Annotated in this window: 101 protein-coding genes, 3 tRNA genes and 2 pseudogenes (2 of these 106 only partly in view); 55 read left to right on the top strand and 51 right to left on the bottom strand. The window is 62.0% G+C overall.

The features are described from left to right. Together I2H38_RS12370 and I2H38_RS12365 are read right to left on the bottom strand one after the other, a co-directional pair. A protein-coding gene (locus I2H38_RS12370; protein WP_196272162.1) for an efflux RND transporter permease subunit crosses the window boundary here: on the bottom strand, positions 1-1,110 show its 5' portion. It extends 2,058 nt beyond the left edge of the window; 1,110 of the gene's 3,168 nt are visible here — the first part of the coding sequence; it begins with the start codon at positions 1,108-1,110; the stop codon falls past the left edge of the window. Between the two features lie 3 nt (positions 1,111-1,113). Beyond that, entirely contained in the window at positions 1,114-2,217 is a 1,104-nt protein-coding gene (locus I2H38_RS12365; RefSeq protein ID WP_196272161.1) for an efflux RND transporter periplasmic adaptor subunit, read from the bottom strand. 234 nt (positions 2,218-2,451) lie between these two features. On the opposite strand from I2H38_RS12365, the gene I2H38_RS12360 reads away from it, so the two are divergent. Both I2H38_RS12360 and I2H38_RS12355 read left to right on the top strand, forming a co-directional pair. Further along, the gene (locus I2H38_RS12360; protein ID WP_196272160.1) at positions 2,452-2,730 is read left to right on the top strand and encodes a hypothetical protein; all 279 of its coding nucleotides are present in this window, start codon (positions 2,452-2,454) and stop codon (positions 2,728-2,730) included. A gap of 194 nt (positions 2,731-2,924) precedes the next feature. After that, positions 2,925-4,262, top strand: a complete 1,338-nt coding sequence (locus tag I2H38_RS12355) for a porin (RefSeq protein ID WP_196272159.1) — start codon at positions 2,925-2,927, stop codon at positions 4,260-4,262. Positions 4,263-4,298: 36 nt separating this feature from the next. Here I2H38_RS12355 and I2H38_RS12350 read toward each other — a convergent pair whose 3' ends face one another. Next, positions 4,299-4,592 (bottom strand): porin, encoded by a 294-nt coding sequence (locus I2H38_RS12350; protein ID WP_196272158.1) that lies wholly within the window; start codon positions 4,590-4,592, stop codon positions 4,299-4,301. Between the two features lie 261 nt (positions 4,593-4,853). Here I2H38_RS12350 and I2H38_RS12345 point away from each other — a divergent pair, with 261 nt between their 5' ends. Continuing rightward, positions 4,854-5,207 (top strand): cell envelope integrity protein TolA, encoded by a 354-nt coding sequence (locus I2H38_RS12345; protein ID WP_196272157.1) that lies wholly within the window; start codon positions 4,854-4,856, stop codon positions 5,205-5,207. 223 nt (positions 5,208-5,430) lie between these two features. Here the strand turns inward: I2H38_RS12345 and I2H38_RS12340 are convergent, their stop codons facing one another. Next, positions 5,431-5,916 carry a hypothetical protein gene (locus I2H38_RS12340; protein ID WP_196272156.1) on the bottom strand — a complete coding sequence of 162 codons (486 nt, stop codon included), beginning with the start codon at positions 5,914-5,916 and terminating at the stop codon, positions 5,431-5,433. Between the two features lie 510 nt (positions 5,917-6,426). Between I2H38_RS12340 and I2H38_RS12335 the strand changes: the two genes are divergently transcribed. Beyond that, on the top strand, positions 6,427-6,963 hold the full coding sequence (locus I2H38_RS12335) for a cytochrome b (RefSeq protein WP_196272155.1): 537 nt from the start codon (positions 6,427-6,429) through the stop codon (positions 6,961-6,963). A gap of 214 nt (positions 6,964-7,177) precedes the next feature. Here the strand turns inward: I2H38_RS12335 and I2H38_RS12330 are convergent, their stop codons facing one another. Both I2H38_RS12330 and uvrA read right to left on the bottom strand, forming a co-directional pair. After that, a complete protein-coding gene (locus I2H38_RS12330) occupies positions 7,178-7,987 on the bottom strand; it encodes a class I SAM-dependent methyltransferase (RefSeq protein ID WP_196272154.1) in 810 nt (269 codons plus the stop codon). 374 nt (positions 7,988-8,361) lie between these two features. Next, a complete protein-coding gene (uvrA, locus tag I2H38_RS12325; RefSeq protein ID WP_196272153.1) occupies positions 8,362-11,298 on the bottom strand; it encodes an excinuclease ABC subunit UvrA in 2,937 nt (978 codons plus the stop codon). 274 nt (positions 11,299-11,572) lie between these two features. Between uvrA and I2H38_RS12320 the strand changes: the two genes are divergently transcribed. After that, a complete protein-coding gene (locus I2H38_RS12320; protein WP_229426674.1) occupies positions 11,573-11,923 on the top strand; it encodes a hypothetical protein in 351 nt (116 codons plus the stop codon). Positions 11,924-11,961: 38 nt separating this feature from the next. Here I2H38_RS12320 and I2H38_RS12315 read toward each other — a convergent pair whose 3' ends face one another. Beyond that, complete coding sequence (locus I2H38_RS12315; protein ID WP_196272152.1) at positions 11,962-13,440, bottom strand: DUF1254 domain-containing protein; 1,479 nt, start codon at positions 13,438-13,440, stop codon at positions 11,962-11,964. Positions 13,441-13,872: 432 nt separating this feature from the next. Between I2H38_RS12315 and I2H38_RS12310 the strand changes: the two genes are divergently transcribed. Continuing rightward, complete coding sequence (locus I2H38_RS12310; protein WP_196272151.1) at positions 13,873-14,400, top strand: single-stranded DNA-binding protein; 528 nt, start codon at positions 13,873-13,875, stop codon at positions 14,398-14,400. Positions 14,401-14,506: 106 nt separating this feature from the next. On the opposite strand, the gene I2H38_RS12305 is transcribed toward I2H38_RS12310, so the two are convergent. Further along, a complete protein-coding gene (locus tag I2H38_RS12305) occupies positions 14,507-15,658 on the bottom strand; it encodes a calcium-binding protein (RefSeq protein WP_196272150.1) in 1,152 nt (383 codons plus the stop codon). 576 nt (positions 15,659-16,234) lie between these two features. Between I2H38_RS12305 and I2H38_RS12300 the strand changes: the two genes are divergently transcribed. The 3 genes from I2H38_RS12300 (at position 16,235) to I2H38_RS12290 (ending at position 18,375) form a co-directional block, all read left to right on the top strand. Next, positions 16,235-17,350, top strand: a complete 1,116-nt coding sequence (locus I2H38_RS12300; RefSeq protein ID WP_196272243.1) for a M20 family metallopeptidase — start codon at positions 16,235-16,237, stop codon at positions 17,348-17,350. 62 nt (positions 17,351-17,412) lie between these two features. After that, a complete protein-coding gene (locus tag I2H38_RS12295) occupies positions 17,413-17,814 on the top strand; it encodes a GNAT family N-acetyltransferase (protein WP_324617389.1) in 402 nt (133 codons plus the stop codon). A 9-nt stretch (positions 17,815-17,823) separates the two neighbouring features. Further along, positions 17,824-18,375 carry a GNAT family N-acetyltransferase gene (locus I2H38_RS12290; RefSeq protein ID WP_196272149.1) on the top strand — a complete coding sequence of 184 codons (552 nt, stop codon included), beginning with the start codon at positions 17,824-17,826 and terminating at the stop codon, positions 18,373-18,375. Here the strand turns inward: I2H38_RS12290 and I2H38_RS12285 are convergent. After that, on the bottom strand, positions 18,372-19,010 hold the full coding sequence (locus tag I2H38_RS12285) for a MarC family protein (protein WP_196272148.1): 639 nt from the start codon (positions 19,008-19,010) through the stop codon (positions 18,372-18,374). The two genes, I2H38_RS12290 and I2H38_RS12285, sit on opposite strands and share 4 nt — an antisense overlap. Before the next feature lie 130 nt (positions 19,011-19,140). Between I2H38_RS12285 and I2H38_RS12280 the strand changes: the two genes are divergently transcribed. After that, positions 19,141-19,989, top strand: coding sequence for a SpoIIE family protein phosphatase (locus I2H38_RS12280; RefSeq protein ID WP_196272147.1), 849 nt, complete (start codon positions 19,141-19,143; stop codon positions 19,987-19,989). An 11-nt stretch (positions 19,990-20,000) separates the two neighbouring features. Here the strand turns inward: I2H38_RS12280 and I2H38_RS20990 are convergent, their stop codons facing one another. Together I2H38_RS20990 and I2H38_RS12270 are read right to left on the bottom strand one after the other, a co-directional pair. After that, positions 20,001-20,993 (bottom strand): M48 family metallopeptidase, encoded by a 993-nt coding sequence (locus I2H38_RS20990; RefSeq protein WP_196272146.1) that lies wholly within the window; start codon positions 20,991-20,993, stop codon positions 20,001-20,003. Between the two features lie 9 nt (positions 20,994-21,002). After that, on the bottom strand, positions 21,003-21,566 hold the full coding sequence (locus I2H38_RS12270; RefSeq protein ID WP_196272241.1) for a LemA family protein: 564 nt from the start codon (positions 21,564-21,566) through the stop codon (positions 21,003-21,005). 352 nt (positions 21,567-21,918) lie between these two features. Between I2H38_RS12270 and gyrA the strand changes: the two genes are divergently transcribed. Continuing rightward, complete coding sequence (gene gyrA, locus I2H38_RS12265) at positions 21,919-24,702, top strand: DNA gyrase subunit A (protein WP_267875964.1); 2,784 nt, start codon at positions 21,919-21,921, stop codon at positions 24,700-24,702. Positions 24,703-24,844: 142 nt separating this feature from the next. On the opposite strand, the gene I2H38_RS12260 is transcribed toward gyrA, so the two are convergent. Beyond that, positions 24,845-25,405: a hypothetical protein gene (locus I2H38_RS12260; protein WP_196272145.1), complete on the bottom strand. Its 561-nt coding sequence runs from the start codon at positions 25,403-25,405 to the stop codon at positions 24,845-24,847. Between the two features lie 390 nt (positions 25,406-25,795). On the opposite strand from I2H38_RS12260, the gene coaD reads away from it, so the two are divergent. The 5 genes from coaD (at position 25,796) to queA (ending at position 29,100) form a co-directional block, all read left to right on the top strand. After that, a complete protein-coding gene (coaD, locus tag I2H38_RS12255) occupies positions 25,796-26,296 on the top strand; it encodes a pantetheine-phosphate adenylyltransferase (RefSeq protein WP_196272239.1) in 501 nt (166 codons plus the stop codon). Between the two features lie 30 nt (positions 26,297-26,326). Next, positions 26,327-26,875, top strand: coding sequence for a peptidylprolyl isomerase (locus I2H38_RS12250; protein WP_196272144.1), 549 nt, complete (start codon positions 26,327-26,329; stop codon positions 26,873-26,875). Then, on the top strand, positions 26,875-27,327 hold the full coding sequence (locus I2H38_RS12245; protein WP_196272143.1) for a hypothetical protein: 453 nt from the start codon (positions 26,875-26,877) through the stop codon (positions 27,325-27,327). The genes I2H38_RS12250 and I2H38_RS12245 overlap by 1 nt, the downstream gene beginning before the upstream one ends. Before the next feature lie 54 nt (positions 27,328-27,381). Then, the gene (locus tag I2H38_RS12240) at positions 27,382-27,849 is read left to right on the top strand and encodes a peptidylprolyl isomerase (protein ID WP_196272142.1); all 468 of its coding nucleotides are present in this window, start codon (positions 27,382-27,384) and stop codon (positions 27,847-27,849) included. Positions 27,850-28,020: 171 nt separating this feature from the next. After that, a complete protein-coding gene (gene queA / locus I2H38_RS12235; RefSeq protein WP_196272141.1) occupies positions 28,021-29,100 on the top strand; it encodes a tRNA preQ1(34) S-adenosylmethionine ribosyltransferase-isomerase QueA in 1,080 nt (359 codons plus the stop codon). Positions 29,101-29,106: 6 nt separating this feature from the next. Here the strand turns inward: queA and I2H38_RS12230 are convergent, their stop codons facing one another. Continuing rightward, entirely contained in the window at positions 29,107-30,261 is a 1,155-nt protein-coding gene (locus tag I2H38_RS12230; protein ID WP_324617393.1) for a GGDEF domain-containing protein, read from the bottom strand. 433 nt (positions 30,262-30,694) lie between these two features. Here I2H38_RS12230 and tgt point away from each other — a divergent pair, with 433 nt between their 5' ends. Continuing rightward, on the top strand, positions 30,695-31,864 hold the full coding sequence (gene tgt, locus I2H38_RS12225) for a tRNA guanosine(34) transglycosylase Tgt (RefSeq protein WP_196272139.1): 1,170 nt from the start codon (positions 30,695-30,697) through the stop codon (positions 31,862-31,864). 111 nt (positions 31,865-31,975) lie between these two features. On the opposite strand, the gene I2H38_RS12220 is transcribed toward tgt, so the two are convergent. After that, positions 31,976-32,923: a methyltransferase domain-containing protein gene (locus I2H38_RS12220; protein WP_196272138.1), complete on the bottom strand. Its 948-nt coding sequence runs from the start codon at positions 32,921-32,923 to the stop codon at positions 31,976-31,978. A gap of 104 nt (positions 32,924-33,027) precedes the next feature. On the opposite strand from I2H38_RS12220, the gene I2H38_RS12215 reads away from it, so the two are divergent. Continuing rightward, a complete protein-coding gene (locus I2H38_RS12215; RefSeq protein WP_196272137.1) occupies positions 33,028-34,410 on the top strand; it encodes a calcium-binding protein in 1,383 nt (460 codons plus the stop codon). A gap of 79 nt (positions 34,411-34,489) precedes the next feature. On the opposite strand, the gene I2H38_RS12210 is transcribed toward I2H38_RS12215, so the two are convergent. The 3 genes from I2H38_RS12210 to I2H38_RS12200 form a co-directional block, all read right to left on the bottom strand. Then, positions 34,490-36,883, bottom strand: a complete 2,394-nt coding sequence (locus I2H38_RS12210; protein ID WP_196272136.1) for a transketolase — start codon at positions 36,881-36,883, stop codon at positions 34,490-34,492. Between the two features lie 97 nt (positions 36,884-36,980). Next, a complete protein-coding gene (gene mctP, locus I2H38_RS12205) occupies positions 36,981-38,519 on the bottom strand; it encodes a monocarboxylate uptake permease MctP (protein WP_196272135.1) in 1,539 nt (512 codons plus the stop codon). Between the two features lie 41 nt (positions 38,520-38,560). Continuing rightward, entirely contained in the window at positions 38,561-38,767 is a 207-nt protein-coding gene (locus I2H38_RS12200; protein WP_196272134.1) for a DUF3311 domain-containing protein, read from the bottom strand. Positions 38,768-39,021: 254 nt separating this feature from the next. Between I2H38_RS12200 and I2H38_RS12195 the strand changes: the two genes are divergently transcribed. The 4 genes from I2H38_RS12195 (at position 39,022) to I2H38_RS12180 (ending at position 44,310) form a co-directional block, all read left to right on the top strand. Next, positions 39,022-39,097, top strand: a tRNA-Lys gene (locus tag I2H38_RS12195). A gap of 617 nt (positions 39,098-39,714) precedes the next feature. Next, positions 39,715-39,864 (top strand): hypothetical protein, encoded by a 150-nt coding sequence (locus tag I2H38_RS12190; RefSeq protein WP_196272133.1) that lies wholly within the window; start codon positions 39,715-39,717, stop codon positions 39,862-39,864. A gap of 227 nt (positions 39,865-40,091) precedes the next feature. Continuing rightward, positions 40,092-40,832 (top strand): DUF4386 family protein, encoded by a 741-nt coding sequence (locus tag I2H38_RS12185; protein ID WP_196272132.1) that lies wholly within the window; start codon positions 40,092-40,094, stop codon positions 40,830-40,832. Positions 40,833-41,214: 382 nt separating this feature from the next. Then, positions 41,215-44,310, top strand: a complete 3,096-nt coding sequence (locus tag I2H38_RS12180; RefSeq protein WP_196272131.1) for an autotransporter outer membrane beta-barrel domain-containing protein — start codon at positions 41,215-41,217, stop codon at positions 44,308-44,310. Positions 44,311-44,641: 331 nt separating this feature from the next. Here the strand turns inward: I2H38_RS12180 and I2H38_RS12175 are convergent, their stop codons facing one another. Next, positions 44,642-45,532: a LysR substrate-binding domain-containing protein gene (locus I2H38_RS12175; protein ID WP_196272130.1), complete on the bottom strand. Its 891-nt coding sequence runs from the start codon at positions 45,530-45,532 to the stop codon at positions 44,642-44,644. 245 nt (positions 45,533-45,777) lie between these two features. Here I2H38_RS12175 and I2H38_RS12170 point away from each other — a divergent pair, with 245 nt between their 5' ends. The 4 genes from I2H38_RS12170 to I2H38_RS12155 all read left to right on the top strand — a co-directional run bounded on the left by I2H38_RS12170 (position 45,778) and on the right by I2H38_RS12155 (position 50,246). Next, a complete protein-coding gene (locus I2H38_RS12170) occupies positions 45,778-47,388 on the top strand; it encodes an ABC transporter substrate-binding protein (RefSeq protein WP_196272129.1) in 1,611 nt (536 codons plus the stop codon). Positions 47,389-47,511: 123 nt separating this feature from the next. Further along, on the top strand, positions 47,512-48,618 hold the full coding sequence (locus tag I2H38_RS12165) for an NAD(P)/FAD-dependent oxidoreductase (RefSeq protein WP_196272128.1): 1,107 nt from the start codon (positions 47,512-47,514) through the stop codon (positions 48,616-48,618). 36 nt (positions 48,619-48,654) lie between these two features. Next, positions 48,655-49,008: a RidA family protein gene (locus tag I2H38_RS12160; protein ID WP_196272127.1), complete on the top strand. Its 354-nt coding sequence runs from the start codon at positions 48,655-48,657 to the stop codon at positions 49,006-49,008. Positions 49,009-49,133: 125 nt separating this feature from the next. Then, positions 49,134-50,246 carry an alpha-hydroxy acid oxidase gene (locus I2H38_RS12155; protein ID WP_196272126.1) on the top strand — a complete coding sequence of 371 codons (1,113 nt, stop codon included), beginning with the start codon at positions 49,134-49,136 and terminating at the stop codon, positions 50,244-50,246. A gap of 126 nt (positions 50,247-50,372) precedes the next feature. Here the strand turns inward: I2H38_RS12155 and I2H38_RS12150 are convergent, their stop codons facing one another. The 13 genes and pseudogenes from I2H38_RS12150 to I2H38_RS21560 form a co-directional block, all read right to left on the bottom strand. After that, the gene (locus I2H38_RS12150; RefSeq protein ID WP_196272125.1) at positions 50,373-51,023 is read right to left on the bottom strand and encodes a ThuA domain-containing protein; all 651 of its coding nucleotides are present in this window, start codon (positions 51,021-51,023) and stop codon (positions 50,373-50,375) included. A 39-nt stretch (positions 51,024-51,062) separates the two neighbouring features. Continuing rightward, complete coding sequence (locus I2H38_RS12145) at positions 51,063-52,238, bottom strand: Gfo/Idh/MocA family protein (protein WP_196272124.1); 1,176 nt, start codon at positions 52,236-52,238, stop codon at positions 51,063-51,065. A 5-nt stretch (positions 52,239-52,243) separates the two neighbouring features. Further along, a complete protein-coding gene (locus tag I2H38_RS12140; RefSeq protein ID WP_196272123.1) occupies positions 52,244-53,011 on the bottom strand; it encodes a sugar phosphate isomerase/epimerase family protein in 768 nt (255 codons plus the stop codon). A gap of 59 nt (positions 53,012-53,070) precedes the next feature. Beyond that, positions 53,071-54,150 carry an ABC transporter ATP-binding protein gene (locus I2H38_RS12135; protein WP_196272122.1) on the bottom strand — a complete coding sequence of 360 codons (1,080 nt, stop codon included), beginning with the start codon at positions 54,148-54,150 and terminating at the stop codon, positions 53,071-53,073. Positions 54,151-54,153: 3 nt separating this feature from the next. Further along, positions 54,154-55,038, bottom strand: a complete 885-nt coding sequence (locus I2H38_RS12130) for a carbohydrate ABC transporter permease (RefSeq protein WP_196272121.1) — start codon at positions 55,036-55,038, stop codon at positions 54,154-54,156. Then, the gene (locus I2H38_RS12125) at positions 55,035-55,970 is read right to left on the bottom strand and encodes a carbohydrate ABC transporter permease (protein WP_196272120.1); all 936 of its coding nucleotides are present in this window, start codon (positions 55,968-55,970) and stop codon (positions 55,035-55,037) included. Before I2H38_RS12125 ends, I2H38_RS12130 begins: the two co-directional genes overlap by 4 nt. A gap of 68 nt (positions 55,971-56,038) precedes the next feature. Beyond that, positions 56,039-57,286, bottom strand: a complete 1,248-nt coding sequence (locus tag I2H38_RS12120; protein ID WP_196272119.1) for an ABC transporter substrate-binding protein — start codon at positions 57,284-57,286, stop codon at positions 56,039-56,041. Positions 57,287-57,639: 353 nt separating this feature from the next. Then, positions 57,640-58,815 carry a Gfo/Idh/MocA family protein gene (locus tag I2H38_RS12115; protein WP_196272118.1) on the bottom strand — a complete coding sequence of 392 codons (1,176 nt, stop codon included), beginning with the start codon at positions 58,813-58,815 and terminating at the stop codon, positions 57,640-57,642. Between the two features lie 6 nt (positions 58,816-58,821). Next, positions 58,822-59,898 (bottom strand): sugar phosphate isomerase/epimerase family protein, encoded by a 1,077-nt coding sequence (locus I2H38_RS12110; RefSeq protein ID WP_196272117.1) that lies wholly within the window; start codon positions 59,896-59,898, stop codon positions 58,822-58,824. A 98-nt stretch (positions 59,899-59,996) separates the two neighbouring features. Further along, positions 59,997-60,944 carry a substrate-binding domain-containing protein gene (locus I2H38_RS12105; protein WP_196272116.1) on the bottom strand — a complete coding sequence of 316 codons (948 nt, stop codon included), beginning with the start codon at positions 60,942-60,944 and terminating at the stop codon, positions 59,997-59,999. 60 nt (positions 60,945-61,004) lie between these two features. Then, entirely contained in the window at positions 61,005-62,003 is a 999-nt protein-coding gene (locus I2H38_RS12100; protein ID WP_196272115.1) for an ABC transporter permease, read from the bottom strand. Next, positions 62,000-62,701, bottom strand: a pseudogene (locus I2H38_RS21565) (ATP-binding cassette domain-containing protein); the annotation flags it as partial. The pseudogene I2H38_RS21565 and the gene I2H38_RS12100, both read right to left, overlap by 4 nt. A 324-nt stretch (positions 62,702-63,025) precedes the next feature. Then, a pseudogene (locus tag I2H38_RS21560) lies at positions 63,026-63,451 on the bottom strand (ATP-binding cassette domain-containing protein); the annotation flags it as partial. A 316-nt stretch (positions 63,452-63,767) separates the two neighbouring features. Here I2H38_RS21560 and I2H38_RS12090 point away from each other — a divergent pair. Continuing rightward, positions 63,768-64,832, top strand: coding sequence for a LacI family DNA-binding transcriptional regulator (locus I2H38_RS12090; RefSeq protein WP_196272113.1), 1,065 nt, complete (start codon positions 63,768-63,770; stop codon positions 64,830-64,832). 233 nt (positions 64,833-65,065) lie between these two features. Here the strand turns inward: I2H38_RS12090 and I2H38_RS12085 are convergent, their stop codons facing one another. Together I2H38_RS12085 and I2H38_RS12080 are read right to left on the bottom strand one after the other, a co-directional pair. Next, positions 65,066-65,731 (bottom strand): dihydrofolate reductase family protein, encoded by a 666-nt coding sequence (locus tag I2H38_RS12085; RefSeq protein ID WP_196272112.1) that lies wholly within the window; start codon positions 65,729-65,731, stop codon positions 65,066-65,068. A gap of 148 nt (positions 65,732-65,879) precedes the next feature. Further along, positions 65,880-66,242 carry a hypothetical protein gene (locus I2H38_RS12080; protein ID WP_196272111.1) on the bottom strand — a complete coding sequence of 121 codons (363 nt, stop codon included), beginning with the start codon at positions 66,240-66,242 and terminating at the stop codon, positions 65,880-65,882. Between the two features lie 314 nt (positions 66,243-66,556). Here I2H38_RS12080 and I2H38_RS12075 point away from each other — a divergent pair, with 314 nt between their 5' ends. The 4 genes from I2H38_RS12075 (at position 66,557) to I2H38_RS12060 (ending at position 70,159) form a co-directional block, all read left to right on the top strand. Continuing rightward, positions 66,557-67,054 (top strand): TRAP transporter small permease subunit, encoded by a 498-nt coding sequence (locus I2H38_RS12075; protein WP_196272110.1) that lies wholly within the window; start codon positions 66,557-66,559, stop codon positions 67,052-67,054. Continuing rightward, positions 67,055-68,494 (top strand): TRAP transporter large permease subunit, encoded by a 1,440-nt coding sequence (locus I2H38_RS12070; protein WP_196272109.1) that lies wholly within the window; start codon positions 67,055-67,057, stop codon positions 68,492-68,494. Positions 68,495-68,606: 112 nt separating this feature from the next. Beyond that, complete coding sequence (locus I2H38_RS12065; protein ID WP_196272108.1) at positions 68,607-69,656, top strand: type III polyketide synthase; 1,050 nt, start codon at positions 68,607-68,609, stop codon at positions 69,654-69,656. Further along, positions 69,653-70,159, top strand: a complete 507-nt coding sequence (locus tag I2H38_RS12060; RefSeq protein ID WP_196272107.1) for an isoprenylcysteine carboxyl methyltransferase family protein — start codon at positions 69,653-69,655, stop codon at positions 70,157-70,159. The genes I2H38_RS12065 and I2H38_RS12060 overlap by 4 nt, the downstream gene beginning before the upstream one ends. A 13-nt stretch (positions 70,160-70,172) precedes the next feature. Here I2H38_RS12060 and I2H38_RS12055 read toward each other — a convergent pair whose 3' ends face one another. Beyond that, entirely contained in the window at positions 70,173-70,877 is a 705-nt protein-coding gene (locus I2H38_RS12055; protein WP_196272106.1) for a carbonic anhydrase, read from the bottom strand. A gap of 227 nt (positions 70,878-71,104) precedes the next feature. Continuing rightward, the gene (locus tag I2H38_RS12050) at positions 71,105-73,819 is read right to left on the bottom strand and encodes an autotransporter outer membrane beta-barrel domain-containing protein (protein ID WP_196272105.1); all 2,715 of its coding nucleotides are present in this window, start codon (positions 73,817-73,819) and stop codon (positions 71,105-71,107) included. Positions 73,820-74,033: 214 nt separating this feature from the next. Between I2H38_RS12050 and I2H38_RS12045 the strand changes: the two genes are divergently transcribed. Genes I2H38_RS12045 through I2H38_RS12035 form a run of 3 tightly spaced genes read left to right on the top strand, consistent with a single transcriptional unit; the run spans position 74,034 to position 76,884 of the window. Beyond that, a complete protein-coding gene (locus I2H38_RS12045) occupies positions 74,034-75,743 on the top strand; it encodes an ArnT family glycosyltransferase (RefSeq protein WP_196272104.1) in 1,710 nt (569 codons plus the stop codon). A gap of 44 nt (positions 75,744-75,787) precedes the next feature. Continuing rightward, positions 75,788-76,519, top strand: a complete 732-nt coding sequence (locus I2H38_RS12040; protein WP_196272103.1) for a glycosyltransferase family 2 protein — start codon at positions 75,788-75,790, stop codon at positions 76,517-76,519. Beyond that, positions 76,519-76,884 carry a lipid-A-disaccharide synthase N-terminal domain-containing protein gene (locus I2H38_RS12035; protein WP_196272102.1) on the top strand — a complete coding sequence of 122 codons (366 nt, stop codon included), beginning with the start codon at positions 76,519-76,521 and terminating at the stop codon, positions 76,882-76,884. The genes I2H38_RS12040 and I2H38_RS12035 overlap by 1 nt, the downstream gene beginning before the upstream one ends. A 34-nt stretch (positions 76,885-76,918) precedes the next feature. Here I2H38_RS12035 and metC read toward each other — a convergent pair whose 3' ends face one another. Then, the gene (gene metC, locus I2H38_RS12030) at positions 76,919-78,115 is read right to left on the bottom strand and encodes a cystathionine beta-lyase (protein WP_196272101.1); all 1,197 of its coding nucleotides are present in this window, start codon (positions 78,113-78,115) and stop codon (positions 76,919-76,921) included. A 223-nt stretch (positions 78,116-78,338) separates the two neighbouring features. Here metC and I2H38_RS12025 point away from each other — a divergent pair, with 223 nt between their 5' ends. The 4 genes from I2H38_RS12025 (at position 78,339) to I2H38_RS12010 (ending at position 82,816) form a co-directional block, all read left to right on the top strand. After that, on the top strand, positions 78,339-79,361 hold the full coding sequence (locus tag I2H38_RS12025) for an amino acid ABC transporter substrate-binding protein (RefSeq protein ID WP_196272100.1): 1,023 nt from the start codon (positions 78,339-78,341) through the stop codon (positions 79,359-79,361). A 121-nt stretch (positions 79,362-79,482) separates the two neighbouring features. Continuing rightward, a complete protein-coding gene (locus tag I2H38_RS12020; protein WP_196272099.1) occupies positions 79,483-80,694 on the top strand; it encodes an amino acid ABC transporter permease in 1,212 nt (403 codons plus the stop codon). An 8-nt stretch (positions 80,695-80,702) separates the two neighbouring features. Further along, positions 80,703-82,022: an amino acid ABC transporter permease gene (locus tag I2H38_RS12015; protein ID WP_196272098.1), complete on the top strand. Its 1,320-nt coding sequence runs from the start codon at positions 80,703-80,705 to the stop codon at positions 82,020-82,022. A gap of 77 nt (positions 82,023-82,099) precedes the next feature. Next, positions 82,100-82,816 carry an amino acid ABC transporter ATP-binding protein gene (locus I2H38_RS12010; protein WP_196272238.1) on the top strand — a complete coding sequence of 239 codons (717 nt, stop codon included), beginning with the start codon at positions 82,100-82,102 and terminating at the stop codon, positions 82,814-82,816. Positions 82,817-82,895: 79 nt separating this feature from the next. Here I2H38_RS12010 and sseA read toward each other — a convergent pair whose 3' ends face one another. The 4 genes from sseA to I2H38_RS11990 all read right to left on the bottom strand — a co-directional run bounded on the left by sseA (position 82,896) and on the right by I2H38_RS11990 (position 86,295). Continuing rightward, positions 82,896-83,750, bottom strand: a complete 855-nt coding sequence (gene sseA / locus I2H38_RS12005) for a 3-mercaptopyruvate sulfurtransferase (protein WP_196272097.1) — start codon at positions 83,748-83,750, stop codon at positions 82,896-82,898. A 65-nt stretch (positions 83,751-83,815) separates the two neighbouring features. Further along, on the bottom strand, positions 83,816-84,538 hold the full coding sequence (locus I2H38_RS12000) for an alanyl-tRNA editing protein (protein ID WP_196272096.1): 723 nt from the start codon (positions 84,536-84,538) through the stop codon (positions 83,816-83,818). Between the two features lie 91 nt (positions 84,539-84,629). After that, positions 84,630-86,111, bottom strand: coding sequence for a cryptochrome/photolyase family protein (locus I2H38_RS11995; protein ID WP_196272095.1), 1,482 nt, complete (start codon positions 86,109-86,111; stop codon positions 84,630-84,632). Positions 86,112-86,220: 109 nt separating this feature from the next. After that, positions 86,221-86,295: transfer RNA gene (locus tag I2H38_RS11990), tRNA-Asn, on the bottom strand. A gap of 211 nt (positions 86,296-86,506) precedes the next feature. Between I2H38_RS11990 and I2H38_RS11985 the strand changes: the two genes are divergently transcribed. From I2H38_RS11985 to I2H38_RS11960, 6 genes are all read left to right on the top strand, one after another. After that, positions 86,507-86,580 (top strand) — tRNA-Cys (locus I2H38_RS11985). Between the two features lie 20 nt (positions 86,581-86,600). Continuing rightward, the gene (locus I2H38_RS11980; protein WP_196272094.1) at positions 86,601-87,263 is read left to right on the top strand and encodes a protein-L-isoaspartate O-methyltransferase family protein; all 663 of its coding nucleotides are present in this window, start codon (positions 86,601-86,603) and stop codon (positions 87,261-87,263) included. A 222-nt stretch (positions 87,264-87,485) separates the two neighbouring features. After that, entirely contained in the window at positions 87,486-88,823 is a 1,338-nt protein-coding gene (locus I2H38_RS11975) for a TolC family outer membrane protein (protein WP_196272237.1), read from the top strand. Positions 88,824-88,979: 156 nt separating this feature from the next. Continuing rightward, positions 88,980-89,540 carry a PopZ family protein gene (locus I2H38_RS11970; RefSeq protein ID WP_196272093.1) on the top strand — a complete coding sequence of 187 codons (561 nt, stop codon included), beginning with the start codon at positions 88,980-88,982 and terminating at the stop codon, positions 89,538-89,540. A gap of 177 nt (positions 89,541-89,717) precedes the next feature. Further along, positions 89,718-92,426 carry a valine--tRNA ligase gene (locus I2H38_RS11965; protein WP_196272092.1) on the top strand — a complete coding sequence of 903 codons (2,709 nt, stop codon included), beginning with the start codon at positions 89,718-89,720 and terminating at the stop codon, positions 92,424-92,426. A 20-nt stretch (positions 92,427-92,446) separates the two neighbouring features. After that, positions 92,447-92,770, top strand: coding sequence for a DUF2459 domain-containing protein (locus I2H38_RS11960; RefSeq protein ID WP_196272091.1), 324 nt, complete (start codon positions 92,447-92,449; stop codon positions 92,768-92,770). Positions 92,771-92,803: 33 nt separating this feature from the next. On the opposite strand, the gene I2H38_RS11955 is transcribed toward I2H38_RS11960, so the two are convergent. Next, on the bottom strand, positions 92,804-94,150 hold the full coding sequence (locus tag I2H38_RS11955) for an Nramp family divalent metal transporter (RefSeq protein ID WP_196272090.1): 1,347 nt from the start codon (positions 94,148-94,150) through the stop codon (positions 92,804-92,806). Between the two features lie 258 nt (positions 94,151-94,408). On the opposite strand from I2H38_RS11955, the gene I2H38_RS11950 reads away from it, so the two are divergent. The 5 genes from I2H38_RS11950 (at position 94,409) to I2H38_RS21410 (ending at position 98,623) form a co-directional block, all read left to right on the top strand. After that, a complete protein-coding gene (locus I2H38_RS11950) occupies positions 94,409-96,412 on the top strand; it encodes an acetyl/propionyl/methylcrotonyl-CoA carboxylase subunit alpha (protein WP_196272089.1) in 2,004 nt (667 codons plus the stop codon). Positions 96,413-96,468: 56 nt separating this feature from the next. Next, positions 96,469-96,906 (top strand): DUF1489 family protein, encoded by a 438-nt coding sequence (locus tag I2H38_RS11945; protein WP_196272088.1) that lies wholly within the window; start codon positions 96,469-96,471, stop codon positions 96,904-96,906. A 26-nt stretch (positions 96,907-96,932) separates the two neighbouring features. After that, complete coding sequence (locus tag I2H38_RS11940; protein ID WP_196272087.1) at positions 96,933-97,187, top strand: hypothetical protein; 255 nt, start codon at positions 96,933-96,935, stop codon at positions 97,185-97,187. A gap of 155 nt (positions 97,188-97,342) precedes the next feature. Next, positions 97,343-97,711 (top strand): hypothetical protein, encoded by a 369-nt coding sequence (locus tag I2H38_RS11935; RefSeq protein ID WP_196272086.1) that lies wholly within the window; start codon positions 97,343-97,345, stop codon positions 97,709-97,711. 204 nt (positions 97,712-97,915) lie between these two features. Next, positions 97,916-98,623, top strand: a complete 708-nt coding sequence (locus I2H38_RS21410; protein WP_229426673.1) for a DnaJ domain-containing protein — start codon at positions 97,916-97,918, stop codon at positions 98,621-98,623. Between the two features lie 66 nt (positions 98,624-98,689). On the opposite strand, the gene I2H38_RS11925 is transcribed toward I2H38_RS21410, so the two are convergent. Beyond that, on the bottom strand, positions 98,690-100,285 hold the full coding sequence (locus I2H38_RS11925) for a serine hydrolase (protein WP_196272085.1): 1,596 nt from the start codon (positions 100,283-100,285) through the stop codon (positions 98,690-98,692). A gap of 258 nt (positions 100,286-100,543) precedes the next feature. On the opposite strand from I2H38_RS11925, the gene I2H38_RS11920 reads away from it, so the two are divergent. The 4 genes from I2H38_RS11920 to I2H38_RS11905 all read left to right on the top strand — a co-directional run bounded on the left by I2H38_RS11920 (position 100,544) and on the right by I2H38_RS11905 (position 104,267). Further along, positions 100,544-100,879 carry a phasin family protein gene (locus tag I2H38_RS11920; protein WP_196272084.1) on the top strand — a complete coding sequence of 112 codons (336 nt, stop codon included), beginning with the start codon at positions 100,544-100,546 and terminating at the stop codon, positions 100,877-100,879. A 253-nt stretch (positions 100,880-101,132) separates the two neighbouring features. After that, a complete protein-coding gene (gene clpS / locus I2H38_RS11915; RefSeq protein ID WP_196272083.1) occupies positions 101,133-101,519 on the top strand; it encodes an ATP-dependent Clp protease adapter ClpS in 387 nt (128 codons plus the stop codon). Between the two features lie 31 nt (positions 101,520-101,550). Then, complete coding sequence (gene clpA, locus I2H38_RS11910) at positions 101,551-104,019, top strand: ATP-dependent Clp protease ATP-binding subunit ClpA (protein ID WP_196272082.1); 2,469 nt, start codon at positions 101,551-101,553, stop codon at positions 104,017-104,019. Then, the gene (locus I2H38_RS11905; RefSeq protein WP_196272081.1) at positions 104,016-104,267 is read left to right on the top strand and encodes a hypothetical protein; all 252 of its coding nucleotides are present in this window, start codon (positions 104,016-104,018) and stop codon (positions 104,265-104,267) included. Before clpA ends, I2H38_RS11905 begins: the two co-directional genes overlap by 4 nt. 310 nt (positions 104,268-104,577) lie before the next feature. Here I2H38_RS11905 and I2H38_RS11900 read toward each other — a convergent pair whose 3' ends face one another. The 3 genes from I2H38_RS11900 to I2H38_RS11890 form a co-directional block, all read right to left on the bottom strand. After that, positions 104,578-105,765, bottom strand: a complete 1,188-nt coding sequence (locus I2H38_RS11900; RefSeq protein ID WP_196272080.1) for a GNAT family N-acetyltransferase — start codon at positions 105,763-105,765, stop codon at positions 104,578-104,580. A 177-nt stretch (positions 105,766-105,942) separates the two neighbouring features. Then, a complete protein-coding gene (locus I2H38_RS11895) occupies positions 105,943-106,695 on the bottom strand; it encodes a glycerophosphodiester phosphodiesterase family protein (protein WP_196272079.1) in 753 nt (250 codons plus the stop codon). Then, positions 106,692-107,162 carry a RidA family protein gene (locus I2H38_RS11890; RefSeq protein WP_196272078.1) on the bottom strand — a complete coding sequence of 157 codons (471 nt, stop codon included), beginning with the start codon at positions 107,160-107,162 and terminating at the stop codon, positions 106,692-106,694. Before I2H38_RS11890 ends, I2H38_RS11895 begins: the two co-directional genes overlap by 4 nt. Positions 107,163-107,284: 122 nt before the next feature. On the opposite strand from I2H38_RS11890, the gene I2H38_RS11885 reads away from it, so the two are divergent. After that, positions 107,285-108,106: a cell envelope integrity EipB family protein gene (locus tag I2H38_RS11885; protein WP_196272077.1), complete on the top strand. Its 822-nt coding sequence runs from the start codon at positions 107,285-107,287 to the stop codon at positions 108,104-108,106. Here I2H38_RS11885 and I2H38_RS11880 read toward each other — a convergent pair. Next, positions 108,097-109,371: a DNA polymerase IV gene (locus I2H38_RS11880; protein ID WP_196272076.1), complete on the bottom strand. Its 1,275-nt coding sequence runs from the start codon at positions 109,369-109,371 to the stop codon at positions 108,097-108,099. The genes I2H38_RS11885 and I2H38_RS11880 overlap by 10 nt on opposite strands. Positions 109,372-109,379: 8 nt before the next feature. After that, positions 109,380-109,670 (bottom strand): DUF3572 domain-containing protein, encoded by a 291-nt coding sequence (locus I2H38_RS11875; RefSeq protein ID WP_196272075.1) that lies wholly within the window; start codon positions 109,668-109,670, stop codon positions 109,380-109,382. A gap of 101 nt (positions 109,671-109,771) precedes the next feature. On the opposite strand from I2H38_RS11875, the gene I2H38_RS11870 reads away from it, so the two are divergent. Next, positions 109,772-110,155 carry a response regulator gene (locus tag I2H38_RS11870; protein ID WP_196272074.1) on the top strand — a complete coding sequence of 128 codons (384 nt, stop codon included), beginning with the start codon at positions 109,772-109,774 and terminating at the stop codon, positions 110,153-110,155. 364 nt (positions 110,156-110,519) lie between these two features. On the opposite strand, the gene rpmG is transcribed toward I2H38_RS11870, so the two are convergent. From rpmG to rnr, 4 genes are all read right to left on the bottom strand, one after another. Next, positions 110,520-110,687, bottom strand: coding sequence for a 50S ribosomal protein L33 (gene rpmG, locus I2H38_RS11865; RefSeq protein WP_114185399.1), 168 nt, complete (start codon positions 110,685-110,687; stop codon positions 110,520-110,522). A gap of 324 nt (positions 110,688-111,011) precedes the next feature. Then, on the bottom strand, positions 111,012-111,746 hold the full coding sequence (locus I2H38_RS11860; protein ID WP_196272235.1) for an NUDIX hydrolase: 735 nt from the start codon (positions 111,744-111,746) through the stop codon (positions 111,012-111,014). Between the two features lie 14 nt (positions 111,747-111,760). After that, positions 111,761-112,174: a DUF983 domain-containing protein gene (locus tag I2H38_RS11855; protein WP_229426672.1), complete on the bottom strand. Its 414-nt coding sequence runs from the start codon at positions 112,172-112,174 to the stop codon at positions 111,761-111,763. Positions 112,175-112,183: 9 nt separating this feature from the next. Further along, positions 112,184-113,901: the 3' portion of a ribonuclease R gene (gene rnr / locus I2H38_RS11850; protein WP_196272073.1), read on the bottom strand. 592 nt of this gene lie beyond the right edge of the window; only the last 1,718 of its 2,310 coding nucleotides appear in the window; the start codon falls outside the window, past its right edge; it ends in the stop codon at positions 112,184-112,186.

Raw genomic sequence — 113,901 nt, 5'->3', positions numbered from 1 at the left:
CGGGATGATCGTCGCCCGAACGCTGCCGAGGAAGAGAAACACCACGAGGACCACGAGCACGAAGGCCTCGACGAGGGTTCGAATGACCTGATGGATCGTGTCCGTCACGAAGACGGTGGTGTCGTAGGTGACCTTGTAGTCGACGCCCTCGGGGAAGCGGGTCTTCAGGTTTTCAAGGGTCGCGCGCACTTGCTTGGCCGCATTGACGGCGTTGGTGCCCGGAGCCTGGAAGATGCCGATATTTGCGGCAGGGCTGCCGTTGAGGCGTCCGACGGTGTCGCTCGATTGCGCCCCGAGTTCCACCTGCGCCACATCGCGCACCCGCACCACCGATCCATCCGGGTTCGAGCGGATGATGATGTTGCCGAATTCCTGGGGCGTGGCGAGGCGGCCTTGCGTCTGAAGCGTGAGCTGGAGCTGCTGATTATTCGGCATGGGCGGCCCGCCCAGCCGGCCCACGGCGGCTTGGACGTTCTGGGTCTGGATGGCGCGGATGACATCGCTCGGCGCGATGTTGAGGCTCGTCAGCGTGTCGGTCTCGAACCAGATCCGCATGCTGTAGTTCTGGGAGCCGTAAAGCAACGCCAGCCCGACGCCGGGAACGCGCGCAAGCGTGTCGATGATGTTGATGATGCCGTAATTGGCCAGGAACAGGGCGTCGCGTTCATGGTCCGGCGAATAGAGCGCGACCAACTGCAGGAGCGCGGGTGATTGCTTCTTGACGTTCAGGCCCTGCTGCCGGACCTCGTTCGGGATCTTGGGTTCGGCGAGGGCGACGCGGTTCTGCACATTGACGGTGTTGATGTCGGGATTGGTGCCGACCCGGAAATAGACGTTGAGGGTATAGCTGCCGTCATTGCCGCTGACGGAGCGCATGTAGAGCATGTTGTCGACGCCGTTGACCTGGGCCTCGATCGTCTGCGCGACGGTGGTTTCGACGACGTCAGCGCTCGCACCCGGATAGATCGTCGTGACGCTGACCTGCGGCGGCACAATATCCGGGAACTGGGCGATGGGGATGCGGGTGATGGCGATGAGGCCAGCAAGGGTGATGACGATCGAGATGACGATGGCGAGCCGTGGTCGATCGACGAAGAGGGCGGAGATCATCGCCTATCCCTTCGGGGGCGGGGCGACAGGGGCTGCATCCACCTCGACACCCGGCCTGATCTTTTGAATGCCATCGACCACGACGCGGTCCCCGACCTCAAGACCCGAGGTGACGACGACATCGCCCCCTTTCGAATCTCCGAGCTGAACGCGCTTGGTCAGGACCTTTGAATCGGGACCGACGACGAACACGTACGAGCCCGCCTGATCGTTCAGGAGCGCCCGTTGCGGGATGAGAATGGCCTGTTCGGGTATCTCATCCTCGACCCGGACCCGGACATATTGCCCGTCGACGAGAATGCGCTGCTTGTTCGGAAACACTGCACGGATCGTCAACGTGTCTGTCGACTGATCGACTGTTACATCCGTGAAATCGATGGTGCCCGTTTGCGGATAAGTCGATCCATCGGACAGTTGCAGCCGCACGACCGCCTTGAAGCCCTTCTCGCCGCGCTCCTCGATGCGACGGCGTACCTCGAGCATCAGTCTCTGACTGACCGGGAACAGCGCATAGATCGGATCCTGACTCACGATCGTGGCAAGCGGACCGGAATCGGGGCCCACGAGGGCTCCCCTTTGGAAGGCAGCACGCCCGATCCGCCCCTCGATGGGCGCCATGATCTTGGTGAAGCCGAGATTGATTTCGGCTTGCTGGAGCGCGGCTTGCGCTTGCAGGACATTGGCGTCCGCGATCCGCTTGTCTGCCTGTCTGTCGTCGTAGGTCGCCTGAGAAATAGTCTGACGGGGAAGAAGCTCTGCCGCGCGGGCAAGTTGCTCGCGCGCATTTTCGGCCTTGGCCTGGGCAGCGACGAGATCCGCTTTGCGCTGCTGGACCTGAGCTTCGTAGGTGTCCGGTTCGATGGTGAACAGAAGCTCGCCCGTCTTAACGTCCTGACCGTCTTTGAAGGCCTGATCCTGCAAGTAGCCTGAAACGCGGGCGCGTAAGTCGACTTTGTCGATTGCCGCGATGCGCCCGTTGAAAGTGACGCCAGAGGTGATCGGTTGCAACGCGACCGTCACGGTGGAGACGGCTGGTTTCGGTGCCGGTTGGGCCAGCGCGCTCACTGCGCCGATCAGAACAAAGACGAAAGCCAAACGCAGACTCATTCCGACGCTCCGTAGGAAGCGCGAAAAGAGTGCGCCCCGATCTTCGCCTCCCTCATGAAACTAGGTCGAGGCGGAGCATCGACAATCGGGAAACCGGCTGGGAAATAGGCGGTCTCCTCAATGTTTTCCTTCCTGTTTCGGGATAGCCATAGGGACCCTCAAGGCCACCTTGAGCGTTATGTGACAGGCCCGGACATCGGGCCGTCCGACCAATCGGTCTCTTCGAGGTGCGTCATGCGGCTTCTCATCCCCTCCGTCTCGTTCGCGACATTTCTCTTGATCCAGGTCACCGGCGCTTCCGCGCAAACGCAATCCACTCCACAGGGCGCATTCGAGTCGTTTTCCCCGGGTCTTCTGGGTAACGGCGGCGGTCTCCAGAGCGATTTCCAGTCGGTCCGGGAAGACATGGTTAAGAAGATGAGAGACGGCAGCTACGCGAAAATCTTGCAGCAGGGCCACGATAACTTCGACGCCTATGTCCGGCTTCGCGAGCGGGAAGGGATACCCCGATAGGCGAGGGACCTCGCCGCACGGGAAGGTCGGGCTTTGGCAGTATTCCGGGCGCGGGAGTCTCCGGAATGCAACATTCATGAACAAGTTGCTCTAAATTCTCCAAGAGAGGAATTGACTTATAGTTGAAAAATATTCCTGATCTGGCTTGCTGAGGCCTGCTCGTTGTATGGAATCAGGCCGATGGAGGCCAGTTCATGACGCGTTTCGGAAGCCTTCTGTTCTGCTCTGCGGCAGGCCTTGCCGTGATGAGCACTGCCCAAGCCGCCGACCTTCCCGCCAAGCCCGCGTTACCCGTCGAATACGTCCGCGTCTGCTCCGCATACGGGGCGGGATTCTTTTATCTGCCCGGCACCGAGACCTGTCTGCGGGTCGGCGGACGCGCCCGCGCCGAGATCGGGTATGCACAGCCTCTGGTCCGCGGTGATGACGCCATCGGCTACCGAACACGAGGCAGGATCCAGGTCGATGCGCGCACCGCCACGGCCTACGGGTTTCTGCGGGCCTTCATCCGCTTTGAGATCACGCGTGTCGGGGGGCTGCCCTACAACAGCCCCGGCACGGTCAACACGACCTTCGGCACGGGCCAGGCCTTCGTGCAATTTGGCGGGCTGACGGCGGGCCGCGTCACGTCGATGTTCTCGAGCCCCGACCTGCCCGTCACCCACATGGGCACCCTGCGCTATGACGATGCGCCGGACGTTGATTTGCTCGCGTACACCTATTCCTTTGGCAATGGTTTCTCCGCGACGGTGTCGCTTGAGGAAGGCTATGGCCGCCGCCAGAACAATTCCTTCACGCCCATCGTGGGTCAGGCCGTCCTCGCTTACGGCGGCGAAACCGTCCCCGATGTCATCGGCAACGTCCGCTATGTCGGCACCTGGGGCTCAGCGCAGATTTCCGCTGCGCTGCATCAGAACCGCAGCGCCAATCTCGTCACGAGCTTCGTTCCCGGTTTCGCGACGTTCCCGGATACGGAATATGGCTTTGCCGTGGGCTTCCAGGGCAGCGTGAACCTGCCGATGATCGCAGCCGGTGACGCCGCGTGGCTGTCGCTCGGCTACGCAGATGCGGCGCTCGGCTATATCGGCTTCGGCAGCGACCTGCTCAACGTGTGGGGGGCGGGTCTGATCAGCACGCCCGCTGTCGACGTCTATGTGGACACGGTTACGGGCGAGCTGAAGAGAGGGCGCGGCTTCTCCGTGGCCGGTGGCTACACGCATTACTGGACGCCGGAATGGCGCACGAGCATCTTCGGGTCCTATGCGCGCGTCGATTACTCCGGTCCCTCCACGACCATCGGGCCCTTCGGCAACGTGACCGGCGTGCCGGATTTCCGGGAATGGCGCCTGGGCACCAACACGTTCTGGTCGCCGGTCCCCGGCCTGAATATCGGCGCCGAGATCATCTATGTCATCGCGCAAACGCAAGGCCGCATCCTTGCCCTGAAAGCGGGAACGGGTGGTTCCCAGCCAACCCTGATCGATTCGGACACGGCGATTCAGGCCCGCTTCCGCATCCAGCGGGATTTCTGAGCGGATGGCTGTTTTTCGAGGGGAGGCGCGATCACCTTATCGCGCCTGGCCCTCGGCCCGGATGACGGCGCGCAAGGGGCCGTATTCCGTCTGCTTGCGCACATCGAGCTGAATGCGTCCGCTGCTGCGCATTTCGATGGCATTGGCGCCACGCGTGCTCGGAGATCCGACCAGGCCATCCGCCCGCACCCGGCCGCTGATGCGCACGCAGGTGCTCTTGTCCTGAAGCATGACGAAGCCGGGCGGGCAGGAGGAAGCCTGCGGCGCTGCCTCGGCCTGGCCGATCAGGGCGAGACTTGAGAGCGCGAAGGCAAGGACGGGGCGTTTCATCGGGGGCCTCACGATCAATCGCATCGCCGGAGGATAGCGCAAGGCAGACGCCTTTGCCCGCCTTTTGTCGGTGGTGCCATCTTCTCAGAGTGCGTTGCATCTCGAGTCATTCGCCGATGCATGAAGTATTTCAACGATGGGTTGTGCGAAATGAGGAGCCGACCATCCTCGCGCGGGCCGGTTCGAAAGCTCCCATCTGCTACCCGCATTGTACATTGCGTAGGGGAAGAATTATCAAGCGGAAGGAAAGGATTCCGGGAGATGAGATGCTTCGGCCTCACCATGCTCTTGCTCATGCTGGCCTCGGCGGCAACAGCCGATGCCATGACGAATGAGAAGCGCGATGCATTCTTCCGGCTATTTCGTGATCAAATCGTGCGCTGCTATACACTGCCTCCCGGCGCGCGATCGGCGGAGGTGCGCGTCGAGATCCGCCTCGCGCCCGACGGCTCGTTGCCTCAACCGCCGAAGGTTCTCGGCTCGCCGGCCGATTCAGAGGCGGCCCGAGCGGCTCTGCGCGCGATCAAACGCTGCGCTCCGTTTCACATCCCCGCGGCCTTCAAAAGCTCTTACGGTGAGTGGAAGCGCATCCAGATGATTTTTGGGTTTGATTAGACGCGCCGCGCTGGAGCGTTCTACCCCGCCGCTTGCGAGAAGCACCAAGGGTTTCAGGCCCCGACCAGACGCCGCGCTTATCCACGCCGACGCGAAGCAAGGGCGTGGATGGCCGCCAACGGGCGGTCATGACAAAAAACGGAATGGAGAGGCTTCAGGCTGCCGCGAGTGAGCGCGAGAAGCCCCTCCTATTCCGCATGGACGCGCTGCGCTGCACGGCGAATTACGGGATCGGCTTGACGCTGTTCATGATCGCGTCGATTGCGTTCTTGTGCTTGGCCCGCTCTTCGTCCGAGCCCCACAGCGTCAGCATGATCATCCGCTGCTTGCCGGCGGGAAGGAGGACGAACTCGACCTGGGTCGGTCCGTTCTCGTCGGTCGTGTTGAACTGGAAGACGGTGGCATCGATACCGTTCAGCGGGCCCTCGATCTTCTGGGGCTTCACCTTCTTGATCTTGTTCTGCTTCATCCATTGCTCGTTGTTGTCGAGCATGGCTTCGATGTCGCGCGCATTGGCGTACTCGACCGAAAAGAACACGTCCTTGCCGGGCGACTGGGCCGAGTAGCCATAGGTGATCTCTTCGACCTTCCACGTGTCGGGCACCGTAAGAGTGACCGACGGATCCTTGTCAGGAACAGCAAAGTTGCGCGCCTGCGCCGGCAGCGCGAGAAGGCCCGCCAGAACAGCGCCGATCAAAATTTTTTTCACTTGGAATGCCCCATATGCTTGACTTCATTGGTTCATGAAGTCGCGGATGCTTTGATTACTTTGCGGAAGACGTCAAGCTTGTGGCGAAGGAATACAGGGCAATCCGCAGTGACAAGGTCGGCGCTTGGGACGTCCGGACCACCGCGGCCCTAGTCTCCGGAAAATGCGCCGACCGAGTTGGGCGAGGCATTTGCGATTCAGGGAAAAAAGCCTCGCCTCTCAACATTCCGGGTGGCGTGCGATACCGCGTGTCCGATGTTGGCGCACGAGCCTGACCCGACAGTCAGGTCTGCGACAACCCATGAGAGGTCGCAATAGCGGTAGCAGGCTTGCGAGATCCGCGTTAGTGGGTACCTTGGAAGACTTCTAAATACCTAAAGCCCTATGCCACGGGTAGGGCTTCGCAATCCCATTGCTGATCCGGTGCGCCTTCCGCTCCCGGCAAATCGTCCTTTCCGGACGGTGAGGGGGAGCGCAGCCGGCCGCCGCGTCATGAAGGATGATTGTTCAATGCCTATCGACACAACGCACAATCGTTATGACCGGGTGACGATTGCCATGCACTGGGTCACCGCCGGGCTGGTCCCGCTGCTCTGGATCTTCGGTGAGACGGCCGATCTTTTTCCTCGTGGTCCCTGGCGCACAGGGATCTGGTCGCTGCATGTGACCCTCGGTTTCGCCCTGGCCCTGGTGCTCGTCGCGCGCATCCTGTGGCGCGCGGGCCCCGGCCGCAGTCTTCCGCCTGTCGATAACGGCGCGCTCCATCTCTTGGCCAAGGTGACCCATTACCTGCTGTATGTGTTGCTCGCGGCCGTCATTGGCCTCGGCATCGCCAATGCCTTCGTGCGCGGCTACAACCTGTTCGGTCTCTGGGCCTTGCCCCGGATAGGAGATTCGAGCCTGCGCCGGCCGATCCAGGGATGGCACGAACTTACCGCCAACGCGATCATGGTGGTGGCGCTCGCCCATGCGGGCGCGGCGCTCGCGCATCACTATTTCTGGAAAGACGGAGTGCTGCGGCGCATGATGTCCGCGCGCGGCGGTTAGTCCGCAAAGACGGCCGTCACTTTGGGATCGAGAGGCGTTTCGCGGTGCGCTTGCTCCGCCGCCTTCGCCTTCTTTTTTTTCAACGGCCGCCGCGCGAGCGCTTCCCTCAGGAACCGCGCGGGCCTCGGCTTGCAGGCCCTAGGCATGATCCACCCGTCACGCCCCCGGCGGAGGTCGATCCCGCAGGTCTCATGATCTCCCGGCTACACCGATCCTAGTGTCGCGCCGTCACGACGATCGCCCTCATGCAGTTCTCGAACGATGAGCGGCCGAAGCGGGCGGCAAGGGCCTCGGCTGCTTTGTCGGTGATCTCGTCGAGGCGGTCCGGGGCGCGGGCCTCGATTTCGCTGCGGAGCGGGGTTCCCTGGCAGAAGCCGATCGCGGCGTACCGGGGCGAAGGGATCCGGCTAACCTTCTCGACCGTCTCGATTTGGATCTGCCCGAAACCTGCTTGTTGGAGGTCTGCGCGGATCCGGTCGGGGTTGGAGTATCCGAAGGGGATCCGCTCGGCGAAACGCGGCGGGTCTTCGGGGAAGAGGTTCGCGACGGCCTCGGCAACAACGCGGCTGACCGGGTTCGCATCAAGCCGGTCCCAGACATTGAACACGAAAAATCCGTCGGGCTTCAGCACACGCAGCGCCTCACGATAAGCGGAGATCTTGTCGGGGAAAAACATGACGCCGAGCTGGCACACGACCGCATCGAAGGCGGCATTCTCAAACGGAAGGTTTTGCGCATCCGCTTGCCGCCATGTCACGCGGGGTGTCTCCGGCCGTGCGGCGGCGAGGTCCAGCATGGCCTGATTGAGGTCGATGGCGACGATCTCGACCGAGGGTGGCAATGACTTGACCATGGCTCGGGTGACGATCCCCGTTCCCGCTGCGGTCTCAAGTACTCTGCCCTGCGAGATCTGCCTCAGCCTTCCCGCGAGATCCTCGGCATACGGCTCGAGGAGAATGGGGCCGAGATATTTTTCGTAGATGGTGGGGATCGACCCCGCAAAAGTGACGTCGGTGACGCTCATGTTGGCCTCCACCGCGAATGGCGGATCATCGCGCTGGGGGCGGTGGGGGGCAAGCGTTACGGGGTGGGTCTTTCGGGTAGGGGGCGCGCGATGATGCTGCGAGGCATGATGCCGGGTGATCATCAGCCGTTTTGTCCATATGCCGGCGGAGGCTCAAAGTGGCGTCGTGGGGTTAACCCTACACACTGTCATAACGGGGCTGCGAAGGAGGGCCCGGGATCCAGAACCACTACGGTTCACGAACGGACGCGGCGGTAAACACGTCGATTCATGCGGATGCGTCGGCGCGTATGGGTTTCCCAGCTTCGCGTGGTCCTTCAGGTCGGCTTTTGCTACGTGGCCCCGGGAATGACCGTGTAGGCACCCGTCGCCCTCTACTCCGCCGCCTCTCGCTTCACCTTCCCCTTCTTCAGCGGCCTGCGTGCGAGCACCTCGCGCAAGAACCGGCCGGTGTGGCTGGCCTCGACTTTGCAGATGTCTTCCGGCGTCCCTTGAGCCACGATCTGGCCGCCGCCGTCGCCGCCTTCGGGGCCCATGTCGATGACCCAGTCGGCGGTCTTGATGACTTCCAGGTTGTGCTCGATCACGACGACGGAATTGCCCTGGTCGACGAGTTCATGCAGCACCTCCAGAAGCTTTGCCACGTCGTGGAAGTGGAGGCCGGTGGTCGGTTCGTCGAGGATGTAGAGAGTGCGGCCGGTGGCGCGCTTGGAGAGTTCCTTCGAGAGCTTGACGCGCTGCGCCTCGCCGCCTGAGAGCGTCGTCGCCTGCTGGCCCACATGGACGTAATCGAGGCCGACGCGGGCGAGCGTCTGCATCTTCTCGCGGATCGACGGCACGGCCTTGAACAGGTCGCGGGCTTCCTCCACCGTCATGTCGAGCACGTCGGCGATGGACTTTTCGCGGTATTTCACCTCCAACGTCTCGCGGTCGTAGCGCTTGCCCTTGCACACGTCGCAGGTGACGTAGACGTCGGGTAGGAAGTGCATCTCGATCTTGATGACGCCGTCGCCGGAGCAGGCTTCGCAGCGGCCGCCTTTGACGTTGAAGGAGAAACGGCCCGCCTGATAGCCGCGCGCCTTGGCTTCGGGCAGCCCCGCAAACCATTCGCGTATCGGGGTGAACGCGCCGATATAGGTCGCGGGGTTCGAGCGCGGCGTGCGGCCGATGGGGGATTGGTCGATGTCGATGACCTTGTCGAGATGGTCCAGCCCTTCAAGGCGCTCGAATGGTGCGGGATGCTCCAGCGCTCCGTTGAGCTTTTTGGCCACCGCCTTGTAGAGCGTGTCTATGACAAGGGTCGACTTGCCGCCGCCTGAGACGCCGGTGATGCAGGTGAACGTGCCGAGCGGGATCTCCGCCGTTACGTTCTTCAGATTGTTGCCCTTCGCGCCGACGACTTTGAGCATACGGCTCTTCGAGGGCTTGCGGCGCTTCTCGGGCACCTTCACGGACATTTCGCCGGTCAGGTATTTGCCGGTCAGCGATTTCGGGTTCGCCATGATCTGCTTCGGCGTGCCCTCGGCGACGATCTCGCCGCCGTGGATGCCGGCGCCGGGGCCGATGTCGAACACGTAATCGGCCTGCAGGATCGCGTCCTCGTCGTGCTCCACCACGATCACCGTGTTGCCGAGGTCGCGTAGGCGTTTGAGCGTCACGAGCAGGCGCTCGTTGTCGCGCTGATGCAGACCGATGGAGGGCTCGTCGAGGACGTAGAGAACGCCTGTCAAGCCGGAGCCGATCTGGGAGGCGAGGCGGATACGCTGGCTCTCGCCGCCGGAGAGCGTGCCCGAGGCGCGGGCGAGCGTCAGGTACTCCAGGCCCACATCGACCAGGAAGGTCAGGCGTTCGCGGATCTCTTTCAGGATGCGGCCGGCGATCTCGTTCTGCTTCTTGGTCAGCTTGTCGGTGAGCGCGCCGAACCAGAGATGAGCGTCGCGGACGGAAAGCGCAGTAGCGTCGCCGACATCGGACCCGGCGATTTTCACCGCCAGCGCTTCGGGTTTGAGCCGCTTGCCGCCGCAAGACGCGCAGGGCGTCTCGCTCATGAAGCGGCCGATCTCATCGCGCGCCCAGTCGCTGTCGGTTTCCTTGTAGCGGCGCTCCAGGTTTGTGATCACGCCCTCGAACGGCTTCTTGACCTCGTAGGCGCGCAAGCCGTCGTCATAGGCCATGCGGATGGCCTCATCCCCCGAGCCGTAGAGGATGACCTCGCGGACCTTCTCCGGCAGTTCCGACCAGGGTTTGGTCATGGAGGCCTTGTAGTGCCGGGTGATGGCCTCCAGCGTCTGGCCGTAATAGGGTGAGGTCGACTTCGCCCAGGGCGCGATGGCGCCGCGCTTCAGCGGGATGCCGTCATCCGGCACGATCAGGTCCGGGTTGATGCGCATCTCGTGGCCGATGCCGCCGCAGGTCGGGCACGCGCCGAAGGGGTTGTTGAACGAGAACAGGCGCGGCTCGATCTCGGGGATGGTGAATCCGGAGACGGGACAGGCGAATTTCGACGAGAAGACGATGCGCTTCGGCTGGCCCTTCTCGTCCTTCTCGTCGGCATATTCGATGACGGCGATGCCATCCGCCAGTTCCAGCGCCGTCTCGAAGGATTCCGACAGGCGCGCGGCGATGTCGGCGCGCACCACGATGCGGTCCACCACCACGTCGATGTCGTGCTTGAACTTCTTGTCGAGGGCAGGGGCCTCGTCGATGGCGTAGTATTCGCCGTCCACTTTGAGGCGCTGAAAGCCCTTCTTCTGAAACTCGGCGATTTCCTTGCGGTACTCGCCCTTCCGGCCACGCACCACGGGCGCGAGCAGGTAAAGCCGCGTCTTCTCCGGCAGAGCCAACACCCGGTCTACCATCTGGCTCACCGTCTGGCTTTCGATGGGAAGCCCCGTGGCGGGAGAATAGGGGATGCCGACGCGCGCCCAGAGCAGGCGCATGTAGTCATAGATCTCGGTAACGGTACCGACCGTCGAGCGCGGATTGCGCGAGGTGGTCTTCTGTTCAATCGAGATGGCGGGCGAGAGGCCGTCAATCTGGTCGACATCCGGCTTCTGCATCATCTCCAGAAACTGGCGCGCATAGGCCGACAGCGACTCCACATAGCGCCGCTGGCCCTCGGCGTAGATCGTATCGAAGGCAAGCGACGACTTACCCGAGCCCGACAAGCCGGTGAACACCACGAAGTGGTCGCGCGGCACCATCAGATCGACGTTCTTGAGGTTGTGCTCCCGCGCTCCGCGAACGGAGATTACCCGCGCATCCCGGTCGCCCGCCTTGGCGCGGTTGAACAGATCGTCGATTTTAGCCATTGCCGAATTCAAGCCTGTGATGGTGTCCGAGCCGCCAGAACGGAGTTCTGCATATGTGATGCAAACGCCATCCGCACAACCGGGCCGCCTTTGAGTCGCAAGGATGCTAGAACAAAAAGGGTACGGAGGGCAATGGGTGCGCTCTCGCCTCCCAAATCAGCCTAGCTGCCACCAAAGATGCGTGGACCTTGCATCCGTCTGCCCCGCCCATGCGTTGACAGGAGGTGGATAGCGGCGGCGTTCGCGCTGCCTCTCCGAGTTGGGAGGGCGAGTCATGTCCATTCGCGATACTTTGATGGCCAGCGCGGCGGCGCTCATTCTTTCGGGCGCGCCCTGCCTCGCCGGTCCGTGCACCAAAGCCATCGACACTGCGCAGGCGCAGGTCGATGCCCGGATCGAGGCGAGGGCCGCCGCCGGTCCTGCCGGGGTGGAGAGCACCGGGGCTCTGTTGCATCACCAGCCAACACCGGAATCCCTTGCCGCTGCCGAAGCGAAGCTCGGCGAGGGCAAGAAGATCGACGCTGCGTTGGACGCCCTGTCTCATGCCCGAAAAGCGGACCAAGCGGGCAACAGCGCAGCTTGCGAAAAGGCACTCACGGACGTGCAACACGCGCTTGGCCAATGAGGCGCGGACGCTTCGAGCATCGGCGCTTCAAATGAAAATCACTGCGCCGTCACGCTCGGAAGGTCCTGAACCTTTGTCACCGGGGGCGGATTCCATTTGCCGGTCAGCGCCTCGGACCGCGGCGCGTAAAGGCGCATGGTCAGGGTGAAGGGGCCCTTCGGCGCGGGCAGCCAGTTGGCGTCCTTGTCGGCTCCCGGGCTCTGGTTCTGGAAATAGAGCGTGAGCGAGCCGTCGCCGTTGGGCTTCAGCGGCATCCAGCTGCTCACAGCGTAGCGGTTGAGGCTGTTGGCCACCGGGAAACCATCGTTGTCGTAGAGGGTGATGGACCAGAAGGCTTGCGCCGGCGGCGTCATGCCCTTGTCGAATTGGATTGTGTATTTGCTCGCGCCGTCGAGCGGCCGGCCAGCCTCATCGGCGAGGTTAAAGGGATAAATGGCGTCCTCGGGCACGTTCGCGCCAAGGCCCTGCTGACTGATGATGGCGCGCTTGAGATAATAGTTGCCGTAAACGCCCATGGTGTCGGTGTTCATCGACCAGCTGTTGACGACCCGCGCGAGGGTGGGGACCTTCCAGGCCATCAATTGCTGCGCTGCCGCCGGAGCGCCGTCGAGCGCCTTGACGATGCCGGGATCGAGCTTTGTCGCATCGAAGCTCTTGCCGGGCTCTAGGCCGATCCGCTTCATCCGCGCGATGATCGGCTGGTCGGTGATATGCGGCGGATGCAGCTTCAGAAGCTCCGCCGCATAGGCGAAGAACTTGGCCGCCGGCATGGTATCGACCTGAACTTTCCGTGCGGTCTTCATGTCGATGCCAGGGTCGATCTTGACCTCCGGCACCTTCGGCGTCTTGCCCCATTCCGACAGCGGCGTGATCTTGTAGCCCGCCTGGATCTTGTGAACTGCGTCGTAATCCGGCGGCCCGTCCGTCTTGGTGCGGCCGATGATCCAGACATAGGGCGTGGGGGCGTCGATGCGTTGCGTGTCCTTCGGCAGCTTGAACTCATCGGCGAACCGCTCCCGCAGATCCGGTCGCCAGCCGGGCGGCGTGACGAGGAAGTTTCCGGCCTGCGTTCCCGTGGTGCGCCAGCCGGGCGAAGCGAAGACGTCGGTCCACATGTCGAGCATGGGCAGCAGGTAATATCGCCCATTGGTGTCGGGCGCGGAAACCACCATCGGCTCCTTCGTCAGGTCGAGCCACGCGCTCGAATACAGCGTGTCGAAATTGGGCCGCACCACCGACCTGAAATCGGCAGGCGGAAAAGTCTCCACGTTGACGAACATGTTCATGGGGCCGCCAAGCGCCGCGCTCTTGCCGGGCTCCACATTCGTGAGCTGCTTGCGCGTCAGGTCCATGATGACGAGCGGGTAGAGATAGGTGTAGGCCTCGACCCCGGTCGCCTGCGCCTCCGCTTCGGAGACCGGGTCGGCGAGAGCGGGGGATGACACCGCAAGCGCAAACGCAACGGCAAGCGTTGCCGCGCGGGCGCGGTTGGTCTGGCGACGAGCGTGCGAGGGCATTCGGGCCTCCTTCCGGGCGAGAGTGCGCAAATCGAACGACCGTCACGGCCACGGGGGGCCGGATGGCCTTGCGTCCCGCGAGAGACGCGGCGCTCCCCAGCGAATGTCTCCATCTCCCAAGTAGCGCCGGGGTGCCGATCGTCGATGCGGACATGGGGTTGGAAGCGGGACGGGAGGAGTACTCACAACGACGAAGCGGCGCTGGATCAGTCCGACCGATCCTGTCCTAGGCGTAATGTCCTTGCTTCAAGGATTGAATGCCGGAAAGGGCCTCACGGCACCCCGGCCTTGCGGATCGTCTGGAACAAATGTAGAACGCAGGCCGATGTCCCTTTTATTGGGGACAGGCATGTGATGGACTGATCCATGGCTTGTTCCTTCGGCCGTCCGGCCTCAGAACACTGCCTTGATCTGAACGTATGGAGAGGCTCGATGGCGGGCAGCGTGAACAAAGTCATCCTGGTGGGCAATCTGGGCCGCGACCCGGAGGTGCGTCGCCTGAACAATGGCGAGCCGGTGGTGAACCTGCGCATCGCCACCTCCGAGTCCTGGAAAGACAAGAATTCCGGCGAGCGTAAGGAAAAGACCGAGTGGCACTCGGTCGTGATCTTCAACGAGAACCTGGCCCGCGTGGCCGAGCAGTATCTCAAGAAGGGCTCGAAGGTTTACATCGAGGGCCAGCTCCAGACCCGCAAATGGCAGGACCAGAGCGGAGCCGAGAAGTACACGACGGAAATCGTGCTGCAGCGCTTCCGGGGTGAGCTGACAATCCTCGACAGCCGCGGCAGTGGCAGCGGCGGCGGCGAATATGCCGACGACGAGGGCGGTGGCGGCCAGATCAGCCGTGGCGGCGATTTCGGCCGCTCCTCGCCGATGGAGCGCCGTCCGGCTCCAGCCACCAGCGGCGGTGGCGGCGGCGGCTCGCGCTACAGCGATCTGGACGACGATATTCCGTTCTAGGATCGGCCATTCGCGCATCGCTATGAGCGCGAGTGTTGCGAGACCGTTATCAAACGAACAGAGCCCGCCTCCCGAAAGGTGGCTCTTTTTATGTTTGGAGATGGGATTAGAGATCGAAAATGAAGCTGGCGGCGCTCAGCTTTGCCTTGTTGGCCAGGGTCACGAGAAGGATGGCTTCCAGGGCCCCTGTCCCGTCCTGATCATAGAAAAGGCGGCCATCGTCGGTATCGTAGAGAAATTGACCCTTGGTCGAAGTCGCGACGGGTTCAGCGCCGGTGACGAGCGGGTTCTTCAGATCGAGGTCAAAAAAGCCGCTTGTGCCCTCGACCAAAATGAAATCCTTCTTCGACGTGAAGTCGAGGATCGTGGACTTTCTGTCATAGAGATCAAGCTGAAACAGATCAGATCCGGCTCCCCCGATCACAGTATTACCGTCCCCGGCACTAATCTTGTCGTCCCCAGCACCGCCATTAATCGTAATGCCCTGTGCCGAACCCACGACGCGGATGGCGTCATTTCCCTTCGTGCCCAGGACCAAGCTGCCGGGTGCCGCGTAGTAGATGCTTGCATCCGCCTTTTCGAACTGGGCCGCCTTTATTCCATGATATCCAATGCTCTTGGCGGAACTGCCGGTAATCTTCGACAGATTGACCGTGATCGGAACCGGAGGAGTCAGAACGGGATAGTCCATAATCGCGATGGCGAGAGTATCGACGCCAGTGCCGCCTTGCGCGATATCCAAATCATGGACGGTAATGACGTCGTCGCCGGCACCGCCAAACAGGTTATCTCTGAAGAGATCGACGCCGCCATCTAGCACGTCGTCGCCAGCGCCGCCGGATAGCAAGTCCGCTCCGTCGCCGCCATAAATGATGTCGTTTCCGTCGTCTCCATAAAGGCGATCATTGCCGGTGTCGCCGGAAAGGTAGTCATTGCCCTTGCCGCCGTCGAGACGATCATTGCCGGTCCCGCCTAAGAGACTATCGTCTCCCAGGTCGCCCCAAAGTTGATCGTTGCCGTCGTCACCAATAAGGTGGTCATCTCCATCGTCGCCGTACAATTTATCTTTTCCGGCTCCGCCATACAGGTCGTCATTTCCGAGGCCGCCATATAGCTTGTCGGCTCCATCGTTGCCGGAGAGCCGGTCATTGCCGTCACGCCCCTCGATCCGATCGCTGCCGAGAAGGCCATAGATCCAATCGTTGAAAAGCGTGCCTTTGATAAAATTGCCGGTGTTGGTTCCACGAAGAACGGCCATAAAGCTCCCCCTTTTGCTGCGACAAGATTGTCTGAAACTTTATTGCGTTCAATGGGCCAAATTGCAAGTTGTCGTGTACCTTTCAGGCTGCCTTGCAATCAAAAATATGGTGCTGGTTGGCTCCCCTCTGATCAAGTTCGATATGAAGTCGAACAAGGCAAAGAACCTGGACCGGATCACTGACTTCAACGTGCGGGACGAGACGCTTTGGACCGATAACGCCGTCTTCACAAAACTGGGGAAGGGACGGCCGAGAAACCCGGCAAGCTCAACAAGTAATTTTTAGTCATTGGTCCCCAAACCAAGGCCAAGAACGACTGCCTCATCTACGACAACGAGAAGGGCGTGCTTGATTACGATGTCGACGGCACGGGTAATACCAAAGCGGTCGAGATCGCCACCTTGTCCAAAAATCTTAAGATGACGGCGGCCGACTTCTTCGTGATGCTGCCGGGCTTGTTCCGATACAGAGGAGGTATGTGCTCCGAGCTCGTGACTCCTCCGCGCAAGACGACTATGAGAATCAACGGTGGCGCCCAGCCGCCTTTTTGTTTGGTTCACATTTCCAGCGCGCTCATGTCCTCCCCCTCTCTCGATACGCTTCTCACCTGGATCAAGACCGAAAGCCCCACGGACGACCCCGCCGGCGTCAACATGATGATGGACCTCGTGGTCGCGCAGATGGAAGGCGCGCCGGTGGCTGTGGAGCGGATCCCGGGAGAGCCGCACGGGCTCGGCGACGTGCTGATCCTTCGCGCGGGCCCGGAAACGGGCGAGAAACCCATCCTGTTGATGTCGCATCTCGACACGGTGCACCCCATCGGAACCGCGAAGAGTGATCTGCCCATCCGGATCGAAGGCGACCGCCTTTACGGGCCGGGAATCTACGACATGAAGGGCGGAGCCTGGTTCTCGCTGGAGGCCTTCAAGGAGGTCGCGCGCAACGGCAGTGCGGCCCGGCCGCTTGTGTTCCTTGTCACGCCCGATGAGGAGATCGGCAGCCCGCTGACGCGGCCCATGATCGAGGAGATCGGCCGCGGCGCGGCCTATGCGCTCGTCACGGAGCCCGCCCGCGACAACGGCCTGATCGTCACGGCCCGAAAAGGGGTGGGGCGTTTCGACGTGCATGTGGAAGGCCGCCCCGCCCATGCGGGCTCGCGCCACAAGGATGGCCGCAACGCCGTTCATGAAGCCGCCCGCCATGTGCTCGCCATCGAGGCGATGACGGATTATGCGCGCGGCATCACCACCACCGTCGGCATGATTTCCGGCGGTACGGCGGTCAACGTTATCCCGCAGCATTGCCGCTTCCCGGTCGATATCCGCGTCGAGACCGTCGCGGACGGCGAGGCGCTCAAAGCCGCGATCCTCGGATTGAAGCCCCACAATCCCGACATCAAGATCACCGTGACCGGCGACATGAACCGTCCGCCTTATGAGCGCACGGAAGGGGTCGAGAAGCTCTTCCAGCACGCCAAGGGGCTGGCCGCCGAGATCGGGTTTGAACTGATTTCCGCGCCCCGCGTCGGCGGCGGCTCGGACGGCAACTTCACCGCCGCCATCGGCACGCCGACCCTCGATGGCCTCGGCATCGACGGCGACGGCGCGCACACGCTGCAGGAATACGGCGTGATTTCCTCCATCGCTCCCCGGCAGGAGCTGATGAAGCGCCTCCTGGAGACCCTGCGCTGAGCGCGTTCACGATCAGCGATCTGCGCGCGCGGCCGGACTTTGTCGATGCGGTCGCGGATCGGGTGTGGTGTGCCTTCTGGAAGGATCACGGGCATCCGCTCAGCCTGCTCGCGGGGCTGGTCCGGCAGAGTTTAGGAGCCGAGCCGATTCCCACGGCACTGGTCGCGCATGAGGGGGATCGGTTTCTCGGCACAGCCTCGATCATCGCCTGCGACGAAGAGAGCCGCCCCCAATACACGCCTTGGGTTGCGGCGGTCTGGGTTGAGGAGGATCAGCGTCAGCGCGGCATTGGCGCCGCCCTTGTCGACAGGGCGGCTGAAACGGCGTTCAGGACAGGGGCAGCGCGCGCCTATCTGCTGGCACGCGCGCATCGACGCGTATTCTATGAAAATCTGGGATGGTCGATCCTCGAGGCAAACGCGCCTGAGGACGGCATGTTCATCCTCACACGCAGCTCCGTTTGAAGGAACACCATGTCCGGTTTGCGTCATCCCGTCGTGAGCGTTCCGGTTCTCGAAACCGAGCGTCTGACCTTACGCGGCCACCGACTCGACGATTTCAGCGCCTGCGCCGCCATGTGGGGCGATCCCGAGGTGACCCGGTTCATCAGCGGAAAGCCGTCCTCGAATGAAGAGGTCTGGGCGCGGTTGCTGCGCTATGTGGGGCATTGGGCGCTCTTGGGCTTCGGCTATTGGGCCATCGAGGAGAAGGCGACGGGCGCGTTCGCGGGCGAATTGGGGTTCGCGGATTACAAGCGCGACATCGAACCATCGCTCGCGGGGCTGCCGGAGCTCGGCTGGGTGCTCAGCCCCCGCGTCCACGGCAAGGGCTACGCGACCGAGGCTGCGCGCGCGGCAATCGCCTGGGGCGATGCCCATTTCGGAAACAGGCGGACGGCCTGCATCATCGCTCCCGAGAACCTCGCCTCGATCCGCGTGGCGGAAAAGTGCGGTTTCCGGGAGTTGCAGGCCACGACCTACAAGGGTCAGCCGACGATCATGTTCACACGCGAGCGCGGGGCTTAAAGCGGCGCCCCCCGGAACAGCGCCTCGACCCCGTTGATGATGAACTGAACCGCGAGGCCCGCCAGGATCACGCCGAGCAGGCGGCTCAGCACGATATTGCCGGTGACGCCGAGCATGCGCGAGACGCGTTCGGCCGCCATGAAGACGAGGAAGCAACTGATGACGCCGAGGGCGATCAGGATCAGCAGCGAAGACAGAAATAGCACATCACCGTTGGCGCGCCCGGCCAACAGAATCACCGCTGTGATCGCGCCGGGGCCCGCCATGAGCGGGATCGCGAGCGGGAAGGCGGCGACGTTGCGGATATGGTCCTCGGTGATCGCCACGTCCGCCGTGTGCTGCTTGCGCTCGTTGCGGCGTTCGAACACCATCTCGAACGCGATCCAGAACAGCAGCAGGCCGCCCGAGATGCGGAAAGCCGGAATGCCCACGCCGAGAAGCCGCAGCAGCAATTCTCCGCCCAACCCGAAGAAAGCGAGAATGCCGAAAGCGATGATCGCCGCCCGCAGCGCAACGCGCTTGCGCTCCGCCGCGTTCATGCCGCGCGTCAGCGAGATGAAGATCGGCGCGAGCGCCGGCGGATCGAGGGTCACGAGGAGCGTGACAAGCGCGGCGGAGATATAGTCGAAAAGCATGGTCTGGACCTTGTGGGGCAGTAAGTCTTTGTTTACCGCATTTTCTCGCGCAAAATCGGACCCACTTTTGCGGAAAATGCTCTAGGTTTATGGCCTTATCCGGCTGGTTTGGCGAGAGGCAGGTGAAACGATGTTCACGGTTTTGGATCGCATCAGTTGGCCCGGATCTCCTGAAAAGCCGAATGAGGATTCCTGCGGCGCATCCGGCGACTGGGCCTGGGTCATCGACACGTCGATCTTTCCTGGCACGCCCGCGATCATGAACAAGGGCAGCGACGCGACATGGCTGGCCCTGTTCGTGAGCGAGCGCCTGTCCGATCTCGCGCCGAACGCTGAGAACGGCGTCGATCTGATACGCCATGTCATGGAAGAGGCGCGCACCGCCTTCATGGCGGTGGCCCCGCAGGAGCGTCAGGACTTCGTCACCTGGCCAGTCGGGGCCATGACCCTGGTACGCCGCCGGAACCAGAGCCTCGACGTCTGGACCTTCGCTGACACCACGGCCTTCGTGCATCACCCCGATGGAACCTTGCTCACGGTGGGCGAGGCACCCGACCTGCGCAAGTTCGAGATGGCCAAGGCGCGCGAATTGCTCGACATCAGCGGCGCGACGCCGAAGAACATCTTCGAGACGCCCGCGTTCCAGGCCTGGCTCGCGGAACGCCGCCAGCGCCAAAAGCAGGGCAAGGGGCTGGCCCTTCTGGGCCTTGACCCCAGCGCCGCCGACCGCATGCGGCACGAGGCGGTGCCGTGCCCCGACGGCTCGACGATCCTCCTCACCAGTGACGGCTTCTCGGCGCTCGTCGATCTCTACGGGCAGATGGACGCCAAGGAATTGGTAGAGACCGCTCTCACCTTCGGCCTGGAGCGCCTCGCGGAGACCGCGCGGAAGATTGAAACCGAAGTCGACCCTAACGGGAAGCTCTATCCGCGCTTCAAGGTCAGCGACGACACGACGGCACTGCTTTTGCGGGCCTGAAGTACCGTCTTTCAGGTCATTGCGGGCATGTTCTGCGCTGCCGGCCGCCGGCCGCCCGCTCTGACCAGCGCCTCGATCCGCTTCTCGATGGAGGGGTGGGTCGCGAAGAGCTCTCCTAAGCCTCGGCGCGGATTGTCGAGGCACATTTCCATGATTCCGGAGGGCGCGCCCTCGAGGTCGCTGTGGCCATCGATTTTGAGGAGAGCGGAGATCATCGCATCGGGATTGCGGGTCAGTTCCACCGCTCCCGCATCGGCGAGATATTCCCGCTGACGGGAAAGGGTGAAGCGGATCACGCGGGAGAGCCCCCACGCGAGCACAATGCAGACCAGCGCCAGAATGACCGCCGCGGCCTGTCCGGAATTCTTGCTTTTCTCCGAGCCTTGGGGAAGGCGCGGGCCGTTTCCGATCCAGCGGAAGACCAATTCTCCGATAAAGGACATCACGCCGACCACGAACACCGCGATGATCATCAGGCGCACATCGCCATTGCGGATATGGGTCAGTTCGTGCGCCAGCACCGCTTCGATTTCCGCATCATCGAGGGTGTCGAGAAGGCCGCGCGTGACGGTGATCGTGTATTGTTCGGGCCGCACGCCGGCGGCGAAGGCATTGAGGGCCGAGGTCTCGGTGATCCGCAGCCGAGGGACAGCCATGCCCCGCGACAGGCAAAGGTTTTCGAGAAGGTTGTAGAGCCGCGCGTCCTGGGTCCGTGTCACGAGCTTCGCGCCCATGAGGAGGCCGAGGGCGACTTCATTGATGCGAAACCCGATCCAGACCCACAGGGCCACCGCTGCCGATGCGAAAGGGGCCAGCCAGAGCGAGTCATAGAGGGCGGAGCGGATCAGGTCGGCGAGGGCGCCGGCCTCGTCCACGCCGGCTCGCACCAGAAGCGCCAGGGCGAAGGCCAGCAGATAGAACAGCACGAAGAGGCCGCCGATGAGAAAGGTCGAGCGGCGGCGATTGGCTGCGATCTGCGTATAGAGGCCGAAAGCGGGGAGCACGGCCGGTTGCTAGAAGGCCACTTTCGGGGGCGCTTCCAGCGTCTGGCGCTGCACCTCGCCGAGATCGAAGAAGTCCTTCTGGGAAAAGCCCATCGCTCCGGCAAAAACCACCGCCGGGAAGGATTGAATGGCGGCATTGTACTCGGCCACGCCATTGTTGAAGAACCGCCGCGCGGCTGCGAGCTTGTTCTCGATATCCGACAGGTCGAGCTGCAATTGCTGGAAATTGGCGCTGGCCTTGAGGTCGGGATAGGCCTCGCCCAGGGCCAGAAGCCGCCCGAGCGCTCCGGAGAGGGCCCCCTCGGCGGCGGCCTGCTCGGCCGGGTTGTGGGCCTGAAGAGCGGCGTTGCGGGTCTGGACCACGGCTTCCAGCGTCCCGCGCTCGTGGGCGGCATAGCCCTTCACGGTCTCGACCAGGTTGGGGATAAGATCGTGCCGCTGTTTCAACTGCACGTCGATATCGGCAAAGGCCTGGGTTACGCGCTGCCGCAGCGTCACAAGCCCGTTATAGGTTCCGATCCCGTAGAGCAGGACGAGAACGACGACGCCTCCGATGACCCATTCCAAAGCCAGACCCTCCAACGATTTCCTCACACATCGCACGGGTAGGCCTTTTTGCTCAAGGTCCAAGTCTGTCTTCCTCGAACTACAAGTCTGTATTCCTCGAACTCCAGTCTCAAACTCGTTTTTGAGCAGGCGGTCTTCCACCCAGGCGGCGCTGGTCCCCGAGATGGGCTCCAGGCGATGGGTCTACGCTGACTTCTCCCTTTGGAAAACCTCTTAAAAGCCTTGAAAATATCGCGTTTTTCGCCCAGTTAAGAATTTGATTTTCAATTGAGATTCGCGTGCGCTATCCGAGCGCATGGTAAGAGCGGCGAAAGTCGTCTTCCCCGAGACGGCGGCACGTTTTTAAGAAAGACCGACCTTGACCGATCCGAACGATAACCGCCCCGGCGGCCCCGGTGGGGATCAACCGGCCAGCGACATCAAGCTGATTTCCATCGTCGACGAGATGAAGCGCTCCTATCTCGATTACGCCATGAGCGTGATCGTGAGCCGCGCTCTCCCCGACGCCCGCGACGGCCTCAAGCCCGTGCATCGCCGCATTCTCTACGCGATGCACGAGAGCGGCTATACGCCCGACAAGAAGCACGTGAAGTCGTCCCGCATCGTCGGTGACGTGATGGGTCAATATCACCCGCACGGCGACCAATCGATCTACGACGCCTTGGTGCGCATGGCGCAGGATTTCGCGCTGCGCGTGCTGCTGGTGGACGGGCAGGGCAATTTCGGTTCGGTGGACGGCGATCCCCCGGCAGCCATGCGTTACACCGAGTCCCGTCTGACCCGCGCGGCGATGCCGCTGCTCGAGGACATTGACAAGGACACGGTCGATTTCAACCCGAACTACGACGAGTCGAAGTTCGAGCCGTCGGTGCTGCCGGCGCGCTTCCCGAACCTTCTGGTCAATGGCGCGGGTGGCATCGCGGTCGGCATGGCCACCAACATGCCGCCGCACAATCTCGGCGAGGTCATCGACGGCTGCATCGCCCTCATCGACAACCCCGACATCTCGACGGAAGAACTGATCGAGATCATCCCCGGCCCGGATTTCCCGACCGGCGGCATGATTTTGGGTCGCGCCGGCGTGCGCTCGGCCTATACAACGGGCCGCGGCTCGATCGTCATGCGGTGCAAATCCGAGGTCGAGGAGGTCCGCAAGGAGCGCGAGGCGATCATCGTCACCGAGATCCCGTATCAGGTGAACAAGGCCTCGCTGATCGAGAAGATCGCCGAACTGGTGCGCGAGAAGAGGGTCGAGGGCATCTCCGACCTTCGCGACGAATCCGACCGCGACGGCATGCGCATCGTCATCGAGATCAAGCGCGACGCCATGGCGGACGTGGTGCTGAACCAGCTCTACCGCTACACGCCGCTGCAGACGAGCTTCGGCGCCAACATGGTGGCGCTGAACGGCGGGCGTCCGGAGCTGATGACGCTCAAGGACCTGATCCACGCGTTCGTCGATTTCCGCGAGGAAGTCGTTTCCCGCCGGACCAAGTATCTGCTCAACAAGGCCCGCGAACGCGCCCACGTGTTGTGCGGGCTTGCCATCGCGGTCGCCAATATCGACGAGGTCATCCGCCTCATCCGCACCGCGCCGGACCCGAACACCGCCCGCGAATCCCTCATGGGCCGTGATTGGCCGGCCTCCGACATCGCGCCGCTGATCGCGTTGGTGGACGATCCGCGCCACAAGATCAACGATGATGGCAGCTACCGTCTCTCCGAGACCCAGGCCCGCGCCATCCTCGATCTGCGCCTGCAGCGCCTGACCGCACTTGGCCGGGATGAAATCGGCGACGAATTGTCGAAGCTAGCGGCTGAGATCTCTGATTACCTCGAGATCCTGCGCTCGCGCGTCCGCATCATGACCATCATCAAGGACGAGCTGACCCAGATCCGCGACTCCTTCGCGACGCCGCGCAAGACCCAGATCGTGGACTGGGACTCGGACGTGGACGACGAGGATCTGATCCAGCGCGAGGACATGGTCGTCACCGTGTCTCATGCGGGTTACATCAAGCGCGTGCCGCTCTCGACCTACCGGGCGCAGCGCCGCGGCGGCAAGGGCCGCGCCGGCATGACGACCCGCGACGAGGATTTCGTCACCCGTCTCTTCGTGGCGAACACCCACACGCCGGTGCTGTTCTTCTCCTCCAGGGGCAAGGCCTACAAGGAGAAGGTGTGGCGGCTTCCGCTCGCGGCCCCGAACGCCAAGGGCAAGGCGCTGGTCAACATGCTGCCGTTGGAGCAGGGCGAGCGCATCACCACCATCATGCCGTTGCCTGAGGACGAGGCGTCCTGGGACAAGCTCGACGTGATGTTCTCCACCTCGCGTGGCACGGTGCGCCGCAACAAGCTGTCGGATTTCGCGCAGGTGAACCGCGCGGGCAAGATCGCCATGAAGCTCGACGAGGGTGAGTCCATCCTTGGCGTGCAGATCTGCACCGAGAACGACGACGTGCTTCTCACCACGGCCAAGGGCCAGTGCATCCGCTTCGCGGTGCCGGAGGTTCGCGTCTTCAAGGGCCGCGATTCGATGGGTGTGCGCGGTATCAATCTCGCCGAAGGCGACCAGATCATCTCCATGGCGATCCTGCGCCACATGGCGGCGACCGGCGAGGAACGGGCCGGCTATCTCAAGATGCGCCGTGCCATCACGGGCGAGCATGCCAATGCCGAGGCCGAGGTTGCCGAGGCCGGCGACGAGGAGAATGTGGCCGCCGACGCCCTGTCGATGGAGCGTTACACGGAGATGAGCGCCTACGAGCAGTTCATCCTGACGCTTTCGGAGAAGGGATACGGCAAGCGCACCTCGTCCTACGAGTACCGCATCACCGGACGCGGCGGCAAAGGCATCACGGCCATGGCGGTCAACAGCCGCAACGGCCAGCTCGTGGCCTCGTTCCCGGTCGAGAATTCCGACCAGATCATGCTCGTCACCGATGGCGGCCAGCTGATCCGCGTGCCGGTCGACGGCATCCGCACCGTCGGCCGCAACTCGCAAGGCGTCACAGTGTTCTCGACCAAGGGCAAGGAACGCGTCGTCTCGGTGGAGCACATCGTGGGAGAGGACGCGGAAGAGGGCGATGCCGAGGCCGGTGAAAACGGCGAGGGCGATGTCGCCGAGGGCGGCGAGGAGTAAGCCCCGCGCTTCCGCAGCTTTATTATCTGTCATGGCCGGGCTCGTCCCGGCCATTTCAATTTCGGGCCAGCGGATCGCTAGGCTGATCCGTAACTCCTCACTCTCGCTTCCCGGGTTGACCCGCTGGCGAAGTGGCCTCCCGTTAAATGAAGCGTGGATCGCGTTTCGGCTGGATGATGGGAACGGCTTTTCGCAACTGTTGGAAGTAGGCGTTCCGGAACGCTTCCGCGCGACGTTGGCCGTCCTTCCTGTCGGTTGTGGAGAAGCGGATCTTGACGAACTTGCCATGAGCGATGGTGAGGAACGCAAAGGAGGCGTGGTTTGTGCCGCGCGATGTAACCGTCATGCGAGCGGACGCAACGTTGTCCCTCACGGAGGCGGCGTCGACCTTCACGGCGTCGTATTTGCCAAGGTCCTTCGCCAGGAGAATTGCCTGGAGAACGACATACATCTCGCGCGCCAACTCATCCTTCGCGGGCGCTGCGAGGTTCAAATCCTTGTCGTAGACATAGATATCCGCCCAACTGAAAGCTTTCGCCTGATAGCTCACGCTGAAGCCGGAGCCGGATTGCCGGTAGGTCGTTGTGCCGCCACGGGTAAGATCGCCGATGGAAGCGGGGAAGGGGAACCCTTCTATGACGACACCGGAGCCGGTATCTCGCGGAGCGTCCTGCGCGGATGAAGGGGCTGCGTAGCCACTCATTGCGAGGAAAGCGATGACAGAAAGGCAACGAAAAACGGAAAGGCGCATATCAGCCATCACATGAAACGACATATCGTATATCGTAACGTGGGCCGGCAAGCTTACAAGCCGCTTGCGCGTCGGCGCGTCATTCAGGACCCGGCGAGGCGTCGGGTTCGTGCTGTCGTGCCGGTAAAGGAGACGTCGCTGCTCAAAGCGCGGCCAAGGAATAGCTCGCCCATGCGGCTGGGCTCAGGACGACGGCGGCGGTCAATGCGACGATGAAGAGACGCAGGATCATCAAAACCTCCTGGCGGAACGCCGAGAATGTTCTCCCACGGGCTCCTTCCACCTGCCGTGCGCCGCCGCACGGCTTGCTCCCGCGACGTTCTCAAGCTACGCCATAGCCTTATGACCCGCACCGCGCTCTATACCGGCAGCTTCGACCCCGTCACCAACGGCCACATCGATGTGGTGCGTCAGGCCTGCCGCGCGGCCGACAGGATCGTGATCGCGATCGGCGTTCATTCCTCGAAAACACCGATTTTTTCGGCCGACGAGAGGGCCGAGCTGCTTCGGGCGGTGTGCGAGCCGATCCTGAAGGCTCAGGGCACCGCATTGGAGGTCGTGACCTTCAACGATCTGGCGGTCGATGCCGCGAGGCGCCATGGCGCGTCGCTAATCGTCCGGGGGCTACGGGACGGCACGGATTTCGACTACGAGATCCAGATGGCTTCCATGAACGCCACCATGGCGCCGGAGGTTCAGACGGTCTTCTTCGCCGCCTCGCCGCCGGTTCGCCCCATCACCGCCACGCTCGTGCGCCAGATCGCGGCCATGGGCGGCGACGTCTCGGCCTTCGTGCCGGACCTTGTCGCAAAGCGGTTGAAAGACAAATTCAAGCGGCAGTGACGCCGCCCAATCCCCAAAGGAGACTTTCTTATGAAGCGTTTGCTCGCAGCCGGTGCGCTCGTGCTCGCCAGCCTCGTTCCCGCCGCCGCCCAGCAGGCCGCAGACCCCCAGAACACGATCTTCCTCGACACCAAGGATGGCCGCGTCACCATCCGCCTACGCCCGGACCTCGCGCCCAAGCATGTGGCGCAGATCAAGGCTCTGGCGAAGCGCGGCTTCTATGACGGCGTAGTGTTCCACCGGGTGATCGACGGCTTCATGGCTCAGACCGGCGATCCGACCGGCACCGGCACGGGCAAGTCCGACCTGCCCAATATCCCCGCCGAGTTCACGCAGACCCCCTACAAGCGCGGCTCCGTCGGCATGGCCCGGTCGCAGAGCCCGGATTCGGCCAACAGCCAGTTCTTCATCTGCTATGACGGCTGCGGCCCGCTCACCGGCCAGTACACCCTCTTCGGCGAAGTCGTGTCCGGTATGGACGCGGTCGACAAGATCAAGAAGGGCAATGCGGCCAACAACGGCATGGTCACGAATCCCGACAAGATCGTGAAGATGCAAGTGGCCGCCGACGCGAAGTAATGCGGTCTGGCCCCCTGATCCGAGCGTGGCGGGTTTCCGCCGCGCTTCTTCTCACTATGCCCGGAGCGGTGCCTCTGGCCGCGCAGGAGCGGCCGGAAACACCGAGCGGCGTGGTGAGGCCGCGGGCCGATTCAACGCGCGTCGAGCGCGTCAACCGCCTGAGCGAGGTCTTCGACGCCATTCAGGCGTGTTGGCGACCGCCTTCGGGAAGCGGGTTTTCGGGGCAGGAAATCACGCTGCAGATCAGCTTCAAGCGCAGCGGCGAGGTTCTGGGTCAGCCAAAAATCCGTTACTACAATCCCGGAACCCAACCGGAGCTGCGCGAAGCGTTCACGCGCTCCGTCCGTCAGGCTTTCGAACAATGCACGCCGCTTCCCGTGACCGAGAGCCTCGGCGCAGCGATTGCCGGACGTCCCTTCATCTTCCGTTTCGTCGATACCCGGCCTATGTGAGCGGGCAGGCCAAATCTGACGTCACTCTTTCAAGAGCCATCCTAGGAGAATTTCATGGCAGACCCGGAAAACACCCTTATTCTCGAAACCACCAAGGGCCGCGTAGTCATTGAGCTGCGCCCCGACCTCGCGCCCAAGCACGTCGAGCGCATCAAGACGCTTGCCCGCCAGGGCTTTTATGACGGCATCGCCTTCCACCGCGTCATCGACGGTTTCATGGCCCAGACCGGCTGCCCGCAAGGCACCGGCACCGGCGGTTCGGATTTGCCCGACCTCCAGGCCGAGTTCAACGCCGAGCCGCATGTGCGCGGCATCTGCTCCATGGCGCGGACGAACTATCCGCATTCCGCGAACTCGCAGTTCTTTATCGTCTTCGACGACGCCCGATTCCTCGACAAGCAATACACCGTCTGGGGCAAGGTGACCGAAGGCATGGAGAACGTGGACAAGATCAAGCGCGGCGAGCCTGTGCGCGAGCCGGACCGGATCGTCTCCATGAAGGTCGCGGCGGACGCCGCTTAAGGCATCTGGCGCTGTATACTCTCCTCCCCCTTGTGGGGAGGAGTTGGAGTGGGGGTGTGGGGGCTTTGCTCATTCAGGTCTGTGCCGCCACCCCCACCCTAACCCTCCCCCCAAAGGGGAGGCGACGCATTTGGCGCTCAGCCGCTCCTGCCTCTTCGAAGTTTCTGTCTCATGCGCGTCGATCTTTTCGATTTTGATCTTCCCGAAGACCGGATCGCGCTCCGCCCCGCGGAGCCGCGCGACGCCGCGCGGCTGCTCGTGGTGCGGCCCGAGGCGACGTCGTTCGAGGATCGCGTCGTCCGCGATCTACCCGACCTGCTGGAGCCCGGCGACGTGCTGGTGCTCAACAACACCAAGGTCATTCCCTCGCGGCTTTACGGCCTGCGCGTGCGTGAGGAAACGGCGGCGCGGGTCGAGATCATGCTGCACAAACGGGAGGGCGCGGATCGCTGGCGCGCCTTCGCCCGCCCGGCAAAGAAGCTTCATATCGGCGACCGAATCCGTTTCGGGGATTCGTCCGAGAGCAATGTATGCGAATTGGTGCATCTCGATGCCGAAGTGGAGGAAAAGGGCGAGGCTGGCGAGGTCACGCTTCGCTTTGCGTTCTCAGGCCCCGCTCTTGATGAGGCCATCGCCCGGCTCGGCGAGCTGCCGCTGCCCCCTTACATCGCGGGAAAACGCGCCACCGATGACAAGGATCGGGCCGATTATCAGACGGTCTATGCGCGTGACGAGGGCGCGGTCGCTGCACCCACGGCCGGTTTACATTTCACCGACGACCTGTTCCGCCGCCTCGACGAGCGCGGCATAGCCCGCCATTTCGTGACGCTGCATGTGGGCGCGGGCACGTTCTTGCCCGTAAAGGCGGACGACACAGCCGAGCACCGGATGCACGCGGAATGGGGTTCGATCACCGAGGAAACCGCGCGGGCGCTCAACGAGGCCAAGGCGCGGGGAGGGCGCATCGTTGCCGTCGGCACGACCTCGCTCCGGTTGCTGGAAAGCGCGGCGCGCGAGGACGGCACCATCGCGCCGTTCTCCGGAGACACTGCCATTTTCATCACGCCGGGCTATCGCTTCAAGGCGGTGGATGTGCTGATGACCAATTTCCATCTGCCGCGGTCGACTCTGTTCATGCTGGTCTCGGCCTTTGCGGGGCTGGAGCGCATGCGCGCGGGCTATGAATACGCGATTGGGAACGGCTATCGGTTCTATTCCTACGGCGATGGCTCTCTGCTGTTCCGGTCGTAGCGTCTTTCACGCCGGGGCAAGGCTATCGACGTTGTCGCGGTCCGAGCAAACGCGGTTGCGTCCGCTATTCTTCGCCGCATAAAGCTGTCTGTCGGCTCGGCTCATGAGCTGCTGCAGGGTTTCGCCCGGCCGATGGTCCGCGACGCCGAAACTCGCCGTGGTGGCTGACATTCCGTGAATTCCCTCAGTACCCGAGGCTTCGAACAGCGCGCGAACGTGCTCCGAAAAACCAGTTGCGCCGCTCGGCGCACATTCGGCGAGAAGCACGGCGAATTCTTCGCCGCCGATCCGCCCGACAATATCGTTCCGCCGAACATGCGCGGTCAGAAGCTCCGAGAGCATTTTGATGACGCGATCGCCCGCTGGATGGCCGTAATCGTCGTTGATGCGCTTGAAATGATCGATATCGCAAACGATTAGGCAGATGGGATGAAACCTGCCGCTCGAAATCACGGCAGAGGCTGTCTCGTCGAAGCCGCGTCGATTGTAGGCCCCGGTCAGGGCGTCCGTGGTGCTCTGCTTTTTAAGGTCGTTGGTGATGTCGACGGCGACGGCGGAAAGCAGCGCCAACCCGATGAGCACGGCGCTGACGATGAGCGAGAAACGAAGAGCGAGCCAGAACGGCGCATCGCTGAAAGCCATCAGGTTGGAATCGACTTCCCCTGGCTTGATGGTCAGCAGCGGCCGCAGGATGAGCTGAATGCTCAGCACCAGAAAGAGCCAGAAGATGACCTTATCGACAGGATGATCGTAGCGCGATGGGCGGATGCGATGGGCCGCGACCGCGAAAAGCGATCCGCATCCGAAGCTCACGATGTAGATGCGTGTGATTAGGCTGTTGTCGAAATAACGATAATAAAAAGCCGCGATCAGCGTTGCCGTTAATATGATCGCCGTCTGAAGATAATTCAGATTATTGTTTTTTCTCTTTAGGCATCCTTCGGTCAGCAGTGTGACGCAGCATAAATATAGTGCCGTGGAAAGAAACGTATTCCGTCCGATGCCTTCTGGTGCGATGAATATAGGTGAGCTCGTCGCTAGCGTATAAAAGGTAGCTCCGCCCGCGAGGTGCAAAACATATGTAAAATTGCGATGGTACGACCACAAAGCCAATAAGAAGATCGTAAATATGGTGCCGATGACGGGGCTCACGATCTGCACCAATTGATATCCGCTCATGAAATGGAACCCTTCAATGTTCCTTGGGGCAGGGAGCAGTAAACGATCCTTGTCGAGGCCTCGCGTATTGTCGTTGATGATATATAATTAAATACCATAACCCATCTTTTGCAGTTTCTACGAGTTATGTCGTTTCATAACGTGTCCGATATGGAGCGCAATTCTGGCGACGATAGTCGATGGAGCGTATGTAGCTGTGAATTATTAATAGTTTACGTATTTTATTGCCACGATCTTTTGACAGACGATTCCCCGGGGCGGTTCCACCGCCAATTATTCATGCGTAACCGCTTTGTTCAGCCGTTAAATGAGTGTTTTCCTGACCGATTGCTTTAGCGCTCGATCAGGCTCGTCCGCCGCTTCCCCTCATGCCCATGATCGGGGATAAGACGGCGGAGTTTTTGCAGGATCACCAATGACCACCGATCAATTCACCTTCACCGTCACCAAGACCGATGGCGCGGCCCGGACCGGCGAGATCCGTATGCCGCGCGGCGTCATTCGCACACCGGCCTTCATGCCGGTCGGTACGGCGGCGACCGTGAAGGCAATGTATCCGGATCAGGTGAAGGCTCTCGGCGCGGACGTGGTGCTCGGCAACACCTATCACCTCATGCTGCGGCCGTCAGCGGAGCGGGTCGCGCGGCTCGGCGGGCTGCACAAATTCATGAACTGGCCCTATCCGATCCTCACCGATTCCGGCGGTTTCCAGGTCATGTCCCTGTCGGCGCTGCGCAAGATCGATGAGAGCGGCGTCACCTTCCAGTCGCATATCGACGGCTCGACCCATGTGATGACGCCGGAGCGCTCCATAGAGATTCAGGGGCTGCTCGGCTCCGACATCCAGATGCAGCTTGACGAATGCGTGAAGCTGCCCTGCACCGAGGCGGTGGCGGAAAAGGCCATGCGCCTGTCCTTGCGCTGGGCGGAGCGCTGTCGCGTTGCTTTCGGCGAGCAGCCGGGCCGGGCCATGTTCGGCATCGTGCAGGGCGGGGAGGTGGAGCGTCTGCGGATCGAGAGCGCGAAGGAACTGGCGAACCTCGACCTGAAGGGCTACGCCATCGGCGGTCTTGCGGTCGGCGAGCCGCAGGATGTGATGCTGCGGATGATCGAGACCGTCGAGCCGTACATGCCGAACACCAAACCACGCTACCTCATGGGCGTCGGAACGCCGGACGACATCGTGGAATCGGTCCGGCGCGGAGTCGATATGTTCGATTGCGTCATGCCGACCCGCGCGGGACGCCACGGACTGGTCTTCACCCGCTTCGGCCGCATGAATCTCCGCAACGCGAGATTCGCGGAAGATACGCGGCCCCTCGATGCGGAATCGAAATGCGCCGCGTCGAACACCTATTCGCGCGCCTATCTCCACCACCTCGTCCGCTCGAACGAGATTTTGGGCATGATGCTGCTGACCTGGAACAACCTGGCCTATTACCAGGAATTGATGGCGGGCCTGCGCAAGGCCATCGCGGAGGGCCGGCTTGAGGATCACATCGGCGAGGTTAAGGAAGGCTGGGCGAAGGGAGAGCACGACGGCAAGGTCGAGGCGGGGGCTGGAGCCGTGGCGGCAAGCGCCTAAGGCGAGAGACTGAGCAAGAGAGTGCCTTTGGAAAAATTTACTTAGGCACCTCGCCTCGATATTATGAAATCAAGTTAACGGACGGCATGATGATCTAGATAGAAGACAAATCTATGAGTTGACGGTCTGTCTTCGCACTCCGAGGATGACACCCGCAGCGCTTAGATCTTTAACGTCATACGCGCTTAGCGAAGGGTCGATAGCTGAGGGCAGCTTTGAAGGATCACCGGGTAAAACCTTCATAGTGACGAAGGCTAGTTCTAATTCATCCGCGATGCGCTGCCAATCAGATGGCCGGAGGCGGTTGCCGCGACGATCACAGTCCGCTTCAGTCCAGTCTGTATTCGCAGCTAAGAACGCAAACGGCTCCCTGTGAAAATCTCGATGATCTTCGACATGGATACGGTGGATCATAGTTCCATCAGGTCTTAACATAGCAAATAGGTTTGAAAATATCGGGTTAGCCGCACTAACTGGTACGTGCTCAAGCACAGAGGTCGACGTGATTACGTCGAAAGCCCGATCGAGAGGGCCCCGCGCCGCATCAAAGGGTGCAATGTAGCTAATCCCGAGTTCAGCAAGCCCTTCCAAAGACCAATCCCTGCGCCGCAGTAGGCCCATGAGACGCGCTTGAACGTTGTCGGGAGTGTCGTATCTGCCGAGTGTCGCAACAATCTTTTCTGGGTCAACACCTCGGCAAGCAACCGATACCTCTGCTGGCTGCAGGATCGGGAAATAGTCCACTGCAACGACTTCCCGAGCTCCGGCAAGGTGATAGACGAGAGCTTCAGATAGGAGATGACCAGAGCCAAACTCAAGACAGTGCGCCCCTGATAAGCGTTCAATGCCGCCCCACGCCATCATCTCAGCCAGCTGAGTGGAGATGAGGTCCAGTCGCTTTGCACCGGTCGCAAGCCGCTTTGCGCGAAGATACTGCACCCATCCGGGGGCATGTCCTGCGCTGTTCATGAGGATTTTCAAATGCTCACGCCAGCGCCCAGGAAGAGCGCGAAAAATTCCAATGGCGGACGCTGAGATTGTTTCTGTCGATTTTCTCATCGCGGAGAATCTAAGCCCCACGTAAGACATTTTTCAATCAAGAATGGAAAGTTTGACGAAAGAATAAGATATGTTGTTATATTGCCAATAGGGAGAGGGCTAATATGAGTGCCTTCACAAAGGTTTCCTTAGGCGCCACGCCTCGATATTACGAAATCAAGTTAACAGACGGCGATTTTGATCTAAATCGCAGCTTTCGCTTCGCGGCTGTGACCGCAGATGCGGTCATGCCGGATGATTATGTCCTCGGAACTGAGGCTCTACGTTTCGATCTGAACAATTTTCGGTTCGAGAGAGTGACCACAGGCTCTCCGCGCAAAGATAAACACGAGTGGCAGCCGAGAATATCGCCGGATGGCCAGACCGTAATATTCAAAACCGATAAGGGCTTGGTAAGCAAAAATTTCGCCACCGGAGCCCTGACCACTGCGCATGAAACTCATGCTCCCGATCACACGGGAGGGTCTGTTAAATCCGCCGATGGATCGATCCTTTCTCTCGGAGGCGCCTATTCGGCCGCCATGATCGAAACGAGTGGCGGTGAGTATTCGATCGTCATTACAGCGAAGGCAACCGGGAAATTCGTTACCGTTCCGACCATGGCGGCCGGTGCTTTTGAAACGGATAGCAAACCCTTGGTCACCGCAATCTCCAACGATGGACGTTTCGTTCTTTATCAGGATTTCGAGAGCACTTTTTACGGCGATCGGCCGGCCGACCACGTCGTCGATATCGTGCGCTACACGACTATGCAGGCGGCTAAGGAAGACCGAGATTTGGTTATGGACATCGGCACGATGGGTGCTTCGAAAGTATTCGTCGATTGGGGAGACGGCTCACGCGTCACTGAGACCGCAGGGAGGGGCGCGACGACCTTGATGCACGGCTATGGGGCTGACGGGACCTATCACGTTACGCTCAAGGCCCTCTGCTCGTCCACGACCACCCAGCAACGAACCGCGATTGTCGCCAGCACTGCCAACACGGGTGAGGTGCAGCAAAACCTGTCGGGGACGGCCGGGCATGACATCGTTCTCGGCTCTCCGGGTTCCGACGCTGTTGCTCTCGGAGGCGGGGATGATATCGCACGCACAGGAGCGGGGGACGACATCCTTCGAGGAGGACTCGGCAACGACACGCTGATCGGTGGCTCGGGCAGGGACATCTTCATCTTCGATACCAAGCCGAACAAGAAGACGAACCTCGACAAGATCGTTGACTTCAACGTCAAGGAGGACACGATCTGGCTCGATAATGCGATATTCAAGAAGCTCGGCACGGGCACGGAAATCAAGCCAGTCATGTTGAACAAGGCGTTCTTCATCATCGGCAATCATGCCAAGGACAAGAACGACTACATCTACTACGACAACAAAACGGGTATCCTATCCTACGATGCCGATGGATCGGGTGCGGGCGCCGCAGTGGAGCTGGCAATCCTGACCAGGAATCTCAAAATGACTGCGGCAAACTTCTTTATTATTTAACGGAATCGGGCGGTCGACCCGTGGTGAACCGGCCGCCTGTAACACCGCAATCATCGCGATCGACGCGCCCCGACCCCTACTATCCCACCGCCTTCAGGTACCGGATCGGCCGACCCGGCGCGATCATCTCCGCTGCTGCGATGATGCCTTGCGCGTCGATGCCGAAATGGCGGTAGAGGTCCTGCACGGTGCCGGTCTGGCCAAAGTGCTCCACGCCAAGCGAGCGGGTGCGGTGGCCCATGACGGAGCCGAGCCAGGCCAGCGTTGCCGGGTGACCATCGATCACCGTCACGAGTCCACAATGGGGCGGAAGCTCGCCGAGCAGGCGCTCGATATGGGAGCGGGCATGGACAAGGCCGCGTTCGCGGGCGCGCTGCGCCGCCGTCCAACCCGCATTGAGCCGGTCGGCCGAGGTGATGGCGAGGAGGCCGATGTCGCGTCGGTCCTCGGCCATGAGCCCCACCGCTTCGATGGCCTCCGGCGCGACGGTGCCGGTATAGGCGACAACGACCTGAGCATTCGGGCCGGGTTTGCGCATCCAATAGGCCCCGTCGACGATGTCGGCGGCGAGTTCCGGCGTCATCGCGCGTTGCGGCTGGTCGATGGTGCGGGTGGACATGCGAAGATAGACCGAGCCGCCGGTCTCGTCGCGCAACCAGGTGCGCTCGCTCGGCTCACCCTCGCCATTGCGCTGGAGATAATCGAAGGCCCAGCGCATGACGACGGACAGTTCGTCCACGAAAGCGGGCTCGAACGAGGCCAACCCATCCTGCGCGAGGCCGATCAGCGGCGTCCCGATGGATTGATGTGCGCCGCCTTCCGGCGCGAGCGTCACGCCAGACGGCGTTGCCGCGATGATGAAGCGAGCGTCCTGATAGCAAGCATAGTTCAACGCATCGAGACCGCGCGCGATGAAGGGATCGTAGAGCGTGCCGATGGGAATGATCCGCTCACCGAAAAGCGAATGCGACAGGCCCAGCGCCGAGAGCAGGATGAACAGATTCATCTCGGCGATGCCGAGCTCGATATGCTGACCCTTGGGGCTGAAATCCCAGGTGAAGGTCGAGGGAATGCGTTCGGACTTGAACAGGTCCTTCATTTCCTGCCGCGCGAAGAGGCCGCGCCGGTTCACCCAGGCTCCGAGATTGGTGGACACCGTCACATCGGGCGCGGTGGTGACGATGCGGTCGGCCAGGGGCTCAGATGAGCGCGCCAACTCGTTGAGGATGAGGCCGAAACCCTGCTGGGTGGACATGCTCGGCTGCGCGGGCGTCGTGAGTGCGCTCGGCACCGGAATGGCGGGTGCATCAAAGCGGCGTTTGCCGCGCGCGTTGAAAGGCACGGATTTCAGGAACTTCTGCAAATCCGCTTCCGGCAGGCTCAGGCCTTCGAACTTGTCCCATTCATGGCCCGGCCGCACTTTCGCGGAGGCGCGATAGCCTTCCATCTGCGTTGGGGTGAGCAGGCCCGCATGGTTGTCCTTGTGACCCGCGAGCGGGAGGCCCATGCCCTTGATGGTGTAGGCGATGAACACCGTCGGCCGGTCGTGGTCGATGGACTCGAACGCCTCAACCAGACTCGGCAGATCATGCCCACCGAGATTAGCCATGAGCCGCGCCAGTTCCTCGTCCGACCGCTTCTCGATGAGCCGCGTCACGGGGCCCTGGTCGCCGAGATCGTCGAGGAGCCGCTTGCGCCACGCGGCGCCGCCCTGAAAGGTGAGGGCGGAATAGAGTTGGTTGGGGCAGGAATCGATCCAGTCGCGCAAGCGCTCGCCGCCGGGCTCGCGGAAAGCCTCCTGCATCAGCGAACCGTGCTTCAGCACCACGACATCCCAGCCGAAGGAGCGGAAGATCGATTCGAAGCGGGCATAGAGCCCCTCGCGCACCACCGCATCGAGGCTCTGGCGGTTATAGTCGATGATCCACCAGGTGTTCCGGATACCCTGCTTCCAGCCTTCCAGCAGGGCCTCGAAGATATTGCCCTCGTCCATCTCCGCGTCCCCGACGAGGGAGATCATGCGGCCTTCAGGCTTGTCCTTCGCCCAGCCGTGCTCCTTCACGTAATCCTGCACGAGGCTGGCAAAGAGCGTCTGCGCCACGCCGAGGCCGACCGAGCCGGTGGAGAAATCCACATCGTCGATGTCCTTGGTGCGGGAGGGATAGGATTGCGCGCCCTTGTAGCCCCGGAAATTCTCAAGCTTCTCGCGCGTTTGATGACCCAGAAGATACTGGATCGCGTGGAAGATCGGGCTCGCATGGGGCTTCACCGCAACCCGGTCTTCCGGCTTCAGCACGGCGAGGTAGAGCGCCGTCATGATGGTGGAGAGCGACGCCGAGGATGCCTGGTGCCCGCCGATCTTCAACCCGTCCTTGTTGGGGCGCAGGTGATTGGCGTTGTGGATCGTCCAACTGGAGAGCCACAAAATCTTGCGCTCGAATTCGGCCAGATACGGCAGGCGAGGATCGGTCATCGGGACAACTCAAGGGATGGGGACGCTGGCGGAGGATAGACACAGGATCAGCGCGCCGACAATCGCGACATAAAGGACGCGCCGCGCAGGGGGGATGTTACATGTGGTAGTCGGCCGCCACGGTCTGGTCGGTGCCGCGGGTGGCGCGAATCGGGTTCAGAACCAGCGAGAGGACGATCGACACCGCGAAGTTCAGACCGAGCGCATAGAGAGCCGCGTAACCGGGGATCGTGAGCCCATCGAGGGAGAAGGGCACCACGGCCGATTGGAAACCTTGCGACGCCGCCATCCAGGTTCCGGTGACGATGCCGACAGCCCAGCCGATCAGGAGCGCCCAGGGGTTCAACCAGGCGGAATAGAGGCTGACGATCACGGCAGGGATGGTCTGACTGATCCAGATGCCGCCAAGGAGCTGGAGCTGAATGGCATATTGCAGGGGTAGGAAGATGATGAAGATGAGTGCGCCGAATTTCACGATCAGCGACACGATCTTGGCGTTCTGCGACTCCTGCTTCGGCGTCCGGTCGGGGTTGATGAACGGCACGTAGATGTTGCGCGTGAAGAGGTTCGAAGCCGCAATCGACATGATGGCGGCGGGCACCAATCCGCCGATGGCGATGGCCGCGAACGCGATGCCCACGAACCAATCCGGGAAGGAGTGGAGAATCAGCGCCGGTACGGCGAAGTTCGATCCGTAGCGGGCAAATTGCGGAACGAATTCCGGCAGCTTGTCGACATTGACCGCCAAGGCCATGAAACCGGTGAGCGCCAGAAGCCCGAGCAGAAACGAATAGGCGGGCAGGTACGCCGCGTTGCGACGGATCACTTCGCGGCCGCTCGAACTCAGGATCGCCGTCATCGTGTGCGGATAGAGAAAGAGCGCGAAGGCCGAGCCCAGCGCCAGCGTCGCGTAGGCCGAGTATTGGCCGAGATTGCCTTCCTTCGGCGGCGTGAGCAGGAGTTTCGCCTCGGGAACAGCCGCGAACAACTTGGCATAGCCGCCGATCTCTATTGGGATCACGACGACCATCGCGATCACCGTGATGTAGATCAGCGTATCCTTGACCACGGCGATCATCGCCGGGGCCCTAAGCCCGCTGGTATAGGTGAAGGCGGCCAGAATCACGAAGGCGATGATCAGCGGCAGATCGCCGAGGAAGCCGGGCGCCTGCACGCCCATCGCGCCGATCACCACCTCGATGCCCAGCAGTTGCAGCGCGATATAGGGCATGGTCGCCACGATGCCCGTCACCGCCACTGCGAGCGCAAGCCAACGGTTGCCGTGTCGTCCCTGAATGAAATCGGCGGCGGTGATGTAGTTGTGCTTGCGCGCCACCGCCCACATCCGCGGCAGGATGAGGAAAACGAGCGGATAAACCATGATGGTGTAAGGCAGCGCGAAGAAGCCGATGGCCCCCGCGCCGAAGACAAGGGCCGGAACGGCGATAAAGGTGTAGGCCGTATAGACGTCGCCGCCGAGCAGAAACCAGATGACCACCGTGCCGAGGCGCCGTCCAGCGAGCCCCCATTCATGCAACTGGTCGAGATCGCCGCGCCGCCAATTGGCGGCGACGAAGCCGATGGCCGTGACGAACCCGAAGAGCAGGACGAAAATGATCAATGCGGTCCAGTTCATGTCCGTCTCCTAGGGACAAGCGGCTCGCCACCGGGGTCGTGCTAGCCGATCCTGCGGTGCACCAGAATGATCAGGCCCGAGGTCAGGAATACCCAGGCAAATTGATACCAATAGAAGAACGGGATGCCCCACAGGCGCGGCTCGACGGTGTTGTAGAACGGCACCCAGAGCAGGGCGATGAAGGGGATGAACAGCGGTAGCGTCCAGGCGCTCCACCGGGGCGGCCGGGTCTCAAGGGGATCGGGCATCGCAATGCCTCCCTCGGTCAGAGGTTCCGCAAACCTGCCCATGATGCGGCCGGCTTGAACCTAACTAAAGAAGCGGAACGGTTCGCGTTGGTTCCACGGGCGATCCTTCATTCCCGTCGCTAGCAGCTGCCGGCGGCGGGATGCTCGAGGCGATGATCCGGCTCTTCCTTCGGCATGCACGAGATAAACCGGGGGCAAGAGGCATTTTCGATTGACCGCGCCGCTGAGAGCCCCTATTTCGGGCTCACCTCTGGGAGCGCGTAGCTCAGCCGGTAGAGCATCTGACTTTTAATCAGAGGGTCCTGGGTTCGAGTCCCAGCGCGCTCACCATCTCAAACCCTTAACCGGCAAGGGTTTTTCGTATTTTTTGAGTAGTCCTCCGACTTGAATGCGTTCGGGTAACGCGGAGGGTAACGGCAGGCGAAGGTGTCCGAGTGGACGTCTGTCGCGACACACGTTGTAATCAGCACCCGAACATCTGAAAAGCGGCCACGCGCGGACCTTCACTGTTCCTCTCACGGTCGCATTTTGACCCGCAGCAGCCATTCCTTGCGGAAATTTCTGCCTGAACTGTCGCGCTCTGTTCGACGAAAGAGCCCGACTGCGCTTACGATTGAGCGGAGCCATCCATCCGCCCATCCTCGGTCCCTATACAAAAGCGGCCGCCCGCGGAAGGTGATCTGGATGGCATGGTGGGCGTGCAGGCGGGTGGGCGGAGCTGGCCCTCGCGCGCGGGCAGCACGTCGAACGCCCAGAGGCTGGCGCCCTCCCACAGCACGATCCGGCCTCTCCCTACGATCCTCACGCGTTCCGCCAGCAATCTCCGTTTCCCTTCAAGGCCTGCCACCCGAGATTCGACGGCAGAAGTCAGCAGCTATGTTCAAGCGCCGCGCCGTCTCCGGCGGATAGATGGCGCCGCTCTCATAGCTCGCCCGAAAGGAGCCCACATGCTGACCGTGACTTCCCGCCGCGCGCTGCTGCCCGGCATTCCTGTTCTCCGGTTCGCCGGCGGCGGCGTCACCGCGGGCGCGATGATGCGCTCCCTTTCCGATGGTCTCGGTCTCGCGCTCGAGAAGTCCGCGGCGGCAGGCCGTTGAGCTCGCGCTGGCGCTCCCTTGGCGCCGCCACCTCACAGCCGAATGTGATTTGGCTCAACCGCGACGAGTTCTCGGACCATCTGCTCCGAGATCTCGGAATCCTTGATGGGGACCGCTCCGACCGGGGAGCCTTCTATGGAGTGGTCACCACGAGCCTTTCCGAAGCACCACGCGGCCGGGATGATGATGATGCGCTTCGACGTCGTCCGATGAATCGAACGAGGAACATGGTTGTGAACAATAGAACATTCAGCTTGCGTACGTCGCTGCGCCTTTCGGCCTGGCTGCTGCTCGTGGGACAGCTCCTGTACATCGTGGTCACCCGGTTTCACGCCGGTGGGGACGCCAATAACCATCCCGTCGTGTTCGCTGAGTACGCCGCCAACGGGATCTGGACGGCCGTGCACCTCGGCCAGTTCGCGAGCATGGCGATGCTGCTCGCGGGCCTGCTCGCCCTGTTGTTCGCCCTGGACGTCCAGGATGGAACGGCGAGATGGGCGGGTCGATTCGGTGCCGCTTCGGCGGCAGCGACGCTGGCGCTGTACGGCGTCCTCCAGGCGGTGGACGGGGTCGCCCTCAAGCAGGCCGTGAACGCGTGGGCGAGCGCCCCGGACGCCGAGAAGGCGGCGCGCTTTGCGAGCGCCGAGGCAATCCGCTGGCTCGAGTGGGGAGTGAGGAGCTACCAGGACTTCGCGCTGGGTCTCGCTTTGCTCCTGTTCGCGGCCGCTGTGGTGCAGACGGCTTGGGTCCCGCGGCCGATAGCCTACCTGATGGGCCTCTCCGGCCTCACCTACCTGGTGCAGGGCTGGGTGGCCGGCTCCGAGGGCTTCTCGCCGACGCAGTCGGTCGCAATCGTGCTGGCCTGGGTCCTGAGCCTGGTGTGGATGATCTGGCTGGTCGTCGTCGCCTGGCGGATGCAAGATTCGGAGATAGCCGATGAAGGCGGGGGCCTCCCCGCCTTTATCTAGCAATCCTGCGGTCGACTACCTCGAGCGGAAGTGTTGCAAAATGTTCGGTAACTCTACCGCCCGACGGATTGCGATCTTACTGCTGAACCGACACAACGGGGTTACCGGCATTTGCCCTTTGAGTCGTTTTCTCCAGGTAGCACATAGGTAGCCAGACGCTTTTTCAGCTCTTCCTCCTGGAAGCTGCACGAGTGGGCGCTGGCGTGGGCCGCTCCGGCTAATCGCGAGCTGCACTGCTCCAATACATAGTTGCCGTTGGGTCACATCCGACAGGAAAGCTTATCTGTGGCCATCGATCTGGTGGACTGCGAGGAAGCTAATCTTAAGGTGCCCCGACACTTCAGGCCGCCTGACGTGTGCCGCGCCGCCACCAGGAGGGACCATGCGCCAGTCTTCCCATACTCTCATCGAGCCGGGTCCAAAGGGCTCGATGCAGACATTGGAGCCCAACGCACCATTCTCGCATGCGGCCTTGCTGGTGTCAGCCTCGACAGCTGTGCTGGCCCTCCTGATGGGAGCTGCTCAAGCTATACCACCCAATACCGTGGTCCAAGGAGCGCCCGTTACGGTACCCGGTACCCAGTCCTCGCCCTGGGACATCCCAAACAACCTCATGGTTGGTAATACGCTCGACGGCACCTTGACCATTGAGTCTGGCGGCCAGGTCCGCGGCATCACGGCCCGTGTCGGCTCCGACAACGTCACGGGTACGGTGTCGGTGCAGGACGCAAATTCGGTATGGACCAACACCGGCGCTATCACCATCGGCACAGGCGCTGTCGGTGTTGGTTTCCTGAATATCCTGAATGGAGGGAGCGTCAGCAACACGACCGGACAGGTCGGCGACAACGCCGGCGGGACGGGCACCGTGACCGTGAGCGGCTCCGGCTCGCAATGGACCAACAGCCAGACACTCGTCGTTGGGTGGTATGGCAATGGCACCGTAACTATTGCCAATGGCGGAGCTGTCAGTGCCCCCACCACCTGGATGGGAGTGGTTCCAGGGGCACAAGGGACATTGACCCTCAGTGGTACAGCCGGGAATCGAGGCGTGCTGACGACCGGCGTCATGGCGAAGGGGCTTGGCGACGGGCGGACTGGCGATGTCACGCTCAATCTCAACGGCGGTATCCTGCGCGCCAGCGCCGACAAGACCTATTTTCTCGCCGATAAGGCTGACTATCGCTATGGCTTTGCTCCGGGGGATGTGGTGATCGGCACCGGTGGTGCCTTCATTGACAGCAACGGCCACAATATCGGCATTTCAGCAGCGCTTGGTGGCGCAGGTGGCCTAACCAAGCTCGGTGCGGGGACTCTGACGCTTTCCGGCGCCAACGCCTATTCCGGCGGCACGACGATCTCGGGCGGCACCCTTGTGGCCAATACGACCAGCCTCAAGGGGCCGGTTCTCAACAATGCGGCTTTGGTGTTCAACCAGCCCGTGGACGGCACGTTCTCCGGCAACATCAGTGGGTCCGGATCGCTCACAAAGGACGGTGCCGGCGCCCTGACCCTGACAGGCACCAACACCTACACGGGTGGAACCCAGGTGAATGGCGGAACCCTGGTCATCGGCGCTCCCAATGCGCTCGCGATCGGCCCTGTCACGTTCGGTGGCGGTGTCCTCCGGTTCGATTATACGGGCGCGCTCGACCGCCCCATTACCGTCAGTCCAAGCGGCTTTACCGTCGATACCAATGGTAATGCGCAGACCATGTCCGCTCCGCTTTCAGGCAGCGGTCCGTTCACCAAGGCCAGCTCCGGCAGCCTGAACCTCACTGGAAACAGCCCATTGACCGGGCCCACCTCGGTTCAGGCCGGACGCCTTGCGGTGAATGGCTCGCTTGGGAGCTCGACCGTCACCGTCCAGAATGGCGCGACGTTGGGTGGCAACGGCACCATCGGCGGGCTCATTGTCCAGAACGGAGGCTTCGCGGCTCCGGGCAACTCGATCGGTACACTGCGTGTCGCCGGAAACGTGCTCTTCCAACCGGGCGCTATCTACTACGTTGAGGCAAACGCAGCTGGTCAAGCCGACCGGATCGACGCATCCGGCACGGCGACGCTCCAGGGCGGAACAGTCCAGGTTCTTGCCGAGCAAGGCATCTATTCGCCACGAACGACATACACGATCCTATCGGCAACAGGTGGGGTTTCGGGTCGGTTTGCGGCCGTCAGCTCCAATTTGGCTTTCCTGACGCCCACGCTGGGCTACGGCAATAATGACGTCACCTTAACGCTTGCGCGCGTCACCGAGCCAGCGCCGCCGCCCATCCCCGAGCAGGGGCCGCAGCCCATCGTCGGGCCACCGCCGCAGCCCATCGCCTTCAACTGGGTGGCGGTCACCACCAATCAGTTCCGCCCCGCCAATGCGATCGAGGCCTTGGGTGAAGGCAACCGGATCTTCGACACCGTGCTGGGCCAGAGTGTTGCAGGTGCTCGCCAGGCGTTCGATGCGCTTTCCGGCGAGGCGCATGCGAGTGTGGCGGCCACGGCCATGGCTGATGCACGCATCGTGCAGAGCAGCATCCTCGGCCACCTGCGCCGGCCGTTCGGCTACGACCAGGGTGCTTCTGTCAACGGCGCCTATGCAGCGGACCGGCCCGGTGCACAAGCTCAACCCGTCACTATCTCTTTTCCGGCCCTCGATCCGCGCCGCTTCTCCCTGTGGGGCGAGGGCTTCGGGTCATGGGGCAAGGTGCGCTCCAGCGGTAATGCCGCATCGCTCGACACTTCGACCGGCGGCTTCATTATCGGCGCTGATGCCTTGATCAGTCCGGCATACCGGGTCGGCGTAGCGGGCGGCTTCACCCGCACGTCCTTCGATATCGACGGCCGGCTATCCTCAGGAACTAACGAGAGCGTCTTCGGGGCGCTGTATGGTTCGGCAGCTTGGGGCGCCATCAACCTGCGGCTGGGCGCGTCCTACGCCGCGCATGACATCGACACGCAGCGCATTGTGCAGTTCCCCGGCTTCAGCGATGCCGTCAGGACCTCCCGTGGCGGCTCGACCGCGCAGGCCTTCGGCGAAGTGGGCTATCGCTTCGACCTGGCGCGGGTGCAGATCGAGCCGTTAGTAGGGGCCTCCATCCTGCGCCTGCGCACCGATGGCTTTCGAGAGGACGGCGGAGCCGCGGCCCTGATCGGCTACGGCCAGACCTATGATCTCGGCACCACCACCCTGGGCGTGCGAGCGGAAGCCCGCCTGAGCGATGAGGTGCCGCTGACTCTGCGCGGCCTGCTCGGGTGGCGGCATGCCTTTGGCGACGTGAAACCATCGGCCCTGATGGCGTTTGCGAGTGGAGCTTCTGCCTTCACTGTTTTGGGCACACCCATCGACCGTGACGCCCTAGTGGCGGAAGCTGGTCTGGATTGGCAGGTGTCGAAAGACATCGTTCTCGGTGTGTCGTACAGCGGCCAGATCGGGTCGCGGGCACAGGACCATGCTCTGAAAGGCAACTTCACCTGGAGATTCTGATTCTCCAGATGAGTCGCTGATCATGGAATCCTGTGCCGATCATCGGAGCCGCAGGGGACACCACAATGTCTCACCACAATGTCTGGTGTTGGCACATCACGGAAGTGCGCTGAATGTCTGCGTAGGACGGAAAACGATGCCGAGATACCGGACGGTACGCTCCATCTTGGTCCGTCCCAGATGCCCGGCTGGACTATGTTTCGCGCGTCTGCGGCTACTCACCGCCTCTGAGCGGACCCATCGCTCGGCAAGGTGCTCCTGGCCACTCCGATCGAGCCTGGTGATCTTCGATCCTCCGGAGCGGGATCGAGTCCGTAGATGTGTCAGGTCATCACTGGTGAAATGGCGCCAATGCGGCGCGAATGAAGTCGACCAATTGCTGCGCCACAAGGGAAAGCGGACGCCGGCTGGAGGTCAGAAGCCAGATATCCATGGATGTCTTCGGCAGCAGCGGGCGACGGACCAAACGGTCCGGCGGATAGTCCACTCCGACGAAGGGAGGGAGGATGGAGACACCGATTCCGTTTGCCACGAAGCTGCAGGCCGTCTCCGACATAGGCACTTCGATCCGGTTGCGCTTCTGTACGCCACGCATCTGGAACGCTCGATCAATCGTCATCAATGAGCAGTCATCTCTTTCCAGGGAGATGAAAGGCTCGTTCCGCAAATCCTCCACCCCGATGCAAGCCTTCCCTGCCAGCGGGTGCTGTGCCGGCAGGAAGCATACGAGATCGAACCGAACAACGGCCTCCGCCGTGACATCCGGATGGTCGAACGGAAGCACACTGAGGCCGATATCCACCTGTTGCCCCATGACGAGTTCCGCGATGCGCGGGGAGGCCCGGCTCTGAAGCGTTAGATGCAGGTCCGGCTGTTCGGCAAGAAAGGGTGAAAGAGCTTGCGGAAGGTAGCGTGTGGCCAAAGCCGGGAGCGCCGCCACTGTGACCTGTCCCCATTCGCGATTCCGCACGGCTGCTGCCACGCGCTCGATGCGTTCCGTGCCGGCGATCAACCGCTCCACTTCCGCCGCCACAAGCCGCGCTTCCAGCGTTGGAATCAGGCGCCCGTTGCTGCGCACGAAAAGTTTGAAGCCGCAGCTCTCGGCAAAGCCCTTCAACAGCTTGCTGACGGCGGGCTGCGAAATCCGCAATCTCTCTCCTGCATGCGTGACCGAGCCCGTTTCCATGAACGCATGAAAGGCTTCTATCTGCCTAATATTCATCGAGGCTCCCTCATCCGCACCGGACCGAGTCATGAGTTTTGGTTATAATGGACGGCAGAAAAGCAATTTGACAATCATATTTTGGGAACCTCTAATCCCTCCAAGAGCCGCAGCCAGACGGCAGGACGGGCCGGCTACGATCAATGACCTGCCTTTCTCAAAAAACAGTTGGCGTCCCCGTCAAATTGCAACCTTGGCGGGAGTTTCGTGTCGGCATCAGCTATAATCATAGGGGACAGAGCGTGATGAAATCAGCGATTTCCGTGGGAGCGTTGGCGATCTTGATATCGGCTGCGTCGCCCGCTTTGAGCGGCAGCCTTGTCGTATGCCTTGAGGGAAGTCCGGAGACCTTCAACCCGCAGCTGTCGAGCAACGCGACCACGAGCGCCGTCACAGGCCAGATCTATGATCAGCTCATATCGGTCAAGGCCGGAGGTTCCGAGCTCGAGCCGAGCCTTGCGGAAAGCTGGTCCGTTTCCGACGATGGAAAGACTTACACGTTCAAGCTACGGCGCGGGGTGCAGTGGCAGTCGAATAAGACGTTCAAGCCATCGCGTGAGTTCAATGCGGACGATGTCGTCTTCAGCTTCGAACGCATGATGAATGCCGATCATCCTTACAGCAAGGTCAATGGCGGGAACTACATAACGTTCAACACCAAGCTCGCGGATGTTCTCTCCTCGGTCAAAAAAGTCGACGACTATACCGTTCAATTCGTGCTGAAGGAGCCGCTAGCCCCTTTCACCGGCATCATGTCTCACCAGTCGCTGGTGATCCTCTCGGCCGAATATGCGGATCAACTGCTCAAGGCCGGCACTCCGGACTTGCTCGATCGGCAGCCGATCGGGACAGGCCCTTTTCAGCTCTCGGTGTATCAGACGAATGCGACGGTGCGGTTTAAGGCGTTTCATGACACCTGGGGCGAGAAGGTGAAGGATCCGTCGCGGACGCCGAAGGTCGATGATCTTATCATGCCGATCTCCGCAGACGCCTCCGTTCGCCTGCAACGCGCGCAGGCGGGTGAGTGTCACATTGCCATTTCGCCCAATCCTGCCGACCGCGAAGTCATCAAGAGCAGCGCCAAACTCAACCTCGTGGAAACGCCCGTTGCATCTTCCGGATTCCTCGCCTTCAACTTCAAAGAGAAACCCTTTCAGGACAAGCGTGTCCGCCAGGCACTTGCAGACGCGATCAATATGAAGAGCCTCGTCGATGTCGTCTTCGACGGTATGGGAGCGGTGACGGGGGCTGTGATCCCGGACTCCCTGTGGGGTCACAATTCCGATCTGAAGGGCCATCCCTACAACGTCGAAAAAGCGAAGGCTCTGCTTGCCGAGGCCGGCTATCCCAACGGATTGGAGACACAGATCTGGGCGCTTCCCGTGACGCGCCCCTACATGCCCAATGGACGCCGTGCCGCCGAGTTGATCCAGGCGGATTGGGCGAAGATCGGAGTAAAAGCAGAAATCGTGAGCTATGAATGGGGCGAGTACGTCAAACGCGCACGGTCAGGTGAGGCGAAGACCGGCATGTTCGGCGGCATCTGGGACTTCCCGGATCCAAGCCAGATTCCGAACAACTATTTCACCTGCAATTCGCAGGGCAAACCAAGCCCATCGAACATCGGATCGTGGTGCAACGACAAATTCAATGATCTTCTCGCCCGCGCCGGTCAGATAACCGACCAGAAGCAACGTTCGGATCTCTACAAGCAGGCGCAGATTGTGTTCAACGATGAAGTGCCCGCCGTCCTGTTCGGCAGTTCGTCGGCGCTGCTGGCCGTGAACAAATCGGTTTCCGGATTCGTTCCGGCCGTTTTCGGAACCAGCCGCTTCTCGGGTGTAACAGTCCCATAGCCGTATCCCATCACCACGAGCGGGCGGGGCAGAACCGAAGCGTTTGCCTCGTCCGATCTCACATGGCCGTGCGTTGCTTCCAAAAACCAGCGCGCGGCGCGTTTACCACTGCGGAGCTTGAAGATGCGTGTTGTTGTGATTGGCGCGGGAATCCTTGGATCCAGTGTCGCTTATCACCTTGCCATGAGGGGCATCCAAGTCGAGATCGTTGACGAGGGGCACCAAGGCAAAGCCACGTTGGCAGGAGCAGGAATCGTCTGTCCCTGGGCCACCAAGGCGACCGACCCTGAATGGTATGCTCTCTATGCGGCCGGAGCCCGATACTACGGCGACCTGGTGGAAGGCCTGACCCGGCGCGGAGAAGTCGAGATCGGCTACGGGCGTGTTGGTGCGCTCGTCGTGTCGGAGGATCGTAAGGAGTTGGAAGCGGCGGAGCAGAGGATTCATGCCCGCATCGCCACTGCGCCCGAGGCAGGTGACGTGCGTCGGGTATCCGCCGCCGATGCAAAACGCCTGTTCCCGCCGCTGCGCGACGATCTCGATGGAGTTTACATTCCTGGTGGTGCTCGCGTGAACGGGAGTCTTCTCGCATCAGCCATGGCGCGTGCGGCCGTGGCGATGGGAGCCACTCTTCGCCGCGATCATGTATCGCTCGAGGTGCAGGAGGGAAGGGTGCGGTGCCTCGACAGCGATGGCAGCATCATCGAAGCAGATGAGATCGTTGTGACAGCTGGTGCCTGGGCTTCGCAAATTCTCCGGCCTCTTGGACTGGAGCATCCTGTTCGTCCTCAGAAGGGACAGATCGTTCATTTGCGTCTGCCTGGCGTCGAGACGCGGTCCTGGCCAGTCCTGCTGCCGATGACGAGTCACTACATGCTTGCCTTCGACGATTCCCGCGTTGTCATTGGCGCGACCCGTGAAGACAATTCCGGCTTCGATTACCGGGTGACAGCAGGCGGTCAGGCCGAGGTCCTCAATGCAGGGCTCGCGATTGCGCCCGGACTCGCATCGGGGACTATCATCGAAACACGCATCGGTTTCCGCCCCGCCGGCGATAGCATCAAGCCCATCCTTGGCCGTGCCGAGGGGATCGAGGGGTTGATCATCGGCAACGCTCTCGGAGCATCTGGCTTGTCAATCGGGCCGTATGCCGGACGATTGCTGTCCCAGATTTGCGCGGGTGAAAGCCCGGAGATCGATATCTCTCCCTACACCCCCGCCTCTGCGTGAGCCGGGCCCTGTTTCGTTCATAAGCGAGGATACCTCATGACTGAAATTATCCGCCATCGGAAGCACAAGATCATGCACGGCGCCGTGGAGCACAATGGCGTGCTCTATTTCGGCGGGCATGCCGCCAACGACCTGTCTCAGGGCATGGCGGACCAGACCCGGGAAGTGTGCTCCAAACTCGACAAGTTCCTCAGCGAGCTCGGCTCCGACAAGACGAAGATCATCGCGGCGCGGATTTACCTGAGCGACATGTCGCAGAAGGAGGAGATGAACAAGGCCTGGCTCGAATGGATCCCCGAGGACGACCTTCCGTCGCGGGCGACCATTGGTGTTGCAAGTTTGGGCGACCCCAACCGTCTGATCGAAGTGATCATCACCGCAGCACGGTAACGCGCTCGCGATGGTTCCGTAAGGGGGCTGGCTGTCGGCATCCTTACCTGCAGCCGCGCTCCTGGAACCACTTTCATTGAGGATCGTCGTTGTCGCGATCCTGCACGGTCCTTAGGAAAGCAGATATGGCAGATAAGGTCAGCCGGATTGATGATCGTTATGCAACCGTCGAGAAGTACACGACTTTGCGCGGTATCCATCACGACGCCCGACGGCATCTGTCGGAAGCCGAGTGGAATTACCTATGGTGCGGCACCGGCGACGAGGTGACGCTCAAGGACAACGTCGCGGCATTCGACCGTTACCGGTTTGTAGCCCCACTTTTTGCTGGCATCGACAATCCCAATACCCAGACCAGGGTTCTGGGATTTGACCTGAGTTTTCCTGCCTTCATCGCCCCTTTTGGTGGGGAAGCGGTGTTTCATCCCGAGGGGCATCTGGCCATCGGACGTGCGGCGGAAGCGGCTGGCATCCAGCAAATGGTGCCGGTCGCCGCATCATACCCGCTTGAGGACATTGCTGCCGCTTCCTCTGTGGCGTCAGTGTTCCAGATGACCTTCGTCGGCGATGAAGGAGCCGTCCTGGATCTCATGGACCGGGCCAAGGCCGCGGGCTACAGGTACATCTGCGCGACCTATTCTCCCATCCGGCAATGGCGCGAGCGGATGATGGAGGACCGTTTTTCTATTCGCGGCGAAAACGGCCCGGCCAATTTTGGACCCGGTCGATCCGACCCGGCCCCACTCGTCGAATTGCTGGACTTCACGCAACCACGCTGGAACTGGCAGCAGGCGGCGCGTGCCATTGCTCGCGCGCCTCTACCCTGCATCGTCAAGGGCGTCACGAGCGCCCGGGATGCCCACGCGGCGCTCGATGCCGGCGCCGTTGGGCTCTATGTTTCCAACTACGGCGGCCGCACGGTTGACCGGACTCCCGCTGCTCTGGACGTTTTGCCATCCATCCGCAGGGCGGCGGGACGAGAAGTCCCGATCATCTTCGACTCGGGGGTACGCCGTGGCAGCGACATCGCCACGGCGCTCGCGTTAGGCGCGGATGCGGTTGCGCTTGGACGTCTGATCGCCCTTGGGCTAGCGGCAGATGGTGAGCACGGGGTGCGCCGGACTCTCGACCTTCTGCAGCGCGAGTTCTGGACGACCCTCGGCCATTTGGGCTGTTCGAAGGTCGAGGATCTGAGCGACGCGGTTCTGCATCAATCCGAGCTGTCCCTGGCGCGTTGAATAGGGCCACTTTGATAGTCGCCCCTGGTATCACGCTGGAGATCCTGGCTTGTCAGGTTCAAGAGTTGCCCGCTCTCGGCCGAGCAGGGGATCCTAGAACTGGGAGATGGCCGCCTCACACGCCGATCAGGCCTCGCGACGGGCAGCCCATAGCATGCCGCGCCGCAGAATCGTCCTCATCTCAGGCACGTCGAACTCCTTTGCAACGTGGCCCAGGGAGCTATAAAAAACGCGCCCTAGCCCGTGGCGTCGTTTCCAGACAACGGGCATGACGACACCTTCGATCCACGGCGCGTGCTCACCCGAGAATGTTGTTGTCGCGAGCACTTCGTTCGACGGGTCGACATGCATGTAGTACTGCTCGGAGTGGTAGTCGAAGTCGCCGAGCCCTTCCATGATCGCATCGTCCGGTCGGGTAATGTTGACGCGATAGTCGATGATATTGCCAGGGTGGGCGACCCATTGGCCGCCACACATGAATTGATACTCGACGGCCTCCCGAAAGGCGTCACACATCCCGCCGTGAAACCCGGACAGACCGACGCCCTCGCGCACGACCTTCGACAGATTTGCGGCCTCGTCCTTCCCGATCTTCGACATGGTATAGATCGGAACGATGAGGCTGAGGCGAGAGAGATCGGGATCCGCGAAGGCTTTGGCCGATGTCTCCAGATGGACCTTGAAGCCCTCGGCCTCAAGCATGCCGGCGACGATGGCCGCACACCGGTCCGGTTCGTGCCCGCTCCAGCCACCCCAGACGATCAGCGCTTCGCGCATCCCGAATCCCCTCGATGCTTTCCCGCAAAGGTCCGCGAACTATGCCGCGGATGCCTCCCGCGGAAGGCCATTCCAGAGTGCCGCCGCATCGGCGTCGGCGAGGGATGCGGGACGATCGAGCGCTGTCGTGATCGCAATAGGCTGCCCTGTCGCGGCGCTCTCCAGAATGGAATGCATGACCTCAAGAACGTGGAGGCCGAGGCGCCCGCTGGACCGATGCGGCGTGCCGCGAAGTACACTGCTCGCGAGATCCGCCAGACCGAGGGCCCGATAATTGGCGCGAGGCGGTGCATCGGGAGCCCAATTGGGGGAGCGCCAGTTAGGAACACCAAGGGGCATCCCGCCGGAATCAGCGGCCTGCCATTCCCCGCCAGCATCCGTGAACTCCACCGCGCCTCCGAAGAAATTGGGATCGGGCACGCGCAGCGAACCCTCTGACCCATAAAGCTCTATCGCGGGATGCCCATGTTTCCAGACATCCCAACTCATGCAGAATGTCACCTGGGCACCCGACACGAATTCAAGAAGAGCCATCACGCTCGTCGGCGTTTCAACGGTGATCCGCTCACCCTTGCGAGGCGAGTCAGACGTCACGATGCGCTCGGCAAATCCGATCGAAGACATGGCAACGACACGCTTCACCGGCCCGGTGAGATTGACGAGCGTGCTCAGATAATACGGCGCCATATCGAGGATCGGGCCACCACCCGGTTTGAAGAAAAAGGTCGGATCCGGATGCCAATGCTCCATGCCGTGCGACATGAGGAAGGCCGTTCCCGACAGAATCCGACCGACTGTCCCGTCGTCCACGAGCTTGCGGGCAAGCCGTCCGCCGCCGCCCAGGAAAGTGTCCGGAGCGCAGCCGAGATGGAGACCACGCGCCTCGGCCTCATCGACGAGCCTGCGGCCCTGCGCGAAGTCGACCGCAAGAGGCTTCTCCGAGAACACATGTTTTCCTGCAGACAGGGCAGCCAGCGACACGCCGAAATGCGCGCTGGGTATCGTCAGATTGACGATGAGATCGATATCGTCGCGCGCCAGGAGTTCATCGACGGAAAGGGCCTGAATTCCATGTCGGCTCGCCTGCGCCTGCGCGGCTTCCGGTTTCATGTCGGCGCATGCCCGCAGGGAAAGGCCGTTATAGGCCGGGATGTTCTGAAGGTAGATCCCGGAGATATTGCCGCAGCCGATGATGCCTACGTTGAGAGTGTTCATGACGATCAGTCCTCGATAGCGCGCAAGAATTCAAAGCTGGCGCGGGTCGTTTTCGCGGGGTCCGCAGGCTTGTCGTGCTCGACCACCATCCAGTCAGCCCCCGCCATGCGACAGGATTTCCACAGGTCGCGCCAGTTCAGGACGCCCGAACCGACATCGGCCCAACCGTCCTGATCCTCGTTCTGGCCGGGGGGCGCGATATCCTTCACATGAGCGGCGGTGATCCTGTCCCGATAGCGACCGATCCACGCCTTGGGATCGGCATTGCCACGAACCAGCCAGGCCACATCGACCTGCCATGCGAGCGGGCTGCCATCAGCCTCTTCGAAGATGAGTTCTAGTGCGGTCTTGTCGCCGTCCTTCGGCTTCAGTTCCCAATGGTGGTTGTGATAGCCGAGGCGGATTCCTTCTTCCTCGAAGCGGCGAGATATTTCGCCAAGTTCTCGTCCTAGCGCACGCCAGCCTGCCGCATCCATGTCGCGCTGCTCCGGCGGCACCGCGGGCATGAAGAGGTCTTTGAAGCCAAGTGTTTTGCATGCCTGAACGATTGCCTCCGGCCTCTCCCGGAGGGCGGCAAGACCCACGTGGCTTGAGGACGCCTTTAGGCCTCGCGCCTTCAACTTCGCGGCGACATTGGCGGCGTCATCGAGATGGGATCCTACGGTTTCCACATTCCGATAACCGGCTTGCGCCACAGTATCCAGAATGCGGTCCAGGTCCTCCAGAGAACGCAAGGTGTAAAGTTGAATTGAGAGTGAGTCAGTGGCGCTCATGGGGTCCTCAAGATGTTGATTTACTGCACAGTTCGATGGGACATCGAACGTGTCGTGTCTCAAAGACGCTCGCCGGTATTCGCGGCGAACAGGGAAACTTGCGTGGTATCGATGCCAAGAGCGAGGTGCTGACCCGGAGCGGATCCTTTGCATCCGTTGGTTCGCACTTGCAGGGATCCTTCCGCGTCGCTGCACCAAACGATGGTGTCAGCTCCCATAGGTTCCACGACATCGATCTTGAAATCAGACCAAGTGCCCACGTCGGCGACGGTCAGGTGTTCCGGCCTGATGCCGAGGACGACCTCCCCATCGGCCCGCTGTTTCTGTGAGAACTGATAACCAACCAGAGGCAGACGACGCTTGCCGGAAACGAATTCCAGTCCGTTATCGCCGCCCTTCAACCTTCCCTTGATGAAGTTCATCTGCGGAGACCCGACGAAACCGGCGACAAAAAGGTTCGACGGGCAACGATAGATTTCATCGGGGCTCCCGATTTGCTGAACCTTCTGTTCTTTCAGAACGACGATCCGATCCGCCAACGTCATCGCCTCGATCTGATCGTGCGTGACATAAACCATCGTTGTCTTGCCCAGTCGGGCGTGCAGCCGCTTGATCTCGACCCGCAGCTCGTTTCTCAGCTTGGCATCAAGGTTTGAAAGCGGCTCGTCGAAAAGAAAAACGGAGGCATCGCGCACGAGGGCCCTGCCGATAGCGACACGCTGGCGCTGACCGCCCGAAAGCTGATCGGGACGGCGATCGAGCAGGTGCGTGATCTGCAGAGTCTCGGCCGCCTGATTGACACGCTTCTCAATCTCCGGCTTCGGCGTTTTCGCCATGCGCAGGCCAAAGGACATGTTCTCGCGCACGCTCATGCGCGGGTAGAGCGCATAGGATTGAAAGACCATGGCGATGCCGCGATCCTTCGGCTCCTCCCAAGTCACGTTCTTGCCCCCGATCCAGATCTGCCCGGAGGAGACGTCCAGAAGGCCTGCGACGGCATTGAGAAGGGTCGACTTCCCGCAGCCAGACGGCCCGAGGAGAACAATGAACTCGCCCTCGTTGATATCGAGAGACAATCCGTCGAAGACGCGAAACGCCTCGAATGCGACAGTAACATCACGCACGGAAACAGCAGACATGCCTTATCCCTTCACCGCGCCGGCAGCGATGCCGCGCACGAACCAGCGTCCCGACACGAAGTAGACGACGAGCGGAACGAGTGCCGCGAGCATGGTCGCCGCCATGTCGACGTTGTAGGCACGCTCACCTTGCGTTGAATGGACGATGTTATTGAGTTGAACGGTCATCGGCAGATTCTGGCGACCGGCGAAGGTGAGGCCAAAGATGAAATCATTCCAGATGCCGGTCACTTGCAGGATGGTCGCAACCACCAGCATCGGCGTCGACATGGGAAGAATGACACGGAAGAAAATGCTCCAGAACCCTCCGCCGTCGATGCGGGCGGCTTTGAAAAGTTCGATAGGCAGGCCCAAATAGTAGTTGCGGAACAGAAGCGTCATCGTCGGCAATCCGAAGATGACATGCACGAGAATGATACAAAGAAGAGAGTTGTAGATACCGGTCATCGAGAAGATGCGCACCAGCGGATACAGGAAGACCTGATAGGGAATGAAAGCGCCGAGCAACAGGACCCCGAACATGACGTTGGCACCCTTCACGCGCCAGAACGACAAGGCATAGCCGTTGATGGCCCCAACGATGATCGAGAGAGCCACCGAAGGGATCAGGATGCGGACCGAGTTCCAGAAGCCCACGCTGATGCCATTGCATTCAAGACCGGTACAAGCGGATGACCAGGCCTTTGACCAAGCCTCGAAGGTCAGAGCCGTCGGGAGTGCCACGATATTGCCGAGCCGGATCTCATCCATTGGCTTGAGCGATGTCATGATCATGATCCAGAGCGGCAAAAGGATGAAGAGCGCCGCCGTCAGGAGAAATGCATAGACGCCGACACGGCCGACAGTGAGGCGACGGGGACGGCAGCCTTGAGGCTCGATCGTGTTCATCCCAGCCTCCCTTGCGAGCGGATGTAGCGGGCATAAACCCAAGGGGCCAGAACGGACACGACGGCAATGAGCATGATGGTTGCGGCAGCCGTGCCGAGGGCGATGTTATTGCGCTCGAACAAGTGGTCCATCACGAATTTCGCAGGCACCTCGGTTGCGATACCTGGCCCGCCGAGGGTCATAGCGACCACCAGATCGTAGAGTTTCACCACGCCGGTCGCGAGAAGGACTGTTGCGGTGACGATCATGGGGCGCAGCAGCGGCAGGACGACGGAGATGTAAACCCGCCAGGTGGGAATGCCATCGACCCGCGCGGCCTTCCACAAGTCGCCATCAACGCCACGCAAACCTGCAAGCAGGATCGCCATGGTGAGACCTGCACCATGCCAGATACCTGCGATTACGATGGTATAGATGGCCATGTCCTGATTGACGAGCCAATCGAACGTGAAGTTCGGAAAGCCCATGTCCCGCACGAGCTTTTGAAGGCCGAGACCTGGATTGAGAAACCACTGCCACGCGACGCCGGTGACGACGAAGGACATGGCATAGGGATAAAGGAAGACCGTGCGGAAGAGACTTTCCCCGCGCACGTTCTGATCAATGAAGACCGCCAGAAGAAAGCCGAGGATCAGACATCCGGAAATGAAGAGACATCCAAAGATCAGGATGTTCTCCGCGGATGTGAGAAAACGGTCATTGGCAAAGAGGCGGCTATATTGAGCAAGGCCGACCCAATCGAGCTTGGGCAGAAGCGCCGAACTCGTGAACGAAAGCCGCACGGTCCACAGCAGACAGCCGATATAGACCACCAGAACGACGAGGGCCGTCGGCAGAAGAGCAAGGCTCGCGGGAAGGCGTGTGCGAATACGATGGCGGACCGTGGCCCTCGGTGCACTTATACTCGGCGCGCGGATCGAGATGGTATCCATCTGGAAACCCTGTCGAGAAAGTCAGACCTGGCGAAGGGAGGCCCGCCCGTGGGCGGGCCGGCTCTTCTTCAGCTGGCGTCGCGCATCGCGCCGATGACCTTTTCGACGAAGGCGTCCGCCGACATATTCGGGTTGTTCCAGTACTGGGTGACAGCGTCCTGGATCGCGCCTGAGAAATTCGGCGTGCTCAGGAGCTCCATCGCCTCCACTTGGTTCGACGGATCGCGCAGTACGGCATGGGACCTCTCCGCACAGGCGTCCATGGACGACACGTCGACATCGAGACGGACCGGGATCGAGCCCTTTTTCTTGTTGAATTCAAGCTGGCTTGCCGGGTCGAGTAGCACTTCGATCAGCTTGTCCTGAACCGCGAGCGCGGCTTTGTCCTTGCTTGCCGGGAAAACGAAGACGTCACCGCCGATCACGAGCTTTCCGGAGCTACCGTCGCCGACGAGGGTGCAACCATACTCCTTGCCCGCTGTCTGACCGGCCGCAATGAACTCGCCCTTCGCCCAATCGCCATTAAAGTGCATGGCCGCCTTGTTGGTGATCACAAGAGCGGTGGCATCATTCCAATTGCGGCCAGGGCTGCCGGGATCGACAAGGCCGCGCAGCTTTCCGAACAGTTCCACTGTTTCTTTGAACTTCGGGCTCTTCACAGCCTGCTGGTCGCGCGAGCCATAGAACTTGCGGAAGAGGTCCGCCCCGCCATTTCCAACCAGGACGGCACGAAAGAGATTGTGCTCCCAAGTCGGCTGGCCGCCGAGCGCGATCGGGATGATGCCCTTGGCCTTCAGTTTCTCACCGGTTGCGATCAGCTCGGGGAAGGTTTTTGGAGGCTCAAGTCCCGCGTCTGCAAAAACCTTGGTGTTGTAGAACAGCCAGTTTTGGCCGTGAATGTTCACCGGAACGGCATAAAATTTGCCATTTCGCACGGAAGCCTCGACGATCGACTTCGGCATGATGTCACGCCATTTGCCGGCCTGTGCCTGCTTGTCGACATCGCGCAGAAGATCGTTGGTCACCAGTTCGTCGAACTGCTTGCCGGTGTTGAACTGCAACATTGTCGGCGGATTTCCGCCAACCATGCGGTTTATGCCGGCTGCACGGGCATTCACGCCACCCGCGATGGCATTGTCTACCCAGGTGCCTCCAGCTTTCGTGAATTGATCGGCGAAAACCTTGACCGCTGCGGACTCACCTGCGGAGGTCCACCAGTGGAGCACCTCAGCTTTTTGCTGCTGCGCAAGCGCTCCAGAACTCCAGATCAAGGCACAAGACAGAGTATACGCAGAAACGCGTGTTTTCAGGCGCATGGCTTCCTCCCAGAAGCGTTGTCTCGATTTTTGTAATCGATTACATCTTGTCCGCGTAAGGTGTAATTGGTTTTGAAATAAGTCAAGCCGCCATTCTAACTAGGCTTCTTTCTTATCCCGGGTAGATGCCAGCACTACGGGAGTGCTGACTAAAGGAGTGGCGTAACGTGCTCCCGCAACTCGGTGGTGTAGACGGTGTGAAGGATCGGATCGGCGCGGCCTGACGCATGTTCTGAAAGTCCTTGTCCCTGCAGGCTTCCGCGATCCGGCGTTACTAATTGTCGCTCGGGATCACCTTGCGATTCCTTTGCGGCGGGCTCGTGTGGCGCGAGCCCCGTGCAGCGCTCCGGTGTTCAGAGCTGAACCCAGGCGGCCTTCCGTTGGGACGAGCGCACGGCCGCATCGATGAAGCGCACGCCGCGCACACCGTGCTCGATGTTCGGTGCCTGCAGCGAGAAAGGATGGGCTGGGCGTCCCTCGAGGCGAGCGGTGATCTGCTCTGCTACATCGGAGTAGATCTGCGCAAACCCCTCCAGATAGCCCTCCGGGTGCCCGGCGGGTATCCGGCCCGCGGCACGCGAGATTTCCCCCGTGCCAGCACCGTTACGGCGGATGAGGCGAGGGGGCTCGTTCAGCGGCGAGAAGAGAAGAACGTTCGGATTCTCCTGATGCCATTCGAGCCCGGCCTTCTCGCCGTAAACGCGGATGCGCAGGCCGTTTTCCAGGCCGGTGGCAACCTGGCTGCACCAAAGCATACCCTTCGCGCCGGAGGCGAAGCGCAGCATCATATGCGCATTATCGTCGAGCCGGCGGCCCTCGACGAAGGTGTGCAAGTCCGCAGAGAGGGACTGAACCTCGTCGCCAGTGATGAACTCGGCGAGGTTGAAGGCGTGCGTGCCGATGTCGCCGACAGAACCCGCAGGGCCCGAGCGGGCCGGATCGGTGCGCCACTCGGCCTGTTTATTGCCGGTCGCTTCCGTGCGCGTGGCAAGCCAATCCTGCGCGTACTCCACCTGAACGACGCGGATCGCACCGAGTTCGCCGGCTTGGACCATGGCGCGCGCCTGTCGCACCAACGGATAGCCCGTATAATTGTGCGTGACCGCGAAGATGAGCCCGGAGTCACGGGCAAGTTTTGCCAGCTGGTCCGCTTCCCGCCGCGTGGTGGTCAGAGGCTTGTCGCAGATCACATGGATCCCGGCTTTGAGAAAGGCTCGTGCAGCGGCGGCGTGGGCGTGGTTGGGGGTGACGATAGCAACCGCATCGATGCCCTCCTTCAGCCGCCGTTCCCTGCGCGCCATGTCATTGAAATCGCCATAGATACGATCCGGCTTGAGCAGCAGATCCTGCCCGGAGAGCCGGGCGCGTTCCGGGTCGGACGAAAGCGCACCCGCAACAAGCTCCCACCGGTCGTCAAGACGCGCAGCGATGCGATGGACAGCCCCGATGAACGCGCCGCGCCCGCCCCCTACCATGCCGAGCCGCAGACGGCGCTTGATAGCCTGATCCTGAGATCCCGTAATCGTCATTGCATGCTACTCCGCAGCCTTTTTCAGGGCATCGAGGCCCAGCATTCGGCGGTTGGCTGCTTCATCGGTTCCACCCGAGGCGAAATCATCGAAGGCTTTCTCCGTCACGCGGATGATGTGGGACGCGATGAATTGTGCGCCGTCCCGCGCGCCGTCCTCGGGATGCTTGAGGCAGCATTCCCATTCCAGCACGGCCCATGAATCGTAGTCGTACTGAGCGAGTTTCGAAAAGATCGCCCCGAAATCCACCTGCCCGTCGCCGAGCGAGCGGAAGCGCCCTGCGCGGTTTATCCAGCTCTCGTACCCACCATAGACGCCGACGCGGCCGCTTGGGTTGAACTCCGCGTCCTTGGCGTGAAACGCCTTGATGCGCTCGTGATAAAGGTCGATGAAAGCCAGATAATCGAGCTGCTGCAGCAGGAAGTGGCTCGGATCGTAGTTGATGCAGGCACGGGCATGACCATCGACGGAATCGAGAAAACGCTCGAATGTCGCGCCGTCGTGGATGTCTTCGCCCGGGTGGATTTCGTAGCAGACATCGCAGCCCGCATCGTCGAAAGCATCCAGGATCGGCGTCCAGCGGCGTCCCAGTTCTTCGAAAGCCGTTTCGATGAGGCCGTTGGGGCGCTGCGGCCACGGATAGACGAAGGGCCAGGCGAGGGCACCTGAGAATGTCACATGCGCATTGAGGCCAAGGCGCTTTGAAGCTTTCGCGGCCAAAAGCATCTGCTCTATGGCCCAGGCCTGCCGCGCGGCCGGATTGCCGCGAACGTTCGGAGCCGCGAAGCCGTCGAAGGCCTCATTGAAAGCGGGGTGAACGGCGACGAGCTGCCCCTGCAGATGTGTCGAAAGTTCGGTGATTGCGAGCCCGTGGCTGCGCACGATCCCTTGAATTTCATCGCAATAGGCTGCCGATTCCGCCGCTTTTCTGAGGTCGAAAAGCCGCGCGTCCCAGGTTGGAATCTGCACGCCCTTGTAGCCGTAAGAAGCGGCCCACCGGCAGATCGAGTCGAGCGAGTTGAACGGCGCTTCGTCTCCCGCGAACTGCGCGAGGAAGAGGCCGGGGCCCTTCATAGTCTTCATCGGTTTCTCCCGAAAGGCCTCCCCCTTTGTGAAAGGGGAGGTAAGTGGGGGCAAAAACCGGGCGGAACGAGAAAGCCTTCCGCCCGGGCGGAGGAGGGTCAGAACGGTGAGTTCGGGTAGTAGAAATTCTTCGCGTTATCCTTCGTGATCAGCTCCGCATTGAGCACGTAGGTGCCGCGCATGGGTGCGTTGGTGAAGAACTGCGCGGCCGTCACCTGCATGGCGGTCGCGATCATGCCCGGCGGGTAGGAGACGTTGGCCGGCAACATCTTGTCGCCATCCATGACGCGTTTCACGATGTCCTTCATGCCCGCGCCGCCGAGGACGAACTTGATGTCTTCGCGCTTTCCTTGGCGAATGGCCTCCATCACACCCAGCGCCATGTCGTCATCGGAAGCCCAGACCGCATCGATCTTCGGATGTTTGGCGAGATAGTCCTGCATCACGCGGAAGGCGTCGTCGCGGTTCCAGTTGGCATACTGCTTGTCGAGCACCTTCACGCCCGAGCCCTGAAGAGCCTTCTCGAAGTTCGAGACGCGCTCCTCGTCGATCACGGTCGGAATGCCGCGGAAGACAACGACGTTGCCCTCCTTGAGCGTGTCGGTAATGAACTTGCCGGCCACGCGTCCAAATTCAGGGTTGTTACCGGCGACATAGATGTCCTGGATCGAGGAATCCTTCAGGCCGCGGTCAACGACGGTGATGAAGGTGCCCCTTTTTTTCACCTCGCGGACCGGGTTCGTCAGCTCGTCCGAATTGAAAGGCAGAACGACGAGAGCGTCGATCTTCTGCGCGGTCAGATCGTCGAGCGCATTGGCCTGGGACGCTCCGTCAGGCGAGGTCTTCACGATCACTTTCAGGCCGGGATAGGTCTTCTCAAGCTGCTTTGCGGCCTCCTGCGCATGGTACACGACCCCGCCCGTCCAGCCATGGGTCGCGGCCGGGATCGAGACGCCGATGGTGACATTCTTCTGCTGCGAAAATGCACCGCTGGCGAGACCCGCGGAAAGGGTCGCCGCCGCGAACGTCCATGCCATTTTTCTCATGTTGTCCTCCCAGAGAAGTGGCCGAGCCCTGATCGTCGTACCGGGGGGCTCTCACCGGATTCATCGCCCCTTGTGCAGACTGCGCTGCACCAGCATGGCGACAATGATGATGGCACCCTGCACCGCGCCCACGAGAAACTCGGAGACGAAGTTCGAGAGCACCATGATGTTGGCGACGAGTTCGAGAATGATGGCGCCGACCACCGTGCCGCCGATGCGTCCGACACCGCCCTTCAGGGCCGTGCCGCCGATGACGACGGCGGTGATTGCCTGCAGTTCCCAGAGGAGGCCGGTCGTCGGCGTCGCCGAGCCGAGGCGCGGCACATAGACGAGAATGGCGATGCCGACGCACAGGCCCTGAATGACATAGACGAGCGTGCGGACCCGCCAGATCGGAACGCCGGAATAGCGAGCGACTTCCTCATTCGATCCGAGAGCCACCACATGCCGCCCGAAGGACGTCTTGTAGAGAATGAGCGCGCCGATGGCGGCGACGGCAAGGAAAACGAGGATAGGAAGGGGAATGCCGAAGGCGCTTCCGAAATAAAGCGGGCGATAAAGCTCCCGCAGCTCTGAATTGCGCATGGTGATCGTGCCGCCGGCGGCGAGCCAGATCACGAGAGATCTGAAAATGCCCATCGTGCCCAAGGTCACGATGAAGGGTTCGATGCGCCCGAAGGTGACGATGAGGCCATTGGCGAGGCCGCAAAGCGCGCTCAGCGCCAACGCGGCGAGCATGCCGAGCGCGAGCGTGCTCAAGTCGGCGCCTCCGAGCTTGTTGAGGGTCAGGATCATGACGCCGGCGACCAGCGCAGCCATGGAGCCTACAGACAGATCAAGGCCGCCGCTTGCAATCACGAATGTCGCCCCAACCGCGATGATGGCGATGAAGGCCGAGCGCGTGACGACGTTGAGGAGGTTCGCCGTCGTCAGAAAGTCGGGATTGATGAGCGAGCCTGCAATGACCAGAACCACGAGCGCGATGAAGGGCGAAAGTGCCCTGAGGTCCAGATTGAGGCGGCGCGTTCTGACGCTTGTTCGGAGGGCGGTATCAGTCATGCGTGACCTGCGGCGATCTGGGCAGCCTTGTCCTCGTGGACGCCCGTGGCGAGAAAGACGATTGAATCCTCGGATAGATCGCGCTCCGAAACCTCTCCCGCGATGCGCCCATTGCGCATCACGAGAACCCGGTGACACAACCCGATCAGCTCCTGCATTTCGGATGAGATGACGACGACGCTTCGCCCCTGTTCGGCCAATGTGGTGATGAAGCGGTAGATCTGCTCTTTCGTGCCGATGTCGACGCCCCGCGTCGGTTCGTCGATGATGACGATACGCGGATCGGCCAGCATCATCTTGGCAAGAAGCAGCTTCTGCTGGTTGCCGCCCGAGAGCTGTCCGGCAAGAAGATCGCGCTGCCGCGCGCGGATGTCGAAGGCGCGGATCGCGGTGTCGAGCGCCTTGTCCTCGGATGGCACGTCGATGAGCATGCCCCTCGTGAATTTATCCAGTGCCGCGAGTGTGAGATTGACCCGAAGGTTCTGTTTCAGAAGGAGGCCTTTGCCTTTCCGGTCCTCGGACAAATAGACGATGCCGGATGCCATGGCCTCGCCCGCGTCGCGGAAGCGCACGGGCTTGTCATCGAGAATGATGCGGCCATCGCCGGTCCGAAGACCAACCATCCCCTCGAACAGCTCAGTACGCCCGGCACCGATCAGGCCGCCAAAACCGAGAATCTCGCCCCGTTTCAATGTGAAAGACACATTCTCGACGAAGCCGGGAACCGCGAAATTCTCGACCCGCAGAATATCGCCGTCGGATGAAATGACAGGCTTTTCCGGATAGAGCTTCGACATGTCCCGCCCGACCATGAGACGCGCCATTTCAAGCGGCTCGAGCCCTTCGATGTCACGGGTTGTGACGAGACGCCCGTCGCGCAGGACAGTCACCCTGTCGGCTATGGCTTTCACTTCACTGAGACGGTGGGAGATATAGAGGATGGCGACACCCTGCGCCTTCAGGCTGCGGATGATCGCAAAAAGGCTTTCGGCCTCGACCGGCGTGAGAACCGCCGTCGGTTCATCGAAGACGACGACGCGGTTCGTCGCACGAAGAGCCCGTGCGATCTGGACCAACTGGCGCTTGGCAATGGAGAGTTGGCGGACGGGAGTATCGGGGGCGATGCCCGCGGCAAGGCGACGAAGAAGGATCCGGGTTCTGTCCCGCATTGCCCTGTCGTCGACAAAACCGGCGCGCGTGATCTCACGTCCCAGAAAGATGTTCTGCGCGACCGTCAGATCCTCGGCGAGCAGGATCTCCTGGTGAACGAGAACGATGCCCAGGGCTTCGGCCTCGACGGGATTGGCGAATTGTACGGACTTGCCGTCGAAGAACAGGCGTCCCTTCGTCGGCGGAAGGTGGCCGGACAGGATCCGCATCAAGGTCGACTTGCCGGCCCCATTTTCGCCGATGACGGCGTGCACCTCGCCGGGTTTGAGGTCGAGCGACACCCCGCTCAGCACTTCAACGGGGCCGAACGATCTGGAAATCGTCTCCGCACGCAGAACTGAATCCATCGGTTGCTCCGGTCCAACAGGAAAAGGATCGGGAAGCGCCTGGGGCAGGGCCAAGCGGTGCGATGGGGGTCAGTTCGGGGAAATGGCTCTCGGCATAGCGCTCCTCCTCGGGTTTCCTCTGCGTCCTCTTGACGGGACCTGCCTTGTCCTGGAACGGGGCCATCGACAAGGCATTATGTAATCGTTTACATTCACTTTACCGCAATGTTGGCTTCTGTCAAACAGGCCGGCACGAGGGGCAAAATCGATGAGTACGGGCGGGCGCAAGTTCAGGGCAGGTAGCGGCGAAGGTGCGGGCCGCGCGGCGCGCATTCAGGATGTGGCGAGGCTCGCGGACGTCTCCACGGCGACGGTCAGCCGCGTCCTCGCCAGCCCCAACGTGGTTTCCGAGGACACGCGGGCAAGGGTGCTGGAAGCCATCGCAAAGACCGGTTACGTGCCCAACCCCGCTGCCCGGTCGCTGCGCTCGCAGAAGACCTACATGGTCCTCGTCGTGCTGCCCAACCTCGCGAACACTTTCTTCTCTAAGATCCTCAGTGGCATCGAGGAAACCCTGTTCGAGGCCGGTTACGGCATGATCATCGGCGATCTGGACGGGTCGCCGGAGAAGGAGGCGCACTTCGCCGCCTTTACATCCGCCGGCCGGGTCGACGGCGCAATCCTGCTCAACGGACATCTCTTCGGCCAGAGCCGTGATGCGCAGGGCGAACCAGCCATCAACATTCCGCTTGTCGCTCTATGCGAGGCGATACCCGGCGCGAACATTCCGCAGATCGAGGTCGATAACCGGGCCGCATCACGGCGCATGACTCAATATCTGGTGTCGCGGGGGCATCGGCTTATCGCCTATCTCACAGGTCCTGCCGATAACGTTCTGGAAAAGGAGCGTATCCGTGGGTATCGCGACGGACTTCGGGCGGAAGGGCTCGCTTTCGATCCCGAACTCGTGATCGAGGGAGATTATACGATCAAGTCCGGTATCGACGCTGGCCGTGATCTTCTTGGCCGATCCAGGCGGCCCACCGCGGTCTTCTGCACGAGCGACGAAATGGCCATAGGCCTCATGCGCACCCTGCACTCGGCGGGCGTGCGCGTTCCGCAGGATATATCAGTTGCCGGCTTTGACGACATCGAGTTTGCAGCGGTGGCAGAACCCGCTCTGACGACCATTCATCAGCCGCGTCGCGAGTTGGGACAAGCGGCTGCGACAGCCCTTGTCGACCTGCTGCAGGGGCGCTCGACACCGGAGCGCATTCGCCTCAAGACAGAACTGGTGGTTCGTGACAGTGTTGCGGAGCCCGTTGGCACTTAAGTGCAGGAGTGCAGACCATCCGCCCGCACTCATCGCTGGCCGACAAACCAGTGCCATGGCAATGCACAGAGCCGTGTAGAAGGCGAGCCAGGATTTTCCGGCAAAGGGCTCTGCCACGAGCGCGATGATTTCGCCTCGGCCGACGGTACACCGGCTGCTGTTGCCCTTGCTTCCCTTGTGGAGCGGGAAGCACATGGATTGCTCGAGCATGCCTCGATGTGTCCCGAGGCATTTCAGTCCTCGCGTTTCATCCGTTCCCGGCGCGCGAGTTCGGCCTCCGAGGGATGCTCCAGCGCAAACGATCCTTTGCTGATCGCGCCTGCACGGTCATAAACGCTCATGATGGCACCGGTTGTCGACACCGTGGTTCCGGCAAGCTTCAGCGCGCCCGGTTTTGTACCCCGGCCAAATAGGCGCTTGCCTTGGCCGAGGACGAGCGGGAATATCAAAATGCGGAATTCGTCGATCAGATCGTGCGCGAGCAGGGTCTGCAACAAGATGCTGCTGCCTTGTGTCAGGAGATTCGGCCCGTCCTCCTGTTTCAGCCGGGCTATCTCAGCCGCCACATCTCCGCGCAAGGCAACGGAATTCGTCCAGGCGAGCGGCTCCTTAGAGGAGGTGGCGACGTATTTGGTCACGGAGTTGAACATCTCCGCCGTCGGATCGCCGCCCTCGACGAACGGCCAGTGCGCAGCGAAGATTTCGTAAGTCTTGCGTCCGAGCAGGAGATCGAATGGGCTCGAAAATATCTCGCCCATGAACTGCCCCATCGGCTCGTCCCAATAGTCGACCGTCCACCCGCCGTGGGTGAAGCCCCCCGTCGGGTCCTCCGACGGGCCACCCGGTGCCTGCATGACACCGTCCAAACTCGCGAAGGCGGCGGCGACAACTTTTCTCATCTCGGGGCTCCCACAGTGTCTGCACCAAGGATGGATCGGCGCGTGCCGATCCGACATACGAGGATACGAATTTTCGCGCAGGCCGAAGCGAACGTCTTGCCAAGAAAGCCAGCCTCCGAGGGTCGGCCGCGCGAGATGAGGCTGCAACCTAGTAAAAGTAATAATAGTAATCGTAATAGCCGCTGAAGGTCGGTACCGGTCTGAGGCCATTGACCAGCCTCTGCTGAGAGATCCCGTTGCGATGGACGAGTTCCATGTCGAGGATGTTTTTAGCTTGCCGATCCGTCAACTGGCCGGCTTGGACTTGCTCCGCGAGAGCATTGCCTTTGGCGATATAATGAGCGCCGAGGTCATTATAGGTCATGCCTCCAAACCCAACCGCCTGCCTCGCGCGGATGCAGCTCCAAGCTTCGACATAGGCGGCGAATTGCGACGTGCAGGAAAGTTGGGCCTCCACGGACCCGCATCCCCCCACCGTCAGCACGCCAACGACGACAAAGCCCGGTTTCATCGTCCTCAATCAGAGACCCCTCAATTTCGACTCTCTGCGAAAACCTCGCCGAGCTCTTGTCGACCACTGGCATAATAGCGCCGACGTCAGTCATTTGTTCCCATGAATTGGGACGCAAAGGGTGAGGCGGCGACCTCGACGCTGACTGGGGGCGGCGGCAATCCCCTTTGCCCGGCTGTGTTACGGTCCCCGTTTTCGACCAGAGAACAACTTGACGCCGCATCGAGGTGATCGATAGCCTCCGGAAGTACTGAACCAGAGGCTGATCCCGAAGGGATGCAGGCCCGATCACTCTTCGAATTGGCATCCCTTCCATGGCATCGAATTTATCGAGGTTCACTGGCGGCATGGACCGCGTCAGCGGTGCGGTCGTTTCCTTGGGGCGATGGTTGGCGCTGCCGGTCATGACGCTCCTCTTTATCCAATGGCCTCTCAGAGACTTCGTCAAAGCCTATTCGCGAGAGGCGAACGACCTCGGGCAGTGGCTGTTCGCAATCTTCGTCGCGGTGTCCGTGACCGCTGCAACCCGCGCACGCGCCCATCTCGCCGCCGATGCCTTCGCCAAGCGGTATTCTCCGGATACCAGGCTGCGGATCAAAAGAGTGGCGATCGTCTTCGTGCTGATGCCTTGGGCCGGTTTCGTTCTCGTCACCGGCTGGCCTCTGGCATGGTCGTCGCTTCTTGCACTCGAGTCCTTCTCCGAGACGAATAATCCGGGCTATTTTCTCATCAAGGCCGCAGTGATGCTCCTGGCTCTCCTGATGATGATACAGGGGATCGTCTCCTTCTGCTCTCGGGATCCTGGTGCTTAGATGGCATGGGTCGGCTTGGCATTGCTGCCCCTGATCGGGCTGGCCCTGATCCTCACCGGTCTACCGGCCTTCATCGTGCTGATCGGCGCAAGCGGCCTCGGCGCTCTGGCCGCGGCCTGGAGCGGGTCCGGCGGATTGCTCTCCGCGCTTCCGGCCCGGCTCACCAATCTTTTCGAGAACGATCTCCTGCAGGCGCTGCCGCTGTTCGTGCTGATGGGCGCGCTGCTCAACCGGCTGCCGCTCGCCGACATCCTGTTTCGCACCGGAACGGGGTTGATGCGCGGTTCGCCCTCGGGGCCGCAAGTGACCTCTATCGGCCTGGGCGCTCTCCTCGCGCCGATGAACGGCTCTGTCGGCGCGAGCATCGCGGTCCTGTCGCGGACGGTGGGCCCGAAGCTCGTGAAGCACGGTGTCGAGCCCGCGGACGGACTTGCTACCATCGCGGTCGCGAGCACGCTTGGCGTCGTCGTTCCACCTTCGCTGGTGCTGATCCTCCTGGGAGACGCGATGATGGCGGCTCACACGATTGCCTCGAACACGATGGGCCGGAGCGAGCGCATCATCAACACGCAGGACATTTTCCGCGGGGTGATGGGGCCTGCGGTGTTGTTCGTGCTGCTGTGCCTTGCCGTTGCCGCGTGGAAGGGGGGGCGGACGAAGCTGTCCGTCGCCATCGGCACATCGTCGTCTATCGATCGGATCGTCTCCATCGGAACGATTGCTTTCATTGTGGCGCTGCTGGGCGGAGTGACGGTCGGGCTCTTCTATCCCGTCGAGGCTGCCGCGATGGGAGCCGTGACCTTGCTCGTCGGAGGGCTCCTTACGGGTTATCTGAACCGACAGGCTCTGATGGGCGTGCTTGCGGAAGCTCTGGCTATCACGGGGGCGCTTTTCGCTCTGCTGGTCGCCGCAACCACCTTCACGCTCGTTGTCCGTTGCCTCGGCACGGACCGGCTGCTCGGACAGCTCATCGCCGATCTGCCAGGGGGAGAACTCGGCGCGACTCTCGTCGTGTTGGGCATCCTGGCGTTGTCGGCTTTCGTGCTGGACGTCTTTGAAATCATTTTCGTCGTGATTCCGATTGTCATGCCGGCCCTTCTCATGCGGGTCGGCGACGCCGTTTGGGTGTCGGCGCTGACGATCTTGACCCTGCAGGCGAGTTTCCTGCTGCCGCCGCTCGGCTACGCGGTCATGATCGCACGCGGAACGACGGCGGAGGTGGTGCCGATCCGAAACCTCATGCGTGCGCTCCGGCCTTTCCTGATCGCGCAAGCAACGGTCCTGTCCCTGACGGCAGCGGTGCCTGCGTTCGTGCATCTGAACGGTCAGCCGCAGAAGACCACGTCCGCGCTCGCCGTGTCGGAAAAGGACGTGCTGGACAAGCTGAACCAGCTCGCGCCAGCCGGCCCCTTAGAAGTCCCTTCCTTGAATCTGGACTAAAAGATCCCGTTTGAGCGCGAAAGTGGCGCTCCGGCGACGGGCTCCTATGTCAGTATGATCGACGCGATCCTCGGTCGCGGGATGTGCCGATCATTTTGAGGAAGGAAAGCCTGTGCCGCACGCCGCTCAGCTCGTTTCCCTCGCCACCGCCGTCCCGCCGCATGTCCTCCTGCAGCGAGATGTCGTCGCCGCCGCCGGCAGCATCTTTTCGCATCGCTATAGGGATTTCGACCGGCTTTCGCGAGTGTTTGAGACGGCCGGCATTCACAAGCGCCAGGCGGTGCGCCCGCTGGAATGGTTTTTCGAGCCCCACGGCTGGCCGGAGCGGACGGCGGCCTACCTTGAAGGGGCTCTCGCGCTTTTCGTGGAAGCGGCGACGAGGGCGCTCGATCAGGCCGAACTCAAAGCCGGCGACGTCGATGCCATCGTGACGGTCTCTTCCACGGGCATCGCCACGCCGAGCCTCGAAGCGAGGGCCTTTGGGCAGATGGGCTTTCGGCACGACGTTCATCGGGTGCCGGTCTTCGGGCTCGGCTGCGCCGGGGGCGTGAGCGGCCTCTCCATCGCGGCGAAGCTTGCGAAGGCCCAGCCGGGAAGCACGGTTCTGTTCGTGACGGTCGAGCTTTGCACGCTCGCGTTCCGCCTCGACGAACTGACCAAGGCCAACATCGTCGCGACGGCCTTGTTCGGGGACGGAGCTGCCGCCTGCGTTTTGCGCAGCGCCGGGGAGGGGATTGCCGAGATCGAGGCGGCGGGCGAGCACACTTGGCCGGACACCCTCGACATCATGGGATGGAACGTCGATCCGGAGGGCTTCGGCGTGGTCTTCGCCCGCGCCATTCCGCCCTTCGCGGAGGAGCATCTGGGGCCCGCGGTTTCGGGCATTCTCGACCGCGCCGGATTGGGCATGCGTGACGTCGACCGTTTCGTCTGCCATCCCGGCGGCAAGAAGGTGATCACGGCTTTGGAGCGGGCTTTGTCGCTCGATCAGGGTTCTCTCGATCACGAGCGGGTCGTGCTGTCCGAATACGGCAACATGTCCGCGCCGACCGTGTTGTTCGTGCTCGAGCGGGCCATGCAGGCCGGGTTGCCCCCCCGCTCGGTGCTGACGGCGCTCGGGCCGGGATTTACCGCAAGCTGCGTCTCGTTGAGGGCCGCATGAATCTGGCTCTTGCCGTTCTGGTCTTGGTGACGCTCGAGCGTCTGGCGGAGTTGTGGCTTGCCAGGCGCAACACGGAACGTCTGATCGCGAGAGGTGGGATGGAGGTCGCGCCTGAGCATTACCCGTTGATCGTCGCGCTCCATGCGGCCTGGCTCGGCGGTCTCTGGTGGCTTGGCTGGGACCAGACGGTTCATTTCGGCTGGCTTGCGGTCTTCGTCGGATTGCAGTTCCTGCGCGCCTGGGTGCTTGCGACGCTCGGGAAACGATGGACGACGCGCATTATCATCGTGCCGGGCGAGGCGCTGGTCCGCGCGGGGCCCTATCGTTTCCTGTCGCATCCCAATTATGCAGTCGTCATCGGCGAGATCGCGGTGCTTCCACTGGTTTTCGGACTGCCCTGGTATGCGCTGGCTTTCTCGGCTTTGAACGCACTTGTCCTCGTCATCCGCATCAGAGCGGAAAACACGGCGCTCGCGTCCAAAAGGGCGCGCTCACTCAGGTGAAGCGGGAACGTAATTACAGCAGGTTCACCTTGCCTGTCGCGATATCATAGACGCCGCCGACGACCTTGACCTTGCCGTCCTTCACGAGCTTGCTGACGATGGGATCGGACTCGTTCAAACGTTGAACGTTGTAGCGCACGTTCTCCGCCGTCGCCTCGGCCAGAAGATCGGACGGGTTTTTCTTCTTGGCCGCCTCAACAGCGGGCTTGATGGAGTTGACGAGTGCCGGAATATGCCCAGGTAGCTCGACATTGTCCTTGAGTACCTTGATGGTCGCGTCGACCGCGCCGCAGCCGGTGTGACCCAGCACCATTACCAGCGGGACGCCTAGATAATTCACCCCGTATTCAATGCTGGCGAGGCCGTCATTGTTGACGAAATTTCCGGCGAGGCGGACGACGAACAGTTCGCCTGGACCCTGGTCGAAAACCAGTTCGGGAGCGACGCGGGAATCGGCGCAGCTGATAATGCTCGCGATGGGATACTGCGCGGTGGCACGGGCGGCGCGCCCGGCCGAAAAATCCTTGTTCGAGGCTGTGTTGGCGGCATAGCGGGCATTGCCGTCTATGATCCGCTTCAATGCCTCGTCAGGGCCGATGGCGTTCGGCGCCTGTGCCCAGGCCGGTGTTGAACGCTGGCTCGCGGCAACAGCCGCGGCACCGAAAGCGAGGAAGTGACGGCGAGAGAGGCGTGAAGAGATTTGACACTTTTGGCACATGAGACCTCCAGATTCTTAAGCATTAAAGCTTACATTTCACTTCTAGGCAGTCTATTCTTTCTGGCGAAACTTTTTTCTTTCTGGCGAAATTTTTTGAAAATTCATATTGAATTATAAAGCGAACATATAGAGCTTTTTCCTAAATCTTACCTAAGAAATAGCTCGTCAATTTTCATGAAACTCTTTTAAAATATACTGAGTTTACTTCTGGCGCGCTGTCCAGCATCCTAGAACCTCCAGCTGAACTCGCCCTTCACGGTTTGATCCTGTGTCTTGCCGGAAAGTTGGCCGGAATAGCTTATGCCCAGCGTGGTGCTCGCTCCGATATTCAGGTCGAGAGCCGCCTCCGCGATCAGGGCATCGCGCGCGATGGGCGTGCCGGTCATGCTGAAGGGAAGAATCCCGTTGCGGAAGGCGAGCAGCGAAGCGGGAGTTGCGTCGCCGAAGGCATGGCGCCAGCCGAGCGTCCCTCGGAGCGCGAGAGCCGTCGTTTCCGAAAGCGCGAACCGGCTCGCGGCCCTCAAGCCCAATGTGGAGAAGGCCGTGTTGGCGTTGCCGCCCCAGCCTCGCAATGCCGCCGCTTGTCCGGCTTCCGCAAATCCATCCGTATGAAGGTTCACGTAGGCGAGGGCGGCGAACGGCTCCAGAGCGACCGACGCGACGGAGAAGGCGTACCCGACATCGCCAAAGACCTGGGTCGTGCGTCCGTCATAGTCGGTTTTCAGGGCGTCCGAAAATCCGGGGAAGGCGACCTGACGGCTGACGCCGATATTGTGCCAGGTGAAAGCTGAACCCAGGCGCAGGCCGAGCGATCCCCATTGGGTGCCACCATAGGCCGCGACATGGTAATTGTCGCTCGTCGCGGAGAAGCGCTGCTTGTCCCCATCGAGGGAAGTCTGGCTATACCCGCCCGCCAGACCGACACGCCAAGCGCCCAGCAGGGTATCCGCGCCGAGGAAGAAGCCGCCTGTCGTCGTGTCGATTTTCGCCGCGTCGCCGCCTTCGTTCTTGCCCCAGGAGCCGAAGCCCTGGCCCCAAAGCGCGACATTGGTTCCGCTCGGTGTCTGGATGACGCCCGGCGAGGCATTCAGGGCCGATAGCGGGCCCTCGATCGGCGTGAAGGCCTGGCGCAGGCGGCCGGTGACCGAATCCCGCACGTAGCGGCTGGTGTCGAGCAAGATGCTGCGGGTCGATGCGTGGATCTCGCCCGAAAGGCTGTCGAAGGCGGCGCGGACTGAGTTCTCATCAAGCAGCAGGATCGCGCGGTAGAGTGGATTCGTGCCGTCGAGGGCTTCCGCCGATACGGCCACCGCTTTCTGATCCGGCGACGTGCCGACATCCGCAAAAGTCGCCCTGTTCCGGAAGACCGTCACGGTGACGGCGCGGGCGCTGTAGGCGAGCGACAGGTCGAAGAACGCGAAGTCGTCCGTCACGGTGTCGAAGCGCCCCGCAATCGCCCCCGCGGTCACGACGCTCGCGCTTGTCTGTTGGGTGAGGGGATCGAGGTTGCCCGCGATCTTCAGGGTGCCCCCGAGCGAGGCCTTTCCGGTCACCGCAAGCTGGTCCGCCGCGCCGTCCTGGACACGCACCGAGAGAATACCGGCCTCGGTCTGGAGATAGTCGCCTTGAATGGTAAGGATACCGAGGGCGGCGGACGAACCGGGCGCGACCACGGCCGCGCTGTTTCTCACGCCGAAGGGGGCGACGATGCGGCCGGACCCCGTGAGGACGCCGCCGGTGAGGCTGAGCACGCCCGTCTCCAGAGTGCCGTTGACCCCGAGCCGCCCGGCGGAAAGCTCGGTCCCGAGGAGGACGCTCAACCTCCGGCCCGAAGGCAGATCGAGCGCGGATTGCGCACCTCCGATCCAGAGGCTGTCGATGGTCGGGTCCAAGTCGACAGTCATGGTTCCGGCTTGGGTGAGCGAAACCTGATAATAGCGCCCGGCAGCGCCGAGACCGCTGAAATGGCCTTTGGCGTTGTTGGGCACCACGCCGGCGCCGTTATACAGATCTTGCCACGCCTCCGGACTGCTCCAGAGGGAGTTGCCGCCACGAGCGGAAACCTGGCGCAGAGGATTGTACCGGGCGATCCAATCCAGGTAGTCGGCCACCGCAGTCCAGCCGGTCACGCTGCCATAGCCGAATTGCGGCCGCTCATCTGCATTGATGACCCAGTCGGCAATGCCGATCTGAACCAGCCCCGCGCTGGTGACGATGAAGAGCGGACCGCCGCTGTCACCGGGAGCGGCTCCGGCCTGGAGGCGGGGAATCGGGCCGGCCGGGTCGTCGGGCGCCGCCGGATCCTGGAACTGGCCCATGAGGTAGTTCTGGTTGTTGCCCGCCATGCCGGCTTCGCTGCCCGGCAGGTATCCCGCGAATGGGGTCTCGCCGACGCGGCGCTTGTCGTCATAGGGGCCGGTTTGGCGATAGGGCGGGTTCGAGCCCGTGCCCGAAGCCCCGTATCCGACCATCCGAATGATGGTTCCGACCGCGGGCAGCGGATCGCCGGCCCTGACGAGCGTCACCGGAGCAATCCCCGTGACGGGCGCATCCAGGGAGACGAGCGCGATGTCGTTTCGCAGCAGTTCCGGATCGTATCCGGCATGTGCGGCAACACCGCTGAAATAACGATTGTTGGGGTTGTAGGCCGTTGCGATGGGCGAAAACCCGACGCCCGTCTGGTAGGACGTGTAGAAATTCCCCGGTCCATTCTGGACGCAATGAGCGGCCGTCAGGATCGTGCGGAAATTGATGAGGCTGCCCGTGCAATGGGCTCCGCCCGGACCGACAAACGCGACCACGTTGTCGTAAACATTCTTGCGGTCGTAGTAGTTGCCGATGCCACCAGCCGCGTCGGCGGCACTGTCGTTGAGAACAACCGCCTCGGCCCTGACGATGCCCGCAAGGATCAGAGCAAAGGGCAAAAGCGCACGCAACGTCATCAGGCTTCCCGTCTGAACATATAGGTCTGTGCTCCTATAAAGGACGGACCCAAGTCCCGTCGAGCGGATTTCCCGCGTCCTCCGAGTAATCTTGGCCGCTACCTTCCGTCAATTTGACTTCGCCGCTGCTTTGAGGGACATCAGCGCCCTTCGCAGGCTTTTTGGCCTGCAGGAATTCTTTTGATACAAGGCATTTTTCGCTTCGGAGCACTTGATGGACGGTTTCGTCGCCCAGCAGCGCCTATCGCTGCGCCATTTTTCAATGGCGCAACTGGCGAGCGTCATCGAGCGGAGCCACGCGCGGCTTTGCGCCGTCCTCATCCTTTTGTCGCTCGTCTGCTTCCTGCCGGGCTTCATCTCGCTGCAGCCCATGGATCGCGACGAACCGCGCTACGCGCAGGCCTCGAAGCAGATGCTCGAAACCCGCGATTTCGTGGATATCCGGTTTCAGGACGAGGCGCGGCACAAGAAGCCCGTCGGCATCTATTGGATGCAGAGCGCCACTGTCGCGCTCGGCGAGGCCCTGGGCGTGCCGTCGGCCCATACGACTGTCGCGCTCTACCGGATTCCATCGTTGCTCGGCGCTTTGGCGACGGTTCTCCTGACCTATTGGGCCTCGCTGGTTTTCTTAAACCGGCGAGGGGCCTTCCTGACCGCCGCTCTCATGGCGACCTCGATCATTCTTATGGTCGAGGCGCGCCTCGCCAAGACCGACGCGATGCTGGCCGCGTGCTCTGTCGCCGCCATGGGTGGCTTGGCGCGGGCCTACTTGAGCCGTGGAGCCGGGGTTCTTCCACGGCGGACTTTGTTGATTTTCTGGCTCGGCGTTGCCGCCGGCATTCTCATCAAGGGGCCGCTCGTCCTGATGTTCGTCGGCACGACCGCCGCCATTCTGTCCTATCGCGAGCGCTCGGCCCGTTGGCTCCTGACCCTGCGGCCCTGGCTCGGCGCGGTAGGGACCCTGCTGGTCGTGTTGCCGTGGTTCATCGCGATCGCCATCAAGAGCGGTGGGGCATTCTACTCCGAGGCCGTAGGCCGCGACATGCTGGCCAAGGTCGGTTCAGGGCAGGAGGCGCATTGGGCGCCGCCCGGATTCTATCTTTTTGCCTTCTTCGCCACCTTCTGGCCCGGCGCGATCCTTGCCGCCATCGCGATACCCTTCGCCTGGAAGCACCGTCGGGAAGAGCCTGTCGCGTTCGCGCTTGCCTGGATCATCCCTTCCTGGCTGATCTTCGAGGCGGTGCCGACCAAGCTGCCGCATTATGTGATGCCTCTCTACCCGGCCATCGCGATTCTGACCGTCATGGCGATTTCGCGCCATTTCGTCGGGCCGTATCGTCCCGGCGCGAAGGTCTCGACGGTCCTGATCCCCTTCATCCCCATCGGCCTGACCGTCGGTTTGTCCGCCGCCGCATGGTCTTTCGACGGGACGCTGCCTTATCGCGGCCTCCCCATCCTGATCGCCTCGTCTCTGGCGGCGCTTTACGCGTGGCGGATGTTCGTGATGAACCAGGTTTTGAAAAGCGTCTGGGCGGGTTTGATCTCCTCGGCGCTTCTGGCGGTGGGCGTTTTCGGATTCACGCAGCTCGATCTGCGTTCGCTGAAATTGTCGCCCCGGCTCGCGGAGGTCGCGCGCAATCTCTCGTGCGAGAAGCCGCGCGTGGCGACGCTCGGCTATCGCGAGCCCAGCCTCGTCTTCCTTGTCGGCACGGACCTCGAAATGCTCGAGACCGGCCCGGAAGCATCGCATTTCCTGAAGCAGGACGGTTGCCGTCTCGTTTTCGTCGAGAAACGTTTTGAGGATGCGTTCCGGACCGAGAATGATCGTCTGGGGCAACACCCGACGCTCTCGACCCGCGTCACAGGTTTCAATATCAACAGCGGGCGACGGCTCGATATCGGGGCCTATTCCTCCGGCTTCTGAGATTGTCTCACCCTTTGCAGAGGTGGCCTGATGGCCCTTGATCGATGAACGTCCCCGTCCCGGCCCCGCGCATCAGCGTCGTCGTGCCCGTCAAGAACGAGGCTCTCAACATTCTCCCCCTCGTGGAGGAGATCGAGCGCGCCTGCGCCGCTTTGGGACCGTTCGAGGTGATCTACGTGGATGACGGCTCGACGGATGCGACGGTCGAGCAGGTTCTGAACGCCCGCTCCACCCGGCCCTGGCTTCGCCTGGTGCAACACGATGCCAGCTCGGGGCAGAGCGCGGCGGTGCGCTCCGGCGTGCAGGCTGCGAGCGGGTCGATCATCGTGACCCTCGACGGCGACGGGCAGAACGATCCGGCGTTCATTCCGCAATTGGTGGCGGCCCTCGACGATCCCATGACCGCCCTCGCGGCCGGGCAGCGTCTCGGACGCAAGGGCACTTACAAGAGATGGCAATCCCGGATCGCCAACGGCGTGCGCGGGAGGATCCTCAAAGACGGCACGCGCGATACCGGCTGCGGGCTGAAAGCCTTCCGCCGCGACGTTTACTTGCGCCTGCCTTACTTCGATGCCCTGCATCGTTTCATGCCCGCGCTGGTGAAGCGGGAGGGTTACAGAATAGCCCACGTGGATGTCGTCGACCGCCCGCGCCATGCGGGACGGTCCAATTACGGCCTGTTCGACCGCTTGTGGGTCGGCATTCTCGACCTCGCGGGAGTGTGGTGGCTGCTGCGCCGCCGCCGCCGCGTGCCGGTCGCGCAGGAGATCCTCTAATGCTGATACGGCTGGCGCACGATATCGGACTGTATTTCTACGACGTGCTCGTCGCCCGCTTCGACATTTGGGCGGCGTTCGGCGTGCTGGCGCAGCTCGTCTTCGGCGCGCGTTTCATCGTGCAATGGATCGCAAGCGAGAAGGCGGAACAGAGCGTGATCCCGGTGGGATTTTGGTTCCTGTCCATCGGCGGCGGGCTCATGACGCTCGTTTATGGCTTCGTCCGGCATGACATCGTCATCATCCTGGGCCAAGCATTCTCGGTCTTCATCTACATTCGCAATCTCATGCTGATTGCGAAACACGCGAAGAAGAACAAGAAAAGTACTCAGGCCGAAGCGGAACTCGAAGCTTCGGCGGGATAAGCCCGAAGGCTTTCCCGCCGAAACTTTCCTATGATCAAGCCGCCTTGGCGTCGGCTTCCTTCAGACGCGCGAAGCCGGCATCGAGATCGCGCTTCAGATCGTCGAGATCTTCCAGGCCGATCTGGAAGCGCAGCGCATGACCGCCGGGCTTCCACTGCGTCGCCGTGCGATAGGTCGAGCAGTCGAAGGGGATCACGAGGCTCTCGAAGCCGCCCCATGAAAAGCCCATACCGAACAGCGCGAGGCCGTCGAGCATGGCGGCGAGCGCGCGGTCCGAGCAGGGCTTCAGAATGATCGAGAAAAGGCCCGAAGAGCCCTTGAAGTCGCGCTTCCAGATGTCGTGGCCAGGATAGGTTTCGAGCGCCGGGTGGAGAACTTCCGCCACTTCCGGGCGGGCGGCAAACCAATGCGCCATGTCGAGGGCCTGCTTTTCGTGCTCGCGCAGACGCAGGGCCATGGTGCGCAGGCCGCGCAGCCCGAGGAACACGTCCTCCGGGCCGGGGCACATGGCGAAAGCGTCGTAGGTGTCGCGAAGCGCCGGGAAGCAACGCTCATTCGCCGAAACCATGCCGAGCAGGAGATCGGACCCGCCGCTGAGATACTTCGTGCCGGCCTCGATCGCGATGTCGACGCCGCGCTCATGGGGCGGGAAGAAGAGGGGGGTCGCCCAGGTGTTATCCATGATGACGACCGCGCCATGCCGGTGCGCGACCTCAGCGATGGCCGGGATGTCCTGCATCTCGAAGGACTGGGAGCCGGGCGCTTCCGTGAAGACAGCTTTCGTGTTCGGCCTGAGCAACGCCCCGATTCCGGCCCCGACGAGCGGGTCGTAATAGGTTGTTTCCACACCAAAATTCTTGAGCATCCCGTCGCAGAATTGGCGGGCAGGGCGATAGACCGAATCCGGCACCAGCAGATGGTCACCGGACTTGAGGCAGGACATGAGCGCAAGCGTCACGGCGGCCAGGCCCGAGGGCGCGAGAACTGTCCCAGCGGCACGGGTCAGCTCGGTCCAAGCCGCCTCAAGGGCGTCGGTCGTCGGAGTTCCTTTCGTTCCATAGGAATAACGACCCCGACGATGCAACAGATCGTCGGTCGTCGGGTAGAGAACGGTCGAGCCTCGATAGATCGGCGTGTTGACGAAACCGTGCTGCTCGGATGGGTCGCGCCCGGCATGGACGAGGCGGGTACGGTCACCGAGATCGGCAGGCTTTGAAGGAGTTTTGGACATTGTTTCAAGGGGATAATGACGGGGAATCGATGTGACGTCGCCGGGATCGCGACGTCAACCCCGGCATAAGGTGGCTTCCATCAAGACTTGACCAGTGATCAATCATAGAATGTGATGGGTTAATGTCGTTTCGTTCGAAGCGACGAGGAACGGTCTAGGGAACACGGCTTGGGCAGCACCAGAAGGCTGCCAAGCCGGGTTTATACATTGGGAGAATAACCACATGAAAAAGGCTATCGTATCGATTGCCTTCGGCCTGACGGCCAGCTTGCTCGTTGCAGGCAGCGCCTCGGCTCAGGCGACCCTCGCGAGCGTAAAGCAGAAGGGCTACCTGACCTGCGGCTCGAACACCGGCCTCGCCGGCTTCGGCTTGCCGGACGCTCAGGGCAATTGGACCGGCCTCGACGTCGAGTTCTGCCGCGCCATGTCTGCGGCCATCTTCGACGACCCGACCAAGATCCGCTTCATCCCGCTCGCCGCCAAGGATCGCTTCACGGCGCTCCAGTCGGGCGAAGTGGACGTTCTGGCCCGCAACTCGACCGTGACGATGTCGCGCGACACGCAGCTCGGCCTCGATTTCCCGGCCATCAACTACTTCGACGGCCAGGGCTTCATGGTCCGCAAGAAGCTCGGCGTGTCCTCGGCCAAGGAGCTGAACGGCGCTTCGATCTGCACCCAGCAGGGCACCACCACCGAGCTGAACCTCGCGGACTACTTCCGCGCCAACAACATGAAGTACGAAGTCGTGGCCTTCGCGACTTCGGACGAGACGTTCAAGGCCTATGACGCCGGCCGTTGCGACGCCTTCACCACCGACGCTTCCGGCCTCTACGCCGAGCGCCTGCGCGCCTCGAACCCGGACGATCATATCGTTCTGCCGGAGATCATCTCGAAGGAGCCGCTGGCCGTTGCGGTCCGCCATGGTGACAATCAGTGGGGGGACATCGTCCGCTGGACCCACAACGCCATGCTCAACGCTGAAGAACTCGGCGTGACGAAGGCCAATGTTGACCAGATGAAGGGTTCGGACAATCCCGAGATCAAGCGTCTTCTGGGCTCCGAGGGCAAGTTCGGTGAGGCCGTCGGCCTGACCAACGATTGGGCCTACCGGATCATCAAGCACGTCGGCAATTACGGCGAGAGCTTCGAGCGCAACGTCGGCGAAGGCTCCAAGCTGAAGATCAAGCGCGGCCTGAACGCGCAATGGACCAAGGGCGGTCTGCAATACGGTATTCCGATCCGCTAAGCGCATTCGGGACGGGCGTCCGGAGCGATCCGGGCGCCCCTTTTAAAAGCTGCTACCCCAGGGCAGGCCGTCACCGGCATCAACAAAGGTGAATGGCCCAAAAACAACAAGCCGTCAGAGGATGGGTTCAGTGCAGACCGCTATCAGTCAGGCATCACCGCCGAAAAAATCGTTCCTGTACGATCCCAGGGTACGCGGAATTTTCTACCAGGTTCTTCTGGTATGCGTCGTCGCGTACCTGTTTTACATGGCGGCATCGAACGCCATCGAGAATCTCCGACGCGCGAAGATCGCCTCGGGGTTTGGCTTTCTCGAAAACACCGCCGGCTTCGACATCAGCCAGACGCTGATCACGTTCAGCGCCGCCGGCTCGACCTACGGCGACGCTTTCGTCGTCGGCCTTCTGAATACGCTTCTCGTTTCCGCCATCGGCATCGTGTTCGCGACGCTTCTCGGCTTCACTGTCGGCATTGCGCGCCTGTCCACTAACTGGATGGTGGCGAAGGTGGCGATGGTCTACGTCGAACTCCTCCGCAACATCCCGCTGCTGCTGCAGTTGCTGTTCTGGTACATCGCCGTTCTCGGCCCCTTGCCGCAACCGCGCGATTCCTACGTGATGGGCGCCGGCTTTTTCCTGAACTCTCGTGGCCTGTTCATGCCGCGCCCGATTTATGCATCAGATGCGTGGGTCATCGGGGCAGCTTTCGCGATCGGCGTCGTCGGAACCATCGTGTTCCGCCGCTGGGCGAAGAAGCAGCAGGAATCGACAGGCCGTCAATATCCCGTCGGGCTCGCCACGATCGGGCTCGTGCTGGGGCTGCCGATTGCCGCCTGGCTGGTTCTGGCCTTGGCGAACGCCAATCCCGTCAGTTTCGACCTGCCGGTGAAGGGCACCTTCAATCTTCGCGGCGGAATGCAGATTCTCCCTGAATTCGTCGCGCTTCTCGTTGGGCTTGTGACCTATACGGCCGCGTTCATCGCGGAAGTGGTCCGCGCAGGCATTCTCGCCGTCTCCAAGGGGCAGACGGAGGCTGCGGGCTCGCTTGGCCTCAAACCCGGACAGACGCTCCGGCTCGTGGTGATTCCGCAGGCGATGCGCGTCATCATCCCGCCGCTGACGAGCCAATATCTCAACCTGACCAAGAACTCGTCGCTCGCTGTCGCGATCGGTTATCCCGATCTCGTGCAGGTCTTCATGGGCACCGTCCTCAATCAGACCGGACAGGCCATCGAAGTCGTGACGATCACCATGGGCGTTTACCTGACCATCAGCCTCGTGACCTCGTTCGTCATGAATATCTACAACCGCCGCGTGGCGATCGTCGAACGGTAGGACACCACATGAACACCGCCGTTGATATGTCTCGCTTCGTGCGCTCCGAGAACATCGAAGCGCTCCCTCCGCCAAACCTCGCACGCGGGCCTGTTGCCTGGGTGCGGGAGAACCTGTTCTCCGGCCCGGTCAACACGCTGCTGACCTTGGCGGTCATTTATCTGCTATATATCCTCATCCCACCGATCGTCGATTTTCTCTTCGTCAATGCAGTTTGGACGGGAACGGATCGCGCCGCCTGCCGCGCCGAGACGGCCGGACACCCGGTCGGAGCCTGCTGGGCCTTTGTGATCGAAAAGATCAACTTCTTCACTTACGGCTCGTACCCGGCGGCGGAGCGCTGGAGGGTCAATATTTTCTTCGCCCTGCTCGCCCTTGGCGTGGGTTGGCTCCTGTGGCTCAAGGCACCGCGCCGGGATCTGGGAGCGATCTACTTCTTCTGGCTGTTCCCGGTGCTTTCCTACATCCTGCTGACGGGCGGCAATGTTAGCCTGGGTTTGGGATTCTGGATCAAGTTCGCCGTCGCCAGCGCAGTTTTCCTGGCGGTGCTTGCGGCCGCTGCCTATGCGCTCAAGACGTCGATGCGCTCCGCCGTTCTCATTGGCGGAGGGATCGTCGCGGTCATCGGCATCACGCTCGCCCTTGTCAATGTGGATTGGGGCCTGCGGCCGGTGCCGAGCGCGTTCTGGGGCGGCATCCTCGTCACTCTGCTGGTGGCAACTGTCGGAATCGTTTTCTCGCTTCCGTTCGGCATTCTTCTGGCTCTGGGGCGGCGCTCGAAACTGCCGATCCTGCGGCTCGCTTCCGTCATCTTCATCGAGTTCGTTCGCGGCGTGCCGCTGATCACGGTCCTGATCATGGCGAACACCATGCTGCCGCTCTTCCTGCCAGCCGACATGACGGTGGATCGTTTAGCGCGGCCGCTCATCGGCGTCGCTTTCTTCGCCTCCGCCTACATGGCCGAGGTGGTGCGCGGTGGCCTGCAGGCCATGCCGAAGGGCCAGTATGAAGGTGCAATGTCCTTAGGGCTCAACTATCCGCAGATGATGGTTTTCATTATTCTGCCGCAGGCGCTGCGGATTGTGATTCCCGGAATCGTGAATACGTTCATCGGATTGTTCAAGGATACGTCGCTTGTGTCGGTCGTCGGCATCTTCGACCTGGTCAAGACGATCGAGGCGTCGCGCATCGATCCGAATTGGGCAGCGCCGACGATCAGCTATACGGGCTACGCCTTCGCGGCCCTGTTCTACTTCATCTTCTGCTTTGGCATGTCGCGATATTCGCTTGGTGTCGAGCGGCGTTTGGCGACTGGTCAGAAACGGTAACATCCATGGCAATGACAATGGCAGCTCAACAGATTTCCGCAGCAGTCGTCGACCCGCAGGCCGAGGCCGCGGTGCAGATGATCGGGGTGCACAAGTGGTACGGCGAGTTCCATGTGCTGCGCGACATCAACCTCAATGTCCGGCGCGGTGAGCGCATCGTGGTTTGCGGGCCTTCGGGCTCCGGCAAATCGACCATGATCCGCTGCATCAACCGTCTGGAAGAACACCAGAAGGGCCGCATCATCGTGGACGGCACCGAACTGACCAACGACCTCAAGCGTATCGACGAGGTGCGCCGCGATGTCGGCATGGTGTTCCAGCACTTCAACCTGTTCCCGCATCTCACCATCCTCGAGAACTGCACGCTCGCCCCGATCTGGGTGAAGAAGATGCCCAAGAAAGAGGCGGAAGAGGTGGCGATGAAGTACCTGACCCGGGTCAAGATCCCCGAACAGGCAAACAAGTATCCGGGCCAGCTCTCCGGTGGCCAGCAGCAGCGCGTGGCGATTGCCCGCTCCTTATGCATGAACCCCAAGATCATGTTGTTCGACGAGCCGACCTCGGCGCTCGATCCGGAAATGGTCAAAGAGGTGCTCGACACGATGGTCGGCCTCGCGGAAGAAGGCATGACCATGCTGTGCGTGACGCACGAGATGGGCTTCGCCCGTCAGGTCGCGGACCGGGTGATCTTCATGGATTATGGGCAGATCGTGGAAATGAACACGCCCGGCGAGTTCTTCAAGAACCCGCAGCACGAGCGCACCCGGCTCTTCCTCAGTCAGATCCTGCACTGATCGCGACCAATCGGAATGCAAAAAGGCCCCGGAAAATTCGGGGCCTTTTTTCTTTGTGGGCTTCGTCTCCGGTTGCGGTTCAGGCTTTCTCAGCCGGCCCGGTCGCGATGGGCAGGTCCGTCCGCGCGCCCCATTCCGACCAGGAGCCGTCATAGATGGCCTTGATCGGATGCCCGGTGGTTTCAAAAGCCAGCGCGAGGATTGCTGCCGAGACGCCTGAGCCGCAGCTCGTGATGACCGGACGCTCCGGATCGACGCCCGAATCCTTGATCGCCTGCTCCAGGTCCGCCTTGTCCTTCAGGCGACCGTTCTCGACGATTTGCGCGAAGGGAAGGTTGAGGCTGCCGGGCATGTGGCCGGCGCGCAGGCCAGGGCGCGGCTCGGGGGCCTCGCCGCGAAAGCGCTCAGCCGGTCGGGCGTCCACGATCTGCGCCGAGCCCGATTGCAGGGCCTGCAGCACACCAACCGAATCGACGACGGCGGAGGCGTCGAGCTTCGCCTTGAAGGTACGGGCCGGGCGGGGCTTCTCGGGGCCCGTCTCGATCGGCCGTACCTCAGCGTTCCATGCGGGAAAGCCGCCGTCGAGAATGCGCACGTCCCGCGCGCCGAACACGCGGAAGGTCCAGAGTACGCGCGGGGCGGAGAACAAGCCCACGCCGTCATAAACGATGATGGTCGCGTCATCGCTAATGCCCATCGCGCCGACAGTCGCCGCAAATTCCTCCGCTGTGGGCAGCATATGGGGCAGGGTGGAGGACGTGTCCTTCACCGTGTCGATGTCGAAGCGGATCGCGCCCGGAATGTGCGCAGAGAGAAATTCCTCCTGCGGATCGCGATTTTGCGTCGGCAAGTACCAGGAGCCGTCGACGATCACGACATTCGCATCGTTCAGGTGGTCTTGCAGCCACGCGGTGGAAACGAAGGGTTGGGGCATCGCTAAACTCGCTATCGGGTGAATTGATGGTGATGTGCAGAACCGGTTCGGAATATGCTCGGTGTTCAATCGGCGAGCGAGATCCGTACGCGACGGTTCTGTTTGCCCTTTTTCTCGATATCGGTAATCGCGACCGTGCCGATTTCGCCCGTGCGCTGCACATGCGTGCCACCGCAGGGTTGAAGGTCGATGCCCGCGATCTCGACAAGGCGAACGCGGCCTGAGCCGCGCGGCGGCTGCACGGACATGGTTTTCACGAGGCCGGGATTCGCATCGAGTTCCGCGTCTGTGATCCAGCGGTCGGTGACCGGTGCGTCCTGGGCGATGAGCGCGTTCAACTTGTCCATCAGCTCGGCCTTGTCGAGACCGGCATCGGGAATATCGAAATCGAGCCGTCCGTCGCCATCGCCGATGGAACCGCCGGTCACGGGATAAGGCAGCACGACGCTGAGAAGGTGCAGGGCCGTATGGACGCGCATGCGCTTGAAGCGGCGCTCCCAATCGAGCTCCAATCCGATGGTTTCTCCAACAGCGATGGTCGCGGTGTTTTCCGCGCCGACCAGATGAACCACCTGCGAGCGGTCGGCACCGTAGACGGCATTCGTTACCGCGAGCCGCACGCCATTCGCGCGGACAAGAGCGCCCACATCGCCCGGCTGGCCGCCGCCTTGGGCGTAGAACACCGTGCGGTCCAGAATGACGCCGCCTTCCGGCGTTACGCCGAGGACGGTGGACTGGCAGGAGCGGGCATAGGCGTCATCGCGAAACAGAAGCGTTGTGGCTGTCATCGTCATCCCGAGCATATGAGCCGAGGCCAAGCGGCCAACAGCGGAGGGGCGGAAGGTGACGGCAAGCGGCCGGGCGGGTCAAGCTGCTCCGTCAGTCCCGCTCGGCTGAAGATTGTTGCAATTGTTCGTCGCGCAGGCGGCGAAACGCTTCCAGGGCGCGCTCCCGAGCCGGCCCATGCGGGACAATGGGCAGGGGATAGGTACGACCCAAGGTGATCCCGGCGGACCGAAGAACCAGGGGCGGCGCTTCCCATGGCTTGTGAATGAAGGCGGACGGCAGATTCGCCAGTTCCGGAACGAAGGCCTTCACATAATTACCTTGCGGGTCGAATTTCTCGCCTTGAGTAACGGGATTGAAAATGCGGTGAAACGGGGCCGAATCGGGACCGGACCCGGCGACCCATTGCCAGCCGAAGGCGTTGTTCGCCGGGTCTGCATCGACGAGCGTGTCCCAGAACCAGGCCTCTCCGCGCCGCCAGTCGATCAGCAGGTGCTTGATCAGAAATGAGGCGACGATCATCCGCACCCGGTTGTGCATCCAGCCGGTCCGCCAAAGCTGCCGCATGCCGGCATCGACCATCGGGTAGCCGGTCAGCCCCTTTTGCCACGCCTCAAACGCCTTCTCGTCCTCGGACCAGGGAAAATGCGCGAATCGGCGGCTGTGCGATGCCCGTGAAAGATCGGGGTATTGATAGAGAAGCTGATAGGCGAATTCGCGCCACACCACTTCGCTCAAAAGCTTTTCGGCATCGCGGCCCAGGCCGGGCTCATGCGAACGCCGATGGGCGATCGCGTGCCAGATCTGGCGGGGCCCGATCTCCCCGAATCGCAGATGCGGCGAGAGTCGGGTCGTCCCCTCCACACCCGGGATGTCGCGATTCTCCGCGTATCCCTTGAGACCGCCGTCGAGAAAATCGGCGAGCCTTTCCAGAGCCGCGGATTCGCCGCGTTGCCAGTGATTCCTGAAACCGCCGGCCCAGTCGGGTCTGACAGGCTCAAGATGAAGCTCGGCGAGCGAAAGGGCCTCGTCGAGAATCGATGAGGGCCAGTTTCCGGATTCGAGGTTCTGCGGAGCGGGCAGGGGAGCGGCTACCGGCCTTTGTCCGACCGCCCGGGAATAGGGCGTGAAGACCTGAAATGGCTTTCCCGATTGATTCGTGATCTCCCAGGGTTCGTTGAGAAGCCTGCCGTTGAAGCTGTGCGCCTTGATGCCGCGCACGGTCAGGCTCTTCTTGATGGCGCTGTCGACGGCGATTTCCTCGGCCGTGTAGCGGCGATTCCAGAAAATCGCGGACGCGCCGGTCTCCGAGGCGATCCGCTCGATGACCGATTCAGCCGCGCCTTGCAGCAGAATCAGTTTTGAGCCGAGCCGCTTGAGCGATTCATCGAGGGCTTCGATCGAGCCGTGGAGCCACCATCGCGCAGCTCCTCCGAGCGGGCGAAAGCCTTCGGATATTTCGTCGAAGATGAAGAAGCAGAGAATCGGAGCGCCGCTCGCGACCGCCGCTGCGAGCGCAGGGTTGTCGGCAAGGCGATGATCGTCGCGAAACCAGACGAGGACTGGAGCAGCCAAGCTTTATCTCCATTCGGTGGTCTGAATGCAGCCCATGCGCAAAAAGCCATGCTTTCGGCCCATATGGAATTCCACGATCCGAAGGAAATCGAGATTTTCAGGAGAAAGTTGGCTCCGGCGGTAGGATTCGAACCTACGACCAACGGATTAACAGTCCGCTGCGCTACCGCTGCGCCACGCCGGAATAATGCCATACCTTATTCGAGAAACGCGGTTTGTTTCTCACGGGGGCCGGTGGACCGAAGTCGTCGCCGCCCGAGGTGGGGTGGCATATACCACGGGTTCAGCCGGTTGCAAGTCCCTTCATTGAATCTCACGTCATGAAAAGCTGCTGTTGCTCTTTGGTGCGACGCTCTGCTATGGAGCACCCGTCGCGTTCGCGGCACGCCCCGGATGGCCTCGTGGCGGAGTGGTTACGCAGAGGACTGCAAATCCTTGCACCCCGGTTCGATTCCGGGCGAGGCCTCCAACTTTTTTCTGAGGCAATTCATGGTCGATTTCACGCAAGCGCGCCGGATGATGGTCGATAGCCAGCTGCGCACTTTCGATGTGAACGACATCGCTCTTCTCGACGCCATGGGTGTCGTTCCGCGAGAGCGGTTCGTTCTGCCCGGCCGCGAAGAGCTTGCCTATATCGACCAGGATATTCCTGTCAGCGAAGGCGCCGATCGCCGCTTCATGATCTCCCCTATGATCGAGGCGCGGCTCATTCAGGCGCTTGAGATCGAGGCCGGAGACAAGGTTCTCGATGTAGCTGGCGGGCGCGGCTATTCATCGGCGGTTCTCTCGAAGCTCGGCGCGCAAGTGACCGCGCTCGAATCGGATGAAGCGCTGGCTGCCGCCGCGAAGGCCAATCTGGCCTCGGTGAATGCCGATCAGGTGATCGTGAAGGTCGGCCCCCTCGATCAGGGTTGCGCCGAGAACGCGCCCTTCAACGCGATCCTCATCAACGGCGCTGTGGACGTGCGGCCCGATCATCTTCTGCGCCAATTGCAGGAAGGCGGAAAGCTCGTGTGCGTGCAGGGGCGTGGACGCGCTGCGAAAGCGACGCTTTATGTCCGTTCCGGCGACACATTTGGCGAGCGCGGTCTTTTCGACGCAGCCGCCCCCGTTCTCTCCGCTTTCCAAAACAAGCCAAGCTTTATATTTTAGTAGCGTGATAGTGTCGCTTTTTTGCGCCACTGCGCTATTAATCGCAGCCAAACTTGGCCTAAACGATTGCCGATCAATTCCCTATGGGTATTGTTTCGCTTCGAGTCGAGTTGGATTAAGAAATTTGAGAGTCGGACGGCGGGTCGACCGTTTTGAACCGGCGGGTAGGTGGGCGTGAACAAAGAAAAAATCTCTAAAAAATACTACGCGCTCTTCGGGGTCATGACGTCGGTCGCCGTTTTGGTTGGGGCAACAGCCGCTTCCGCGGAAACGCTGGAGGGCGCGTTGGCCAAGGCATATGGCAATAACCCGAGTCTCAACGCCCAGCGCGCCAATGTCCGTTCAACTGATGAAAACGTGGCTCGCGCGAAGTCCGGCTATCGTCCGAGCGTGAATGCAACGGCCGATGCCGGCCCGTCCTATGCAGATTATTCGGGTTCGAAGAGCGTCAAAAGTTTGTTTGGACGTGGTGCGGGCATCCAGATCGACCAGTCGCTTTTCAACGGTTTCCGGACCACGAACTCGGTTCGTCAGGCCGAGTCCTCGGTTCTCGGCTCCCGTGAAACCCTGAACAACACCGAGCAGAATACGCTTTTCAACTCGGCATCCGCCTACATGAACGTGCTGCGGGACACGGCCATTCTGGACCTGCAGCGTAACAACGTCGAGGTGATCGACGAGCAACTGCGGCAGACCCGGGACCGTTTCAATGTCGGCGAGGTGACGCGGACCGACGTGGCTCAGGCCGAATCACGCCTCGCCTTGGCCCGGTCTCAGGCGAGCGCCGCCGAGGCGACATTGCGAACTAGCATCGCGCAATATCGTCAGGTCATCGGTGTTGAGCCGCGCCAGCTGGCCCCGGGGCGTCCGCTGGACAAAATTCTTCCAAAGACCGTCGATTCGGCCCTGAAGGTCGCCCTCGACGAACATCCCGCCATCAAAGCCTCTTTGCACGGGGTGGATGTGGCTGAACTTCAGGTTAAGATCGAGGAAGGGGCCCTCGCGCCGTCGCTTGGGCTGCGAGGCACTGTCTCCCAGCGCTATGACAGCCAGATTGTCGGAGATAAGCTCTTTTCCGCTTCCGCGGTCGCCCAACTGACGGTGCCGATCTATGACGGCGGAACGGCTTATGCCTCGACCCGTCAGGCCAAGGAGACCGTCGGGCAGCGCCAGCTTGAGGCTGACTCGATCCGCGACCAGGTTCGCGCGGCCGTGGTTTCGTCCTGGGGCCAGCTTGAGGCCGCACGTGCGCAAATCATTGCCGCGCAGGCCCAGGTGGACGCTTCGGAAACCGCCCTCAACGGCGTTCGCGAAGAGGCCCGCGTCGGCCAGCGGACGACCCTCGACGTCCTCAACGCTCAACAGGAACTGCTGAGCGCCCGTGTGAATCTCATCACCGCTCAGCGTGATCGGGTGGTCGCATCCTACGCCGTGGTGCAGGCCATGGGACGTTTGAGCTCCCGGAACTTGGGCCTCGCGGTGAACCATTACACCCCGACGATTCACTACGATCAGGTCAAGGACCTGTGGGGCGGCCTGACCACCCCGGACGGTCGCTAAATAATCCCGGGGCCGTCCACTGCTGGACCGCCCCGCTTGGCTTGCCTCTCCGTCAGAGCGTGAAATACTGAAGACATTCGAAAGAATGTGATTCTAAAAAACCTTTGATCGGCGGGGCGTATGAGTTCAGCGAATCCCAAGATTCACGAGCCATCGATGGAAGAAATCCTGGCTTCCATCAGACGCATCATTGCGGACGATCAGGATGCGATGCTGGGGGCAAAAAGCCCGGAGCCGTCGCCCGGCCCGTCGCCGCTGCGCAACGTGCTCGATCTCGCCGAACGCCAATCGCCTCTCGCCTTCGCGTCCGAGCCAAAGGCTCCCGGTCTTGGCGCGTATGATGGAGACGAAGGCGAGGACGAGGACGAACGGGCGGAGCCATTCGAGGCACCGGTGGCCGATTTTGAGCCGGTCTACAAGATCGAGAAGCTCGTCCCTTCGCCGCTGTCTCCCCTGAAGGAGACCTCGTCAGACAGGCCGGCGCCATCGGTACCTGCCGATAACGTTCTTCTCTCGCAGGAAACAAACGCCTCGGTATCGGACGCGTTCAACCGGCTTGACTCCAGCCTCCCCGCCAGCAGCCCGAAATCCATGGAGGATCTCGTGAAGGAGATGCTTCGGCCCATGCTCAAATCATGGCTCGACGACAATCTCCCACCGCTTGTGGAGCGGCTCGTTCAGGCCGAGATCGAGCGCGTGGCGCGGAGAGGTCGCTGAGACCATCGGCGTAGGCCGGTGATGTGCTTGGATGGGATCGGCGGCGGCATCAGATCCGGGCGGATATGCTCCGGTCGCGGAAACGGACCCTGCTCCAGTTGACTTCGCCTCGTCCGTCCGGTTTGTAACCGTCATATTTTGCGCGCGCTGACGCGCCAACGTGCCGGTATATTCACCATGATGGACAAGACGTTCGATCCCGCTGCTGTCGAAGCGCGCATTTCCACCCGCTGGGAGGAGGCCGAGGCCTTCAAGGCCGGTCGCGAGGACCGGAAGGGCGCGCAGCCTTATACGATCGTCATTCCCCCGCCGAACGTCACCGGCTCGCTCCATATGGGGCACGCACTCAACAACACCGTTCAGGACATCCTCTGCCGCTTTGAGCGCATGCGCGGCCGCGACGTGCTCTGGCAGCCCGGCATGGACCATGCGGGCATTGCCACGCAGATGGTGGTCGAGCGCCAGCTGGCGGAGAAACAGATCCACCGTCGTGATCTCGGGCGCGAGGACTTCGTCGCCCGCGTCTGGGAGTGGAAGGGCGAGTCCGGCGGACGCATCAAGGCCCAGCTCCAGCGCCTCGGAGCGTCCTGCGATTGGTCGCGCGAGCGGTTCACCATGGACGAGGGCCTGTCGAAGGCGGTCCTGAAGGTGTTCGTCGATCTCTACAAGCAGGGCCTGATGTACAAGGACAAGCGCCTTGTGAACTGGGACCCGAAATTCCAGACCGCCATCTCCGACCTCGAGGTCGAGCAGGTCGAGGTGAAGGGTAACCTCTGGCATATCCGCTACGCCATCGAGGGCATGCCGGACCGTTCCATCACGGTCGCGACCACTCGTCCCGAGACGATGCTCGGCGACGTGGCGGTGGCGGTTCATCCCGAGGATGAGCGCTACAAGGACCTCATCGGCAAGCACGCGATTCTGCCGCTTGTGGGCCGGCGCATCCCGATCGTGGCGGATGAATACTCCGACCCGGAGAAGGGCACCGGCGCGGTGAAGATTACGCCTGCCCACGACTTCAACGATTTCGAGGTCGGCAAGCGCCACAAGCTGCCGCTCATCAACATCTTCGGCACGGAAGCCCAGCTTCAGCTAGACGGCAATGACTCTTTCCTCGACGGCCTGCCGTCGTCGGACGACCTCAAGGCGGTTCACGCGCTCGACGGCCTCGACCGGGCCGAGGCGCGCAAGCGCATCGTGGCCATGCTCGAAGAGCGCGAGATCCTCGTCCAGATCGAGCCCCACACCCATATGGTGCCCCACGGTGACCGCTCGAACGTGGTGATCGAGCCTTATCTGACCGATCAGTGGTACGTGAACGTGAAGCCGCTGGCCGAGCGCGCGCTCGGCGCAGTCAAGAACGGCAAGACCAAATTCGTGCCCGAGACCTGGGAGAAGACCTACTTCCAGTGGCTGGAAAACATCGAGCCGTGGTGCGTGTCGCGCCAGCTGTGGTGGGGCCACCAGATCCCCGCGTGGTACGACGCTGACGGCAATGTCTATGTCACCTACAGCGAGGATGAGGCCAAGGCCGAGGCGCGCGCCAAGCATGGGCGCGACGTGCCGCTGACCCGCGACGAGGACGTGCTCGACACCTGGTTCTCCTCGGCCCTGTGGCCGTTCTCGACGCTCGGCTGGCCGGACGATACGCCGGAAGTGCATCGCTACTACCCGACGAACACCCTCGTCACGGCCTTCGACATCATCTTCTTCTGGGTCGCCCGGATGATGATGATGGGCCTGCATTTCATGGACGAAGTGCCGTTCGACACGGTCTATATCCACGCCCTCGTCCGCGACGAGAAGGGCGCGAAGATGTCGAAGTCGAAAGGCAACGTCATCGACCCGCTTGACGTGATCGACCAATACGGCGCGGACGCCCTGCGTATGACCCTCTCCGCCATGGCGGCGCAGGGACGCGACATCAAGCTCAGCGTCCAGCGCGTCGAGGGCTACCGCAACTTCGCGACCAAGATCTGGAATGCGGCGCGCTTTGCCGAGATGAACGGCTGCAAGCGCGTTGACGGCTTCGATCCGAAGGCGGTCAAGGAGACGCTCAACAAATGGGCGCTCAGTGAATGCGCCAAGGCCATCGGCGAGGTGGCTGCGGGAATCGAGGCCTACAAGTTCAACGAATCCGCGCTGGCCGCCTATCGCTTCGTCTGGAACGTGTTCTGCGACTGGACGCTGGAACTGGCGAAGCCCGTTCTCCAGGGCGCGGATTCACCCGCCAAGGAAGAAACCCGCGCCACCATCGCCTTCATCCTCGATGAGATCTGCAAGCTGTTGCACCCCTTCATGCCGTTCCTCACGGAGGAGCTGTGGGAGGTGAAGGGGCAGGAGGGGCCGAAGCGGGAGACGATCCTGGCGCTTGCGCCGTGGTCGCAACTCGACGGTTTGATCGATCCTGCCGCCGAGGCCGAAATCGGCTGGGTGGTCGATCTCGTCACGGAGATCCGTTCCGCCCGTTCGGAGACGAATGTCCCGGCCGGTGCGCAGATTCCGCTCGTTCTGGTCAACCCTTCCGCCGACGTGAAGGCCCGCGCCGAGCGTTGGGGCGACATCGTCAAGCGGATGGCCCGCTTGTCGGATATCGGCATCGTCGACGCTGCCCCCAAGAGCTCGATCCAGCTCCTGATCCGTGGCGAGATGGCGGCGCTGCCGCTTGAAGGCGTCATCGACCTCGTGGCCGAGCGCGCGCGTCTGGCGAAGGAAATCCAGAAGCTCGATTCCGACATCGCCAAGATCGACGCGAAACTCGGCAATGCCGATTTCATCAAGCGTGCTCCTGAAGAAGTGGTCGAGGAACAGCGCGAGCGCCGCGACGACGCCTCAGCCCGCAAGGCGAAGATGGAAGAGGCGCTTAACCGGTTGAAGGACGCTTGAGGCGAGCCCTGCGAGGTGTGTTGAAGGGCAGCCTGGTGCTGCTCTTCGGGTTCCTCGCGGCAATCATTCTCACTGCGCGGCCGGGTGATCCGGCGCTGTTTCCGGCCGGTGAGGATGGCATCGACGTCCTCCTCGTCGGCAATGGCTATCATGCGGGCCTCGCCATCCCGCTCGCGCCCTTGGCAGCTGTCGCAACGCGGTTTCGGCAATTCGACTGGATCGAGGTCGGCTGGGGTGACGCGGACTTTTATCGGGCAACCCCGACCGCTGCTTCGCTGCAGGCGCGGCCCGAAGCGTCCCACCTCATCCTGAGGAGGTCGCGCAGCGACCGTCTCGAAGGATGATCAGGGGAACTGTGGAAACGCCCGCGTATCCACTCACCCCACCACGAAATCCAGCAAGAGCTTGAGATTCAGCCCAATGATGATCGCCGCGATCACGCCTGCGAGGGCGGTGAGCCAGCGCGGCGCCACGAGTTCGCCCATCTTCGCCTTGGAGGCGGTCAGGGTCACCAGCGGAACGACAGCGAAGGGGAGTTGCAGGCTCAGGACCACCTGGCTGAAGATCAGGAGCTTTCCAGAGCCGCTCTCGCCATAGGCGATGGTGACGGCTGCCGCCGGGATGATCGCGAGGCCGCGTGTGACGAGGCGGCGCAGCCAGGGCGCGATCTTGAAGTTGATGAAGCCCTCCATGACGATCTGGCCCGCCATGGTGGCTGTGACCGTGGAGTTCAGGCCGCAGCACAGAAGCGACAACCCAAACAGCATGGGCGCGATGGCTGTGCCGAGCAGCGGTTGCAGCAGGGAATGCGCATCGCCCAGTTCTGCGACTTCCGTGCGTCCAGTGTGATGGAACGCGGCGGCGGCGAGGATCAAGAGCGACGCGTTGATCGTCAACGCAAAGGTCAGCGCGATGGTCGAGTCGAGGGTGGCGAAGCGCATCGCCTCCCGCCGCTCGGGTAAGGTCTCGCCATAGGCCCGCGTCTGTACGATGCCCGAATGCAGGTAGAGGTTATGCGGCATGACCGTCGCGCCGAGGATACCGAGCGCGAGATAGAGCATGTCCGGATTGGAGAAGAGCTCGGTCGTCGGTGCGAAGCCGCGAATGACGCCGCCCCATTGCGGGCTTGCAAGCGCGATCTGAATGCCGAAGCAGATGGCGATGACGCCGAGCAGGGTGATGATGAAAGCCTCGACCCAGCGGAATCCAAGCTTCTGCAGATAGAGAATAAGAAACACGTCGAGCGCGGTGATGACGACGCCGATCTCAAGCGGGATGCCGAAGAGCAGATTGAGGCCGATCGCCGTGCCGATGACCTCGGCGAGATCGGTGGCGCAGATCGCCAGCTCGGCCAGCACCCATAGCCCCCATGCGACAGGTCGCGGATAGGCGTCGCGGCAGGCTTGCGCCAGGTCGCGGCCCGAGGCGACGGCAAGGCGCGCGCAGAGGGCCTGCAGGATGACCGCCATGAAATTGGAGATCAGCACCATGGAGAGCAGGGCGTAGCCGTATTTCGAACCGCCCGCGATGGATGTGGCCCAGTTGCCCGGGTCCATATAGCCCACGGCGACGAGATAACCGGGGCCGAAAAAGGCTGCCGCGCGCTTCCAGGTCGAGCCCGACCGCACCGCGATCGACCGATTCACCTCCGGCAAGGGCGGCATCAACTGGCCGCGACGCCAGCCGGCTTCGGGCGTGAGGGAGGATGGGGCGGGCTGATCCATGGCTCTTTCTGCAGTTGCGAATTAATTGCAAGAAGAAGCTAACGGGAAGCGCAGGCCGCCGCAAGAGACGTTTTTGAAAATATTCGGCCAGGCGGCGCGGCTCTTTCGGCAAGTTTCGCAGAACGACCGAAAAGACGGGGAGACCTTGGCCGTCACGGCCGCCGAAAGGTGGAAGGGAAGGGGGCGTGACAAGGCCGCCTTGTTTTGCTCTAGCTGAACGACACCTGAGCCCTTGAGCTTCGGATGGAGGGATGGATCATGCTTGAGAGTGTCCTGATCGCCAATCGCGGTGAAATCGCGTGCCGCATCATCCGAACCGCCAAGCGGCTGGGCATGCGCACCATCGCCGTCCATTCGGATGCGGATGCGGATGCGCTGTTCGTACAAATGGCCGACGAGGCCCATCTCATCGGCCCACCGGCAGCGCGGGAGAGTTATCTGCGGATCGACCGCATCATCGAAGTCGCCAAACGCACCCGCGCGGCTTCGATCCATCCGGGCTACGGCTTCTTGTCGGAACGCGCAGAGTTTGCCCAGGCTTGCGCGGAAAACGGTATCGTTTTCGTCGGTCCTCCCGCCTCGGCCATCAAGGCGATGGGGTTGAAGGATGCGGCGAAGGCGCTGGTGCAGCAGGCCCATGTGCCGGTCGTGCCCGGCTATCACGGCTCGAAGCAGGACCCGGATTTCCTGCGCCAGAAGGCTTATGAGGTCGGCTATCCGGTTCTCATCAAGGCGGTGGCGGGCGGTGGTGGCAAGGGCATGCGGCGCGTCGACAAGGCGGCGGATTTCGACGCCGCGTTGGAGAGCGCGCAGCGCGAAGCGCAAAACGCCTTCGGCGATCCGCGCGTGCTGGTCGAGAAATACATCCTCTCGCCGCGCCATATCGAGATTCAGGTTTTCGCGGACTCGCACGGCAACGTCGTCCATCTCTTCGAGCGCGATTGCTCGTTGCAGCGCCGCCATCAGAAGGTGATCGAGGAAGCGCCGGCACCCGGCATGACACCGGAAATGCGCGCGATCATGGGCAAGGCGGCCGTCGAGGCGGCGCGCGCTGTCGGCTATGTGGGCGCCGGCACGATCGAGTTCATCGCCGACGGCCGCGAAGGGCTTCGTCCCGACCGTTTCTATTTCATGGAAATGAACACGCGGCTTCAGGTCGAGCATCCCGTGACGGAGGCGATCACCGGGCTCGATCTCGTGGAGCTGCAATTCCGTGTCGCATCGGGCGAGACGCTGCCGTTCACGCAAGATGATCTTGCCATTCACGGTCATGCGGTCGAGGCGCGCCTCTATGCGGAAGATCCGGAGAGGCAGTTTCTGCCGTCGACCGGAAAGCTCTGGGCGCTCGAATTCCCTGAAGGCGACGGGATTCGCATCGATACCGGCGTCGAGGCGGGTGATGATGTCTCGCCCTATTACGATCCCATGATCGCCAAGGTGATTGCGCACGGCGCGACCCGCGACGAGGCATTAGACCGGCTCGCGGGGGCGCTTGGGGACACAATCGTCGCCGGGCCGAAAACGAACATCGCGTTCCTGAAGAAGCTGTGCGAGGCGAAGGAATTCAGGGCGGGACAGTTCGATACCGGGTTCATCGACCGCAACATGGACAGCCTCGGAGCGATCCAACGCGAAACGGATGCGGAAGCTGTGCGGCTTGGCGTGCTCAAGCTGATCGAGCATGAGTTTGAGGAGCGGAACTACAAGGCTGCGATCTACGAGGGGCCGGTGCCGTCGCCGTGGGGCGAGCACGACGCCTTCCAACTCGCGGGCCCGCGCCGTCAGGGTTTCTCACTCAACATCGATGGTGAGCGCGCCGATGCGACCCTGGAATGGTCGCGGCCCGTATCAGGCGATTCCGAGATCGATGTCGCGGTGCGCTTCGGCGACGGCGTGTCTCATCTTCTCGACGACTACCTGCCCTTGGACCCGCGCCGCTTCGTTCTGACGGATGACGGCGTCATCGTGCTCAGCCATGGCCGGCAGACGCGCGTTTCGCCGCACGACCCCTTCGACGTCGATCTCGAACATGCGGATGGCGGCGGCACCATCAAGGCCCCCATGCACGGCAAATTGATTGCGGTCTTCGTCAAGCCCGGCGACAAAGTCGAGAAGGGCCAGAGGCTTGCCGTCGTCGAGGCCATGAAGATGGAGCACCCGCTTGTCGCACCCTCGGACGGGGAAGTGGCGGAAATCGCTGCCGAGCCCGGCGCTCAGGTTGCCGAGGGCGCGCGGTTGATCGTTTTGAAAACAGATGCGTGACATGCGGCGCATCGCCTGATTTTGTCCTGCATCAACACGTGATTGAAATTTTTCGGATGTCTCTTCACCTGCTCAAACTCTGCGTCGGCTGCGAGTCGATCACGGACCTCGAGGAATGGATCGAGGAAAACCGTATGCTCCATCGTCGGCTCGGCCGCGATTTCGAGCAGACGCATACGACGCGCATGGTGCCCAAACGTGTCGAGGAGTTGCTCGACGGCGGATCGCTCTATTGGGTCATCAAGGGCCAGCTCGCCGCCCGTCAGGCGCTTCTCGACGTTCGTCCCTTCACCGATGCGGACGGAATCGGGCGCTGTCACCTGGTGCTTGACCCAAAGGTCGTTCCCGTCGAGCCGCGCCCCTATCGCCCCTTCCAGGGCTGGCGCTATCTCGCCGCGAAGGACGCGCCCCGCGACATTGACCTCAAGACAGGCGATCTTGCTAAAATGCCTGAAGAAATGCGCCGCCAGCTGGCAGAGCTTGGGCTGCTGTGATGCGTGAACGGTTGAGGAGACCTCTGATGAAAGTTCTGCCCGTCCTCGCCTTGTTGCTGATCGGCACAGGCTCCGCGGTTGCGAAAGAGTGCCGCATGCCCGACGTGCCGCCAGGCGTGCGCGTCCAGCTTCCGCCTGGCTGCAAGGAGCCGCTCAAGGCCAAGCCTCAGGCGGGAAAGCAAGACTTTGTAAGGGCCGATCAGGGCTTCACGGACCTCGGCAATGGCACGAAGGTCAAGGTCGGCGGCCGCGTGCGGGCCGATTACGGCTTCCAGCGGTAGAGGATTCTCCGACCGTATTACGCGAAATCAAGGATTCATGCCTGATCGTGTGTCAAAGAGGAACGATCAGGCGCTAGCGCGTTCGTGACCGCCGACGTGGAACCGCAAAGCTCTGATTCGCATTGGCTTAGCAGTTCAGTTGAGTGGAGGTTGTCATGCTTCTAACAGCATCCGAAGGCCGACACTGGCGTTATGAAGTATGCGAGCATGCGGACGGCTATCTCGTCCAAATGCGAGACTTGGAAACCGGCGCTCTGGACGAGGAATTCTCCACCATCTTTCGGACTCTTCCTGTGGCCTTTGCCTATGCCGAGATGTCAGCGGCGTACGAGCGATATGCGGCTTCAGAACTCGAGCCCGAGCTTGAACCGGCCGAGGACGATCAGGTCGGAATCGAACTGGAAACGACCGAGCGGCATTTCGTGGACCTGAGCGACCGGCTGCACGATTCCGGTGTCAACGGCGTCGTGGTGCAAAGCTGGGAGCGTGAAAATCGACGGAATCCCACGCGCCTGCTGCATTAGGTGATTATGTCTCCTGTCTGAGACGGTCCGCCCGTGCGCTCCGCGCGGGTCGAAGAGACTTCGCAGGGCGCAGGCCGGGATTGATCATCTCCCGTGCACAGATTCATTTGGTTCGTTTCGTTGAGCGGAACCGGCCATCTTCATCCTCAGACGCATTTACAAGCGACGCATCTCCGCCCACATGACGGGAGGGGATACACGACGATGATGCTTCTTTACGGGATCGCCGCTGCCGCTCTTCTCTGGTGGCTGAGCAAGGTCTTCATTCGCTCCGACACGGCTGCGGTCGCGAAGGCGGTCAAGATCGTCGGCGGCGTGCTCGCGCTCGGCGCTGCCGTGGCCCTGGGCTTGCGGGGCAGGATCGATATGGCGCTGATGTTGGGCGCGTTCGGCGCCTGGGCGCTCGGCTGGAGCGGCCTCAACCTGCCATGGCGCAAAGCGGCAGGGGGCACATCGAGCCGGTTTTCGCGTATCCGATCGGCAATGATCGAGATGGAAATCGACCACGCTACCGGCGCGGTCGAAGGCACCGTTCTCGCCGGGGCCTTTATTGGCCGCCGGCTGTCGGGATTGGATCAGCCGAGCCTGCGCCGCCTCTATGAGGAATGCAGCTCGCTCGACCCGGAGGGTCTTCCGCTCCTACAGGCTTATCTTGACCGCCGGTTTTCCGGCTGGCGTGAAGACGCTCAGGGAGATCGTGACACGCGGACGCGCACTCAGGCGCAAACGGGCGCGATGTCGAAAGATGAAGCCTACCAGATCCTGGGGCTTAAGCCGGGCGCGAGCGTCGACGAGATCCGACAGGCTTATCGGACGCTCATGAAGAAACTCCACCCCGACCAGGGGGGGACGGCGTATCTCGCGGCCCGGGTCAATCAGGCGAGAGAAATTCTGTTGAGCCGACATCGCTGATACTCCACGCGCGATCCGGTTACTGGGACGCGACGGCGCAAAAACGCGCGCCGTCGCGGAAATTCGTCAGCCGCGCGAGGCGAAGCAGGCGAAGCCGCTCTTCTTCAGCGCCTTGCAGGCCTGCTCGGCATCCCCGGATTCGGAGAAGCCGGAAAAGCGGGCGCGGTAGAGGGTGCTGCCGTCCTTGGCGACTTTCTCCGTGAAGGGCGAAGCCTTCGCCAGAAGCTTGCCCGTACGGGAGCGGGCGGAATCAAGCATGGCTTTTGCCTTGCTCTCGTCATCGGTCGCACCGAGCTGGATCACCCAACCGGTGATGACCGGCCTCTTCGGTTCCGCGATCTCGGCCTTCGGAGCCTCGACCTTCAAAGCTGCCGTTTTGATCGGAGCCGCGGGAACCGGCGGAGGCGCAACCTCGGCCGTCTTCGTTTCAATCTTGGCCTGCAAAGCCGCCTTCTGGTCTGCCGTGGGCTGGCTCGGAGCTGGCTCGCTCGGCAGCGCGGCGTAGGCCTGGGTGTTCAAGGGCAGAGGTTCCGCGCCTTTCTGCCAGCGGACAGCCGGTCCGGAGGAGGGCGTCGTGGTCGAGCTTGCGCCGGTCGCGGAGGCGACGACCGGACGAAGCGAATTGAGGTCGAGCGGCTTACGGGCAGGGGCGGCCGGCGGGGTGGCGGCCGCTGGCTCGACCGCTGCCGTCGCTTCCACATTTGCGCCTGTTGCCGCGCTCGGTGTCGGCGAGGCGTCGGCCACCACAACGGGGCGCGTCGGTGCGCTGTTCTCGGCTACCATCGGCGCAGTGCGGATTCCCGCATAGGCCTGGGGCAGGTTGGATTGAATGAGAGCTGCCATCGTGTTGTCACGGCTGGCGGCGGATCGCCCGCCGAGCACGACAGCGACGATGTGGCGGTTCTCGTTCTTGACGTTGGTCAGGACGTTGAAGCCGGATGCGCCGATAAAGCCGGTCTTGATGCCGTCGACACCTTCCACCCGGCCGAGAAGCCGGTTGTGGTTGCGGTGGCTCGCCCCGGCATAGTTGAAAACGTGCGTGCTGAAATAGGGGTAGTATTTCGGGAACCGGTCCTGGATCGCGCGGCCGAGGGTGACGAGATCGCGCGCCGTTGTCACCTGTCCGGGATTCGGAAGACCGGAGGCGTTGCGATAGACCGTCTTCGTCATGCCGAGCGCGCGGGCTTTCCGCGTCATCTGCTCGGCGAAATCTTCTTCCGTGCCAGCCAGGTTCTCGGCGACCGCGACGGCGATATCGTTGGCCGACTTCGTGACCAGCGCCTTGATCGCGTCCTCGACCTCGATGGTGCTGCCCGGTGGGAGGCCGAGTTTCGAGGGCGATTGGCGGGCCGCGTGGGCCGAAATCCTAAGCGAGGAGTCGAGCGTGAGCTTGCCGCGCTCGAGTTGCTCGAACAACAGGTAGAGCGTCATGACCTTGGTGATCGAGGCGGGATGGCGCAGAGCGTCCGCATTCTCCGACTCGAGGACGCGCCCCGTCTTGACGTCGACCACCATGGAAGCCGTGGGAGGGGTGTAGCCGCCGCCGGCATGCTTTGTCTTGCGGCGCGCCGCTTCAGCGGGAGTGGCGAGAGCGATGGCGAGTGACGCGGCGACGCCAACAATAGCGAGTGTCCTCCGACGTCCAACGCAAACCGAATTCATCCTGCAACAGTCCCTGTCTCGTCTGGCATCAGGTCGTCGCGCCACCGCTCCTGGGAGGAAAGCGTTGCCTGCGCGACACAGTCTCTGAAGGTAAGAGCTTGCGGTTACGGGGGGGTTAACACCGGCTGCTTCTGATAGTCAGATATTGTGCAGTGCACAATATTCTTGACAAAATTGTTGCGGTGCACATATGATCCCCCTGTCGCTTCGATTGGCGAAATTCCGTCAAGAGAAGCCTTAAAGGAGCCGAGGTTCAAGATGATTCAGTCATTCGATGAGATTCAGAAGTTCGGTCAGAACAATATGGACGCCGCGATGCGCGCATTCGGAGCCGTTTCGAACAATGCTCAGGCCATTGCCGCCGAGTCCGCTGAATTCGCAAGAAAGTCATTCGAGCAGAGCTCCTCGGCCGTCGAGAAGCTGTTTGGCGTGCGGACGATAGACAAAGTCGTCGAGGTTCAGGCCGACTATGTGAAGGGCGCGTATGACAGTCTCGTCAGCCAATCGGCGAAGATGGGCGTGCTCTACTCGGCCCTCGCGACGGAGGCTTTGAAGCCTTACGAAGGCATTCTCGCCAAGGCGACCAAGGCCTGACACGCGTTTAAATTCGCCTGATCGATCAAAACGCCCGGCCATCGCGCCGGGCGTTTTCGTTCACGGTCGAGTGATCGATGGGGAATTTTCACGTGCGGCCAAGGTGCCGCACTGTCGGCCCTGCCTGCGACGACCCATCTGGTTGATCTAGCGAACCGAACGCTGCGACTATACATTTGGAATGTTCTGGGGCGGGGGATAGGTTTGCCGCGCCGCAGGTCGTGAACCAAGGAAGAGGCTCGGTCGAATTATCATGCTGCGGTTAGCGAAGGGCACGTTGGCCCGCTCGGAGCACTTTCTCGTATCCGGGACCGGGGCGGAGCCTCCCGGTGATGACGGCGGTCGTTCCAACACCGCAATCGTCACGAAAGCCAAACCGCGTACGAAACGGCCCAACTTATATCGTGTTCTGCTTTTAAATGATGATTACACTCCCATGGAGTTCGTGGTGCATGTGCTGGAGCGCTTCTTCAACAAGAACCGCGAAGACGCGACCCGCATCATGCTGCATGTGCACCAGAACGGCGTGGGGGAATGTGGAGTTTTTACCTACGAAGTCGCGGAGACGAAGGTGACCCAGGTGATGGATTTCGCCCGGAAGCACCAACATCCTCTGCAATGCGTGATGGAAAAGAATTAGCCGAGACAACCGTCTCTTAAAGGACAAGCCGTTGCCGAGCTTTTCTCGCAGTCTTGAACAAGCCCTCCACCGAGCCCTCGCCCTCGCCGGCGAGCGCCGCCACGAATATGCGACTCTGGAGCATCTGCTGTTGGCGCTGCTCGACGATCAGGACGCGGCGGCGGTCATGCGGGCTTGCAACGTCGACATCGATGTCCTGCGCCGCAACCTCGTCGAGTACGTGGATAGCGAGCTGGCGAATTTGGTGGCCGATGGGCGTCAGGACTCGAAACCGACGGCAGGCTTCCAGCGGGTGATCCAGCGCGCGGTCATTCATGTGCAATCCTCCGGCCGCGACGAGGTGACGGGCGCGAACGTGCTCGTCGCCATCTTTGCCGAGCGGGAAAGCCATGCGGCCTATTTCCTGCAGGAGCAGGACATGACCCGCTACGACGCGGTCAACTACATCAGCCATGGCATCGCCAAGCGGCCGGGCCTCTCGGAAGGCCGCTCGCCGCGTGGCGCGGAAGAGGAGCCGAACGAGCGTCCGGCGCAGGAAGAAGCCGAGGTGCGCCCGAAGAAAAAGGGCGATGCGCTAGATGCTTACTGCGTCAATCTCAACAAGAAGGCGAGGGACGGAAAGATCGATCCGCTGATCGGCCGCGAGGCGGAGGTGCAGCGCACGATCCAGGTTCTGTGCCGTCGCCAGAAGAACAATCCGCTCCTCGTCGGCGATCCCGGTGTCGGCAAGACCGCCATCGCGGAGGGCCTCGCCCGCAAGATCATTCGCGGCGAGGTGCCGGAGGTGCTGAAGGACGCGACGGTCTTCGCCCTCGACATGGGCACATTGCTCGCGGGCACCCGCTATCGCGGTGATTTCGAAGAGCGCCTGAAGCAGGTGATGAAGGAAATCGAGGCGCATCCCAACGCCATCATGTTCATCGATGAGATCCATACGGTGATCGGCGCGGGCGCGACGTCCGGCGGCGCTATGGATGCATCGAACCTTCTCAAGCCCGCACTCGCGCAGGGGACGCTCCGCTGCATCGGCTCCACGACCTACAAGGAATACCGTCAATATTTCGAGAAGGACCGCGCTCTCGTGCGCCGGTTCCAGAAGATCGACGTCAACGAGCCGTCGGTGCCGGACGCCATCGAAATCGTGAAGGGCCTGAAGCCCTATTTCGAAGAGTTCCACAAGCTCCGCTACACCAACGAGGCCGTGAAGGCCGCGGTGGAGCTTTCCGCGCGCTACATCAACGACCGCAAGCTGCCGGACAAGGCGATCGACGTGATCGACGAGACCGGCGCGTCGCAGATGCTTCTGCCCGAGAACAAGCGCAAGAAGACCATCGGCCTGAAGGAAATCGAGGCGACCATCGCAACGATGGCCCGCATCCCGCCCAAGACCGTGTCGAAGGACGACGCGGAGGTGCTCGCGCATCTGCAAGAGACGCTGAAGCGGGTCGTCTACGGCCAGGACAAGGCGATCGACGCCCTGACTTCGGCGATCAAGCTCGCCCGCGCGGGCCTGCGGGACCCGGAAAAGCCCATCGGCTCGTATCTTTTCGCGGGCCCGACGGGTGTCGGCAAGACCGAGGTCGCCAAGCAGCTCGCCGTCTCGCTGGGCGTTGAGCTCCTGCGCTTCGACATGTCGGAGTACATGGAGCGCCACACGGTCAGCCGCCTGATCGGCGCGCCTCCCGGGTATGTGGGTTTCGACCAGGGCGGTCTTCTGACCGACGGCATCGACCAGCATCCCCATTGCGTGCTCCTGCTCGACGAAATCGAGAAGGCGCATCCGGATCTGTTCAACATCCTGCTCCAGATCATGGACCACGGGAAATTGACCGATCACAACGGCAAGCAGGTCGATTTCCGTAACGTCATCATCATCATGACGACCAACGCCGGCGCGGCCGACATGGCTCGCCCGGCCTATGGCTTCACCCGCACCAAGCGGGAAGGGGACGACACGGAGGCGGTGAACAAGCTGTTCTCGCCGGAATTCCGCAACCGTCTCGACGCCATCATCTCGTTCGGCCATCTGCCGAAGGAGGTCGTGCAGAAGGTCGTCGACAAGTTCGTGCTGCAGCTCGAGGTACAACTCGCCGACCGCAACGTCACCATTGAGCTGACCGATGAAGCTCGCGATTGGCTGGTCGAACACGGTTATGACGAAGCCATGGGCGCACGCCCGATGGCCCGTCTGATCCAGATGACCATCAAGACGCCGCTCGCGGATGACGTCCTGTTCGGGCGCCTGAAGGATGGCGGCGCGGTCCGGGTGATGGTCAAGACGGATGAGATCGGGCTTCAGACGCTCGGCTTCGAATACCCCGAAGGGCCCGTGAAACCGAAGCCCGAGAAGGATGTGTCGGTCGCGGCCAAGAAACGGAAACCGCGGGCGAGGTCGGCGTCTTCCACAAAGCCGAAAAAGTCATCGAAACCGAAGGGTTCCGGTGGTAACAACGGGGGAGGTATCCGCACTGTCCCGAAGGTTCCGCTGGTTAAAGCATGACGACCGATCTCCACGAAGGCCCGCTTGAGGCTTCCCCTGCCATCGTCGCGAAGACGAGGCCGTCCTGGCGCGAACAGCGCCGGGCCCGGCGTCGTCGCCGCGTGTGGTTCGAGGAAATCCTCGGCTGGATCCTCGTGCCGCTGATCATCGTCGGCTGCTATTGGATGTTCGAGCTGACCCTGAATGCGCTCGGCACCTCGACCGGCGCCGTGATCAACGGCATCAGCACAATCCGGTCGGCGCTTTAAAGCGCCGGCCTAACCCTTGTGGGCCTGCTTTAAATTCGCGATGTCGATCTCGGTCATTTGAAGCATGGCCTCCATGACCCTTTTCGATTTTGCAGGGTCGGGATCGTTGGACCGCGATAGCCTCATCGCGGAAGGCGGGGCTGGTGCGTGACGTCGAATGTACACTCGGGTCTCCTAATGCGGGCACCATCGGCTCGCGGGCGCAGGACCACGCCAAGGCCATGACTCTGAGGAATGAAATCCGATTTTTCGATAAGATCGTAATATCAAAAGGCTAGAGTCTGTTCATGCTTAAAGACATGAGCAAATTCTAGTCGTCCTCTCGATGCCGGAACGGGGTCGCGGACGATAATTCGTCGACGGCCTCCGACACGTACAGGCGCTCCTGCTCGAGATAGGTTTTCACGGCCCGCCTCAGGCCGGGATCGGCGATGTCGTGGGCGGACGTGGTGATGACGGGCCGGTAGCCGCGCGCCAGCTTATGTTCGCCTTGCGCGCCCGCTTCGACCCGGTCGAGGCCTTGGGTGATCGCGAATTCGATGGCCTGATAATAGCAGACCTCGAAATGCAGAAAGGGATGATCCTCGATGCATCCCCAATTGCGCCCGTAAAGCCGCCGGTCGCCGATGAAGTTGATTGCGCCGGCGATAGTGCGCCCCTCGCGCTTCGCCAGGACCAGCAGAACACGCTCCGCCATCCGCTCCCCAATCAGGGAGAAGAAGCGGCGGTTGAGATAGGGGCGGCCCCATTTGCGCGATCCCGTATCCATGTAGAACGCGAAGAACGCATCCCAATGGGCCTCGGTGATCGCGGCGCCCGTCACCCATTCGATGGTGATGCCAGGCGCGAGCGCCTCGCGCCGCTCGCGCCGGATGGCCTTGCGCTTGCGGGAAGCCAACGCGGACAAGAAATCCTCGAAGGTCTTGTATCCCTCGTTGAACCAATGGAACTGCTGATCGTCGCGGCGGAGAAAGCCGTTCGAGGCGAAAGCCTCGATGTCGGTTTGTTGAAGAAACGTCGCGTGGATCGAGGAGGCGTTCGTCTGGTCGCGCACGGCCCGCAGGCCCGCAATCAGATGCCCCCGGATGTCCTGTGCTTGCGGTCCCGCCGGAACAAGAAGACGCGGCCCCGTCACGGGCGTGAACGGCACAGCGACCTGGAGCTTCGGGTAATAACGACCGCCCGCCCTCGCATAAGCGTCGGCCCAGGCGTGGTCGAACACGTATTCGCCCAACGAGTGGCTTTTCAGGTAACAGGGAGCCGCCCCGACCAGCGTTCCCGCCTCATCCTCCACCAGCATATGCAGGGGCGCCCAGCCCGTCTTCGAACCAACGCAACCGGAATCCTCCAGCGCGGACAGGAAGGCGTGAGAGACGAAGGGGTTGTGCGGATCGTCGTCGCCGGGTCGCGGCGAGGCATTGCCGGGGAGGGCGCAAGCATCCCAGGACGCGGCTGGAACCGCCTTCAGGCCTTGGGCAATTTTGACTTGGAAGGTCACGCTGAAAGAAGGATCTCGCCGTTGCGTCCCATAGATAGGCGCATGGCGAGATCCTCGCAATCGTTAGGGCCCACGGTCGCCTTCTTGTCATCACCGGGCTTGTTCCGATGATCCCGCTGCGGAGGCGCTTCTCCAATCGGGATGGCCGGGACGAGCCCGGCCATGACAAAGGGCAACTTAGGGAATGAACCCCTCGAAGATCATCTGGTCCGCGTGCGTTTCGGCGCGGGCGCGGTCTTCCGGGTTGCGCACGGTCCAGGTCATGACCGGCATATGGCCCAGGAGCTTGCAGAGATAGGCCGGCGCGGACGGAAGATCCTTGACGTGCCAGGACAGGAAGTGCGGCTGCGACTCTCCGAGATGGAGCAGGTTCGCGAGCCGGAACTTCAGCTCCGGTGAAAGAATCTCGTCGGTCTTCGAGGCGTAATGCAGCTCCGCGATGATGCCGCGCGTGAAATGAGGCGCGAGCGTCTTCAGCGCGGTGACGATGTCCGGATCGAACGACTTCACCACGAACGGGCCGTTGTAATCGGCAAGGATCTCGCAGACACGCTTGGTCAGACGGAGATCGCCGTTGAACTTGCTCTTGACCTCGATGATCAGCGGCACCCGCCCGGCGATCCGGTCGAGAAACTGCTTGAGGGAGGGAATCTTGTCCCCTCCGACCGCGTTCTTGATGTCGATGCCGGTGAGGTTCGCAAGATTGCGCTCGACCACGAGACCGTGATCGCCGGTCAGGCGATCCAGCTCGAAATCATGGAAGACGATGGCCTCGCCATCGGCGGTCAGTTGAACGTCGCACTCGATGGGGAAGCCACGCTCGATGGCGGCTTCCGCGGCCGAGATGGTGTTCTCGATGACGCCGTTGGCCTTGTCATGCAGTCCGCGATGGGCGATGGGCTTCGCGACGAGCCAGCTCGGGGTGCTCATTGGACTTCAAACATGCCTTCGACTTCGACCGCGACGTCGAGCGGCAATTCCGCGACGCCGACCGTGGAGCGGGCATGGCGGCCCTTGTCGCCGAACACTTCGACCATCAGGTCCGACGCGCCGTTCATGACGGGGGCGAGGGTCGCGAAGGTCGGGGTCGCGTTGATGAAGCCGCCGAGGCGGACGACGCGCACGACCCGGTCGAGATCGCCGACGGCCGCTTTCAGCTGCGCGATCAGGTTGATAGCGCAAAGGCGCGCCGCCTGCTGGCCGGCTTCCGACGAGACTTCCGCACCGAGCTTACCCTTGTGGGCGTCGCCGAGCTTGCCGTCGAGGCCGAGGCAGAGCTGGCCGGAAATGATGATCAGGTTCCCCGTGCGCACGAAAGGCACGTAATTGGCCACCGGGGCGGCCGGCGTCGGCAGGGTGATACCCAGTTCCTGAAGTTTCTTGTCAACAGCGCTCATGTGAAGCCTCGGCTTGCGATAATCCGGCAACGTTGTGGCGGATGAGCCCAATAGACGCAAGACGGAACATTGCCGTGTCCGCAGGAGACTTCTATCTTTACCTACAAAGGATCGGAGGACACATGCGCTCCCTTTTGACGGCGTCGGCTCTTTCCCTGGTCATGCTGGCCCCGGCCTTCGCCCAAACGGCGAAACCCGCGGTGCAACTCGTGCCGCACCGGGCGGTCTACGATCTGTCCCTGACGCGCTCGGGCGGCTCGCGCGGCCTCGACAATGCGCGGGGGCGCATCGCCATGGATTTCGGCGGCAATGCCTGTGACGGCTATACGCTGAAGTATCGTCAGGTGACCGTGCTCGACAGCAGCGAGACGGGCTCGCGCACCCTGGACACGCGCACCGCGACTTTTGAGGCCGGCGATGGCTTGTCCATGCGCTTCAAGTCGACCGGTGCTGCCGGTGACGGTGTCGATGGCGACGCGAAGCTGCGGCCGGACGGCTCGCTCGATGTCCGGTTCAAGCAACCGCGCAACGCCTCCTTCGCCGCGGGAGGTCAGCCGATCTTTCCAACCGAGCATCTCAAGCGTCTGATCGAGGCGGGGCGCGCCGGTCAGACGACCCTGTCCGTGAAGGTCTATGACGGGTCGGATGACGGCAAGAAGGTCTACGAGACCCTGGGCCTGATCGGACACAGGATCGAGCCCGGTGCGGGCGGCAATCTCGAAGATGCGACCAAGCAGGATGCTCTTTCGAGCGTGCCGCGCTGGCCGGTGACGATCAGCTATTTCACCGAAGGCGTGGGCGACCGGGTGCCGGTCTACACGATTTCGTTCGAGCTTTACGAGAACGGCATCAGCCGGGCGTTGAAGCTGGATTACGGCGACTTCGCCCTGAAGGGCGATCTCCAGAGCCTCCAGGTTCAGGCCGTCACGCCCTGTCAGCGCTGAGGTTTGCGCAGCGCGAGACCCTTTTGTAGCGCCGCGACACCGAATTTGTCGCGGATCTTGTCGATGGCCGCTTCCATGTGGGCCTGTTTGACGACGCTCTGATCGGCGAGATCTCCCTTGTCCGCGTCCGCTGCATCGCAGAGATCGGCCGCGCCGACGCCGATGAGGCGGAACGCCGTGCCGTCGCAGGCCGCCTTGAGCATCTGCCGGGCCGGATCGAACAAGCGGGCGGCCAACTGCGTCGGTGCCAACCCCGACCGGCTGCGGGTCAGGAGGCGGAACTCGGAATCCTTGAGCTTGAGGGTGATGCTCCGCCCGGCAAGCCCCGCTGTCTTGAGGCGGCGCGAGACTTTTTCCGACAGACGCCACAGGATGGGCTCCAGGTCCTCGAAGGAGCGCAGGTCGGTGTCGAAGGTGGTCTCGGCCGAGACGCTTTTCGTCTCCCGCTCCGGCGTCACCACCCGCTTGTCCTCGCCCCAGGCAAGCCGCGACAGCCTTTGCGCGTCGCGGCCCAGCGCCTCGAACAGGGTATTGAGCGGAATGTCCCGGATATGCGCGATTTGCGTCACGCCCGCCTTGGCGAGCCGCGCTTGTGCCGACGCGCCAATGCCCGGAATGATTGAAACCGGCTTGTTGCCAAGGAAGTCCGGCGCTTCCGCGCGTCCGATGATCGAGAAGCCGCGCGGCTTCTGGAAGTCCGAGGCGATCTTGGCCAGGAACTTGTTGTAGGAGAGCCCGACCGAAATGCTGATGCCGATCTCGTTCTCGACCTTGCGGGCGAATTTCGCGAGCGTCAGGGCGGGGCTGCCGTGGTGAAGCCGCTCGGTCCCGGTCAGGTCGAGAAACGCCTCGTCGATGGAGACCGGTTCCACCAGCGGGGTCAATTCCAGCATGAGGTTGCGCACCTCGCGCCCGGCGATCCGATACTTCTCGATGTTCGGCTTGATCACCACCGCATGCGGGCAGGCTTTCAGCGCCTGGAACATGGGCATGGCGGAACGCACGCCATAGGTCCGCGCCACGTAGCAGCACGTGGAAACGACGCCGCGCTTGCCGCCGCCGACGATAACCGGCTTGTCCGCGAGGCTCGGGTCGTCCCGCTTTTCCACCGCTGCGAAGAAGGCGTCGCAATCCACATGGGCGATGGCGAGGCTGTCCCGCTCCCTGTGCCGCAGCAGGCGAGGGGACCCGCACGCGGTGCACCGTTCCGCCAGGGGACTGGCGGCAAAGGTCAGGCAGTCGCGGCAGAACGGGGCGTCGCTCATCGGCGGGGCTACTCGAACTCCGATGGGGATAACGTCCAGCGGGCTTCCATGATGCGCTCCGGCTTGGTGTTCAGCTCCTTGGCCAGATCGAGCAGCAGAGGCTCGTCGGAGGCCACGTAATCGAGAATCGCGGCGAAGAAACCGGGCGCGGAGGCCGCCGAGCGGATCGAGTCCGCGCTCAGGCCCGACAGGGCGAGAAACCGGCTCAGGCGCTCTTCGTCGGCGGTGAGGTAGGTGAAGGCGGCCACCGCGACACTCTCGGCCTCGTTAAGAGTTACTTTTCTATAAGTTGAGGTCATGTGCGAGATTCGTAGTTCATCAATCAGTTTGAATGTAGGTCTATCATCGGACGAACAAGCGGGCCGGTGAAGTCGGTATGTGGCCCCCGGGGACGGCTATCATGAAAAAGACCGTGCTCATCGTTGAGGATAACGAGCTCAATATGAAGCTCTTCAACGATCTTCTCGAGGCCCATGGCTATGCGACGCTCAAAACGGGGCATGGCATCGAAGCCATGGAGCTGGCGCGCGCCCACAAGCCCGACCTGATTCTGATGGACATCCAGCTGCCGGAGGTCTCCGGTCTGGAAGTGACACGCTGGCTGAAAGCCGACGAGGACCTGAAATCCATCCCCGTCATCGCGATCACTGCCTTCGCCATGAAGGGCGATGAGGAACGGATCAGGGAAGGGGGCTGCGAGGCCTATCTCTCCAAGCCGATCTCGGTTGCCAAGTTCCTTGAGACGGTCAAAACCTATCTCGAAGCGGACGGCGCGAAGCTCTGACCCTTCGGGCCCTGATCACCAGCGTTTTCCGCCACGCCGCCTGAGTCGGGTTGTCAAGCGAGAGAGCCTTGTCTTTAGTCGAAGTCCTGTTTAGCTTGGGCTTTGGCGCAAACGAATTCAGGAAAATCGGCACTTGCGTTAGTCGATGTTTCCTATATGTTCTCTTTTGTCGTTTCTCCGCTGAAGCGGAGCAGAAATGCCCTACGGATGCTCAGGTCCGCCGCATCTCCTGGGACTTCGTAGGTCGGCCAGCTTGGGGACGGAGCGTTGCCTCCACAACACCGTCCCCAACTGGCCATTTTTATTTCAGGCAATAAAAAAGGCGCCGTAAGGCGCCTTTTGTTTCAGTTCGGAGCGTCCAAGATTACTTGATCTTGGCTTCCTTGAACTCGACGTGCTTCTTCGCGACCGGGTCGTACTTCTTGAGCGCGAGCTTGTCGGTCATCGTGCGCGAGTTCTTCTTGGTGACGTAGAAATAGCCCGTGTCGGCGGTGGAGACGAGCTTCACTTTGATGGTGGCGGCTTTGGCCATGGTCTCAAACCTCTTGGTTCGTGCGCCGGCCTTTAGGGTTATCCTGGCCGAAACACAAAGGCCGGGCGAACCCGGCCGAAAATCCTGCGGTTCCCTTGCCCGATTATGCCCGGGCCGTCAAGGGTTGGCCACTGCGAGAGTGTCTTTGTCTGGGATGCGGCCCATTCTCTCGCCGCGCGGCCCGATCCTCCGCGCCTCATCCTGAGGAGCGGCCGAAAGCCGCGTCTCGAAGGAGATCCAGTGCGCTCTGGACACGCCTCGTCCTTCGAGACGGCCTGACGGCCTCCTCAGGATGAGGCTTGCGGATGATGACGTTCGTGAAAACTAAAGCAGTTCCCGCACGAACCGCCCGCGCGTCTGATGATAGAACGGCACCGGCAATTCGTGGATGAAGCCGTTTGCGATTCGGGCTTCGAGATCGGTCAGAATCGCGTCGGTGATGTGGTGCAGGTCAAGGTCGCGGGCCTCTGAGAAGCTCACCCAGGTCAGCTCCACCAGCTCGGAATCAGGCCCCACGATGCCGCCGATCTCGTCCGCGATGGCCGTGCGGTCGATGGCGAAGAAGCGAGTGTCGAAGCGCTTGACCCGCTGGGGTGGGGTGATGGCGCGGCCGATCACCTGCAACCCTTCGAGATCGGGAAATACGCCCCGCTCCTGAAAGGAGGCCCAGCTGCCCTTCGGCGTACCTTCAGGACTGCCGTAATCCTTGGTGCCGAGCAGAAGGCCGGTTTCCTCGAACGTCTCGCGGATGGCGGCCAGAGCCAGGGCGCGGCAGCGCTGGATTGAGGGCTTCGTCACGCGCGCCAGGAGCGCCTGTTCCGCGCGCGGATGAAGCGCGCCCGAGACCGGCATGGCGCGGTCCTCGGCTTCGATCCGGCCGCCCGGAAACACGAATTTGCCCGGCATGAATTTGTGCCCGGCATGCCGCTTGCCCATGAGCACCTTGGGCTTTCGCGCTTTGCGGTCGATGATGATGAGCGTTGCGGCGTCAACGGGACGCAGGGTCGGGGCGCCGGCGGCACGAGGGGGCGTCCGCTCCGATGTCTCTGTCTCCGTCACCACCGATCTCTCCCTCACGACGTCTTTTTCGCGCGCGCCGCGCCGAAACCATGCATCCCTAGTGCGTATTGCAGGCCGACGACAGCGCCTTTGACCGGCTGGAGGAGGGCGAGGCACAGGCCCAGCGTGAGCGCGGGCCAGATCGCCAGATGCGCCCACATGGGCATCTCCATGCGGGTTTCCGTCATCAGGATGCCGTAGCCGATGAGGTGGCCGACGATGAAGATGACGATATAAGGCGGCAGGTCATCCGCCCGGTGATGGTGAAATTCGGTCCCGCAGACCTCGCATTGCGGCGCGACTTTCAGGAAGCGGCCGAACAGGCGGCCCTTGTCGCAAGCCGGGCAATGGCCGAGGAAACCACGCTTCATAGCCGTGACGGCAGGGATATCGGCCTCCTGCCGGGTCGGCTCCGTTGATGGGGACATCTTACTTCCTTAACCCGCGCGGCTCTTGCGCTTGACCTTCACCTTTGGGGTTGGGCGACGGCTCTGTCCAGACGACTTAGGCGCGCGCCCCTTTTTAGCCCCCTTGGCTCCTTGCGGCTTGCCGCTGTAACGGCCCTCCGAGAGCAGCTCGAACCGCAGCGCGCCGGCGACGGGGGCGGCCTCGACGAGCTTTACGTGAACCCGGTCGCCGAGCCGATAGGTTTCGCCCGTGCGCTCGCCGCGCATGGAATGGGTTCTTTCGTCGAAGCGGTAATAATCATTGCCGATGGTCGCCGCCGGGACGAACCCGTCCGCGCCCGTTTCGTCGAGCTTGATGAACAATCCGGACTTCGTCACGCCGGAGATCTGGCCGTCGAACGAGGCTCCGATGCGGTCGGCGAGGAAATGGGCGATCAGGCGGTCGTTGGTTTCCCGCTCAGCTGCCATGGCGCGCCGCTCGGCGGCGGAAATCCGCGCGCTGATCTCGATCAGCTCCGCGCGGGTGGTGTGCGGCGGCAGCCCATCCTTGCCGAATTTGAACGCGGCGACGAGCGCGCGATGCACGATGAGATCCGCATAGCGCCGGATGGGCGAGGTGAAGTGCGCGTAGCGCTTTAGGTTCAGGCCGAAATGGCCGTAATTCTCAGCGGAATATTCGGCTTGCGACTGCGAGCGGAGCACGACCTCGTTGATGAAGAGCTGATGCTCCGATCCATCGACGCTTCGCAGGATTCGGTTGAACAGCTCGGGCTTGATCGGCCCCTGCGTCGGCATCTTGAGACCGATGGAGGCGAGCACCTCGCTCAAAGCCCGCATCTTTTCCAGCGAGGGCTCGTCGTGGACCCGGTAGATCAGGTCCGTATCGGCCTTCTCCAAGGCTTCCGCCGCCGCCACGTTGGCGAGGATCATGAACTCCTCGATGAGCTTATGCGCTTCCAGCCGCTCGGGCACATAGACCCGGTCCACCGTGCCGTCGGGTTTCAGCACGATCTTGCGCTCCGGCAGATCGAGGAAGAGCGGCTCGCGGATGTCGCGCGCCTTCTTCACGCACGCAAAAGCGGCCCAAAGCGGCTTGAGAATCGAGTCGAGGATCGGCGCGGTCGTATCGTCGGGGTGCCCGTCGATGGCGGCTTGCGCCTGTTGATAGGAGAGCTTCGCCGCCGAGCGCATGAGGACCCGGTGGAAGGCGTGGCTCTTCTTGCGCCCGTCGGGGCCAATCACCATGCGCACGGCGAGCGCCGGGCGGGGCTGGTGCGGGCGTAGCGAACAGAGATCATTGGAAATCCGCTCCGGCAGCATCGGCACGACACGATCGGGGAAATAGACCGAGTTGCCGCGCTCCTGCGCTTCACTGTCGAGGGCGGAGCCAGGCCGGACATAGGCCGCCACGTCGGCAATCGCCACGGTGACGATGAAGCCGCCGAGATTGTTCTCATCCTCGTCGCGGACTGCATGGACCGCATCGTCATGATCCTTGGCGTCGGGCGGGTCGATGGTCACGAGGGGCACGTGACGCCAATCCTCGCGACCGGAAAGCGAGGCGTGTTCGGCGTGCTCCGCCTCGCTAAGCGCCGCGGCGGGAAAGACGTTCGGGATGTTGTGTGTGTGGATCGCGATCAGGCTCACCGCCTTCTCGGATTTGATCGAGCCGAGGCGCTCCTTGACCTTGGCGTGGGGCAGGGCGAAGTGGCCATGCTTGACGATGGAGGTCGAGACGAGGTCGCCGT

The sequence above is a fragment of the Microvirga alba genome (assembly GCF_015694465.1).
GTDB lineage: Bacteria > Pseudomonadota > Alphaproteobacteria > Rhizobiales > Beijerinckiaceae > Microvirga > Microvirga alba.
This window is presented reverse-complemented; position numbering and strand designations above follow the sequence as displayed.

What these genes read in the sequence shown, in the direction of transcription:
- I2H38_RS12365 (WP_196272161.1), bottom strand. Translation starts at nt 2,217, where the DNA reads ATGAGTCTGCGTTTGGCTTTCGTCTTTGTTCTGATCGGCGCAGTGAGC.
- I2H38_RS12360 (WP_196272160.1), top strand. Translation starts at nt 2,452, where the DNA reads ATGCGGCTTCTCATCCCCTCCGTCTCGTTCGCGACATTTCTCTTGATC.
- I2H38_RS12355 (WP_196272159.1), top strand. Translation starts at nt 2,925, where the DNA reads ATGACGCGTTTCGGAAGCCTTCTGTTCTGCTCTGCGGCAGGCCTTGCC.
- I2H38_RS12350 (WP_196272158.1), bottom strand. Translation starts at nt 4,592, where the DNA reads ATGAAACGCCCCGTCCTTGCCTTCGCGCTCTCAAGTCTCGCCCTGATC.
- I2H38_RS12345 (WP_196272157.1), top strand. Translation starts at nt 4,854, where the DNA reads ATGAGATGCTTCGGCCTCACCATGCTCTTGCTCATGCTGGCCTCGGCG.
- I2H38_RS12335 (WP_196272155.1), top strand. Translation starts at nt 6,427, where the DNA reads ATGCCTATCGACACAACGCACAATCGTTATGACCGGGTGACGATTGCC.
- I2H38_RS12330 (WP_196272154.1), bottom strand. Translation starts at nt 7,987, where the DNA reads ATGAGCGTCACCGACGTCACTTTTGCGGGGTCGATCCCCACCATCTAC.
- uvrA (WP_196272153.1), bottom strand. Translation starts at nt 11,298, where the DNA reads ATGGCTAAAATCGACGATCTGTTCAACCGCGCCAAGGCGGGCGACCGG.
- I2H38_RS12320 (WP_229426674.1), top strand. Translation starts at nt 11,573, where the DNA reads ATGTCCATTCGCGATACTTTGATGGCCAGCGCGGCGGCGCTCATTCTT.
- I2H38_RS12315 (WP_196272152.1), bottom strand. Translation starts at nt 13,440, where the DNA reads ATGCCCTCGCACGCTCGTCGCCAGACCAACCGCGCCCGCGCGGCAACG.
- I2H38_RS12310 (WP_196272151.1), top strand. Translation starts at nt 13,873, where the DNA reads ATGGCGGGCAGCGTGAACAAAGTCATCCTGGTGGGCAATCTGGGCCGC.
- I2H38_RS12305 (WP_196272150.1), bottom strand. Translation starts at nt 15,658, where the DNA reads ATGGCCGTTCTTCGTGGAACCAACACCGGCAATTTTATCAAAGGCACG.
- I2H38_RS12300 (WP_196272243.1), top strand. Translation starts at nt 16,235, where the DNA reads ATGTCCTCCCCCTCTCTCGATACGCTTCTCACCTGGATCAAGACCGAA.
- I2H38_RS12290 (WP_196272149.1), top strand. Translation starts at nt 17,824, where the DNA reads ATGTCCGGTTTGCGTCATCCCGTCGTGAGCGTTCCGGTTCTCGAAACC.
- I2H38_RS12285 (WP_196272148.1), bottom strand. Translation starts at nt 19,010, where the DNA reads ATGCTTTTCGACTATATCTCCGCCGCGCTTGTCACGCTCCTCGTGACC.
- I2H38_RS12280 (WP_196272147.1), top strand. Translation starts at nt 19,141, where the DNA reads ATGTTCACGGTTTTGGATCGCATCAGTTGGCCCGGATCTCCTGAAAAG.
- I2H38_RS12260 (WP_196272145.1), bottom strand. Translation starts at nt 25,405, where the DNA reads ATGAGTGGCTACGCAGCCCCTTCATCCGCGCAGGACGCTCCGCGAGAT.
- coaD (WP_196272239.1), top strand. Translation starts at nt 25,796, where the DNA reads ATGACCCGCACCGCGCTCTATACCGGCAGCTTCGACCCCGTCACCAAC.
- I2H38_RS12250 (WP_196272144.1), top strand. Translation starts at nt 26,327, where the DNA reads ATGAAGCGTTTGCTCGCAGCCGGTGCGCTCGTGCTCGCCAGCCTCGTT.
- I2H38_RS12245 (WP_196272143.1), top strand. Translation starts at nt 26,875, where the DNA reads ATGCGGTCTGGCCCCCTGATCCGAGCGTGGCGGGTTTCCGCCGCGCTT.
- I2H38_RS12240 (WP_196272142.1), top strand. Translation starts at nt 27,382, where the DNA reads ATGGCAGACCCGGAAAACACCCTTATTCTCGAAACCACCAAGGGCCGC.
- queA (WP_196272141.1), top strand. Translation starts at nt 28,021, where the DNA reads ATGCGCGTCGATCTTTTCGATTTTGATCTTCCCGAAGACCGGATCGCG.
- tgt (WP_196272139.1), top strand. Translation starts at nt 30,695, where the DNA reads ATGACCACCGATCAATTCACCTTCACCGTCACCAAGACCGATGGCGCG.
- I2H38_RS12220 (WP_196272138.1), bottom strand. Translation starts at nt 32,923, where the DNA reads ATGAGAAAATCGACAGAAACAATCTCAGCGTCCGCCATTGGAATTTTT.
- I2H38_RS12215 (WP_196272137.1), top strand. Translation starts at nt 33,028, where the DNA reads ATGAGTGCCTTCACAAAGGTTTCCTTAGGCGCCACGCCTCGATATTAC.
- I2H38_RS12210 (WP_196272136.1), bottom strand. Translation starts at nt 36,883, where the DNA reads ATGACCGATCCTCGCCTGCCGTATCTGGCCGAATTCGAGCGCAAGATT.
- mctP (WP_196272135.1), bottom strand. Translation starts at nt 38,519, where the DNA reads ATGAACTGGACCGCATTGATCATTTTCGTCCTGCTCTTCGGGTTCGTC.
- I2H38_RS12200 (WP_196272134.1), bottom strand. Translation starts at nt 38,767, where the DNA reads ATGCCCGATCCCCTTGAGACCCGGCCGCCCCGGTGGAGCGCCTGGACG.
- I2H38_RS12190 (WP_196272133.1), top strand. Translation starts at nt 39,715, where the DNA reads ATGCTGACCGTGACTTCCCGCCGCGCGCTGCTGCCCGGCATTCCTGTT.
- I2H38_RS12185 (WP_196272132.1), top strand. Translation starts at nt 40,092, where the DNA reads ATGGTTGTGAACAATAGAACATTCAGCTTGCGTACGTCGCTGCGCCTT.
- I2H38_RS12180 (WP_196272131.1), top strand. Translation starts at nt 41,215, where the DNA reads ATGCGCCAGTCTTCCCATACTCTCATCGAGCCGGGTCCAAAGGGCTCG.
- I2H38_RS12175 (WP_196272130.1), bottom strand. Translation starts at nt 45,532, where the DNA reads ATGAATATTAGGCAGATAGAAGCCTTTCATGCGTTCATGGAAACGGGC.
- I2H38_RS12170 (WP_196272129.1), top strand. Translation starts at nt 45,778, where the DNA reads ATGAAATCAGCGATTTCCGTGGGAGCGTTGGCGATCTTGATATCGGCT.
- I2H38_RS12165 (WP_196272128.1), top strand. Translation starts at nt 47,512, where the DNA reads ATGCGTGTTGTTGTGATTGGCGCGGGAATCCTTGGATCCAGTGTCGCT.
- I2H38_RS12160 (WP_196272127.1), top strand. Translation starts at nt 48,655, where the DNA reads ATGACTGAAATTATCCGCCATCGGAAGCACAAGATCATGCACGGCGCC.
- I2H38_RS12155 (WP_196272126.1), top strand. Translation starts at nt 49,134, where the DNA reads ATGGCAGATAAGGTCAGCCGGATTGATGATCGTTATGCAACCGTCGAG.
- I2H38_RS12150 (WP_196272125.1), bottom strand. Translation starts at nt 51,023, where the DNA reads ATGCGCGAAGCGCTGATCGTCTGGGGTGGCTGGAGCGGGCACGAACCG.
- I2H38_RS12145 (WP_196272124.1), bottom strand. Translation starts at nt 52,238, where the DNA reads ATGAACACTCTCAACGTAGGCATCATCGGCTGCGGCAATATCTCCGGG.
- I2H38_RS12140 (WP_196272123.1), bottom strand. Translation starts at nt 53,011, where the DNA reads ATGAGCGCCACTGACTCACTCTCAATTCAACTTTACACCTTGCGTTCT.
- I2H38_RS12135 (WP_196272122.1), bottom strand. Translation starts at nt 54,150, where the DNA reads ATGTCTGCTGTTTCCGTGCGTGATGTTACTGTCGCATTCGAGGCGTTT.
- I2H38_RS12130 (WP_196272121.1), bottom strand. Translation starts at nt 55,038, where the DNA reads ATGAACACGATCGAGCCTCAAGGCTGCCGTCCCCGTCGCCTCACTGTC.
- I2H38_RS12125 (WP_196272120.1), bottom strand. Translation starts at nt 55,970, where the DNA reads ATGGATACCATCTCGATCCGCGCGCCGAGTATAAGTGCACCGAGGGCC.
- I2H38_RS12120 (WP_196272119.1), bottom strand. Translation starts at nt 57,286, where the DNA reads ATGCGCCTGAAAACACGCGTTTCTGCGTATACTCTGTCTTGTGCCTTG.
- I2H38_RS12115 (WP_196272118.1), bottom strand. Translation starts at nt 58,815, where the DNA reads ATGACGATTACGGGATCTCAGGATCAGGCTATCAAGCGCCGTCTGCGG.
- I2H38_RS12110 (WP_196272117.1), bottom strand. Translation starts at nt 59,898, where the DNA reads ATGAAGACTATGAAGGGCCCCGGCCTCTTCCTCGCGCAGTTCGCGGGA.
- I2H38_RS12105 (WP_196272116.1), bottom strand. Translation starts at nt 60,944, where the DNA reads ATGAGAAAAATGGCATGGACGTTCGCGGCGGCGACCCTTTCCGCGGGT.
- I2H38_RS12100 (WP_196272115.1), bottom strand. Translation starts at nt 62,003, where the DNA reads ATGACTGATACCGCCCTCCGAACAAGCGTCAGAACGCGCCGCCTCAAT.
- I2H38_RS12090 (WP_196272113.1), top strand. Translation starts at nt 63,768, where the DNA reads ATGAGTACGGGCGGGCGCAAGTTCAGGGCAGGTAGCGGCGAAGGTGCG.
- I2H38_RS12085 (WP_196272112.1), bottom strand. Translation starts at nt 65,731, where the DNA reads ATGAGAAAAGTTGTCGCCGCCGCCTTCGCGAGTTTGGACGGTGTCATG.
- I2H38_RS12080 (WP_196272111.1), bottom strand. Translation starts at nt 66,242, where the DNA reads ATGAAACCGGGCTTTGTCGTCGTTGGCGTGCTGACGGTGGGGGGATGC.
- I2H38_RS12075 (WP_196272110.1), top strand. Translation starts at nt 66,557, where the DNA reads ATGGCATCGAATTTATCGAGGTTCACTGGCGGCATGGACCGCGTCAGC.
- I2H38_RS12070 (WP_196272109.1), top strand. Translation starts at nt 67,055, where the DNA reads ATGGCATGGGTCGGCTTGGCATTGCTGCCCCTGATCGGGCTGGCCCTG.
- I2H38_RS12060 (WP_196272107.1), top strand. Translation starts at nt 69,653, where the DNA reads ATGAATCTGGCTCTTGCCGTTCTGGTCTTGGTGACGCTCGAGCGTCTG.
- I2H38_RS12055 (WP_196272106.1), bottom strand. Translation starts at nt 70,877, where the DNA reads ATGTGCCAAAAGTGTCAAATCTCTTCACGCCTCTCTCGCCGTCACTTC.
- I2H38_RS12050 (WP_196272105.1), bottom strand. Translation starts at nt 73,819, where the DNA reads ATGACGTTGCGTGCGCTTTTGCCCTTTGCTCTGATCCTTGCGGGCATC.
- I2H38_RS12045 (WP_196272104.1), top strand. Translation starts at nt 74,034, where the DNA reads ATGGACGGTTTCGTCGCCCAGCAGCGCCTATCGCTGCGCCATTTTTCA.
- I2H38_RS12040 (WP_196272103.1), top strand. Translation starts at nt 75,788, where the DNA reads ATGAACGTCCCCGTCCCGGCCCCGCGCATCAGCGTCGTCGTGCCCGTC.
- I2H38_RS12035 (WP_196272102.1), top strand. Translation starts at nt 76,519, where the DNA reads ATGCTGATACGGCTGGCGCACGATATCGGACTGTATTTCTACGACGTG.
- metC (WP_196272101.1), bottom strand. Translation starts at nt 78,115, where the DNA reads ATGTCCAAAACTCCTTCAAAGCCTGCCGATCTCGGTGACCGTACCCGC.
- I2H38_RS12025 (WP_196272100.1), top strand. Translation starts at nt 78,339, where the DNA reads ATGAAAAAGGCTATCGTATCGATTGCCTTCGGCCTGACGGCCAGCTTG.
- I2H38_RS12020 (WP_196272099.1), top strand. Translation starts at nt 79,483, where the DNA reads ATGGGTTCAGTGCAGACCGCTATCAGTCAGGCATCACCGCCGAAAAAA.
- I2H38_RS12015 (WP_196272098.1), top strand. Translation starts at nt 80,703, where the DNA reads ATGAACACCGCCGTTGATATGTCTCGCTTCGTGCGCTCCGAGAACATC.
- I2H38_RS12010 (WP_196272238.1), top strand. Translation starts at nt 82,100, where the DNA reads ATGATCGGGGTGCACAAGTGGTACGGCGAGTTCCATGTGCTGCGCGAC.
- sseA (WP_196272097.1), bottom strand. Translation starts at nt 83,750, where the DNA reads ATGCCCCAACCCTTCGTTTCCACCGCGTGGCTGCAAGACCACCTGAAC.
- I2H38_RS12000 (WP_196272096.1), bottom strand. Translation starts at nt 84,538, where the DNA reads ATGACAGCCACAACGCTTCTGTTTCGCGATGACGCCTATGCCCGCTCC.
- I2H38_RS11980 (WP_196272094.1), top strand. Translation starts at nt 86,601, where the DNA reads ATGGTCGATTTCACGCAAGCGCGCCGGATGATGGTCGATAGCCAGCTG.
- I2H38_RS11975 (WP_196272237.1), top strand. Translation starts at nt 87,486, where the DNA reads ATGACGTCGGTCGCCGTTTTGGTTGGGGCAACAGCCGCTTCCGCGGAA.
- I2H38_RS11970 (WP_196272093.1), top strand. Translation starts at nt 88,980, where the DNA reads ATGGAAGAAATCCTGGCTTCCATCAGACGCATCATTGCGGACGATCAG.
- I2H38_RS11965 (WP_196272092.1), top strand. Translation starts at nt 89,718, where the DNA reads ATGATGGACAAGACGTTCGATCCCGCTGCTGTCGAAGCGCGCATTTCC.
- I2H38_RS11955 (WP_196272090.1), bottom strand. Translation starts at nt 94,150, where the DNA reads ATGGATCAGCCCGCCCCATCCTCCCTCACGCCCGAAGCCGGCTGGCGT.
- I2H38_RS11950 (WP_196272089.1), top strand. Translation starts at nt 94,409, where the DNA reads ATGCTTGAGAGTGTCCTGATCGCCAATCGCGGTGAAATCGCGTGCCGC.
- I2H38_RS11945 (WP_196272088.1), top strand. Translation starts at nt 96,469, where the DNA reads ATGTCTCTTCACCTGCTCAAACTCTGCGTCGGCTGCGAGTCGATCACG.
- I2H38_RS11940 (WP_196272087.1), top strand. Translation starts at nt 96,933, where the DNA reads ATGAAAGTTCTGCCCGTCCTCGCCTTGTTGCTGATCGGCACAGGCTCC.
- I2H38_RS11935 (WP_196272086.1), top strand. Translation starts at nt 97,343, where the DNA reads ATGCTTCTAACAGCATCCGAAGGCCGACACTGGCGTTATGAAGTATGC.
- I2H38_RS21410 (WP_229426673.1), top strand. Translation starts at nt 97,916, where the DNA reads ATGATGCTTCTTTACGGGATCGCCGCTGCCGCTCTTCTCTGGTGGCTG.
- I2H38_RS11925 (WP_196272085.1), bottom strand. Translation starts at nt 100,285, where the DNA reads ATGAATTCGGTTTGCGTTGGACGTCGGAGGACACTCGCTATTGTTGGC.
- I2H38_RS11920 (WP_196272084.1), top strand. Translation starts at nt 100,544, where the DNA reads ATGATTCAGTCATTCGATGAGATTCAGAAGTTCGGTCAGAACAATATG.
- clpS (WP_196272083.1), top strand. Translation starts at nt 101,133, where the DNA reads ATGCTGCGGTTAGCGAAGGGCACGTTGGCCCGCTCGGAGCACTTTCTC.
- I2H38_RS11905 (WP_196272081.1), top strand. Translation starts at nt 104,016, where the DNA reads ATGACGACCGATCTCCACGAAGGCCCGCTTGAGGCTTCCCCTGCCATC.
- I2H38_RS11895 (WP_196272079.1), bottom strand. Translation starts at nt 106,695, where the DNA reads ATGAGCACCCCGAGCTGGCTCGTCGCGAAGCCCATCGCCCATCGCGGA.
- I2H38_RS11890 (WP_196272078.1), bottom strand. Translation starts at nt 107,162, where the DNA reads ATGAGCGCTGTTGACAAGAAACTTCAGGAACTGGGTATCACCCTGCCG.
- I2H38_RS11885 (WP_196272077.1), top strand. Translation starts at nt 107,285, where the DNA reads ATGCGCTCCCTTTTGACGGCGTCGGCTCTTTCCCTGGTCATGCTGGCC.
- I2H38_RS11880 (WP_196272076.1), bottom strand. Translation starts at nt 109,371, where the DNA reads ATGAGCGACGCCCCGTTCTGCCGCGACTGCCTGACCTTTGCCGCCAGT.
- I2H38_RS11875 (WP_196272075.1), bottom strand. Translation starts at nt 109,670, where the DNA reads ATGACCTCAACTTATAGAAAAGTAACTCTTAACGAGGCCGAGAGTGTC.
- I2H38_RS11870 (WP_196272074.1), top strand. Translation starts at nt 109,772, where the DNA reads ATGAAAAAGACCGTGCTCATCGTTGAGGATAACGAGCTCAATATGAAG.
- rpmG (WP_114185399.1), bottom strand. Translation starts at nt 110,687, where the DNA reads ATGGCCAAAGCCGCCACCATCAAAGTGAAGCTCGTCTCCACCGCCGAC.
- I2H38_RS11855 (WP_229426672.1), bottom strand. Translation starts at nt 112,174, where the DNA reads ATGTCCCCATCAACGGAGCCGACCCGGCAGGAGGCCGATATCCCTGCC.